Raw genomic sequence first — 114677 nt, forward strand, 5'->3', positions numbered from 1 at the left:
TAGATGTTTAAAAACAACCCACAAAGGGATTGAAAACCTGACAACACAACAAACAACCAACGTTAAAAAACATTGTTGTCCATCGAGCAATCAAAGAAATAAACCCGCCGCCACACTAAAAAGCATGACAACGAGATAAAACTAGGCATCGATAATCATGACACGCTGTTGAGTTCTCAAAATTCGCACGTTACCTCGCGCTTGGCCTATCCGGGCCTCGTTTGGGGCAACTTCTCTAACTTACCACGCTCGCTTGGCCGGTTCAAACCGTCCTCATCGCGGGCGTGAGGCATCCACATCGTTTCCGTCATGGATGGTGTCTGCTCCGCTAAGGACCGGCCTTCTTGGTGCGACCTGCAAGGCCGCCGCTTGGTGTCCGTTCCTCCCTCACGGGCTGACGTTGCAGAACTATAGACACACCCTGGCCGGGACGACAAATCGGCGCCACCGGCAGGGTCAGCCGGTGGCGCCGATCGCCCGGATTACCGGGGATGTTGGCTCGTTAGGCGCGGGCAGCGGCGAGGTTTTTCCGACCGCGCCGAAGGATCGCGACCCGCCCGTGCAGGTAGTCCCCTTCGGCCATTCGGTAGCCCTCATCGGTGATCTTGGTGGACCCGATGGTGACGGCCCCCTCCCCCACGGCCCGGCGTGCGGCCTTCTTGGAGTCGACGAGTCCGACGGCCACCAGGGCATCGAGGATCGACGTGCCCGCCGGCACCTCGGCACCCGGGAGTTCTCGAGTCGCATCGAGGAGGGTCTGCTCGGTGAGGGCCGCGAGGTCCCCCTTCCCGAAGAGGGCGGCCGATGCCGCCTGAACCTGCTCGGTGGCTTCGGCTCCGTGGACCAAGGTGGTCACGTCGCTCGCCAGCGTGCGCTGGGCCGCGCGCTTGAAGGGTTCCTCGGCGACCTGACGCTCCAGCTCAGCGATCTCTGCGCGCGTGCGGTCGGTGAAGATCTTCAGCAGGGCGACGACGGAGGCGTCTTCGATGTTGAGCCAGTACTGGTAGAAGGCGTACGGGCTCGTCATCGTCGGGTCGAGCCAGACGGCGTTGCCCTCGGATTTGCCGAACTTGCGCCCGTGCGAGTCCGTGATCAGTGGGGTCGTGAGCGCGTGGGCGCTGCCGCCATCCACCCGATGGATCAGATCCGTGCCGGCGGTGATGTTGCCCCATTGATCCTGAGCGCCGGTTTGGAGGGTGCAGCCGTACCCGCGGTAGAGGTGCAGGTAATCCAGCGCCTGCAGGATCTGGTAGCTGAACTCCGTGTAGCTGATCCCCTGCTCGGACTCCAAGCGGGCGGCGACGGATTCCTTCTTGACCATCTGATTGACCCGGAAATGCTTGCCGTAATCGCGCAGGAAGTCCAGGGCGCTGATCGGCGCGGTCCAGTCGAGGTTGTTGACGAAGAGGGGCTCGGCGCCGTCGTCGGCGCTCAGGATCCGCCGCACCTGGACCGCGATCCGCTCGACGTCGGCCGCGGTCTGCTCCTTGGTCTTCAGCACCCGCTCGCTCGACGGGCGCGGGTCACCGATCAGCCCGGTCGATCCACCGACCAGGCCAATCACCTGGTGGCCCGCGCGCTGGAGGTGGCGCAGCACGATCAATTGGACGAGGTTGCCGAAGTGGAGGGACGGCGCGGTCGGGTCGAACCCGCAATACACCGTGATCGGGCCATCGGCGAGAGCCTCTCGCAGGGCGGCCTCATCGGTGGTCTGCGCCACCAGCCCTCGCCACTGCAACTCCTCGAAGATGTCGCTCACGGGTGTCCTCGTCCTTTCGGGTTCGCTCCACTCCCCGCGCTATCGCGGGTGCTGCTAAGCGTGCCACGACAAAGCGGTGGACGCTCCATCGCCCACCCGCAACGATGGCGCGGGTGACCCTCCACGCCCACGATGCCTCGATCGATGAGCACCTCATCCGAGCGCTGCTAACCGAGCAGTGGCCCGGCGGCGCCGATGCTTCCGTCCGCCTGTTGAGCACCTCGGGCACCGAGCACGTCGTCGCTCGGCTCGGCTCGGACCTCACCCTTCGGCTGCCCCGCAATGCCGACGCCGAGACCTCCCTTCGCAAGGAACTCCTCGGAGACGATCGGCTGCTGACCGGCCGATTGGTGCACGAGGCGGAGACGTCGGCGCGCGGGCCGAGGGGATCGAGGAGGTCTTGGACACCCTCGGCGATCGTCATGACGTGGCCGCGCTGCGAGCGGCGGTGGATCGAGGACGCGCCGCCCGCCCGTATCGCGGAGCTCCGGTGTTGCTCCATGCCGACCTCATCCCCGGCAACGTGCTCCATCGTCGTGGCGAGGTGGTGGGTCTGATCGACTTCGGCGCCTTGACGACGGGAGATCCCGCGTACGACCTCACCTGTGCCTGGTGAATCCTTGACCCTTCCGGACGCGCTGAGCTGCGCGAACGGCTGCAGTGCAGCGACGACGAATGGGCTCGCGGGCGGGCGCTGGCCGTCGTTCAAGGAGCCCTCGCCAGTTGGTACTACACGCCGAAAGCTCATCCGCTGGCGGCCCTCGGTGATCGGGCCTTGCGGGAGGCAGCGCGGTAGGGGCTCACCGTCGGGTCTGCCTCAATCCAAAAGCGCCACGGGTAGGACGCCTCGTCGCCGCCCGGACCGCTCACTCCCACGCGGGGCCCGGTGCGCACCCGCGAAGGGGGTCTCGGCGGTGGGGTGAGCTCCAGATCAGCGCCCTCCGCGAGGAGGTCCAGGCCATCGTGCGCGAGGCCGAGGCCAAGTGCTTGCCCGAGCCGTCCGGGACCGCGAGCCAGATCGCGCTCGGCCGGTGTGCTTCGCCGGCCACGCTCGCGTCGCTCGCGTGCGAGGCCAGCGCCCGCGATCACCTCGCCGGCCCGCAGGAGCACCGCGCCGGACGTTCCCCCTTCGTGCGCCACGATGTTCGCGCAGTGATGGATGCCATGCGAGAGGTAGACGTAGAGGCGCGCGGGCTCACCAAACATCGTGCCGTTGCGAGGGGTCGGACCGCGGTGAGCGTGCGACCCGGGATCCTCCCCTTCTCCTCGGTAGGCCTCAACTTCGGTGAGGCGTACCGCGACCTCGCCGGACCGGATCACCCAGCCGAGGAGTTCGGGGGCGACCACGACCGGGTCGCGCCCGAAGAAGGCTCGGTCCGCGGCGGTCACCGACACTGCGCCAGCATCACCGCGCGACGATCCGAGTCGCCGCCCACTCGCGCAGTTGTTCAGAGGACGCATGGGCGCTCGCGAGTTGCTCACGAACCCGCGCCGGCGCGGTCCCGCCCTTGGCATCACGGGAGGCCAACGAGCCGGGGACGGTAAGGACCGAGCGAACGCCCGGGTTCAGGTGCTCGCTGATGTCGGTGAGGTCGGTGTCGCTTAGATCCCACAACTCGATCCCGCGCCGTTCGCATTCGCGCACGCATGCTCCGGCGACCTCGTGGGCGATCCGGAAAGGCACGCCCTCACGCACCAGCCACTCGGCGATATCGGTCGCTAACGAGAAGCCCTGCGGGGCGAGCTGCTCCATCCGCTCGGTGTTAAAGACGAGCGTCCCGACCATCCCAGCGAAGGCGGGCAGCAGCAGTTCGAGCGAATCGATCGCGTCGAAGACCGGTTCCTTGTCTTCTTGGAGGTCGCGGTTGTAGGCGAGGGGCAGCGCCTTCAAGGTGGTGAGCAGCCCGGCGAGGTCGCCCACGACGCGGCCGGCCTTGCCCCGCGCCAACTCGGCGATATCCGGATTCTTCTTCTGCGGCATGATGCTCGACCCGGTCGAGTACGAGTCATCGAGGGTGACGAAGGAGAACTCCTTGGTCGCCCAGAGGATGACCTCTTCGGCGAGCCGGGAGATATCGACCGCGGTCATCGCTGTGACGAAGGCGAGTTCGGCGACGAAGTCGCGCGAGGCCGTCCCGTCGATGGAGTTCTCGACTGCACCGTCGAAGCCCAGGTCAGCGGCGACGGCCTCTGGGTCGAGCCCGAGCGAGGACCCAGCGAGGGCGCCCGACCCATAGGGCGAGTAGGCGGTGCGCTCGTCCCAGTCGACGAGGCGCTCGACATCGCGCAACAGCGGCCACACGTGCGCGAGCAGGTGGTGGCTGAGCAGCACCGGCTGGGCGTGCTGCAAGTGGGTCCGCCCGGGCATCGCCACCTCGACATGGCGTTCTGCCTGATCCAACAGGGCATCGACGACCCCGAGGATCTCCTCGGCGACGATCCGCGCATGATCGCGCAGATACATCCGAAAGAGCGTCGCGACCTGGTCATTGCGAGAGCGACCCGCTCGGATCCGCCCCCCGACCTCGGTCCCGGCTCGCTCGATCAGGCCACGCTCGAGCGCGGTGTGGACATCCTCATCGTCCTCCGCGGGGACAAATGCACCGGACTCGACGTCGGCGCGCAGCTGCTCAAGAGCGTCCAACATCGCGTCGCGGGTGACGTCGTCAAGGATGCCCGCCGCGTGGAGGACTCGCGTGTGCGCGCGCGATCCCGCGAGGTCGTAGGGCGCGAGGCGCCAGTCGAAGTGCGTGCTCTTCGACAGGGCCGCGAGGGCGTCGCTCGGACCTCCGGCGAAGCGGCCTCCCCAGAGGGCCACCCGCTCGGTGCGGCCGGTCGTGGGTGTGGGGTCGTTGACGGTCACGGGGAGATCTCCTGCTGCGTTGGTGGTCACGTGGTCGGGTCGGCTTGGTCGAGAAGCCAGGAGGCAAGGGCAGTGCCCGCGGACGCGCTCGCCGTCACGATCATGATCGTGTCGTCACCGGCGATGGTGCCGAGCACATCGGGTAGGCGCGCGTGGTCGAGCGCGGACGCGAGATAACCGGCGGCGCCGGGCGGGGTGCGCACGACGACGAGTTGCTCGCTCGCCTGGGCGGTGACGAGCAATTCCTCGCAGAGTCGGCGGAGGCGAGAAGACACTTCGGCTGGGTCGATCGGAGCGCGGGGGGTGCGGTCTCCCCCTTCGCCCGGGACGGCGTAGACCAGGGCCCGCCCGACCCTGACCTTCTCGGCGCCAAGGTCGAGCAGGTCCCGCGACAGGGTCGCCTGGGTGACCTCGATGCCGTCGCGCGCGAGCAACTCGAGCAACTCGGTCTGCGAGCGCACCGCGTGCTCGGCGAGGACCTCGACGATGCGGCTCTGCCGGCCCTGGCGCGAACTCGAAATCACCGGTCGTCCGCGTGCTCGAGCAGGAAGGCCATCAGCGCCTTCTGGGCATGGAGCCGGTTCTCCGCCTCATCCCAGACGACCGATTGAGGGCCATCGATGACATCGGCCGCGATCTCGTAACCACGATAGGCGGGCAGGCAGTGCAGCACGATCGCGTCGGCGGCGGCGTGGCGCAGGAGGTCACCGGTGACCGAGAAGGGGGCGAAGGGAGATCCCTCACCATGGCGGCCGTCCGCCTCGGCTTCCATCCCCATCGAGACCCAGGTATCGGTGGCAACAACATCGGCGCCGCTGACGGCGGCGATGGGGTCGTCGGTCACCTGGACCGAACCGCCGTGCTCGGCGGCTAGAGCCTCGGCCCGCGCAACCACAGCGGCACGGGGCCAGTGGTCTGCGGGGGTCCCGATCCGCACGTGCATCCCCGCGATCGCGCAGGCGAGCAGGTAGGAGTGGGCCATATTGTTCGCGCCGTCGCCGAGGTAGGTGAGGGTGAGGCCCGCGGTCTTGCCCTTGTGCTCGCGGACGGTGAGGAGGTCAGCGAGCAACTGGCAGGGGTGGTAGTCATCGGTGAGCGCATTGATCACCGGGACCCCGGCGTGCTCGGCCATCTGCTCCAGGCGCTCCTGCGCGAAGGTTCGCCAGACGATCATGCTCGCCTGGCGCCCGACGACGCGGGCGACATCGGCGACCGACTCGCGGGTGCCGATCTGGGCCAAGGTGCCATCGACGATCATCGGGTAGCCCCCGAGTTCGGCGATGCCGGTGGCGAAGGAGAGTTGGGTCCGCAGGGTCGGCTTGTCGAAGATGACCGCGACCGTCTGCGGTCCGGCAAGCGGCTGCTCGGCGGTGCGCGCCGCCTTCATCGCCGCGGCCCGCTCCAGGATCGCGGTCTGCTCGGCGGCGGTCAGGTCGTCGTCAGCGAGGAGGTGTCGCAGCGTCATGAGGCTTCCTTGGTGGTAGCGGCGTCGAGGATCGCGGGCAGGGCCGCGGTGAAGGTGCTGAGTTCTTCGGCGGTGACGACGAGCGGTGGCGCGAGCCGCAGGGCATCGGGCGCGGGCGCGTTGATGATGAACCCGGCGTCGCGAGCCGCGGCCACTACGGCGGGCGCGATGGGCTCGGCGAGGGTAATCGCGCGAAGCAGGCCAAGCCCCCGCACGCCGGTGATGAGGGGATGACCCAACGCCAGGACCTCTTCCGCGAGGTGGTCCCCGAGCTCGACGGCGCGACCCATCAGGTCGTCGCGCTCGATGGTGTCTAAGACGGTGAGGGCCGCGCGGCAGGCGAGCGGGTTACCGCCGAAGGTGGAGCCGTGCTGTCCGGGCCCGAGCAGTCCTGCGATCTCCGGGCCAAAAGCGACGAGTGCGCCGATCGGCACGCCGCCGCCCAGACCCTTCGCGAGGGTCATCAGGTCCGGGCGGACCCCCTTGGGCAGCAACTGCTGCCACGCGAACCAGGTGCCGGTGCGGCCCACCCCGGTCTGGATCTCGTCAAGGATCATCAGGGCGCCGCTGTCGTCGGCGATTTCGCGCACCCCGGCCAGGTACCCATCGGGAGCGGGGATGACCCCCGCCTCGCCGAGGATCGGCTCCACCAAGATGGCCCCGGTGTCGTCGGTGACCGCGGCCCGCAAGGCATCGAGATCGCCGAAGGGGACGTGCGACACCCCACCGAGGAGCGGCTCGAAGGGGGTGCGGTACGCCTCCTTCCAGGTGACGGCAAGCGCGCCGGTCGTGCGGCCATGGAAGGCGCCCTCGACCGCGACGATGCCCGGGCGCCCCGTCCGACGCGCGACCTTCAAGGCCGCTTCGATCGCCTCGGACCCGCTATTGCCGAAGAAGACGCCGGAGCCGGGTGGGGCATCGGCGCGCGCGAGGATCGCCTCGGCGGCGCCAATCTGCGCGGTGGTGGTGAAGAAATTGGAGATGTGCAGCAGGCGACCGGCCTGGTTGCGAATCGCCTCGACCAACGCGGGGTGCGCGTGCCCGAGGGCGTTGACCGCGATCCCACCGAGCAGGTCGAGATAGCGGGTGCCTTCGACGTCCCAGACATACGCGCCGTCACCGTGGTCGAGCACCAGGCTCGGGTCTCCGAAGACGGTGATGTAACTGGCGCGGTAACGCTCGATCAGGGCCTGCGCCTCGGTCAGCTCACTCATGGCCCGCTCCGGGGTCGGCGATGGTGTCGGGCACGATCATGGTCCCGATCCCTTCGCTCGTGAAGACTTCGAGCAGCATCGAGTGAGGTTGGCGTCCGTCGACGACGTGGGCCTGGGGCACCCCTTCGTCGACCGCGCGAATGCAGGCCTGGAGCTTCGGGATCATCCCCGAATCCACTCGCGTGAGCAGTTCACGAGCGCCCGAGACGCTGAGTTGAGAGAGCAGCGAGTCGCGATCCGGCCAGTTCGCGTAGACCCCTTCGACATCGGTCAGCACGACGAGTTTGTGCGCACCCAGGGCGGCAGCCAGGGCGGCGGCGGCGGTGTCGGCGTTGACGTTGAGGACCTGGCCCTCTTCGTCGAGGTCTGGCGCGATCGTCGAGACCACCGGGATGCGGCCCGCATCGAGGATGTCGAGCACGGCGGACGGGTTGACGGTCACGACGTCCCCGACGAGGCCGATGTCGTGGTGAACGCCGTCGATGTCCACGCCGTGGCGGCGAGCGCCGAAGAGGCCAGCGTCTTCACCGGAAAGACCAACGGCGATCGGCCCGTGCTGGTTGAGCAGCCCGACGAGTTCGCGGCCGACCTGACCGGTCAGGACCATCCGCACGACCTCCATGACCTCGGGAGTCGTCACCCGAAGCCCGGCCTTGAACTCGCTCACCAGCCCCAGCCGCGAGAGCATCGCCTTGATTTGAGGACCGCCGCCGTGGACGACGACCGGCCGCAGCCCCGCGAACCGGAGGAAGGCGATGTCCTGCGCGAAGGCGGCCTTCAAGGAATCGTCGGTCATCGCATTGCCGCCGTACTTCACGACGACGAGGGCGCCGCGGAAACGCTCCAGCCAGGGCAGCGCCTCGACGAGCGTGGTCGCCTTCTGGTGCGCGACGCGCAGCGCGGCCGCATCGATCGCGCCGCGAAGGGAGGGTGCAGGGGTGGGCTGAGTGCTCATGGCTTAGCGAATGGTCCTCACGCGTCAGGTGGAGTAGGCGGAGTTCTCATGGACATAGTCGTGGGTGAGGTCATTCGTCCAGACCGTGACCTCGCTTGAGCCGGCGTGCAGGTCGATCTCGACCGTGACCTCGCGCCCGGCGAGGCTGACGAGCGATCGGTCCTCTCCGACTCCTCCGGCGCGGCACACCTGGACCCCGTTCATCGTCACGTCGAGTTGATGCGGGTCGAACACGGCGCGGGTGGTCCCGACGGCCGCGAGCACGCGGCCCCAGTTCGGATCCTCGCCGAAGATCGCGCACTTGAAGAGGTTGTTGCGGGCGACCGCGCGAGCCACCTCCAGCCCATCGTCTTCGTTGGCGGCACCCGTCACGGTGATCGCGACGTCGTGCTTGGCACCCTCGGCATCGCCGATTAGCTGGCGCGCGAGATCGGCGCACACCTCGGTCACTGCGGTGGTGAGTTCGGCGCGGTCGACCTCGACGCCGCTCGCGCCACTGGCGAGCAGCACGACGGTGTCGTTCGTGGATTGGCAGCCGTCGGAGTCGACCCGATCGAAGGTCACCCGGCAGGCCGAACGCAGCGCCTCGTCGAGCTCCTCTGAGCTCGTGACGACGGCATCGGTGGTGACCACCACGAGCATGGTGGCCAAGGCCGGAGCGAGCATGCCCGCCCCCTTCGCCATGCCGCCGACCGACCATCCCTCCCCGGCAGACTCGGCGGTCTTGGCGACGGTGTCGGTGGTCATGATCGCCGTGGCAGCATCGACACCCCCTTCGGCGGTCAGCTCGGCGGCGGCCCGGTCGACGCCCGGGAGCAGCTTGTCCATCGGCAGCAATTCACCGATCAGCCCGGTGCTGCAGACGACGACATCGCCGGCCGAGATCCCGAGGACGTCCGCGGCGTGCTCGGCAGTGCGATGCGTGTCGAGGAAGCCCTGCGCCCCCGTGCACGCATTCGCACCACCGGAGTTGAGCACGACCGCGTCGGCCCGGCCGTCGGCGACGACCTGCCGCGACCACGTCACGGGGGCGGCCTCGACCCGGTTGGAGGTAAAGACCGCAGCGGCGTGCCGAGTGGGTCCGTCGTTGACGACGACGGCGAGGTCCGGGCGGCCACTGGCCTTCAGGCCAGCGGTCACGCCAGCGGCGCGAAAGCCGGCAGGGGTCGTAACGCTCATGGTGTCCGTTCCTGTCGGTTACGGGGCGGTGCCGACGAGCGGCAGGCCGGTGGTTTCGGGCAACCCCATCGCGAGGTTAAGGCACTGGAGTGCGGCCCCGGCCGTGCCCTTGGTCAGATTGTCGATCGCGGCGATGGCGATCACCCGGCCGACGCGCTCGTCGAGGGTGACTTGCACCTGCACGAGGTTCGAGCCAAGGACATCGCTCGTACGGGGCCACTGGCCCTCGGGGAGCAGGTGCACGCACGCCTCTTCGGCATAGGCCTGCTCCCACGCGGCCCGAACCGACTGCGCGTCAGCGTCATTCGCTACCCGCGCCGAGCACGTGGCGAGGATGCCCCGCGGCATCGGCGCCAAGGTTGGGGTGAAGGAGACGCGCACCGTCGATCCGCTGGCCGCGGAGAGGTTCTGCTCGATCTCGGGGGTGTGCCGGTGCACCCCGCCCACACCGTAGGGAGACATCGCCCCCATCACCTCCGAGCCGAGGAGGTGGGGCTTGAGCGATTTACCGGCACCAGAGGTCCCGCTTGCGGCGACGACGGTGATGTCGCCGCCCTCAATCACCCCGCTCGCCAGGCCGGGCGCGAGCGCCAGACTGACCGCCGTCGGATAACAGCCCGGCACCGCGATCCGGCGGGCCCCGCGAAGAGCCTCACGGGCCTTCACTCCCCCGGCGCCGACGAGTTCGGGCATCCCGTAGGGCCAACTTCCGGCGAAGGGAGTGTCGTAGAAGGTGGTCCAGTCACCCTCGTCACGAAGGCGGAAATCGGCGCCGCAGTCGATCACTGCGACGTCATCGCCGAGCTGTTCGGCGATCGCTGCCGAGTGTCCGTGCGGCAGCGCGAGGATGACCGCATCGTGGTCGGCCAGCACCTGCGCCTCGGTCGCGTCCAAAACCCGCTCGGCCACGGGGGCGAGGTGGGGCATCAGATCCCCATATCGCGCCCCGGCGTTGCCCGCCGCCGTCAGCGCACCGATCTCGACCTCGGGGTGGCCAAGGAGGAGACGAACGGCTTCGGCACCGGCATACCCGCTGGCTCCCGCCACAGCGACTCGCATCATGCGCATGATCATACATGGGGACGTACACCCATACAGAAGGTGGCTGAGCGGTCGTCTACAGTGACGTTCGTGAGCGTCGTCGTGCCGTCCCCTCGTGTGGACGGCTTCGACGCCGCTCGCGCCGTCGCGATTCTCGCCATGATCGAGGCGCACACCAACCCAGGTCTTGGGCCCCTCGATCTGATGGTCGAATACACCGCCGCGCCACTCTTCGCGGTCCTCATGGGCGTCGGGCTCGCGTGGTCGCGGCAGCGCGGCTCTCGGCGGGACCTGCTCATTGGGGCGATGGTACGCGGCCTCGTCCTGATCGCGTTGGGGGTGGCCCTGGAGCAACTCGGTGCGCCGGTGGTCGTGGTTCTCGTCCCCCTCGGCCTCGCTACCATCATCACGGGGGCGGTGCTCGCCGCGAGCCGCGACCTGAGCGAGGGGGTCGCCCTCACGCTGTGGGCAACCACTCCAGGATTAGCACAGTCGGCGATGGCCCGCGCGTCCAATTCGAACCCGGTCGGCAGCTGGCTTCTGGAGACCACCTTTTATGGCACCGCCTACCGCGTTACGACCTTCGTAGCGCTAGCGGCGCTCGGTGCCTCGTTGGCGTGGCTCGCCACGGCATCGGTTCGCCGGATATCCCTCGTGACGGCGGTCGCGGTAAGCGTGCTCGCGGTCATCGCCTTCGGTCAATGGGCCGACCTCTGGGACGCGACGGCCTATGGCTGGGATCGAGCCAGCGTGGCGTCGACCGCCGCCATCGCCACGATCATCATCACCGTCTGCCTGCTTGCTGGGCGCGCTTCGCCGCAGCTGATTCGCGGCCTAGCGGTGCCCGGCGCGATGGCCTTGACCATCTACGTGCTGCACGTCGCGACGATGGCCTGGTATCTCCGGATCAACCCCGGGTGGCCGGTGAACGCGCCGCTGATGTGGTTGATCTCGACCCTCGCAGCGATCGCCCTGCCCTGGGGATGGTGGGCCATCGTCGGGCCCGGCAGGTGGCGGCGGGGGCCGATCGAAGGCGCGGTCGACGGCGTCGTTGCCGCCGCCCGTCGCTAGCGCTGGGTCGCTCCGACCGCCTTCTTCGCCGACTCGACCGCAGCGTCCCGCAGGGCGCTGACCTCGGAGGTCTTCAGGGTGCGCTCCGCGGAGCGGAACGCGAGCCGGTAGGCCACCGACACCTGGTCGGAGCCGATCTGCTCCCCGTCGTAGATGTCGAAGAGAGCGACCGACTCGAGGTCGTCACCGGCGCCGGCGCGAAGAGCCGCCTCCACCTCTGCCGCCGAGACCGATCGGTCGACCACGAGCGCGACATCGGTGAGCGCGACCGGGTAGTTCGACAATGGTTTGGCCGGGACCGGCTCACCACTGACCTCGATCAGCAGGTCGAGGTCGAGTTCACCGGCAACCGTGCGGGCCGGCAACGACGCCGCGGCCACCACCTTCGGGTGGAGTTCACCGACGTGGCCTACCACCCGGCCATCGGCCAACGTCAGCGCGGCGCACCGACCCGGGTGATAGGGCATGACCTCGGCCTGGCGCGGGGTGAGGGTGACGGCCAGCGCTTCGCCGATCCCGGTCGCGAGTTCGATGACATCGGAGAGGTCGGCCGCGCGTCCCGGACCCCACCACCCGGCGCGGTCGCGGTCGCCGGTGAGGGCGAAGGCGACATGGCGCGGCTGAGGGGGCACGGCGGCATGGATGGCGTGGAGCGTCTGGTCGTCCGGGTGCACCCCGACCTCGACGGTCGGAGCGGACGTCTGCTCACCATCGCGTTCGATCACCAGACCGATCTCGAAGAGGCCGACATCCTTCGCTCCGCGCGAGACATTGCGACGGAGGTCATCGACCAGGGTCGTGAGCAGTCGGGTGCGTAGCAATGGCTGCTCGTCGGAGAGCGGGTTGGCGATCCGGACGGTGCGCGCCGCTTCACCGGGGACATCGAGACCTAAAGAGGCGTGCTGGTCGTCCCCGACGAAGGGGGCGCTCCACACCTCGAAGAGGCCACGCGCGGCGAGGACCTCGGCGACCAGTCGACGGACCCGCTGACCATGGGTGAGGCCGGCGCCGCCGGGTGGGGTCGGGAGCACCGACGGAATCCGGTCGTAACCATCGATCCGGGCGACCTCTTCGACGAGGTCCTCACCCGTGCGCAGGTCGGGACGCCACGTGGGCGGGGTGACGGTGAGGTTGTCGCCGGAGCGCTCGAGCGTGCATCCGATCTCGCGCAGGATCCGCTCGACCGTCGCGTCGTCGTAGTTCACTCCGATGATCCGCGACGGCAGGCCGATCGGCATCGTGACCTGAGCGGGCGGCGTCGGCTCGCCCGCATCGGTGACGCCATCGTCGGGCGTGCCACCGCCGTACTCGACGAGCAGCTCGACCGCCAGCTGGGCCGCCGCCGCGGCGAGGTCGGTGTCGACGCCGCGCTCGAAGCGGCGGGAGGCCTCAGACGGCAACTTGTGACGACGCGCCGAGCGGGCGATGGTCACCGGGTCGAAGTGAGCGGCTTCGATGAGCACATCGGTCGTCGCTTCGCTCACTTCGGAGTCCTCGCCGCCCATGACTCCGGCGATCGCGAGCAGCCGCTCCCCACCGTCGGTGATCATCAGGTCCTCGGGAGAGAGCGCTCGATCGACATCGTCCAAGGTGGTGAGGCGCTCGCCGGAGCGGGCGCGGCGCACCACGATCGGGCCGTCGAGGGTCGCGAGGTCGAAGGCGTGGAGCGGTTGACCCAGCCCGAGCATCACGTAGTTGGTGACGTCGACCGGGAGGGAGATCGGGCGCATCCCGGCCTCGCCGAGACGCATGGCCATCCAGTCGGGAGTGGGGGCGCTTACATCGATCCCCCGCACGATCCGAGCGACGTACCGGTCGCAGCCGACCCTGCCGCGGATCGGAGCGTCGTCGGTCAAGACCACCTCATACCCGGCGTCGTTGGCCGCCGGAGCGCGCTCGCGCAGGGCGAGGACGGGATCGGAGAGGGTCGCACCCGTCGAGTGCGAATACTCCCGGGCAATGCCCCGCACCGAGAAGCAGTAGCCACGGTCAGGGGTGACATTGACCTCGACCGTCTCACGGTCCAGGCCGAGCAGCGGGATCGCGTCCTGGCCGGGGGTCAACTCGTCCGCGTCGGGCCGGTCGCTCAAGACGAGGATGCCGTCGTGGTCCTCGCCGATCCCCAGCTCGAGGGTGGAGCAGATCATGCCGGCCGAGATGTGGCCGTAGGTCTTGCGGGCCGAGATCTCGAAGCCGCCGGGCAGCACGCCCCCGGGGAGGATCACCACGACGAGGTCGCCAGGCGCGAAGTTGTGTGCGCCGCAAACGATCCCCTGCGGCTCCCCGGTGCCATTGGCGTCACCGACATCGACGGTGCACCAATTGATCACCTTGCCGTTCTTTTGCGGCTCCGGCTCCATCGTGAGGACCCGCCCGATCACGAGCGGCCCGGTCACATCACCGGAATACAGCCCCTCTTCCTCCAGGCCGACCCGCACGAGCGCGGCGGCGATCTCCTCGCCGCGGGCCGCCGGCGGGACCGCCACGTACTCGCGCAGCCAGTCAACCGGTACCCGCATTTAAATCTCCATCCCGAACTGTGCGTCGAAGCGCACGTCGCCTTCGATCATTTCGCGCATGTCGGACACCCCGGTCCGGAACATCAGCGCCCGGTCAATCCCCATTCCGAACGCGAATCCGGTGTACCGGTCGGGGTCGACGCCGACCGCGGTCAGCACATTGCGGTTGACCATGCCGCAGCCACCCCACTCGATCCAGCCGGTCCCCTTGCAGGTGCGGCAGTTGGGGTCCTTGCCCAGACAGACGAAGCAGCGCAGGTCCATCTCCGCGCTCGGCTCGGTGAAGGGGAAGAAGGATGGGCGAAGGCGGGTCGTCACCCCTTCGCCGAACAACTCGGTAGCGAGCCGATCGAGGGTGCCCTTGAGGTGCGCCATCGTGATGCCTTCATCGACCGCGAGACCTTCGACTTGGTGGAAGGCGGGCATGTGGGTCGCGTCGAGTTCGTCGGTGCGAAAGACCCGCCCGATCGCGGCGATGTAAAGAGGGACGCCACGCTCGAGCATTGCGCGGGCCTGCACCGGTGAGGTGTGCGTGCGCATCACGAGCCCGGTGTCCGCGGGCTCGACATAGAAGGTGTCTTGCATCTGGCGGGCCGGGTGATCGGCGTCGAAGTTCAGCGCGTCGAAGTTGAACCACTCGGCCTCGACCTCGGGTCCCTCGGCGACCTCCCAACCCATCCCGACGAAGAGGTCGGCGATGCGCTGCGACATCAACTCGATCGGGTGGCGCCGGCCGAGCGGGCGGCGGGCGACCGGTGCCGTGACGTCGACGGCTTCCTCGATCAGGATGCGCGCATCGCGTTCGGCCTCGAGCTCGCTCTGGCGCGCCGAGAAGGCTTGGCTCACGCGCCCTCGGGCCTGACCTACGCGCTTGCCGGCTTCGGCCTTGGCGCTCGGCGGCAGCGCACCGATCTCGCGGTTGGCGAGGGCCAGCGGCGACTTATCGCCCTGGTGAGCGGGACGCAGGGCCTTCAACTGCTCGAGGCTGTTCGCCTCGGCCACGGCGGCGAGAGCAGCCTCCAGCGCGGCGTCGACGGTCGCCGGATCCAGCGCGGCGACCTCGACCGGGTCGTAGTTTGTGTTCGGTCCAGACATCGGGCCCAAGTGTAGGGGCTCCGCTTGGCGGACCGGCGGGGCCATCCGAGCTGCGCGCTAAGGGTGCGGTCGTGATCGAGACGTGAGTCTGCACGATCGGGTCGCTGCGCCCGCCGTTGCCACCTCAACCAGGCGTAACCGATCAGCCCCAGGCCACTGATAAAGAGGACCGGCGAGCCGAGCAACACCAAGAACTCAAACGTGGTGCTCGTGCTGGCCCCGCCCGCCTCCAGACGGTTGATCTCATCCCCACCAAGGACCGCAGTGTTGTACCAAAGGAACGCGCCGACGCCAGCGACGGCGAGCACGACACCCACAAGCGCGAGATAGCGCGTCGACGCTCTGGTTGACATGCCAGTCACCCTAGCCCCTACGCGCGGACCGGGCCCCCCTTCACAGTGCGTGAGGCTACAGCGAGGCACAAAACCCCGACTGCCAGTGCGGCAAGCGGCCAGAGCGCGCCCGAGGGGCTGAGGAGCCGCGGAAGGGAGATCACCTGGAGGTCCCATGGGGCTACGCCTCGCCACGAGGACGCGAGTGTGGGGGATGCTGTCAGCGCGATGAGGGCGCAGCCAAGGCAGGCGAGGACCAGGCCGAACGGATGGTGCGACAGGATCCCAGCCACGGCTGGCTGACGACGAGGCCTTGCGGCCCCCCAAGCCACAAGGCCAGCGGGAACCGCAGCAATCAGTGCCACTCCTGCCCGAGTCGCTCCGTCTCCGCTTCCTCCGTACAGCGCGCCTGCAGCGAAGGTCAGGCCACCTAACGCCGCACCCGCCCACGGATGCCATGAACTGGGCGCCAACCCCACCCACAGTCCGAGCGGAACGACCACTGCTCCCAGTCCCGTCACGATGGGTGAGTAGGACGCAAATGCCGACTCGACGTCGCCAAACTGGGCGGCGGTGGAGGCGAGGCCGAGCAGGGTCATCCCCGCCAGCGCTGCCGCGCCGAGGGCTAAGGGCGATCGTCGCGTGGATTCGATATGACTCATGGGCTCGACCTCATCGGGGTAGGAGGATCACCATGGTCCCACTCGATCCCATCGCTTCCTTGACTGATTCCAGATTACTTGCGACGATGAAACCGTTATGAGCACTGCCCTAACCGACCACGATGCCCGCGCCCTCTTGCGCGAGCACGCGCTGCGCGTGACCGCCCCGCGGGTCGCGGTGTTGCTCGAGTTGCACGACCATCCGCACGCGGACGTCGAGACCATCACCCGCGCCGCGCGCTCGCGCCTTGGCACGGTCTCGACGCAGGCGATCTATGACGTCCTTGCGGTTCTGAGCAAAGCGGCGCTCGTGCGCCGCGTGGAACCGGCTGGCTCACCGGCCCGTTTCGAGTTGTATGCGGGCGATAACCATCACCACATCGTCTGCCGCGTCTGCGGCACAATTGCCGATGTTCCATGTGCCGTTGGCGCCCGCCCATGTTTGGACCCCGCTCAAAACCACGGCTTCGACGTTGACGAGGCCGAGGTGACCTACTGGGGCATCTGCCCTGACTGCAGGTAACAACCAACCGAAGGAGCACCACGTCAATGTCGACCAACCCCACCCCCTTCGAAATCGACCGAGACGGCCAGACCGAGGCCACCGGTCAGTCGACCGCCGTCAACGGCGCTCCCACCGAAAGTGACCGCAATAGCCTCTCGGTCGGCAGCAACGGTCCGCTGCTGCTCCACGACCACCACCTGGTCGACACCCTCGCTCACTTCAACCGCGAGAACGTCCCCGAGCGCCGTCCGCACGCCAAGGGTGCCGGTGCCTTCGGTGAGTTCGAGGTGACCGGGGATGTCAGCAAGTACACCAAGGCCGCCGTTTTCCAGCCGGGCACCAAGACCCGGATGCTGGCCCGTTTCTCCACCGTCGCCGGTGAGCTCGGCTCCCCCGACACCTGGCGGGACGTGCGCGGGTTCGCCCTGCGCTGGTACACGACCGAGGGCAACCTCGACCTCGTCGGCAACAACACCCCCGTCTTCTTCGTGCGCGACCCCATGAAGTTCCCCCACTTCATCCGCAGCCAGAAGCGCCTTCCGGACTCGGGCCTGCGCGACGCGACGATGCAGTGGGACTTCTGGTCGCTGAACCCGGAGTCGGCCCACCAGGTCACCTACCTTATGGGCGACCGCGGACTGCCCTTCACCTGGCGCAACATGAACGGCTACGGCTCGCACACCTACATGTGGGTCAACGCCGAGGGTGAACGGTTCTGGGTCAAGTACCACTTCCACACCGACCAGGGCGTGCAGCACCTGACGGGTGAGGCCGCCGAGCAGCTCGCCGGCAAGGACGCCGAATTCCACCGCCGCGACCTCTTCGACGCCATCGCCCGGGAGGACTACCCGAGCTGGACGATGTCGGTGCAGGTCATGCCCTACGAGGACGCGAAGACGTACCGCTACAACCCCTTCGACCTCACCAAGGTGTGGCCGCACAGCGACTACCCGCTGATCCCGGTCGGCACGATGACTCTGAACGAGAACCCGGCCAACTTCTTCGCCCAGATCGAACAGGCCGCCTTCGCACCGAGCAATGTGGTGCCGGGTGTCGGCTTCTCCCCCGACAAGATGCTGCTCGGCCGCGTCTTTGCCTACGCCGACGCTCACCGCGCTCGGATCGGCACCAACTTCCACCAGTTGCCGGTCAACCAGCCGGTCGTTCCGGGTGTCAACCACTACGCCTTCGACGGCAACATGGCCTACACCCACACCGGCAACGCTCCGGTCTACGCCCGCAACAGCTTCGATCGCCAGTGGGCCGACGAAGAGGGCGCGGTCGACGCCGGGTGGGAGTCCGACGGCGAGATGGTGCGCTCGGCGTACACCCTCCACGCCGAGGACGATGACTTCGGCCAGGCCGGTGCTCTCGTGCGCGAGGTCTGGGATGACGCGGCTCGTGATCGCTTCGTCGAGACCGTCGTCGGGGCTCTCGGTGGGGTGACCGATGACGGCGTGCTGGAGCGTTCGCTGCAGTACTGGAAGAACGTCGACGCCGACACCGGTAAGCGCATCGAAGAGGGTGTGCGAGCCAACGCCGAAGGGGGCCCGGTGCCTGGCTCGGAGCCGGAGCGGGCCGAGGAGAGCGCCGAGCACTTCGCCGAGACGGGTCACAGCGCGCACCCGAAGGGCTAAGGCTCCCGCCACATCCCGTGGCCATCAGCCCAATGGGCCCTGTCTGCAGCGGTCAGCTCGCTGCGGACGGGGCCCATTGCGGTTACCCGCTTTGGACCGGCAACGAGACCGTAAGGAGCGCCCCGCCGCCCGCGGAAGACCCAATCTCGACGGTGCCGTTGTGCGCTTCGGCGAGCCCCTTGACGACATAGAGGCCAAGGCCCGTGCCCCCTCGGCCACCACGCCAGAAACGGGCGAAGGCCATGTGCCACATCGCTTCTGGGATGCCTGGGCCATGATCGGCGACCCGGATCACGTGATGACTCTCATCGCGGGTCACGCTGATCTCGATCGGCGGGTCTCCATGCCGGACGGCATTGTCGAGCAGGTTGGTGAGGATGCGGTCGAGGCCATCGGGGTCGGCGTGCAGGACCTCGGCATCGGGGGCGATCGACACCGTGATCGCCGACAAATCAAAGCCCGTCGCCTCAATACGCCGGATCGTCCCCTCGATCGCCTCCGAGGCAGGGATGGGAAGGGGGTGAGCTTGCTGGCGGCCCGAATCGATCCGGGCCACCTCGAGCAGTTCGGTGATGAGTCGGGTGACCCGCCCGGCATCGGTCTCGATCGTGCGCACCATGAGTTGCTTTTGACTGTCGGTGAGCTCGTCCCAGTGCCGCAGCATCGCTGAGGAGAAGCCGTGCACCCCTGACAGCGGCGCGCGCAGTTCGTGGGCGACCGTCGAGATCAGCGCGGCCTGGTCGGCCTCGGCTCGGAGGCGCTGCTCCGCACCGCGCAGCCCAAGCAGGACCCCCTGCACCGAGCGCTTCGGCCCGGCGCGCAGGTAGCGGGCGGTCACGAGGATCTGGCGGCCGTTCGGAGCAAGGAGCAGCAGCTCGCGGTGACCGCTCACGATCGTGAGGGCTCGCCAGGGATCGAGTTCTTTCCAGTACTCCCGCCCGGCGCTATCGCGCAGATCGAACACCTCAGAGGTGGGGTGCCCCACGAGATCCTCGGCCTTCATCCCAAGGATCTGTTCGGCCCGCAGGTTCACCATCTCGACCGCGAGGTTGGGGCCTACCGCGACCAATCCGTCGGGCAACATCGTGGTCGCCTGCTGGATCATGTCCTGCGGCAGCTGAGCCGCCTCCAGCGGATGGAGCCGCTCGGACCCGTCGGGCGACACCGTCCTACCCCTTCGCCGTCGCCGACGACCGCTGGACTCGCGCGGACGTATAGAGGCACACCGTGCTGGCCATCGCGAGATTTAACGACTCGGCCAGCCCGTAGATGGGTACCCGGATCGCACCATCGCAGGCGTGGAGTGTTTCCGGGGTCAGCCCCCACGCCTCGTTACCCATCACCCAGGCATGCGCGCCGTCAAGATCGGCATCGTCGACAAGCACCGAGCCGCTCCCATCCGCGGCCCAGGTGCGGATCCCTTCATCGCGGAGCCGACCGATGGTCTCGAGCACCGGCAGCCCGGTCGCGATCGGGAGGTGGTGGATCGACCCTGCTGTCGAACGAACGACCTTGGGCGAGGTGACATCGACCGATTCGTCGCTGATCAAGACGGCATCGGCTCCGGCGGCATCGGCGGCGCGGATCACGGTCCCGAGATTGCCGGGATCGCGCACATGGGTCAAGAAGACGAGGAGCCGTGGACGATCGGTAATGATCTCCTCGAACGTGGCGGGCGCCCAGGTACTGACCGCAACAAGGCCTTGCGGTGTGGTCGCATCACACATCGCCGCGAGCACCTCGTCGCTCGCCTCGTGCACGTACACCCCCTTCTCGCGCGCCGCGGTGATGATCGATTCGTACCGATCGGCTGCTGCGGGGGTGGTGTAGAGATCGACGACGTCATCGGGGGCGAGCCGCACCGCTTCGCGCACTCCTTGCGGACCTTCGATCAGGATGCGTCCGGTCCGGGTACGCGTCGAGCGCCGGGCGAGCGACGCCACCGACTTGACCCGATCACTTCTCGGGTTGGTCAGCACATCGCTCTCCCGGCGCTCGAAGGTGCCTCACGCAAGGTCGTGAGGCGAGGTGTCCCTAGGCCGTCTGGGCCGGGACGTTCGCCTTGGCGATCTCGACGAGCGCGGCGAACGCGGCCTCGTCGTTCACCGCGAGCTCGGCGAGCATCCGACGGTCGACCTCGACCTCGGCGGCGCGCAGACCCTGGATGAAGCGGTTGTAGGTCATGCCGTTGGCGCGGGCGCCGGCGTTGATCCGCTGGATCCAAAGGCGGCGGAAGTCGCCCTTGCGAGCGCGGCGGTCCCGGTAGCTGTAGCCGAGGCTGTGGGTGACCTGCTCCTTGGCCTTGCGGTACAGGCGCGAGCGCTGCCCCCGGTAACCGCTGGCGCGCTCGAGAACAACCCGGCGCTTCTTGTGGGCGTTAACCGCCCGCTTCACGCGTGCCACGTGAGTACTCCTTTAAATCGAAATTCGTGCTGTCAGTGGGCGAAGAGGGCTCAGCGGCCGAGGAGGCGCTTGACCTTCTTGGTGTCGGCCGCGGACAGCTCGACGTCACTGGCGAGACGACGCGCGTGCTGCGGGGTCTTCTCGTGGAACTTGTGGACGTGGTTGGCGCGCTGGCGCATGATCTTGCCCGAGCCGGTGACCCGGAAGCGCTTCTTGGCACCGCTGTGCGTCTTGTTCTTCGGCATGACGCCGATCTCCTTACGTTTTGCGTAACTGGTTCGTGGGGGGCGAGAGCGTTGATCTCGCCCTGAGGAGGCTCAAGCCTCCTGCTCGACCTGCTCGGTCTCCTCGACACGCTCGACCTGCTCGGCGTCGCGCTGTTCCTTCTTGCGACGCTGCTGGGCGCGGGCTTCGGACTTCTTCTTCGTCGGACCGAGGACCATGATCATGTTTCGGCCGTCCTGCTTCGGCGCCGACTCGACGAAGCCGAGTTCGGCGACATCCTCAGCGAGGCGCTGGAGAAGCCGGAAGCCGAGTTCGGGTCGAGACTGCTCGCGACCGCGGAACATGATCGTCACCTTGACCTTGTCCCCCGCCGAGAGGAAGCGCTCGACGTGGCCCTTCTTGGTGCCGTAGTCGTGCGCGTCGATCTTCGGCCGGAGCTTGATCTCCTTGATGACCGTGTTGACCTGGTTCTTACGGGCCTCGCGGGCCTTCATGGCGGCTTCGTACTTGTACTTGCCGAAGTCCATGAGTTTGGCGACGGGAGGCTTGGCCATCGGGGCGACCTCGACCAGGTCGAGATCTGCCTCTGCGGCGAGCCGGAGGGCGTCCTCCACACGGACGATGCCGACCTGCTCCCCGTTGGGCCCAACCAGCCGCACCTCGGGGACACGGATGCGGTCGTTAATGCGGGGATCGCTGATGTGGTGCTCCTTAGCTCAAGTGGTCATTCGCTTCTGGGGCCGGTCTCCGACGAGAAAAGGCCCCTCGCCATCAACGCGAGGAGCCTTCACACCTGTTCCCATGGGTTCACGGCAGGCGAAGGGGGAATCGCGTGACACCAGCGAACTGGTCCCACGGCGTCCTTCGGCCGCGACCCGTTGGACCCGGCGATCTGTGGTGGCGATCGACGCGGGTGGGAGATCAGGCTCCTCTTGCACTGCGCGCATTCGTCATGCGGATGAGCGCAGTCGGTCAAGCGATCACGATACCAGCCGCCCTGGAAGGGGGCGAAATCGGCCGCGGCCGGATCAGGCCGCGAGGACCTCGGTGCGCGCCGAGGTTGCCGCCCCACGCCGGCGCCGCCGGGCGTTCACCACAATCGCCGCGATCGCGATCACGAGCGCGACGACGGACACCGCGATGAACCCGGCACCGGAACCGTAGTGGTCGATCGCGACCCCGGCGACCGGCGCCCCGAGCGCGGATCCACCGGTGATCGCCGATCCGTGCCATCCCATCGCCTCGCCGCGGGCGCGCGCTGGGACGAGGTGGCTCAGCTGCTCGGTCGTCGACGTCAGCGTGGGCGCGCAGAAGAAGCCACAGATGAAGAGCAGGACCGCCGCGACCGGAACATTGGTGGCGAGGGCGACCGGGATCGTCGTGGCTGCGAGCGCGAAGAGCAGGTAATGCGACGGGATGGACCGCGAGAGCATCCCATAGAGCAGACCACCGACGAGGGAGCCCGCCGCCCAGATCGCCATCGCGATCGCGACAGCCGAGGCGGCACCGATCTCGCGCATATGGGCAACGATCCCGACGTCGGTTCCGGCGAGCACAATCGCGCTCGCTGCCACCACGGCAAAGACGGCGACGACGGCCGGGGACAGCCACGCGGAGGTACGAATCGGCGTGGTCTCCAGGCGGTCCTCGCGCGCCATCAACGGTGGGTTCAGCAGCCACAGTGCGCTGGCTCCGGCGATCGCTCCCCACATGACCGCGACAAGCACGTAGCGGGTGTCAAAGCTGGCTGCCGCGATCACGCCAACGGCCGGGCCGATCATGAAGGCAATTTCGGTCGCGACCGAGTCCAGCGACAGGGCGCTGCGGCGACGCTCGATCGGCGTCGCGTGAAGGATCATCTGGCGGATGATGCCCCAGATCGGGACCTGGAAGAGCCCCCCGATCAGGGCCGCGCCAACCAGGAACCAGTACGAGAGGAAGGGCGCGATGCTCCAGAGCACCGCGAGGATCACCAAGGACGGGGCGACCGTGCGGCGCAGCCCCTTGCGGTCCAAGAGCCGGCCACGCCACGGACCACTGATCGCAAGGCCCAACGTGCTCGCCATCGCGACGAGTCCTGCGGCGCCGTAACTGTGCCCGAGATGGGTCACCACATGCATCGTGAGGACCATGAAGGTCGCCGACAGCGGCAGGCGAAGGGCGATGCTGAGGATCAAGGCGTGGCGCACCTGCGGAATGCGCAACACGTCGCGGTAAGGCTCGAAGGTCACCAGGCCAATAGTGACCCTAAGGTTGAGATTTCACCAAACCGGTGGTGGTGCCCCTAGTTCACCCGGAAGGTGAGGGCATCAACGCGCGCGCGAAACTCCCCATCGGTCGCGAGCCGCTCCCCCACTCGGGTGACCAGCGCTTGCACCTCGGTCGCGCTGAGCCCCGGTGCGAGAGTGAGCTCGATGACGAGGACATCCGGAGCGTCAGCCCCCCCTGCGGCGAGCCGGTGTTCGCGAATCGCCGACTCCTCGCGGCACGCCGCGGCGACCGAGACCGCGACGAATCCGTCCGTGTGGGCGGGTAGCCAGTCGCGGTCCATGGCCAAGGCCCAGAGCATGGAGCTGCGGACCTCGAAGGCGTGCTCGCTCGCGCAGTCCAGGATCAGCACGTCGGCCGACTCCCCGATCGCGGCCTGAGCGGCCCGGCTCGCTTCGACCGGGATCGGGCGAAGTTGCGGATCCCACTCCGCAAGGGAGTCCAGACCGGAGAAGACCGGCAGACCGGTGCGCCCGTCGGGGTTATCGAGGAGCACGACGGCCATGTCCGTCTCCTTGTCCCCGACGATGGCACCGTGACGCCCTTCGTACTCCTGCGTCTCCCCCGCGACCGCGGTCACCGGCACGAGGAGACGCGCCGAGGCGAGGGCCCGCATGATCTCGCGCTCATCACCGGAGGCGAGCGCGGTGAGCAGGGCGGGGTCGGCGGCGCCGGTGTCGCCCTCGAAGCCGGTCGACGGCAGGCTCCGCCCACCCCAGGGGATGCCAGCTGAGTCGGTCGGGCCGCCCGGCGTGCTCACGGACGGCCCGCCGCATCCAGCGCTTCGGTGAGGGTGAGCGTCTCGCGGTAGAGCGCGGATCCGATGATCGCGCCCTCGACACCCTCGGGGACGAGGCCACGAAGGGCGACCACGTCGGCGACCGTCGTCACCCCGCCGGAGGCGACCACCGCAGCATCCGTGCGGGCGCAGACCGCCCGGAGCAGCTCGAGATTGGGGCCAGCGAGCATCCCGTCCTTGGCGACATCGGTCACTACGTACCGCGAACAGCCCTCGGAATCCAAGCGCGCCAGGGTCTCCCAGAGGTCGCCCCCTTCGCTCGTCCAACCCCGGGCAGCAAGGGTCGTCCCTCGAACGTCAAGGCCGATCGCGACCCGATCGCCATGCTCGGCGATGGCCCGGGCCGTCCATTGCGGATCTTCCAGGGCAGCGGTCCCGATGTTGACGCGCTCGCACCCGGTCGCAAGGGCCCGCTCCAGGCTCTCTTGATCCCGGATCCCGCCGCTCATCTCGACCTTCATCTCGACCCCGCGCACGATCGTCGCCAGCAACTCGGCGTTCGATCCGCGCCCGAAGGCGGCATCGAGGTCGACGAGGTGAAGCCACTCGGCGCCGCCACGCTGCCAGGTGAGGGCCGCTTCGAGCGGGTCACCGAACTCGCCGCCGCTCCCCGCGACGCCCTGGACGAGTTGCACCGCCCGACCTTGCGTCACATCGACGGCGGGCAGGAGTTCCAAGCGGGGGGTTGCGTCGGACGTGCTCATAGGGAGGTCACCCAATTCTGTAGAAGGTGCAGTCCAGCATCCCCCGACTTCTCGGGGTGGAACTGCGTGGCGGTCAGCGGGCCGTTTTCGACGGCAGCGATGAAGTCCTCACCGTGGCGCGCCCAGGTGACGAGCGGGGCGACCCGCGCCATCGCCCCATCGGCGAGCGGCATGTCCCAACGACGCACGGCATACGAATGGACGAAGTAGAAGCGCTCCTCGGCGAGACCGTCAAAGAGCACGCTCCCCTCGGGGGGACGAACGGTGGACCACCCCATATGGGGGACCACGGGCGCGTCCAGACGCTCCACCCGGCCCGGCCACTGCGCGAGCCCGTCGTGGGTCGCGGCGCTCGGTTCGTCCGAGCCGTCGAAGAGGACCTGCATGCCGACGCAGATCCCAAGGACCGGGCGCCCGCCAGCGAGGCGGGTGTCGATGATCGCGGCGGCGTCGACGGACTCCATCGCGGCGATGCAGGCATGGAAGTTGCCGACACCGGGGACGAGGAGTCCATCTGCCGCGAGGACTCGTGAGCGGTCCGCGGTGAGTTCGACCCGGGCGCCGACATGCTCCAAGGCCCGCACAGCGGAGCGGACATTACCGCTGCCATGGTCAAGGACGACGACATCAGGAGTGGACATGGGCGGTGGTCAGGACCTCTCGTCGGCGACGGTGGTGGCAAAGGCGCGCACGGCTCGCCCGGTGGGTTGGACGAGCGAACCGCCCTGCGGTGGGTTCGGCCCGAAGGCGCCCGCTCCCGGGATTCGCAGGTGGTCGAGCAGCGCGGTCAGCCAGGCGCGCGAGGTGAGGTCCTCGCGGTAAAAGTGCTCGGTGAGAGCGGCGGTCATCCGTCCAGCAGGTCCGACGCTCGCGAGCGGGGTGAGATCGCTCGGGCGAAGGGGGGCGAGGTTCTTGTCCCCCTTCACCGTGCCGTCGGCGCGCCGAAGCAGCCAACGGGTGACGGGTCGCCACCCCGGCCCGTGCGAGGTCACCACCGCGGTCTCGTCGAAGAGGAAGAAGCCGGCAGCCGGTCGCATCCGTTGCCCGACCGGTCGGGCCGCGAGCAGACGCATCTCGTCCCGGTAGGGCTCGGGTGCCTCGGCGCGCCCCGCCGGGGTGATGACGCTCCACCCCTGGTCCTCGCGCAGGCGGCAGGGCACGACGCCGCGGCGAGCCCAACTGGCCGCGACCGCGAGCGGCGCGCGGGTCACCAGGATCCCGCGCTCACCCCGCATGGCTGTGGTCACTGTCGCAGCCTGGTCCTAGAGAGCGCCCTTGGCGCTCGGGATGCCCTCGACCCGCGCATCGCGCTCCACCGCCGCGCGCAGAGCCCGAGCGACGGCCTTGAACTGGGCCTCGACGATGTGGTGCGGATCGCGACCGGCGAGGACCCGCACGTGCAGCGCGATCCCGGCGTGGTGGGCGAAGGACTCAAAGACGTGCCGGGTGAGCGAGCCGACGTAGGAGCCGCCGATGATCACGTACTCCTGCCCGGCGGGCTCACCGGTGTGGACGACGTAGGGCCGCCCGGCGACATCGACGACGGCCTGGACGAGCGCCTCGTCGAGGGGCACGGTCGCGTCCCCGAAACGAGAGATCCCGCGCTTGTCACCGAGGGCCTCGCGCACCGCGTCACCGAGGACGATCGCGACATCTTCGACGGTGTGGTGGGCATCGACGTCGATATCGCCGGTGGCCTCGACGGTCAGATCGATCAGCGAGTGCTTCGCCAGCGACAAGAGCATGTGGTCGTAGAAGCGCACCCCGGTGCTCACCTGCCCGCGGCCAGAGCCGTCAAGGTCGATGCTGACCCGGACGCTGGACTCGGAGGTCGACCGCTCGATGCTGGCGGTGCGGTGGGAGGTCACTTAGGACTCCTTGTCGTCGGGGGCGAGGGCGTGCTCGGGCAGCAGCTCGGCGAGCGCCTCGAGGAAGGCGGACGTCTCGGCCGGGGTCCCGGCGGTGACCCGAAGGTGGTGCGAGATCCCGACATCGCGGACCAGGACCCCCTTCTCCAGCAGAGCGGCGAAGGTCCGCGCGCTGTCGGCGAGGCCTCCGAAGAGGACGAAATTGGCATCGCTTGGGACCGGGGTGAGGCCGAGCGCCGCCACCTCGGTCACGATGCGGTCGCGTTGGGTCTTGATCGCTTCGACCGACGCGAGGAGATCGGCGTCATGGTCGAGCGCGATCCGCGCGATCGTCTGGGTCGGCGTCGAAAGGTGGTACGGCAGGCGCACCAGGCGGAGCGCATCGATGATCTCCGGGGTCGCCGCGAGGTAACCGAGCCGGCCACCGGCGAACGCGAAGGCCTTGCTCATCGTGCGGGTCACGACGAGCCGGGGGTGGTGGTCCAAAAGCTCCAGCGCCGATCGGGTCCCCGGTCGAGCGAACTCGGCGTAGGCCTCGTCGACGACGACGATCGCTCGTGGTGCCGCATCCAGCACCGCCTCGATGACCTCGAAGTCCAGCGCCGTGCCCGTCGGGTTGTTGGGCGAGCACAAGAAGACGATGTGCGGGTCCGCGGCGGCAGCCTGGGCTGCGGCCGATGCCGCGCTGACCTGGAAGGTCCCGGTGTCGCGCTGACCGTCCATCCAGGTGGTGCCGAGGGTTTCGGTGATGATCGGGTGCATCGAGTACGCGGGGGTGAACCCGAGCGCGGTGCGGCCAGGGCCGCCGAAGGTTTGGACGATGTGCTGGAGCACCTCGTTGCTCCCGTTACCGGCCCAGAGCTGCTCGGGAGCAAGACGCACCCCCGACTGGCGCTCCAGGTAGGCCCCGAGCGCAGCGCGCAGGGCGCGGAACTCCCGGTCGGGGTAGCGATTCAGGCCAGCAAGTTCGCTCCCGAGGGCCGCGACGATGGCCTCGACGACCGGGGTCGGCACCTCGTAGGAGGACTCGTTGGTGTTGAGCGCGACCGGCACATCGAGTTGCGGCGCGCCATAGGGCGTGCGACCGCGCAGGTCCTCGCGGAGCAGGTCAGCGATGGCGAAGGGGGCGAGATCGGCACTCATCTACGCCGCTCCCCCGCGCTCGAGCCGAGCGGTGATCGCCTCGCCGTGCCCGGGCAGATCCTCGGCCTCGGCGAGCACCACGACGTGGCGGCCGACGTCGGCGAGGGCCGCCTCGTCGTACTCGATGACGTGGATCCCGCGGAGGAAGGACTGGACCGAAAGCCCACTGGAATGGCACGCACACCCGCCGGTCGGCAGGACGTGGTTCGATCCGGCCGCGTAGTCGCCGAGGCTCACCGGGCTGCTCGGGCCGACGAAGATCGCCCCGGCATTGCGCACCCGAGCGGCGACTGCTGGCGCGTCCGCGGTGATCACCTCAAGGTGCTCGGCGGCATAAGCGTTGACGACGGCGAGCCCGGCGTCGAGGTCGTCGACCAGGACGATGCCGGACTGTGGTCCGGTAAGCGCGGTCGTAACCCGCTCGCTGTGCTTGGTCGCGGCTGCGCGGCGGGCGACAGCCTCGTCAGCGGCCGCAGCGAGCGCCGTGGAGTCGGTCACGAGGACCGAGGCGGCGAGCGGATCGTGCTCGGCCTGGCTGATCAGGTCGGCGGCGACGAAGTCGGGGTCGGCGCTCTCGTCGGCGAGGATTGCGATCTCGGTGGGGCCAGCCTCGGCATCGATGCCGATGATCCCCTTCAGGTACCGCTTGGCCGCGGCGACGTAGACGTTGCCGGGGCCGGTCACGAGGCTCACCGGGTCGCAGACCGCGCCATCGGTGTCGCTGAAGCCGTGGGCGAAGGCGGCGATCGCCTGGGCGCCGCCCATCGCGTAGACCTCGTCGACGCCGAGGAGGGCGCAGGCGGCGAGGATTGTCGGGTGCGGGTACCCGGCGAAGGGGGCCGGGTTGTCGCGCTGCGGCGGGCTGGCGACGGCGATGGAGCCGACCTCCGCCAGTTGCGCGGGGACGACGTTCATCACCACGGACGAGGGGTAGACCGCGAGTCCGCCGGGGACGTAGAGACCGACCCGGTCGACGGGGACCCACCGCTCGGTGACCCGCCCGCCCGGCACCACGTCCGTCGTCGTGTCGGTGCGGCGCTGGTCGGAGTGGACGGTGCGGGCACGCTCGATGGAGATCTCCAGGGCGGTGCGCACATCGGGGTCGAGCCGGGTCAGGGCCGCCTCGATGATCTCGGCGGGGACGCGCAGCCGCTCCGGACGCACGCCATCGAAGCGCTCGGCGTAGTCCTGGAGGGCGTCGGCACCCCGCTGCGCGACGTCATCGCAGATCGGCGCCACCGCATGCAGGGCCGCCTCGACGTCGTACTCGGCGCGTGGCAGGGCCTCGCGCAGATCGCGAACGGTCAAGGGTCGGCCGCGCAGGTCGGTCGTGCTCAGCATGGGCGCCAGTCTAAAGAGCGAATTGGTCGAGCCCGCACCGCGTCTCACCCCCACTGCCTTGGTTGGGGGTTCGGGTTACTCCTCGCCGTAGAAGAGGCGGTCGGTGACGGCCCGGGCTCGGCGGGCCGTGCGGCGGTAGGACTCCGACAGGGCCGCTCCAGAGAAGGGGGGCATGCCGACGATCCGCCCGACGCCATCGGCCTCGCGCAGGTTCGAGGGGACCGAGTCGACCGCGCGGGCCCGAAAGAGCATCCCGGCGTTCCGTAGGCGCGAGGCCAGGGACCAGGCTTCGCGCATGATCTGGGCGTCCTCTTCGGCGAGGTAACCCAGATCCACGGCCGCGCTGATCGCCGGGAGCGTGGCGGTCGTGCGCAACTCCGGGTGTTCTGCCGCGTGCTGGAGCTGGATCAGTTGGATCGTCCACTCGACATCGGATAGGCCCCCCATCCCCAACTTGAAGTGGGTGCGCCGATCGGCTCCGCGCGGCAGGCGCTCGCCCTCCATCCGGGCCTTCAGCCGGCGGATGTCGCGGACCTGCTCGAGGGTGAGTCCCCCTTCGGGCCAGCGAATCGGGGCGATGAGGTCCTCGAACTTCTCGGCGAGGTCGACATGCCCGGCGACCGGAGTTGCTCGAAGGAGCGCCTGGGCTTCCCAGGTCTGCGACCAGCGCTCGTAATAGGCGCGATAGGACGCCAGGGAGCGGACCATCGGGCCGGCCTTGCCCTCGGGGCGCAGGTCGGCGTCGAGCCCAAGGGGCGGGTCGGAGCCCGGAGCGCCGAGGAGATTGCGCAACTCGGTGATGACGGCGAGCGCCGTCTCCTGGGCGACCTGGTCACTCACCCCTTCGTGCGGTTCGTGGACGTAGAGCACATCGGCATCGGAGGTGTAGCCCACTTCACCGCCGCCCAGGCGCCCCATCCCGACCACGAGCAGGTCGGTACCGAGCGGCTCCCCGCGACTGGTCTCGACCGAGCGGATCGCGATTTCCAGGCCCACCTGGATCGTCGCGGAGCTGAGGTCGGTAAGCGCCTCCCCCACGGTCACGAGGTCGATGCGTTCGTGCAGATCGGCAACCGCGACCCGGAAGATCTCGGCCCGGCGGATGGCCCGGATCGCCTCGACGGCGTCCTTGGGCGCCTCGCGGCGGCTCGCGGCAGCACGCATGCGTCGCACGAGATCGTCCCGGGAGCGCGGGACGAGGCCGTCGGACTCACCGAGCATCTGCACGGCCTCGGGGCTGTTGATCAGCAACTCACCGGCAAATCGGCTGGCCCCAAGGGTGGTCGCGAGGACCTGGGCGGCGCCGCTCTCATCGCGCAACAGCCGCAGATACCACGGCGTGCGCCCGAGGGTTTCGCTTACCCGCCGGAAGGCGAGCAGGCCTTGGTCCGGATCGGCCTCGTCGGCGAACCACTGCAGCATGACCGGGAGGAGCTGACGCTGGATCGCGGCCGTGCGCGACATCCCAGAGGTGAGGGCCTCCAGGTGACGCAGGGCGCCGGCGGGGTCGCGGAAACCCAGCGCCGCCATCCGATCGCGGGCCGCCTCGGGCGAGAGCCGCACCTCGGCGCTCGAGAGGCGAGCCACCGCACCGAGAAGGGGGCGGTAGAAGAGCCGTTCGTGGAGGCGTCGAACCTCGCGGGAGCACTCGCTGCGGGCCTTGACCACCTCGGCGGCGGGTTGACTCCAGTAGTGCAGGGCCCGCCCGAGCCGACGCAGATCGGCCTCCGAGGTCGGCATGAGGTGGGTGCGGCGCAGCTTGTAGGCCTGAATCCGGTGCTCCAGCGTGCGCAGGAATCGATAGGACTCATCGAGCACGGTGGCGTCCTCGCGGCCGACATATCCCCCCTTCGCGAGCGCATGGAGGGCCTCCAGGGTCGTGCCGGAGCGCAGCGTCTCATCGGTGCGGCCGTGGACGAGTTGGAGGAGCTGGACGGAGAACTCGACATCGCGCAGACCACCGGGGCCAAGCTTCAACTGGCGCGCGGCCTCGTTACTCGGGATGTGGTCCTCGACGCGGCGGCGCATCGTCTGCACCTCGTCGACGAAGTCGTCTCGAGAAGCGGCCTGCCAGACCATGGGCTGGACCGCGTCGATGTAGGCCTGCCCGACCTCGGGGTCGCCCGCCATGGGACGCGCCTTCAGGAGGGCCTGGAACTCCCAGGTCTTGGCCCAACGCTCGTAGTACGCCTTGTGGCTCGCCACGGTGCGGACCAACTGGCCCTGTTTGCCCTCCGGGCGAAGGGCGGCATCGACCGGCCAGAGCGTGCCGTGCCCGGTGGAGCGGCCACAGGCCTGCATCAGCCGACTTGCGATGTGGGTGGCTGCGTCGATCGCCTCGTTTTCGCTCGCCCCCTCGGCGGGCTCGGCGACGAAGATGACATCGACATCGGAGACGTAGTTGAGTTCCCGGCCGCCCGCCTTACCCATGCCGATCACGGCGAGGCGGCAGGTGGACGCGCTCTCGCCGAGTTCGGCGGCGGCGATCTCCATCGCGGCTTCGAGCGCCGCGCCCGCGAGATCGGCGAGGGCTGCGGCGACAAGCGGCAAATCCTCGGTCGGGTGCTCGGCGGTCACGTCCAGCGCGGTGATCCCGAGCAGTTGACGCCGATAGCCGACGCGCAGCGCATCATCCGGTGTGAGGTCGCCGGGTTCGCGGACGGCGGCGACGAGTTCGGTGGTGCGCTCCTGCGGGGACATCGGTGCCGCGTCGACCACATCGCGCCAGTGGCTGGGGTGGCTCACCAAGTGATCGGCGAGGGCCGCGGAGACCCCCATCACCCCCACCAACCGGTCGAGCTGGGTCCGGTCCGCGCTCACTTGCGCCGCCATAGCGGAGGCCTCAGACCCTAGGGCTTCGCTCAGCCGGACGAGCCCGAGCAGGGCCTCATCCGGGTCGGCGACCGTCGCCAGAGCCTCCACGAGCACCGAGGTGTGGTCGCGCCACGGCTCGAGAGCGGCATCGGCGAGGAGGCTCTGCGCGCGGGCGGCATCGCTAAAGCCACTGCGGGCGAGCTCGGCCGTCGTCGGGGCGCCGGGCACGGATTCTCCCTTCGCCGTCACAGGCGCGGAAGGAGGCGCTCGAGCTCGAAGGGGGTCACCTGATTGCGGTAGTCCGCCCACTCCTGCTGCTTGTTGCGCAAGAAGAAGTCGAAGACGCTCTCCCCCAGCGTCTCGGCGACGAGCTCGCTGGCCTCCATCGCCTCGATCGCCTCGGTCAAGGACGCGGGCAGGGGTTTGATCCCCATCGCGCGCCGCTCTCTCGGGGTGAGGCTCCAGACATCGTCTTCGGTCTCGGCGGGCAGGTCATAGCCCTCTTCGATCCCCTTCAGCCCGGCCGAGAGGAGCACGGCGAAGGCGAGATAGGGATTGCACGACGGGTCGATCGTGCGGACCTCGACGCGGCTGGAGTTGGGCTTGTTGGGCTTGTACATCGGGACCCGCACCATCGCGGAGCGGTTGTTGTGACCCCAGGTGAGGTGCGCGGGGGCCTCGCCGCCGCCCCAGAGCCGCTTGTAGCTGTTGACCCATTGGTTGGTGACGGCGGTGAACTCGCGGCCGTGACGCAGGAGCCCGGCGATGAACTGCCGACCGGTCTTGCTCAGTTGGTAGGGCGCTCCCGGCTCGTAGAAGGCATTGGCGTCGCCCTCGAAGAGCGACATGTGGGTGTGCATGCCCGAGCCGGGATGCTCGGCGAAGACCTTCGGCATGAAGGTCGCGTAGATGCCCTGCTCGAGCGCGACCTCCTTGATGACGGTGCGGAAGGTCATGATGTTGTCGGCCATCGAGAGGGCATCGGCGTAGCGCAGGTCGATCTCGTTTTGGCCCGGGGCGCCTTCGTGGTGGCTGAACTCCACCGAGATCCCGACCTGCTCGAGCATCGTGATCGCCGCGCGCCGGAAGTCGTGCGCAGTCCCCTTCGGCACGTGGTCGAAGTAGCCACCGTGGTCGACCGGCTCCGGTCGCTCCCCCTTCGTCGTCCCCTGCTTCAGCAAGAAGAACTCGATCTCGGGGTGGGTGTAGAACGAAAAGCCCATGTCGGCGGCCTTGTCGAGGGCCCGCCGCAGCACGTAACGGGGGTCGGACAGGGCCGGGGAGCCGTCGGGCAGGGAGATATCGCAGAACATCCGCGCGGTACCGGGATGCTCGCCGCGCCACGGCAGGACCTGGAAGGTCGACGGGTCGGGCTTGGCGATCATGTCGGCCTCGTAGACGCGGGTGAAGCCCTCGATAGCCGAGCCGTCGAACCCGATGCCCTCGGCGAAGGCCCCCTCCAGCTCGGCCGGGGCGATCGCGACCGACTTCAAGGTCCCGAGCACGTCGGTGAACCACAACCGGACGAAGCGGACATCCCGCTCCTCGATGGTGCGAAGCACGAACTCCTGCTGACGATCCATGACCTCATCCTGCCGCAGGCCATCGCCGGTCGCGAACGCCGCCCACCCGCATAGGCTTAGCGTCATGAGCAGCGAGCCCACCAGCCCCGCGCCCGAAACCACCGCCCCCTACGGGACGGGAACCACCTCCGGGAGCGATGCCCCGGCGCCGGTCCGGCGCGTGCGGATCCCCCACCTGCGGGCGATGAAGGAGCGAGGCGAGCGCTGGAGCATGCTCACCTCCTACGACATGTACACGGCGCAGGTCTTCGACGAGGCGGGCATCGAGGTCCTGCTGATCGGCGACTCGGCCGGGAACAACGTCTATGGCTACGAGACGACCCTGCCCGTCACCGTCGACGAGATGATCCCGCTCACCCGGGCCGTCGCGCGTGCCGCCAAGCGCTCCCTTGTCCTCGCCGATCTCCCCTTCGGCAGCTACCAGGCCTCTCCGGAGCAGGCGCTGCAGACGGCGGTGCGCTTCATGAAGGAGGGGCTCGCCCATGCGGTGAAGCTCGAAGGGGGCGCCGACATGGCCCCCCACGTCGAGCTCCTCGTCCGCAGCGGCATCCCGGTGTGCGGGCACATCGGCTTCACACCGCAGAGCGAGCACACGCTCGGTGGGTACCGCGTCCAGGGCCGCGGTGACGGCGCGGAGCGGATGATCGCCGATGCCAAGGCCCTGCAGGACGCCGGGGCCTTCGCGATCGTGCTGGAGATGGTCCCTGCTCCGGTCGCCGCCCGGATCACCGCTGAGCTCGACATCATGACCGTCGGCATCGGGGCCGGCGTCGACTGCGACGCCCAGGTCCTCGTCTGGCAGGACATGGCGGGGTTGCGCGGCGGCAAGGCCCCCCGCTTCGTTAAGAAGTACCTCGATCTGCGGGCCGATCTCACCCGGGCCGCCTCCGCGTACGCCCAGGATGTCCGCGACGGGACCTTCCCGGCGGCCGAGCACTCCTTCGAGTCCTAAGGGGGACCGCTGATGCCACCACTTGATGACGCCGAGGAGATCCGAACCCGCTGGTCAGAGGTGTCCGGCGGGATCGACGCGGCCAATGCCTACCAGCGCCGCTTCGATGAACTCGTCGAGCAGGGTTTCGATATCCATGGCGAGGCCCGCTTCGTCTCGACCCTGCGCCCGCCGCCTGCGCGCGTCCTCGACGCTGGCTGCGGCACCGGACGGATCGCGACCGAACTCACCCGGCTCGGCTATGACGTCGTCGGTGTCGACGCCGACCCCGCGATGATCGAGGTGGCCCGCGAGCGCGACGCCTATACCCGGTTCGTCTGGGCCGACCTCGCGACGCTCGAACTCGTCAGTCAGTCCTTCGACGTCGTGCTGCTCGCCGGCAATGTCGTCCCTTACCTCGCCGACGGCACGCTCGTGCAGGTGCTGCGGCGCTGCCGCGCGCACCTGCAATCAGATGGGCTGCTCGTCGCCGGGTTCTCCCTCGCTGGGCATCAACCGGACAACGCCGCGGCGATCACCGCCGAGGAGTACGAGCGGGCCGCCTTCGCTGCTGGGCTATCGCTCGTGCGGCGCTACGGCACCTGGGAGCGCGCCCCCTTCGACCCACGCGGCGAGTACCTGCTGGCACTTCACCGCTTGACGTGACGGGTTACTCGTCGTCGTAGCCGTCCCAGGCGCGGTCCTCTTCGTCCCACTTCTCGGTCTTCTCGGCCGCGGTCTGCAGGGCTCGCGACGCCTCATCTCGGCTCGCATAGGGACCCATGAGGTCCGCGCCCGGCGACTTCTCCTCGTCGCTTTCGACCTGCCCAGTCGTGATGTTGTACCAGAAGACCACGCCGACTCCTTCGTCCATCTGCTTGTTTGCCTAGACTTCACCCTATGCCCGCGACCCACACTTCGATCCGTCCCGGAGTCATTAGCCCGAGGCGGTCCGTGCCGGCCGCGATCACGCGACCAGAGTATGTCGACCGGCCCGCACCTGCCCCCTTCTCCGGCTCGGAAATCAAGGACGCCGACACCATCGAGCGGATGCGCGCCGCCGGGAAGCTCGCGGCGCAGGCGCTCGCCGAGGCCGCCTCGGTCATCGCGCCCGGCGTGCGCACGGACGAGATCGACCGGGTCGCCCACGAGTTCCTCCTCGACCACGGCGCGTACCCGTCGACCCTCGGCTATCGCGGCTTCCCAAAGTCGCTGTGTACCTCGGTCAACGAGGTCATCTGCCACGGCATCCCCGACGACCGCCCGCTCGAGGAGGGCGACATCGTCAATATCGACATCACCGCCTATCTCGATGGGGTGCACGGCGACACCGACGCCACCTACCCCGTCGGAGAGATCGACGAGCAATCGTCGTTGCTCCTTGAGCGCACCCATGAGGCGATGATGCGCGGCATCAAGGCGGCGGTCCCGGGGCGCCAGATCAACATCATCGGCCGGGTCATCGAAAAGTACGCGGCCCGCTTCGGGTACGGGGTGGTCCGCGACTTCACCGGCCACGGGATCGGCACGTCCTTCCACTCCGGCCTCGTGATCCCCCACTACGACGCGGCGCCCCTCTACGACACCGTCATCGAGCCGGGCATGACCTTCACCGTGGAGCCGATGCTGAACCTCGGCACCCACGAGTGGACGATGTGGGACGACGAGTGGACGGTCGTCACCAAGGACCTCAAGCGCTCGGCCCAGTTCGAGCACACGGTCCTCATCACCGAGGACGGACCCGAGATCCTCACCCTCCCTTAGAGTCACCCTGAAGGAGAGCACCCCGTGACCGACGGCACCGAAAGCAGGATGTGATGGGCAAGACCGACCTCCCTATCGGAATCGACATCGGAGGGACCGGGATCAAGGGCGCACCCGTCGACCTGCAGAAGGGGGCCTTCGCCGACGATCGCCTCCGGATCCCGACACCCGATGTGTCAACGCCGAAGGCGGTCTTGGAGGTCGTCGACCAGATCGTGCAGCACTTCGACAACATCAAGTCGAGCTCGCCGATCGGCATCACCGTCCCCGGTGTCGTCAAGCACGGGGCCGTGCAGACGGCGGCCAATATCGACCCGTCGTGGATCGGCTTCGACGCGGCGGCCATGTTTTCCAAGAAGCTCGGTCGCGCGGTCCATCTGGTGAACGACGCCGACGCGGCGGGGGTCGCCGAGCAGCATTACGGTGCCGCGCGCAAGACCAAGGGACTCGTCATCGTCACCACCCTCGGTACGGGGATCGGGACGGCCCTGATCTACAACGGAGCGCTGATCCCGAACTCCGAGTTCGGGCACCTCGAAATCGACGGGCGCGGCGCCGAGACCGTGGCTGCGGCCTCCGCGCATGAGCGAGAGGAACTCTCCTGGCAGGAGTGGGCCGAGCGCCTCCAGCGCTACTACTCCGAGATGGAAAAGCTCTTCTGGCCCGACCTCTTCGTGGTCGGCGGCGGCGTCAGCAAGCAGGCCGACAAGTTCTTGCACCTGCTCGATCTGCGCACCGACATCGTGGCGGCGAAGCTAAAGAACAAGGCCGGCATCATCGGCGCCGCCCACCTCGCCGCGCGCGAGCACTGACCCGACCCCCACCCCATTTCCGACTTCCTCCCCCCTTCTTCCGCAAATGCCCGGGCATTTGCGAAAAGGCAGGGTGCGAAGGGGGTTAGGCGGTGAAGGAGGTCGCGCCGGCGCCCGCGAGATCGCGGATCTCGGTGTCCGGGGACCCCAGGTCGCCGGCCTGCTTCAGATAGAGACCGCGGCCCGTCGCGCTCAGCAGCGCGTCGTGGATCGGGATCGCGACCGGCGCGGCGAGGCGACGGAGGAAGGCGGTCATCTCACGGCTGCGCTGCCAGGGCGCATTCAGCGGCACCGCGAGGATGTCGATCTCGCCCGGCTCGCCGTCGAGGGCGTCTCCCGGGTGGAAGAGGACCGGCTCACCGTCGGCGGCAAGGCGCACCCCCCGGTTGCCGATCCGCGGAATGTCCTCGTGGATCAGCGCGTGCTGCTCACCGATCGCGGTCACGGTGACCTCGCCGATCCGCACCTCGCCGTCGAGTTCCCCGACCTCGGCGCCAAGATCACGAACGAGCCCAGCGGCTCCCCCTTCGGCCCAGACCTCCGCGCGGGGGTTGGCGCGGGCGAGATCGACGATGCGATCGGGATCCACGTGGTCAGGGTGCTGGTGCGTGATGAGGATCGCGTCGAGATCGCGCTCGTCATGCCACTGAGTGCTGAACGCGCCTGGGTCGATCAGGATCCGGCGCTCGGCGATCTCGATGAGGAGGCAAGAGTGTCCAAGGTGAGTGACGTGCATGCGTCACCGTAGCGCGACCTTTCGGTCACGTGGGTGGTGCATGGTGGACCTATGAGCACCCCAGCGACTTCGGCTCTCGCGCGCCGGCTCGGTCTCACCGATGCCGTCGTGATCGGGCTGGCGGCGATGATCGGTGCGGGCGTCTTCACCGCCCTGGCGCCGGCCGCGCGGGCGGCCGGGACCTGGCTGCTCGCGGCGCTCGGGATCGCGGCGGTGGTCGCGGGCGCGAACGCGCTGTCCTCGGCGCGCTTGGCGGCGCGGTACCCCGAGTCGGGCGGGACCTATGTCTACGGGCGTGAGCGGCTCTCCCCCTTCTGGGGCTATCTCGCGGGGTGGGTCTTCGTCGCGGGGAAGACCTCGTCCTGCGCGGCGATGGCGCTGACGATCGGGGTCTATCTCTGGCCGGCCGCGGCGAGCGAGGTCGCCGTCGGTGTGGTGCTCCTCGTCCTCGCCTTGAACCTCCTCGGGATCCACCGCAGCGCTGGGGCGGCCCGGGTCATCATCGCGATCGTGCTGATCGCCCTCGCTGCGTTCTTGCTGATGATGGTGGTGTCGCCGCCGCCGCACGTCCCGGCCGACCCGATGCCCGGCGGGCTCACCGGCGCGATTCAAGGCGCGGGCTTCCTCTTCTTCGCCTTCGCGGGTTATGCCCGGATCGCCACCCTCGGCGAAGAGGTGCGTGACCCGGAGCGCACGATCCCTCGTGCCATCGGAATCACCGTCGCGATCGTCCTCGCGCTCTACCTCGCCATCGCCGTCACCTTCCTGACCACGATGGGGGTCACCTGGCTGGCGGGACGAGACGCGCCGATCGCCGATGCGGCGGATCTCTCCGGGTGGCCCTGGCTCGGGCCACCGCTCCGCGCGGCCGCGGCGCTCGCCGCGGGCGGGGCGCTGCTCGCGCTCGTGCTGGGCGTCTCTCGGACCACCCTCGCGATGGCCCGCGATGGGCACCTCCCCCACGGGTTAGCGCGCGTCGACGGCACGCGTCAGGTCCCCATTCGCGCGGAGATCGCGGTCGCCGGTGCGGTCATCGCGGCATTGCTCTTCGTCGACCTCCAGGCCGCGATCGGCTTCTCGTCCTTCTGCGTCCTGGTCTACTACGCCGTCGCCAACGCCAGCGCGTGGACGCTCGACTCGTCCCTACGCCACCGCCTCGTCCCGGCGATCGGCTTCTTCGGATGTCTGGTCGTGGCACTGCTGCTGCCCTGGCGCTCGGTCGTGACCGGCCTGATCGTCCTCGGGCTCGGCGCCCTCGCGTGGGTGATCCGCAAGGTCTTGGCGCACGACGATGAACCACCGCTCATCGGCCCGAGCCCCGATGGGTAAGCGCCGGTTGGACGGGGGATGAGTCGGCCTGTAAGCCGGGTCCTGTCCCGACGCCGCGTTGCCGTGGCGCCGGTGACGGCCATCCATCTAGGACCGACGTTGCCGTCGGCCTCGAGCGCTCTACCCGCGTGCATCAGGCGGGCCGCCTTCAATCGCACGCATATCTGAGCTTGCTCCCGGTGGGGTTTACCGAGCCAGGCCGGTCACCCGGCCTGCTGGTGGTCTCTTACACCACCGTTTCACCCTTACCCGCTCGCCGAGGCGAACGGGCGGTCTGTTTTCTGTGGCACTGTCCCGCGGGTCACCCCGGGTGGCCGTTAGCCACCACCGCGCCCTTCGGAGCCCGGACTTTCCTCGACGGCGCCGAAGCGCCCCCGCGGCCGTCCGGCCGACTCATCCGCACCCGATGGTACCTGCAGGTCAAAGCATCGGGAGGCGCCACATGACCTCGGTGAGCACCAGGTCGATCGGGAGATAGGTCACCGCAGCGACGATCGCCGCGACCAGCGCCCACCGGAACCGGCCGACCAATCCCACAATCGCCAGCGCCATCACCGTCGTGAGGAGCGCGTCGAGGCGATGGTCTGCGCCGATGTCCTCCATGCCTCCCACGATCTCCTGCCATCCGATGGCGAAATAGCCAACACTCATGACACCGGCCGCAGCGAGCCCATGGACCACGGCCGCGATGCCGGGACGCTGCCGGGCCCACGCCACGATCGCTGCCAGAAGGGGGCAGGCGAGCAGCGCGAGCACCAACCACCCGGCCACGGTCGGGCGATCGACCGGATACCCGAGGATGACAACCGTGTAGGCGTAATAGCCGATGAGCATCGCGGCGAAGAAGCCCACGGCCGCCACCGCAGCGCTGCGCCAGCCCCTGGCCACGCGACCGATCAGGACGGTGGCGACGATCCAAACGCCCAGTCCGGTGCCGAGGTCACCGAGCCAGTCAATCCCGGACTCGTCGGCCCACTTCGTGACGAGACCGACCACCAGACCGCCGACAGCCCACGCCATCGGGGTCAGGACGATCGGCCAGGGCACAGAGCGTTGATCGGGCACGGCCAGATCCTAGGTATGCCGAGGCACGCCCGGGCCGGTGGGTCAGGTGACGGCGAGTGAGACGGTGCCCTTGGCGAGGTCGACGGCATCGAGGCGCACGGTGACCTCGCGGCCGAGTTCGGGGCTACCGGTCGCTCGGGCGATGACGGGCGGGTCGAGGAGCTGGACGGTGACCGAGCCATTGCCCTCGGGCGCGTCGACGACGAAGGCGTCGAAGGTCTCGCCGACCCGGTCCGCGAGCGTCGCGGCTTCGACGGCGTCGGTTGAGGCTCGCGCGACCGCACCGGAGACGCGGTCGGAGGCCGCCATGATCTCGGGCAACTGAGGAAGGGCCTCGCGCACCCAGGTCGGTACCGGTTCGTCCGCGCAGATGGCTGCGCACAGGGCCAGTCCGAAGCGGTCGACCAGGCGCCGCAGCGGCGCCGTGACGTGGGCATAGGCGGCCGCCAGGCCGGAGTGCTCCACCAACTCGGGGAGCTCCCCATCGAAGGCGGTGTAGCCCGCCCCGCGGAAGAGGGCCGTCGCCTCGTGAATGAGCGCAAGGTGCGTCGGGTTCGCCCGATCCAGGGACCGGAGGAACTCACCGTGGGTCTGCTCGGCGGCCCAGTCCACCCCGAGCGCGTGGGCGATGCGTCGCAGTTGAGCGAGCGTCTTCGCACTCGCCTCGGGAAGGGTGCGCAGCAGCCCGACCCGCGCGTGCAGCATCAACTGTGCCGCGGCCATCCCCGTCATCAGCGAGATCTGGGCGTTCCACTCTTCGACCGGGAGCATCGGACGCAGGTGGAGTCGGTACCGGCCGTCCCCGAGATCATCGACCTCCTGCTCGGGCATCGGGAGGGTCGCGCCACCGCGCTCCTGCTCGAGCCGGACCCGCAGCTCCCCCACTTCCTTCAGCAGCATCAGCACCTCGTCGGCGCTGCCATCGTCGATCGCGTCCTGCACCTGCTGGTAGTCCAACCGGGCGACGGACTTCACCATCGCCGGATAGAGGTCAATGTCGTAGCAGTCGCCGTCGTCGGCCAGGTGGAGATCCCAGACATATGCCGGGGTGAGCTGATCGGGCAGGAGGCTCGCCCGCCCTTCGCTGAGGACCGGCGGGTGAAGGGGGATTCGCCGGTCGGGCGCGTAGATCGTCTGCCCGCGCTTGCGCGCCTCGGTATCGATCGCGCCTCCGGGCTCGACGAAGGAGACGAGGTGCGCGATGGCGTACCGGACGCGGTACCCCTTCTCGGCGCGTTCGATATGCAGCGCCTGGTCGAGGTCCATCGAACCGGGCGGGTCGATGGTGACGAAGGGGACGCCGATCTCGTCGCGTTCGGGCAGGACGAGCGGCTCGGCGGCGACGCGTTCGGCCTCGGCGATCACCTCGGCGGGGAACTCGCGTGGGACCTCTTGCTCCGCGCGGATCGCCTCGAAGCGTTCGGCGAGGCCGGCGGCTTCCACGACATCCCGGGCGCCCGGGTCGGTGGCACGAAGGGTGACGGTGCGCTGCGTCATGGCGCCCACCCTAGATGAGCGGGCTCGAGTAGGTCCCTCGCCGACGAAGCGGGTATACACCTGATCGTGCTGATCCTCTTGCCCCCGTCGGAATCCAAGGCCGCCCGTACCCGCGGCAAACCGGTCGACCCGAGCGCGCTCTCCTTCCCAGGTCTCGCGGAGCGTCGGGCGGAGGTCGCCGACGCGCTCGCCGAGGTCAGCGCACGGCCCGACGCGCCCGAGGTCCTCGGGGTCTCCCCTAACCTCACCGACGAGATCGCGCGGAACACCGTCCTCGCCACCGCCCCCTCCCTGCCTGCGGGTGAGTGCTACACCGGCGTCCTCTATGACGCGCTCGATCTGGCGGGCCTGGACGCGGCCTACCGCCGCCGGGCGAACCGGCGGATCCTCGTCATCTCGGCCCTCTACGGCGCCGTGCGCCTCACCGACCGGATCGCTCCCTACCGCCTCGCGATGGACGTCAAGCTTCCCGGTATCGGCCCGCTGGCGAAGGCGTGGCGCCCCGACCTGGACCGTGCGCTCACCCCGCACGTCGGGAAGGGGGTCATCGTGGACTGCCGCTCCGCGACCTACGCCGCCGCCTGGTCCCCCACCGGAGACCTCGCGAAGCGCTGGGTCCAGATCACCGTCCCCGGCGCGAGCCATATGGCCAAGCACACCCGCGGTCTGGTCGCCCGGGCGCTCGCCGAGTCCGCCGCGGACCCGAAGACACCGCGGGCCCTCGCCGCCCAACTCGGCGAGCACTTCGACGTCGACCTCACCGAGCCCACGAGCCCACGCCGTCCCTACACGCTCGCCACCACCGCCCGGTAGATACCCGCGGCGGGGCCGTCATCGAGAGATCTGACGCAGCGCCCGGTCCAGATCATCGATGAGATCCTGCGGCGACTCGAGCCCGACCGAGATCCGCACGGTCGCATCCGTGATCCCGACCGCCGCTCGCGCTTGCTCGCCGAGGCGCCGGTGGGTCGTGGTCGCCGGGTGCGTGATGAGCGACTTGGAGTCGCCGAGATTGTTCGAGATGTCCACGAGGCGTAGGGCGTTCATCACCGCGAAGGCCTCGTCCTTGCCCCCGTCGACCGCAAAGGTCACGACCGTCCCTCCGCCGCTCATCTGCGCCGTAGCGAGTTCATGCTGCGGATGTGAAGGGAGCCAGGGGTAGATCACCTGGGTCACCGCGGGGTGCCGCTCCAGGTGCTCGGCGATGGCCAAAGCGCCCGCCGCCTGGGCATCGACGCGCAGTTTCATCGTCTCGAGCCCCTTCAGCAGAACCCAGGCGTTGAAGGGCGAAAGGCTCGGCCCGGTGTGCCGCATGAGGTTGCGCACCGGCCCGTCGATGTACTCCTGCGGGCCGAGGATCGCGCCGCCGAGGACGCGGCCTTGACCGTCGATGTGCTTGGTCGCCGAGTACACGATGATGTCCGCGCCGTGATCGAGCGGCCGCGAGAAGACCGGCGTCCCAAAGACGTTGTCCACCACCACCTTCGCCCCAGCGGCATGCGCGAGTTCGCTGACCGCAGCGATGTCGACGAGCTCTTGCATCGGATTGCTCGGCGTCTCGAAGAACACCGCAGTGGTCGGCGTCGCTAGCGCCTCGCGCCATTGGTCCAGGTCGGGGCCGTCGACGAAGACGGTCTCGACGCCCCACCGCGGAAGGATCTCGTCGAGGATGACGAAGCAACTGCCGAAGAGGCCGCGAGCGGCGACCACCCGCTCCCCCGCGCCAAGCAGGGCCGCGAGGGCCGTGAAGACCGCGCCCATCCCCGATCCGGTGGCGTAACAGGCCTGCGCACCTTCGAGCAGGCGCAGACGCTCTTCAAACATCGCCACGGTCGGGTTGCCGTACCGCGAATAGACGAACTTCGAGATCTCCTCGGTGAAGGCCGCCTCGGCCTCCTGAGCGCTGCCGTAGACGAAGCCCGAGGTGAGGTACATCGCCTCTGAGGTCTCGTCGAAGGTGCTGCGCGCCTGCCCGCCGCGAATCGCCAGGGTCGCCGGATCGAGTCCGGACGGGTCGAGATAGGGGCGCGGGTTACCGGGCCCGAAGGGGGTCGTGCTCATCGCTTAGCCCTGCCGCCAGGGCAGCCCGGCCGCCTTCCAGCCGCCGACGCCACGGTGTCCGTCGGCGTCAAGGTCACCCTCGAAGCCCCCGAGCACGTTGTACGCCGCGGAGAACCCCTCGGCGCTCGCGATCGCCGCGGCAGCGGTGGAGCGGGCACCGGAGCGGCAGATGAAGTAGACCGGCGCGTCCGGGTCGATCCCCTGCCCACGGACCTGGTCGATGAAGGAGGTGTTGAGGGCCCCATCGGGATAACGCTGCCACTGCACCAGGGCGACCTGCTTGTCGATCGGCCCCAGGTCGGGGACCCCGACATAGGCCCACTCGGCGTCGGTACGCACGTCGATGAGTACCGACCGCGGGTCATCGGTCAGGGCCTGCCAGGCCTCCTGCGGGGTGACATCTGCGGCGTAACTCATGGGGCGCAGCGTAATCTCCGCGCGCCCCAACCGGTTTCGCGGTCCCTCAGAGCGAGATGCCGAGGGAGACGAGCCAGGCCGTGACGACGAAGCGCAGCCAGCACCCGATGCCGGTGATGAGCGTGAAGGAAAGGAGCGGCACCTGCCGGGCTCCGGCGACGACAGTCACGACCGCGAGCGGCGGGAAGCCGACGCCGCCGCTTAAGGCCATCACGGCTCCCCCCTTCAGCGGATCGTCGATGACGCCGAGCATGCGCCGCGAGGCGCGCGCCATCTTCGCGCGCCAGTTGGACCTGACCGGTGGCGGCTTCTTCGGCTGCCGTTTGCGCCGCTCGGACCAGACGTCCATCCCCTTGCGGGCGGCGATGAAGTGGGTGATCTTCCCGACCATCAACCCGCCGGTCATCGCGGTGATGTACCACATCCACTCGCCGGGATAAATGACGGCGGCGGCCACGGCGTAGATCTCGGCATTGAGCGGCGGGAAGTACGCCGAGATCAGCCCGAAGGTGATCGCGCCGAGCAGCCCACCGGCGGTGAGCCAGGCAGGCAACTGATCGGCAACCTCGGCGAGGAGCGGCATCACGAAGGGGGGCTACGTCCGGTTAGTAAAGGCCACGACCGCGTGCCCGTCCGGCCACGCTTCCACGGCGTTGAGCGAGCCCGGGGCCCCGGCGAGGCGCCAGAGGCGCTCGGTCGGCATCCCGAGGACGTGCCCGAGCACGACCATGATGGGTTTGCGATGGCAGGCGACGATCACCGTGCCCCCGCGCGCGACGGCGCGCTCCCACGCGGCCAGGACTCGTTCCTGCAGGTCCTCGTGGCTCTCCCCGCCCGGGCGGGCGTACGTCGGATCGTCCCGAAGGGCGAGGAAGTCGTCCGGGTGATCTCGGATCAGATCCGGGGCGGCGAGCCCATCCCAGTCGCCGAAGGATTGCTCGTCCCAGTCGGCATCCACGACCGGCTCGACCCCGAGCGCCTCGGCGATCGCGGCTCCGGTTTCCTTGGCGCGAGCAAGGCCCGAGGTGATGACCTGGACCTCGTCGTCGCCGACGAGGAGCGCAGCGCTGCGGGCCGCTGCCGCGGCTTGCGCCCGACCCGCGTCGGAGAGCGAGGGGTCGGGACCACCGCGTCCATCCAGGCGGGCTTGCTCGGTGAAGGGGGTGACGCCATGGCGGACGAGCAGGACCCGCGTCGGTCGGCCGCGGCCCGGGCGCGCCTGGGCGGGGATCTGGTCGGTGTCGCGGGTGGGTTCGACGTCCTCGCGCGAGAGCCCCACTCCGGCGTCGGGAGCGTGCCCGGTGCCGCTGCGGGGTTCTTCCCCCGCGGCAGGGGCGGCGCCCCCTTCGCCTGGAGCACCGTCCGTCCAGTCCTCGATCGTGCGGCCGTCCATCGCGTCATTGGAGAGGGCATCGGCATCGGTGTTCTCGGCCCGCGGGATCCAGGTGTAGGTCACGGACCCGCCCGCTGCTTCGATCTCGCGCACGATCTCGCGGGCCTGCAGCGCGAGGGCCCGCATATCGGCGTGCTTGATCTTCCAGCGGCCCGCCATCTGTTCGACGACGAGCTTGGAGTCCAGGGCCGCCTCGATCCGCGCCCCCGCGTCGATCCGTGCGGCGGCGCTCAGGCCGGCGATCAGGCCCCGGTACTCGGCGACATTGTTCGACACCTTGCCGAGCGGCTCGGCGAGGCGCACGAGGACCCGTCCGCTCTCGTCTCGCACGAGCGCGCCATACCCAGCGACACCGGGGTTACCTCGAGACCCTCCGTCGGCCTCGACGCGCAGGGAGCGCCCCATCAGGCGGGGGTCCGCACGAGGATGCGATTGCACTCCTCGCAGCGCAGGACCTCATCGGCTGCGGCCGCGGCAATCCGGCTGAGGTCGACCGGGTTCAGTTGCAGTTGGCATCCGCTGCAGCGGCCCTGGACGAGCGCCGCCGCACCGATCCCCGAATTCGCCCGGATGCGTTCGTAAAGCGCGATGAGCGCGTCGTCGATCTCGGCCACGATGCCAGCACGCGGCTGCTCGACCTTCGCCCGCTCGGCGTCGAGGTCGGCAAGCGCGGCGTCGCGGGCCTGCTCCAAGGTGGCCGCCCGGGCGGTCGCCGTGCCCTGCTCGGCGGAGAGGCGAGCCACGGCCGTTTGGGCCTCCTCGGCGCGCTCCATCACTTCCAGTTCGATCTCTTCGAGCTCGTCCTGACGACGAGCGAGGGAGGCGAGCTCGTGCTGGAGGGCGGTCAGGTCCTTCGCGGTGCCCTGACCGGAATCCAGCCGCGCCTGATCGCGCGCTGCCCGATCGCGGACCATCTGGACATCGGCATCGGCCCGGGTCACCTCGCGCTGCACATCGCTGAGGTGCGTCTGGGCGCGCACGAGGTCATCGGAGACGGCCGTGAGCGCGCTCCGGGCCTGCTCGGCCTCGGCGATTTGCGGCAGGGTCTTCTCGGCGTGGGCCAGTTGGGTCAGGCGCGTGTCGAGCGCCTGGAGGTCGAGCAAGCGCAGTTGGACGCTGGGATCGGCCTTCACGAGGTCTCCTTGCTGGGGGTCATGGCGCCGACCGTAAAGGTCCACGGGTCGGTCCTGATGGTGCTGACGCCGGTCTCCAACCTATCGACCTCATGTCCTGCGGCCGACAACGCTGCGACAAGACGCTCGAGCGCGTGGTCGAGCCAGAGGGACTCGGTCGCCCAGTGTCCGGCGTCGATGAGGAAGGGGGTACCGCCGCGAGCCTCCTCGCGGGCCTCGAGAGCAGGGTGATGGCGCAGGTCAGAGGTGACGTAGACGTCCGCGCCACTGGCCCGGACCGCGTCGAAGAGGGAATCGCCCGCCCCACCGAGCAGAGCAACCCGGCGCACCATCGCCCCGGCGGGCCCCGACACCCGGATCCCTCCCGGCGCCGAAGGGAGCGCGCCCGCGAGCCGCTCGGCGAAGTCAGCGAGCGAGACCGGCTCGCCCAGGTCGCCGACGAGACCCATGCCGCGGCCCTCTTCGATCGCGAGCGGTTCGGTCTCGGTGAGCCCGCAGGCCTTCGCCAGGGCCGTGTTGACGCCGGGTTCGGCGATGTCGGCGTTGGTGTGTGCGACATAGAGCGCGACGTCGCCGACGACCAAGGAGGTGACGCTCGCCCCCTTCGCCGTGGTCGTCGCGACCGAGTGGATCCCGCGCATCAGGAGCGGGTGGTGGGTGAAGAGCAGGTCCGCGCCGAGCTCGCGGGCCTCGTCGATCACCGCCAGAGTGGGGTCGACCGCTGCGAGGATCCGCCGGACCGGTTGGTCAAGGTCGCCCGTCACGAGACCGACCTGGTCCCAGGACTGCGCGGTGTCGGGCGGATAGGTCTCGTCGAGGACGGCCACGACATCGCGCACGGTGATCATGTGGGCCCGGCCGGGATCGAACCGACGACATCCACGGTGTAAACGTGGCGCTCTACCAGCTGAGCTACAGGCCCTCGCCACCAGTCACCCGGGGCGGCCTCGATTGTGCCAGGTCAAACCGGGGCGTTCGCCCGCCAGGGTCAGGGCTGGCGCGTCGCGGGCCGGGTCGACCCGACGATCCTCGCGGGCGCACCGGCGACAATCGAATACGGCGGGACATCGTGCTTGACCACGGAATTGGCGGCGACGATGCAGCGCTCGCCGATCGTGACGCCCGAGGTCACGACGGAATTGACGCCCAGCCAGCAGTTGTCCCCGATCGAGGTCGGACCCTTGGAGACGAACCCTTGCCAGGTGATCGGCAGGTCGGGGTCGTCGACCTTGTGGTCAGCATCACTAACGAAACACCCGTTGGCGAGCATGCAGTGCTTGCCGATGCTCACCTGGTCGAGAGAGGCGACCATTGCCGAGACGTTCATGATCGTCCCGTCGCCGATGCTGATCGACCCGGATTCGCCCCCGGTTAGCCAGACCCAGGGCTCGAAGATGACGTGCTCACCGACGCGCAGGCGCCCTTCGCGGAGCATCTGGAGCGGTTCTCCGAGCACCACCCCGCGGGCGAAGGCGCCACGCCGGGCGAGTTCGTACCCGAGGCGCGCGCGATACGGCCACCGGGTCGGGGCCCCCAGCCATCGCCAGCGCTGCCACCAAAGGCGCGCGCGGGCAGGGTCCATCAGGCGAGCGAGGCCAGGGCGGCGTCGTAGCCCGAGAAGTCACGCGCCTCCCCCGGGCCGTTGACCAAGGTCCAGACGATCCGGCCCTCCTTGTCGATGAGGAAGGTGCCACGGATCGCCATCCCGGCGTCGTCGTTGAAGACGCCATAGGCGCTCGCGACCTCGCCATGGGGCCAGAAGTCGCTCAGCAGCGGGAAGAAGTACGCCTCGGCATCGGCCCAGGCACGCAGGCTGAACATCGGGTCGCACGAGATCGCGAGGACCTGAACCGCGTCGGAAGAGAAGCGCTCGAGCTCGTCACGGATCTCTCGCAGTTCTCCGGTGCAGATCCCCGAGAAGGCGAAGGGGTAGAAGACGAGCACGACCGCCTTATCGCCCGCGAAGTCCGCGAGGCTCACATCGCGCCCGTTCTGGTCCTTCAGGGTGAAGCCGGGGGCGATATCGCCCACCTGTGCCGGGCCGGGCGTCTTAGTGCTCATGGCACCTGAGTCTGCCAGCCCGATCACCGATCCAGCGGCGAAGGTCAGCGGCCGCTCTTGCGCGCTACCAGCAAGGTCGCGACCCAGCGCTCTCCGCACATCGCCGTGGTCGAGGTGTGCAGGCCCGCCGTCGTCGCTGCCTCTTCGACATCGGCGGGGTCGACGGCGCCATCGCCGTCGCCTCGGGGGGTGAGCAACACGATCATGCCGCCGTCTTCCAAGGTGCCGAGCGTGTCGACGAGCGCATCGGTGAGATCGCCGTCCTCGTCTCGCCACCAGAGAATCGCGGCGTCGGCGGCGCCGGTGAAGTCCTCGTCTTCCAGTTCGGTGCCAACCGCGTCCTCCACCGCAAAGCGGAAGTCATCGTCGGCATCGTCGTCCCAGCCCCACTCCTGGACGACCTGGTCGTTCTCGAACCCCAGCTTGGCTACGGCCGCAGCCATGGCCTCGGGCCCGGTCTCGCCGGTCACGTCACCTGTTCCCTTCTTGTTGTCCTCGATCGGTGTGCGCGAAGCACGTTGGGCGTTAGTCCAGCGGGTTCGGGCCCGCATCGCAAGCGGTACTAGGCGTGTCGGGTTCTTCCGAGGGCGCTGTGGGCATTGGAAGGGGGACCCGTCGGGCGGCCGCGGTCAGGGTGGATTCGATCTGCGCGAGGGCGGTGGCGTCGGTGACCGTGAGGTGCTCAAGCACCGGGCTCACCGGCCCGACGGTCGAGACGAGGTGGAGGTCGGCGAGGCCGAGGCGCCGGTCGATCGGGCCCTGCCGCAGGGCGATCGACTGGACCCGCCCCTGGGGCACCACCTGCACGCGGCGGCGGAGCCATCCGCCCCGGGTCACCACGGCGTCCGGGCCCACGTGCGCTCCCGTGCGGCGCCACGCGAAGGGCGCGACCCACCTCGCCGAGCGAGGCGCGACAACCCAGTCCCCGCCCAGCTGGTGGGGGGCGCGAAGGGCGTCGGCGACGACCTCGGGGTCGGCCGACGGGAGGAGGACGCCGACGATGCGGCGCAATTCCTCGAGGGTGCCGACCGGTACGAGCACCGACTCGGTCTCGGTCGCATCGCCCCCGAGGGAGGCTCCCGCGACGTTGATCTTGAGGTCCCACCAGTCCTTCTGCCGCCACATCAGGCGCTGGGTGGCCTCGACCGCCTGCACCCGGCGGATCGGCACGGTCGAGGTCCGCACCGAGGTCAGGCCGCGCCGGATCCGTAGGGTGTCGCCGCTCTCGTGGACGGTGAGATTAGCCCAGGTCAGCAGGCCCCGGATCCGCCCGAGGAGGACTAGGACGAGCGGCGGAATCGACCCAAGGAAGAGCCCGATTCCGACGCCGACGCTCGAAGTGAGCACCAGGACGATGATCGCGAGGGCCGCAAAGACGCCGGCCGCGGGCGCCGCGGCGAGCACCATCGACATGATGAGTCGCTCGAACGGCATCTGGAGCAAGAGCACCGTCGGCGTGGGGTTTCGTTGCGATGCGTCGCTCTCTCCCCCTTCGCCTCCGGTCACGCCCGGGGCATCGGCGGCAGCGGCGAGCCCGAGGAGCTGGTCGCGCGTGCGCTCGGCTTCCCGCAGGGGCAAGTAGGTGAGCGCGAGGTGGGAGTCCGAGCCGCCCGCGGACTCGACCCGGACCTGCGCCAGCCCGAAGAGGCGGGCCAGGATCGGTTGCGAGACGTCGACGGCTTGCACCCGGTCGTGGCGGACCTGGCGGTGCTGGCGAAAGAGCAAACCGGTGCGCAGCTCGGTGCTCGTCGGTCCGATGCGATAGCGCGTCGCCCACCAGATCGCGGCGTTGACGCCAATCACGCCGGCGATCACCAGGATGAGCCCGGCCAAGGACAGCAGTGGGTTCGAGAGCACCGCGTCGTAGCCACTTCCCTCCCAGTCATCGGGTTGCTGGGGTCTCCCGAACGCCCCGAAGATCCGCTCGAACTGTTGGCTGATCAGCCAGCCGAGGATCGCGAGCAGCACGACGCCGCCGCTCAGTAACGGCGAGAGCGGATGCACCCGCTGCCACTCGCCGTTCGCTGCGGGTTGGGTCACAGCCCCGCCCGCTGAGCTTCGCCGCGGGCCGCGAGGCGCTCCCGCAGGGCGTGCGCCTCGGCTTCGGGCAGCCCGGGGATGGAGCCATTACTCGACGGCGAGGCGGTGTGGACCTCGATCGAGGCGAGGCCGAAGCCGCGAAGGAGCGGACCGGCCTCGAGGTCGACGTATTGAATCCGCCCGTAGGGGATCGTGACGAGCCGGCGCCAGAGCCGTCCGCGGCGGATCGCCACCTCGTCCTCCAGTTCGGCGTAGGAGATCGCCGGGACCTGCCGGATGATCAGCCACTGCCCCCAGATCCACATGGCCACGACGATCGGCACCGCAATCGTGGCGATCAGCGGGTGGAGGAAGGCGCCGAGAGTGCCAGCGATCGTAAGGAGCACGACGATCGGGATCGCGAGCGCGATCGAACGGACCGTGATGAGCCGCCGCGACACCAGCTGCCAGGGCAACTGGTGATTGTCGTAGAGGTCAATGGCCGGTGCACTCGGCGCAGGGCTTTGGATCGGCTGGCTCACCGACCCAGTCAATCAAAGGCAGCGCCACTTAGGCTGACCGGTCATGGGACGACTTACCCGACGGGCACCGGCCCAGCAGTGGCGCGGCGGAGAGAGCCAGCGCCGCGTCGACACCCTCGCCGTCGAAGAGCCGCTCGAGATCCGGCTCAGCGGCGAGGTCGTCACGGTGACGATGCGCCTGCCCGGGGACGACTTCGACCTCGCGCTCGGTCACCTGTTGACCGAAGGGGTCATCGCCTCCGGCGAGGACATCGCGACGATGATGCATTGCACCGACACCGGCGACGATGGCTTGCCGACCTACAACGTCGTCGAGGTCGCGATGGCTCCCGGCCTGCTCCCCCGGCGTCCGCTCGTCGGCCGAGCAGAAATCGCGACCGGTGGGTGCGGCATCTGCGGCACCGTGCAGGTCGATGAGTTGCTGACCCGGCTCCCCCACGCGATCGATCGGGATCGGACCACCTTCACCCTCTCGGCCATCGAGGCGGGTCTCGCGGCGATGCGTGAACGCCAGCGCGTCTTCGACGCCACCGGTGGGGTCCACGCCGCGGCCCTGATCACCCCCGACGGCGAGGTCCTGGTCGTCCGCGAGGACATCGGCCGGCACAACGCCGTCGACAAGGTGATCGGGTGGGCGGTCCGCGAAGGGCGCAGCGACCTCTCCGGGCTCGGGCTGCTCGTCAGTTCCCGCGCGGGTTTTGAGATCGTGCAGAAGGGAGCGGCCGCCGGAGTCCCCTTGATCGCCTGCGTCTCGGCGGCTTCCACCCTCGCCGTCGAGGCCGCCGACCGGGCCGGACTCACCCTCGCCGCCTTCGTCCGTCCACCCCGCGCGAGCGTGCTGAGCCACCCCGACCGGGTGACCAGCTGACCCCCTTCGCTGCTCATCGACAACGGCCGCGGGAGACCCAACTAGGGTTGTGACGCGCGCCACCATAGGATGGGGCGTACCGAGATGGCAGGCCAGACCCGACGGTCGATGCCGCTGCCGTCCACCGAAGACCGCGAAAGGAGCGCCGACGTGGTCGGACGCGACGAGATGCCGAACGACGGACCCATCCTAAACGGGATCCCGACGTCGCTGCCGGATATCGACCCCGAGGAGACCCAGGAATGGGTGGACTCCCTGGACGGGCTGATCGATGAGGCGGGGCGCGAACGCGCCCGCTATGTGATGCTGCGCCTGCTGGAGCGGGCGCGGATGAAGAATGTCGGCGTCCCCTCCCTCACGACGACCGACTACGTCAATACGATCGACCCGCTCCACGAGCCGTGGTACCCAGGCGACGAGCAAATCGAGCGCCGCTACCGCGCGTGGATCCGCTGGAACGCCGCGGTCCTCGTCCACCGGGCCCAGCGCCCCGATGTCGCCGTCGGCGGGCACATCTCGACCTATGCCTCGGCCGCGACCCTCTATGAAGTCGGCTTCAACCACTTCTGGCGCGGCAAGGACCACCCGGGCGGCGGCGACCACATCTTCTTCCAGGGCCATGCCTCGCCGGGAATGTACGCCCGCGCCTTCCTCGAAGGGCGGCTTACCGAGGACCAGCTCGACGGCTTCCGCCAGGAGAAGAGCCATGTCGTCGACGGCAAGGTCGAGGGCCTGCCGAGTTACCCGCACCCGCGCTTGATGCCGGACTTCTGGGAGTTCCCGACCGTGTCGATGGGCCTCGGCCCGATGAACGCGATCTACCAGGCGCAGTTCGATAAGTACCTGCTGAACCGCGGGATCAAGGACACTTCTCAGCAGCGCGTCTGGGCCTTCCTCGGCGATGGCGAGATGGACGAGGCGGAGAGCCGCGGCCTGCTCCAGGTCGCCGCTAACGAGGAACTCGACAACCTCACCTTCGTCGTCAACGCCAACCTCCAGCGCCTCGACGGCCCGGTCCGTGGCAACGGCAAGATCATCCAAGAGCTCGAGGCCTTCTTCCGCGGCGCCGGCTGGAATGTGATCAAGGTCGTCTGGGGCCGCGGCTGGGACCCGCTGCTCGCTGCCGATCACGATGGCGCCCTCGTCAACTTGATGAACCAGACCCCGGACGGGGACTACCAGACCTTCCGCGCCAACGACGGTGCCTACGTGCGCGAGCACTTCTTCGACCGCGACCCGCGCACCCGCAAGCTCGTCAAGGACTGGTCCGATGACGACATCTGGTGGAAGCTCAAGCGCGGCGGTCACGACTACAACAAGGTCTTCGCCGCCTACCGGGCCGCGGTCGAGCACACTGGGCAGCCGACGGTCATCCTCGTCAAGACGATCAAGGGCTACGGCCTCGGCAAGAGCTTCGCGGGACGTAACGCGACCCACCAGATGAAGAAGCTCACCCTCGATGATTTGAAGGCCCTGCGCGACAACCTGCGCATCCCGATCAGCGACGAGCAGCTCGAAGCCGACCCCTACCTCCCCCCGTACTACAACCCGGGGCCGGAGGATGAGGCGATCCAGTACCTGCGCGAGCGCCGCGACAAGCTCGGCGGTGGCCTCCCGAGCCACCGCGTCGACTACCAGCCGATCTCCCTTCCGGGCCCGGATGCCTACAAGCAGGTGGCGAAGGGGTCTGGCAAGCAGCAGGTCGCGACCACCATGGCCTGGGTGCGTCTCATCAAGGACATGATGCGCGACAAGGAGTTCGGCAAGCGGGTCGTGCCGATCATCCCCGACGAGGCCCGGACCTTCGGGATGGACTCGTTCTTCCCGACGATCAAGATCTACAACCCGCACGGGCAGAACTACACCTCGGTCGACGCCGAGTTAATGCTTGCCTACAAGGAGTCCGAGCAGGGGCAGATCCAGCACACCGGGATCAACGAGGCCGGTTCGGTGGCCGCCTTCGCGGCGGCGGGGACGTCGTACGCCACCCATGGCGAGCCGATGATCCCGCTCTACATCTTCTACTCGATGTTTGGCTTCCAGCGCACCGGTGACGGGATCTGGGCCGCTGCCGATCAGATGGCCCGCGGCTTCCTGCTCGGCGCGACGGCCGGTCGCACGACGCTGACCGGTGAGGGCCTGCAGCATGCCGACGGGCAGTCCCCCCTTCTCGCTGCGACGAACCCCGCGGTCGTGGCGTACGACCCGGCGTTCGGCTTCGAGATCGGCCACATCATGCGGGCCGGACTGGAGCGGATGTACGGCGGGGACGCACCGCAGGATGACCCGAACCGCAACGTCATGTACTACCTGACGCTCTACAACGAGCCGATCGTCCAGCCCGCCGAGCCGGAGAACCTCGACGTCGACGGCCTGCTGAAGGGGATGTACCTCTACCAGCCGGGCAACGCCGAGGGCCTGGGCGACACCCCGCCGCGCACTCAACTGCTCGCGAGCGGAGTCGGGATGCCCTGGGCTCGCGAGGCTCAGGACCTGCTCCGTGAGGACTGGGGCGTCGTCGCCGACGTCTGGTCGGTCACGAGTTGGAGCGAGTTGCGACGCGAGGCGATGGACTGCGATCTCGAGGCCTACCTCCACCCGGAGAAGCCCAAGCGCACGCCGTACATCACCGAGGCGCTCACCGGAGCGGTCGGTCCGGTCGTCGCGGTCTCGGACTACATGCGCGCGGTGCAAGACCAGATCCGCCCGTGGGTGCCCGAGGAGTTCTCGGCGCTCGGCACGGACGGCTTCGGCTTCTCCGACACGCGCGCCGCCGCTCGGCGCTACTTCCACGTCGATGGGCCCTCGATTGCGGTGCGCGCGTTGCAGATGCTCGCCGCGCGGGGCTGGATCGACGCCGACGTGCCGGCAGAGGCGGCCAAGCGCTACCGACTGCACGATGTCTCGGCCGGGACCTCCGGCAATGCCGGAGGCGACGCGTAGGCCGCGGCTCACCCCCTTCCCACCACGACCCCGGACTCTCCCGCCTTTGCTTAAGCAAGAGCGGGAGGGTCCTCTCTTTGCTTAAGCACGTCCTCGTTGCTCACCCTCGGGGGTAAGCAACAAGGACGTGCTTAAGCAAAGTCGGGTCGGGTCGGGTCGGTCGGGTCGGGTGGGGCGGGGTCAGCGAGGAAGGGGGCCGAGGGTCGCCTCAGCGTCGTCGGCCCACTGCGGGAGGTCGGCGCGGTAGCGGGCGATCGACACCCCGAGACCATTGCGCTTCACCTCCATCCCCTCCTCGGCGAAGTGGGCGCAGGCCGCCTCTCGGAGGTGCCGGGGCGGGTCTCCGGAGGCGCTGGTGACCCGCCACCAGGGCAGGTCGGTGGCCCCCTTCGCCATGATCTGTCCGACCTGGCGCGGCCCGATCCCTAGGAGCGCGGCGATATCGCCGTACGAGACGACCCGGCCGGGCGGGATGAGCCGCACCACGGCGTGCACCTGCTCGGCGAGGTCCATCGCGCGACGAGGGTCAGCGGCCGTCGAGGAAGCGGCGCCGCGCCTCGACCCCGACATCGGCCTGGTCGCAAAAGAGGCCGTCGACCCCCTCGCCGAGGAAGGCCAGCTGCTCGTCGAACGCCCGGCCCACCTCGTGCTCGACGCTGCCGACGCGTAGATCGGTGGGGAGGAAGGCGTTTTCGACCCGGAAGGTGTAGGGGTGGACCACGAGCCCAGCGGCGTGCGCCCGGGCGACAAGCCCCGTCGATTCGCCGAGCGCGCCGCTCTCGGTCCGGGCGATCACCTGGTCCTTCGCGGGCCCGATCCCCTGGACGGTTTCGGCGAGCTCCGTCAGACCGGGACCGGTCAGATAGTCCTCATACCGGCGCGGGTCCCCGTGCGGCCCGCCCTGTCCCTCGGTGAGGAAGACCATCGGCACCCGGGCGCCATGGGCCTCGCGCAGCCGCCGGAGGTTGGTGATCTCGAAGGATTGGACGAAGCACCAAGCATCCGCCCGGTCCAGATCGGCCGCCCGCAAGGCCGTGAGGAGCGGCTCGTCGAAGGAGAGCCCGAGGCTCTCGAAATAGCTCGGTGACTTGGTCTCGGGGTAGACCCCGATCGGGCGGCCGAGTTCCCCTTCCATCCGCTGACGCAGATCGAGGATCTCCGTAAAGGTCGGGACCTCGTAGGCCCCGTCGTAGAGCGTGTTCTGTTGGCGCAGTTGGGGAATCCGTTCGATCGCGCGCAGGGTCTTGATCTCGGCGAGCGTGAAGTCCTCGCTAAACCACCCACTCACCTCGCGCCCGTCGATCACCTTGGTGGTGCGCCTCGTCGCGAACTCGGGCCGACTCGCCACATCCGTCGTGTGGCCGATCTCGCTCTCGTGCCGGGCGACGAGATGCCCGTCAGAGGTCATCACGAGATCGGGTTCGAGGAAGTCCGCCCCCAGCCGAGCGGCGAGCTCGTAGGAGGCGAGGGTGTGCTCCGGGCGGTAGCCGCAGGCACCGCGATGGCCGATGACGAAGGGGGGAGGCGTCACCTGCTCATTGAACCGCACGGCGCGGGCACCCCCCTTCGATGCATAGACTCTGCCGAGTGTCCAAGGTATTGACGTCTCTTCCTGATGGTGAACGTGTCGGCATCGCCTTTTCTGGCGGTCTCGACACCTCGGTAGCGGTTGCGTGGATGCGCGAGAAGGGGGCGATCCCGTGCACCTATACCGCCGATATCGGCCAGTATGACGAGGACGACATCGCCTCGATCCCGGGCCGCGCCGGGCAGTACGGCGCCGAACTCTCTCGCCTGGTCGATTGCACCGTCCCTCTCGTCGAAGAGGGATTCTCGGCGATCGCGTGCGGCGCCTTCCACATCCGCTCGGGCGGGCGGACGTACTTCAACACCACCCCCCTCGGGCGGGCGGTCACCGGCACCCTCCTCGTGCGGGCTATGGCCGAGGACGAGGTCTCGATCTGGGGCGACGGCTCCACCTTCAAGGGCAATGACATCGAGCGCTTCTACCGCTATGGCTTGATGGCGAACCCGGCGCTGCGGATCTACAAGCCGTGGCTCGACGCCGACTTCGTCCGCGAACTCGGCGGGCGTCAGGAGATGTCGCAGTGGCTCACCGAGCGTGAGCTGCCGTACCGCGATAGCGCGGAGAAGGCCTACTCGACCGACGCGAACATCTGGGGCGCGACCCACGAGGCCAAGACCCTCGAGCATCTCGATGAGTCCATCGAGATCGTCGACCCGATCATGGGCGTGCGCTTCTGGGACCCGGCGGTCGCGATCGAGACCGAGGACGTCACGATCCGCTACGACCAGGGCCGCCCGGTCGCGATCAACGGTGTCGACTACGACGACCCGGTCGCCCTCGTCCACGAGGCCAATGCGATCGGCGGTCGTCACGGCCTCGGCATGTCGGACCTCATCGAAAACCGGATCATCGAGGCCAAGTCGCGCGGGATCTACGAGGCCCCGGCGATGGCCCTGCTCCACATCGCCTACGAGCGGCTGCTCGCGGCGATCCACAACGAGGACACCCTCGCGAACTACTACACCGAAGGGCGCCGTCTCGGCCGGCTGCTCTACGAAGGCCGCTGGTTTGACCCGCAGTCGCTGATGCTGCGCGAGTCCCTCCAGCGCTGGGTGGCCTCGGCCGTCACCGGTGAGGTCCGGCTCCGCCTGCGCCGCGGGGACGACTACTCGATCCTCGACACTCGCGGAGAGAACTTCAGCTACCACCCCGACAAGCTGTCGATGGAGCGCACCGAGAACGCCGCCTTCGGGCCGACCGACCGGATCGGCCAACTGACGATGCGCAACCTCGACATCGCCGACAGCCGCAGCAAGCTCGAGGTCTACGCCCAGCAGGGCCAGCTCGCGGGCGGGCACCTGGAGATCATGGGCGAGCTCACTCCCGGCGGCGCCGAGCAGATCGCCGCGAACCCGGCAGCGGGCCGTGATGAGGAAGAAGAGATGCTGGACCGCGCCGCGATGGAATTCGGCACCGACTAGCCCCCTTCCCTCGGAAGCGACGATGACGATCCCGTCCGTTCGCCGGATTGGACCGGCACCCGCGGCGACGCCAGCGATGCTCGGCGTCGCCGCGGCCACGCTGCTCTTCCTCGACGGTCTGCGAGTCTTCCTCCCGTCGCTCATCACCCTCGTCGGCCAACCCGGCGAGTCCTCCGCCGCCGGGATCGGCGCGTACGCGCTGATCTGGTTCATCCTCCCCGCCTTCGTGGCCTTCGCGCGACCGGGCCTCAACCGGCTCGCTACTGCGGTCGTCTGCGCCTGGCTGCTTCTCCCCCTTCGGTTCCTGCTCCAGATGACGAATGGGGGGATGCCGCAACTCGCCGTGTCCTCGCTGATGGTGGGGCTCGGCGCCTGTGCCTTCGTCGGCCTGGTGATGTCGGTCCTCACCCCGAAGGGGGTCCGCCCCCGCGAGATCACCGTCGGCCTCGTCGCGGGGATCGCGGCGAGCACCATCGCGCACATCGCCTTCGGGACCGTTGAACTGGTCTGGCGCGATGGGTGGCTCTCCTGGGTGCTGCTGATCACTGAGGTCGCGGTGGCGGCATTCCTGATGCGACGGGCCCGGCGCGCCCCGGCGCAGCCGCCCGTGGACGCACCGCCGGACCGCTCCTGGCTCGCGATCGGACCGGCCCTCTTCCTCGTCGGGACCTGGACGGCCAACCCGGCCGTCGCGCAGACCGCGATCGGGCGCCCCCTCGGGCCCATGGTCATCGGCGCCGCGGCCGTCGTGGGCGTATGGTGCGCGGCCCGACCGCGCCTGTTCACCGCGCACCCGCTGCTGCCCGCTTTCGTCCTCGCCGCGGCCGCCACGATCGCGGTCATCTCCCCCGAACCCCTCGGCGGGATCCATGACGTCCTTCCGCCGTGGTTTGTCGCGACCCAGGCCATCGGGCACCTGGCCATCTGTGCGCTCATCGGGTGGGCGGCGGCACCGGGGCGCACCGCCCGAGCGGCGTCGCGCCCGGGGACGACTCCGCTGCGCGGCTCGGGGGCCTTCGCCACCGGCGGGCTCGTCCTCTTCGTCGTCCTCGTCTTCGCCTTCTATGCCGCGTACGACGTCGGCTACCCCAACCTCTACCTGCCCGTCGTCGCCGCGCTCGTCGTCGCGGTCTGCGTCGTCGGGGCCGGACCTCCGACGCCCCCGGCCCGACCGCCGCTCATCCTTGCGATGGCGCGCACCGGCATCGCGTTGTGCATCGTGGCGACCCTCGCCGCCTTCCACACGGGCGCTTCGCCCGTGGAGCGCACCGACGACGACGCTGCCGAGCCACACCTGCGGCTCGTCACCTACAACATCCGGATGGGTTACGGCCTCGACGGGCGACTACGGCTGAGCGAGCAAGCCAATGCCCTGCGGCAACTCAACCCGGACGTGGTCGTGCTCGGTGAGGTCGACCGCGGCTGGCTTCTCAACGGCGGCCACGACTCGGTCAGCCGGCTCGCCGATCAGCTCGGCATGCGGGTCATCTGGGCGCCCGCGGCGGATCCGCTCTGGGGAGATGCCATCCTTACCGCCCTGCCGGTGAGCGATGTGCGCAGCGTGCCGCTGCCACCGAGCGGCCCGACCGGTGCGCAGGCGCTCTCGGCGACGGTCACCAGAGGGGGTCAGGAGTACCGCATCATCGCGACTCACCTCCAGCCCGATGACTACGAGCAGATGAGCCCCACCTTCCGCGCCCAGGTGCTGGCGCTGCGCTCCCTCGTCGACGAGGCGGCCGCCGGGGGCCACCCGGCCGTCCTCGCCGGGGACCTCAACATCGACCCCGAGGTGATGCCCGACGCCTGGGCGATCGTGAGCGAGGGCCTGCGCGACGCCCTGGGTGAGGCCGCTCCCTTCAGCACGATCCCGACCGGCGCCGGCGAACCCATGCGGATCGACCACATCATCACCTCTCGCTCACTCGAGGCGAGCGACCCTGCGCACCCGGACCTACCGTGGTCGGATCACCTCCCGGTGGCGATCACGCTGCGCCCGAAGGAGTAAGGGGCGCTCAGCGCCTAGGGTGAGCGCTCTTTGTGTGGAGCCGACAGTGACCCTCACCACACCCACCGTATGATCGGGCCATGAGTCGGCGCGGACGGGTCTCCCTGACCGCGCGCAGGGAGGTCTCCCGGCGCGCCGGGGAGATGGCGACCGCGGCCACCCAGCGGATCGACGAGCAGCACGACTGGTATCGGGAGCTGAGCGCCCAGGAGCGGGCGTGGGTCGCCCAGGTCGCGCAGGCGGGGATCGCGAACTTCATCACCTGGCTCGATGGGACCACCTCCCCCGCCACCGACGACGCCTTTGCCGCGGCCCCCCGGGCCCTCACCAAGGCCATCTCGCTCGCCCAGACCCTGGACCTCATCCGCTCGGTCGTCGCCGTCGTCGAGGAACACGTCGAAGCGATGGCTCGGCCACAGGACGTCACCGCCATGCGCGAGTCGGTCCTGCGCTATAGCCGTGAGGTTGCCTTCAGCGCAGCGCAGGTCTACGCCGAAGCTGCGGAGGAGCGCGGCGCCTGGGACGCGCGCCTGGAATCGCTCGTCATCGACTCGGTCCTGCGCGGCGAAGTGGATGAGTCGATGCACTCGCGCGCCGCCGCCCTGGGCTGGGGGCGGGTGAGCGACATCGTCGTCCTGGTCTGCGATGCGCCCACTCCGGCGCGCCACTCGGCCAATGGCGCGTCCTCGCAGGTCAGCGCGCCGACCAGGGGCAGCGATCGAGTCAGCGACCCGGCCGAGCTGATCGATCAACTCCAGCGCCGGGCCGCGCCGATGGGGCTCAGCGTCCTCGCCGGAGTCCATGGCGCCCGCCTCATCGTGGTCCTCGGTGGAGTCCTCGACGTCCTCGCGCAAATCGGCGCCCTCGCCGAGCATCTCGGCCCCGGCCCGGTCGTCTACGGCCCTCGAGTCGATGACCTCGACGGCGCGGTCGTCTCCGCCGCGGCAGCGCTTGCCGGGCACAGTGCCGCCGCGGCCTGGCCGGCCCGCCCCCGGCCGTGCGCGGCCGACGACCTGCTCGCCGAGCGCACCCTCGTGGGTGACGACTGGGCCCGCGTCGCCCTCGTCGACCGGGTCTGCTCCCCCCTCGCCGAGCACCCGGCGCTGAAGGAGACCGCGGCCGCCTACTTAGACTCTCGCGGAGGTCTTGAGGGCACCGCGAGAGCGCTCTACGTCCACGTCAACACCGTGCGCTATCGGCTCGGTCGGATCGCCGACGTGACCGGCTTCGATCTCACCGAGCCACACGACGCGTTCACCGTGCGGGTGGCGCTGGCTCTCGGCGAACTTTTAGAGGATTCCTCCATAATCGGGACGTGAGCTTCGTCGGGTGCGGTGTCGCCGCGACGGGCCGTCGCAGGCGACCGTAGAAGACGTGCTTGCGATCACCTGCCCCGGACAGGGCTCCCAGACCCCCGGCTTCTTGAGCGCCTGGCTCGAGGTTCCCGGCGTCTCCGACCGGCTCCACTGGCTCTCTACCGTGGCGGGGATTGATCTCGAACGCCACGGCACCGTCTCGGACGAAGAGACCATCAAGGACACCGCCGTCGCGCAGCCCCTGATCGTCGCCTCCGGACTGCTCTCCCTTCTCGCGCTCTTCGAGCACCCCGCCGACGGTTTCCGCGTCGTCGGCGCCGGCGTCGGCCACTCGGTCGGTGAGATCACGGCTGCGAGCGCCGCCGGGGTCATCAGCGCCGAGCAGGCCATGGTCCTGGTCCGCGAGCGGGGGAAGGCCATGGCCCACGCCGCGACCGCGACCCCGACCGGGATGAGCGCGGTGATCGGTGGGGACGAAGAGGAGGTCGTCGCCACCATCGAGCGGCACGGACTCACCCCCGCCAACCGCAACGGTGCGGGCCAGATCGTCGCCGCCGGCACCCTCGAGCAGCTGGCCGCCCTCGCTGACGACAAGCCGGCGCGTTCTCGCGTCCTGCCGCTGAAGGTCGCCGGGGCCTTCCATACCGAACACATGGCCCCCGCGGTCGACACCTTGGTCCGGCTCTCGCGCGCCATCTCGACCCATGACGCCCGTGTCCCGCTCGTCTCCAACGCCGACGGTCAGGTCGTCGTCTCTGGCCCAGAGGTCCTGCGCCGCATCGTCACTCAGGTGAGCAACCCGGTCCGCTTCGACCTCTGCCTTCAGACCCTGCGCGATCTCGGGGTGACCGGCATCATCGAGATCCCCCCGGCCGGGGCCCTCACCGGCCTCGCCAAGCGGGAGCTGAAGGGGGTCGAAACCCTCGCCCTTCGGACCCCCGATGACATCGAGGCCGCTCAGCGCATGGTGCGCGAACACGGATCCCCCCGTGAGGCCAGCGAGCCCGCGTGGCGCGTGGTCGTCTCTCCGGCGAAGGGGCGCGTCACCCTTGACGGCGGCCTCGCGGCGGGCTCCGGAGTGACAGCCGGTGCGACGATCGCCAGCATTTCCTCCCTTCGCGAGAGCATCGAGGTGCGCTCCGAGCACCCGGGCCAGGTTATCGAATGGCTCGTCGAGGACGGCGATCCCGTCGCCCCCGGGCAACCGCTCCTTCGCCTCCACCCGATCGGCGCGGAGGCCTCGGCATGACCGTGTCGAGCGCGACCGGGCCCCGGTTCAGCCAGATCCTCGGGGTGGGCGGCTACCGCCCAGAACGTGTCGTCCCCAACAGCGAGTTGGTCGAGGCGATGGACTCCTCGGACCAGTGGATCCAGGAACGCTCGGGCATCAAGACCCGCCACCGCGCCGCCGACGATGAGTCGGTGATCGACATGGCGGTGGCCGCGTCGCGCGAGGCGCTCGCGTACGCCGGGCTTGAGGCTTCGGTGATCGACACGATCATCCTCGCGACCGTCAGCCACCCCTTCCAAACGCCCGCGGCCGCTCCCGAAGTCGCCGCGCGCCTTGGCCTCACCTGCGCGGCTTTCGACATCTCCGCGGCCTGCGCCGGGTACTGCTATGGCGTGGCTCTCGCCTCCGATCTTGTCCGTGGCGGCACCGCCAAACACGTCCTAGTGATCGGAGTCGAAAAGCTCTCCGACTTCACCGATCCGGCCGACCGCAGCACGGGATTCCTCTTCGGCGATGGCGCCGGGGCGGCCGTGATCGGCCCGAGCGAGACCCAGGGCATCTACCCCACCGTCTGGGGCAGCGACGGCACCCACCGCGATGCGATCACCCAGCGGGAGTCGTGGATCGAGGTCCGCGATCGCGATCTCGCCTGGCCGACGATCACCATGCAGGGTCAGACGGTCTTCCGGTGGGCCGTGTGGTCGATGGCCAAAAAGGCGCAGGAAGCCCTGGACGCAGCGGGCGTGCGAGCCGACGAGCTCGCGGCCTTCATCCCGCACCAGGCCAACATGCGGATCATCGACGCGATGATCAAGACGCTGCACCTGCCCCCGGAGATCCCCGTGGCCCGCGATATCGAGACCACCGCCAACACGTCGGCCGCCTCCGTCCCCCTCGCCATGGAGCGGATGCTCCGCGAGGGCACGATCGAACGTGGCGGCCTGGCCCTGCAGATCGGTTTCGGGGCGGGCCTGGTCTATGCGGCCCAGGTCGTCCGGATCCCCTAACCCCCAAGTTCCCGCCGGTCCGACGGGTCGAACAATTCGGACGCCAACCGTTTTCGAGTTCAAGGAGCACACACCATGGCACACACCGAGTCCGACATCCTCGCGGGCCTCGCCGAGATCGTCTCCGAGGAGACCGGCGTCGACGCCAGCGAAGTGACCGCCGACAAGTCCTTCACCGACGACCTCGACGTCGACTCCCTGTCGATGATGACGATCGCCGTCACCGCGCAGGAGCAGTTCGGCGTGGAAATCCCCGACGAAGAGGTCAAGAACCTCAAGACCGTCGGCGACGCCGTCAACTTCATCAACAGCAACCAGGCCGCCTGAGTCCTGGTCCGCCTCCGCGCCCGGGCCTGGCACCGCCACGGCCTGGGTGCGGGCCACCTGCGGGCGACGCACGCCTGCCGATCTCTTCCCCATCGTCTTCGAGGAGCCCTTCACCATGTCCGTCCCCACCGTCGTCGTCACGGGTCTGGGCGCCACGTCCCCCCTTGGCGGCACCGTCACTGAGACCTGGGAAAATCTCCTCGCGGGCCGCTCCGGCGCCCGACCGATCGACGAGCCCTGGGTGAGCGAATTCGAGCTCCCCGTGACCTTCGCTGCCTCGCTCACCACGCCGCCGGCCGAGGTCCTCTCCCGCCAGGAGACCAAGCGTCTTGACCCCTTCTCTCAGTACGCCCTGATCGCCTCGCGTGAGGCCTGGGCGGATGCCGGTGAGCCCGAGGTGGAGCCCGAGCGGCTCGCCGTCTCGATCGGGAGCGGCATCGGTGGGATCCAGACGCTGCTGACGGCTTGGGAGAGCCTGCGGACGAAGGGGCCGCGCCGCATCTACCCCTTGTCGATCCCGATGCTCATGCCGAATGCGGCCTCCGGCACCGTGTCGCTGCACCTCGGCGCCCGCGCCGGTGCGCACACCCTCGTCTCGGCCTGCTCGTCCGGGGCAGAGTCGATCGGCTACGGGCTGCACTTGATCCGCGAGGGCCTCGCCGACGTCGTCGTGGCCGGTGGGTCCGAGGCCGCGATTCACCCCCTTCCGATCGGCGGGTTCGCGGCGATGCAGGCCCTGTCCAAGCGCAACGACGAGCCGGAGACCGCATCGCGCCCGTACGACGTCACCCGCGACGGTTTCGTCCTCGGCGAGGGCGCCGGGATCATGGTCCTGGAATCGGAGGAGCACGCGAAGGCGCGGGGCGCTCGGATCTACGCCACCCTCGCGGGCGCAGGGACCAGCTCGGACGCGCACCACATGGCCGCCCCCGAGCCCGAAGGGGCGGGCGCGTCGGTCGCGATGAAACTCGCCGTCGAAGACGCCGGCGCGAGCCCGAGCGACATCGTGCACATCAACGCCCACGCCACCTCCACCCCTGCTGGCGACGTCGCGGAGATCGCCGCGATCCGTCGCGCCTTTGGCGCGGACGCCGAGGGCGCGGCAATCAGCGGCACGAAGTCGATGACGGGCCACCTTCTCGGCGCGGCCGGGGCGCTTGAGGCGATCTTCACCACGCTGGCGGTGCACCACCGCAGCGCTCCCCCGACGATCAACATCACCGAGCTCGACCCGGAGGTCGACCTCGACATCGTGCGGGACGAGCCACGCCCCCTGCCCGAGGGCCCGATCCTCGCGCTCAACAACTCGTTCGGCTTCGGCGGCCACAACGTCGCCCTGACCTTTGGGAGCCATTGATGGCCCGTCAACCCTCGGCTGCCTCGGCCGCCGTCGCCACCCGCACCAAACCGGACCGGGCGAGCGACCCGCGCAATCCGGTGCTGCGGCTCACCTCCTTCCTCGACGACGGCTCGGTCGAACTCATCACGGCCGATGACGATTCGGGGATGCTCGCGGCCACCGGCACCCTCGGCGGGGTTCCGGTCGTCACCTTCGCCTCGGACGCCACCATCATGGGCGGCGCGATGGGTGTCGCCGGATGCCGCGTCGTCGTCGAGGCTTACGAGCGCGCCCTTGCCGACGGCGTCCCCGTCATCGGGCTGTGGCACAGCGGCGGCGCCCGCCTCCCCGAGGGCGTCGTCTCGCTCCACGCGGTCGGTGAGATCTTCGCGATCATGACCCACGCGTCCGGCAAGATCCCGCAGATTTCGGTCGTGATCGGGGCCGCAGCAGGCGGCGCAGCCTATGGCCCGGCGCTGACCGACATCGTGATCCTCGCGCCCGAAGGGCGGATCTTCGTGACCGGCCCGGACGTCGTCCGGTCGGTGACCGGGGAGGATGTCGACGCCCTGCGCTTGGGCGGTCCGGAGCCGCACGGCCGGCGCTCCGGCGTCGTCCACGTCCTCGCCGAGTCGATCCAGGATGCCTTCGACCGGGCGACGGTGCTGGCCGGGCTGCTTGCCGACCAGGGCACCCTCGATCTCGAGTCCGTCGCCGACCGGGACCTCGCGCGCTCCCTTCCGGCGTCGGCCAAGCGGGCCTACGACGTCCACCCGCTCGTTGAGGATCTCCTCGACGAGGGCCCCTTCCAGGAGCTGCACGCGCGGTGGGCGCCCAATATCGTGACCGCCCTTGGCCGTCTTGGAGGCCGCACCGTCGGCGTCATCGCCAACAACCCCATGCGCCTCGGGGGCTGCCTCGACTCCGCATCGGCGGAGAAGGCGTCGCGCTTCGTGCGGATGTGTGACGCCTTCGGGGTGCCGCTCGTCGTCCTCGTCGATGTGCCGGGCTACCTGCCGGGCGTCGGTCAGGAGTGGGACGGGGTCGTGCGCCGCGGGGCGAAATTGCTCCACGCCTTCTCCGAGGCGGTGGTCCCCCGCGTCACCGTGGTGACCCGCAAGACCTACGGCGGTGCCTATATCGCGATGAACTCCCGGGCTCTCGGCGCGACCCGAGTCTTTGCCTGGCCGGACGCGCACGTCGCGGTCATGGGCTCGGTCGCCGCGATCCGGATCCTGCACCGCCGCCGTCTCGCCGAAGTCGCCGACGACGAGCGAGCCGAGGTCGAGCAGCAGCTCGCCGACGAGCACGATCGGCTCTCCGGCGGCCTCCCCCGAGCGGTCGAGATCGGCGTCGTCGACGAGATCGTCGAACCGGCCCGGACCCGCTCGGCGATCGCCGCAGCCATCGCCTCGGCTCCCGCTCGTCGCGGCCAGCACGGCAATATCCCGCTCTAAAGAAAAAGCCCCCTTCGTTCCGCGTCGAAGGGAGTCCGCCTTGAGCGGACATGCCAAGCCGTCGGTTCCGTTTGCACTCAAAAACGGAACCGACGGCTGTGGTCGAGCGAAAGGGGTCTAGCCCACCTTGTGCAGCCAGCGCACGGGAGCACCCTCGCCGGCGTGACGGAAGGGTTCGAGTTCGGCGTCCCATTCGCTGCCGAGGAGCTCGCTCAGCATGTCCTCGACGGCTTCACCGGCGCCCTGGGCCAGGGTGAGGACCTCGCGCAGCCGGTTTTCGTGGATCACCACATCGCCCGCGGCGCTGATCAGCGCGTGATGAATGCCGAGGCTCGGGGTGTGCGACCAGCGCGAGCCGTCCAGGCCCGGGCTCGGCTCCTCGGTGACCTCGTAGCGCACGCCTTCCCAGCCGCGCAGGGCGCTCGCGAGGCTCGCCCCGGTGCCCGGTGCGCCGGTCCACGAGAACTCGGCACGGCGAAGAGACCGGCCAAGCGGCTGCTCGGTCCAGTCGAGTTTTACGTCCTGCCCGAGGGCAGACTCCAGCGCCCACGTGATGTGGGGGCAGAGCGCCGTCGGGGTGCTGTGGATGTACACCACCCCGCGGGTCACGGTGCGCGTCAACGCAGACATCCCAAACCTCCTTGAGTGCGATGGACGTCTTCCCCTACGCCATGCACTGCCGAATCGGATCGCTCGGTCTGTCGCTTACGGTTACGCGCTGTTATGTGCGCCGGAGCGCTTGTGCGCCTCATTCTGCCCCATGGTTCACAGGAGCACCACCCCTCATCTCACGCCTCTTCGGCCTCCCCCTTCTCCCTGTGCCCCACACACCCCTCCCATCACGGTCGCCACAGGGATCGGCTTCACCCCGCGCCGGCGTCACGTCGCGGGAAACTCCCGAACTCCCCTGGAGTTCCACGAGATTCTCGGAACTTCCGGGGACGCCCGGGTCGAGCGCCGACGTACGGCCCCGACAGGCGCCGGGGCCGTACGTCACCAGACCCGTTACGAGGCCTGGGTCGACGCGCTCGGCGAGCTCGAGCTGCCTGACTTCGGCGCCCGTTCCTTGGACCCGCCCTCGCCTGCTGCCCCCTTCGAGTCTCGGTCGCCTCCGGGACCGCGCTCACCCGGGCCGCCCGGGCCACCTGGGCCGCGGCCGGTGTGCTCGGAAACCGATTCGACGGTGAAGGTGTCGCTGACCTTGGCCTCGACGCGCGTCCCGTCGGAGCGAACCAGCATGACCTCGTATCCGTCGCCATCGCGGTCCAGGTGCACGCCCTTGACGCTCGCGCCGCTCTCCTTGGCCTGCGCCGCAGCGATGGCCTTGCTCGCGGCATCGGCGCTCAGGCTGCGCCCGTCTTCCTGGGGCTGCTCCGCGCTCGGGGCGCTGTGGCTGGAGTTCCCCGCCGCCGAACCCTCCGCGCTCGCGAGACTCGCTCCGCCGATCGCCATCCCCGCGGCCGCGACTCCCGCCGCGCCAAAGGTGAGGATCTTTTTGGTGTCCATGGTGCTCCTTCGTGATCGATGTCGGATGGACATCAACCACTGTCGGCAGACCAGTTAGGCGCGCCCTTCGCCTGCCCTGTGCAGGCCCTGTCGGTCCCATGCCAGCTGTGGGCCCTTCCCACCAGATCACCGAAGGAGAGATACAGTCGCCTCGCTGCCCGCTGCGGCAGCGCTTGGGGCGGTAGCTCAGTCGGTCAGAGCAGCGGACTCATAATCCGTCGGTCCTGGGTTCAAGCCCCAGCCGCCCCACCGTCGCCCGTTAGGAGTCGAACCCGACACCGAAGCGGTCCATCACGGCCAGAAGGGGGCTGCGCTTGCCCGTGCGGTCCTCGCGTGCCAGCTCAGAGCGGGTGACCTGGACGGCCGCGTACCGCAGGGGTTCTGGCGGAAGGGGGAAGGGCTTACGGCGCACCATCGTGAGGCGAGTCGCGTCTGTGTCGCGACCGTCGAGCAGGTCCAAGGCCACCCGGGCCCCGAATCGCGTCGATGCCACCCCGAGGCCGGTATACCCCGCCACGTAGCTGACCCGACCGCCGTAGGCCTTGCCGAAGAAGGGGGTAAAGCGCGACGTCGTGTCGATCACCCCGGCCCACCGGTGGGTGAAACGCAATCCCTCGAGCTGCGGGAAGATCGCAAAAAAGTGCTCGGCGAGCAGGTCGTGTGAGGGGCCCTGATCGAGCGCCGGGTCGATCCGGCCGCCGAAGTGGTAGTTCGCGTCGTACCCGCCGAAGAGGATCCGGTCGTCGAAGGTGCGCCGGTAGTAGTGGAACTGGTTCCCGGCGTCGGTGAGCCCTTCGCGCCCTTCCCACCCGATCGCGGCGAGCTGCGCAGTGGTGAGCGGTTCGCTCATCAAGACGTGGTCGTACACCGGCATGAGCCACGTCCGGAGGCGTTTCAGCGGACCCGGGTAGGCCCCAGTCCCGACGATGGCGCCAGACGCCCGGACAAACCCGGCATCGGTGACGACCCGCACCCCGTCGCCGTCCCGCTCGATGCGCCGCACCGACGAGTGCTCATGGACGCGCACGCCGAGAGACTCGACGGCGTCCGCGAGCCCCCAGACGAGTCGACCGGGATCGACCAACCCGACCTCCCGGTCGACGAAACCGGCGAGATAGCGCGGCGAGTCGACCCGCTCACGACACTGCTCGGCGTCGAGCAAGGTGACGTCCAAGCCGTGATCGCGATGGAGCTGATAGCCCTCGCGCACCGCGTCGATCTGGTGCTCGGTGAGCGCAAAGGTGATCTCGCCCGGCACGTGGAGGTCGCAGTCGATGCCATACCGCTTGACCGACGCCTCGATCCCAGCGAAGTTCTCTCGTCCGAGGCGTTCGAGCGTGTCGATCTCCTCGGGCCAGAGCGCAACCCCCTGGGCCAGCCCGTGAGTGAGCGATGGAGCGACGAAACCGCCATTGCGGCCGGACGCACCCGAGCCGAGCTCTCCCCCTTCGAGCACGACCACCGAGCGCCCGGGGTCGTCCTCGACCGCCTGCAGCGCGGCCCACAACCCGGTGAAGCCGCCGCCGATGATGACCAAGTCAGCCCGAACCTCCCCCTCGAGCCGCGGGCGCGGCGCCGGGGCGGGGCGGATCTCACGGTCCGTCCAATAGACCCGAGGCACCGCATCGGCGAGCGCGTGATGGACGAAGGGGGGCACGACCGCCCGAGCGCGACTCATCGGCCCGGCGCGACGGGTCCGAGCGCGGCGCGGGCCACATCGTCGCTGACCTCTTCGCCGCCAGTTCGCTCGAAATATCCGCCCCCTCCGGACGCCCGCCAGGAGATGAACATCAGGACCAGGCCGACGACGAAGATGATGATGGCCATCGCGAGCGGGGCTCCCATTCCGAGGATCGAGGTTTGGGTGTACGAGTTTTCCGGGTCGGCGTAGTCGATGACGGCGGCGACCAGCAGGACGAGCAGGACGATCGCCCCGATGACCGGGGCGAGCCCGATCATGATGAAGGCGCGCACCGATCGGCGGAGCTCTCGCCGCCAGTAGATCGCGCACGCGATCCCGGTGAGCGCGTAGTAGAAGGCGACGACGATCGACAGCGCCGACAGCGAGTCGAAGAGGAAGTTCTCCGAGATCGCGCTGCCGAGGACGTACCAGACGATCGCGACGATCCCGATCACCCACGTCCCAAACCCGGGGGTGCCGTGCTCGGGATCGACCGTGGCGAATCGCTTCGGGAAGGCGCCTGCAACCGCCATCGACAGCGAGGTCCGCGACGCGGGCAGGATCGTCGTCTGGGTCGCCGCCACCGTCGAGGTGATGATCGCGAGGACGAGCAGCCAGGACCATCCACCGAGCACCTGGTCGCCGACGACGAGGAAGAGCCCCTCGTCGTCATCGAATTCCTCGAGGACACCCAGGCCCAGCACGCCGATGATCGCGATCGCCGACCCGATGTAGATCACGAGGAGCAGGATCGTGCTCACGACGGCGGCCTTGCCCGGCGCGGTCTCGGAGTCGCGGGTCTCCTCGGTGAGGTTCACCGCCGATTCCCAGCCCCAGTAGCAAAAGACGCCGAGCAGCATCCCCGCGATCAGTGCAGAGCCAGAGAGGCCAATCGGATTCAGCCAGTCCAGGCCGAAGGAGGGGGCGTCGGCCGCGACATCGCCGCGGACCATCTGCCAGCCGGCCACGAGGACGAAGACGAGCAGGATGCCGCATTGTGCGAGGACCAGGGCGCGTTGCACGCTCGCCGATAACTCCGTGCCGATGACACAGATCCAGGTGAGCACGAGGATCATCACGACCGCGAGGGCGACGACGGCCCACTTGTTGGCCGCGAGGTCATCGAGCCCGAGGAGCAGGTAGGTGTAGCGCGCCCCGACGTCGGCCTGGGCCCCGATCACGAGGACTCCGGTGGTGAAGACCGCCCAGCCGCCCATCCACCCCATCCAGGGGCCCATCGCGCGCGTGACCCAGGAGAAGGTGGTGCCGGCATCCTGGTCGGCGCGGTTCATGTAATAGAAGGCCCCGGCGATGAAGAACATGGGGATGAACGAGACCAAGAGGACGGCCGGGGCCTTGACCCCCGCGACGATGACGATCGACCCGAGGACGGCGGCGATCGAGTAGGCGGGAGCCGTGGAGTCCAGTCCGATCGAGACGCCATCCCAGAAGCCCACCGCGTCGGCCTTCAGCCCTTTACCGCTGTACCGCTGCTCGCCCCGCGGCAGGTTCTTCGGCTCGACCCTGTCCGACATGCCGACCTCCGTCCTTGGATGGTGGGCCGATCGTAGCGTCGAGATGGTCACGCTTGACGCACGATTGGGCTCACTCGCCGAGCCACCTCACGGCGTGGACCAGCGCTAATGCGATGATGAGGCGATGGAAGGGGGATCCATGCGGCGGGTGATCGCGACGAGTGCCGCGGCACTTCTGCTGCTCGCGGGCTGCACCAAGCCGGTCGAAGTGGATGACCCGCCAACGACCACACCGGCCAGCACGGGGACCAGCACACCGGCGCCGGCTCCCCCTTCGGGTCCCGCGACCTTACGGATCGGGATCTCCTTCGACCAGCCGGGCATCGGACAGCGCGACGGGGACACTTACTCGGGCCTCGACGTCGACATCGCACGCTATGTCGCCAGTCAATTGGGCGCGGCGCAGGTCGTCTTCGTCGAGGCCGCGCCGGACCAGCGCGACACGATCCTCACGACCGGACAGGCCGATCTCGTGCTCGGGAGTTACTCGATCTCTCGCGACCGCGAGCACAAGGTCACCTTCGCCGGGCCGTACCTCACGACCGGGCAGGACCTCCTCGTGCGCCGCGGCAGCTCGATCCGTGGCCTGGCGGACCTTCGCGGACACAGCCTCTGCAGCGCGACGGGCTCGGCCTCGACCGATGAACTGGTGGCGGACCATCCCGGGATGCGGATCGTCGAGCGGCGCAGCGTCGCCGAGTGTGTGGCCGCGCTGCGCGACGGCGATGTCAATGCCGTGACCTCTGACACGGCGATCCTCGCCGGTTTTGCCGATACCTCCGACTCGACGCAGCCCCGCTCCCGTCAGGTCGTCCTGCTGCGCCGGCCCTTCACCACCGAGCACTACGGGATTGCTGTGAGCCATGGCGACCTCACCCGCTGCGAAGAGGTCACCGATGCCTTGAAGGAGATGGAGCGCAGCGGCGCCTGGGAGAAGGCGGTCAAGGACAACCTCCCCGGCGCCAAGAACTGGCATCGACCGACGACCACGGCGCCCACGCTGCGCCCGTGTCGAGTCATCAACTCCACGACCTCTTCGTCGGCGACGGGGGACGAGAGCACCACACCGCCGTGGAGCACGACCGCTCCCCCGGCGCCGAGTTCGTCCTCGAGATAGCCCGCGCCAACCAAAAGAGGCCACCGCCCGAGGTTTCCCTCGGACCGTGGCCTCTGGCGCTCCCCCGGTTGGACTCGAACCAACAACCTGCCGGTTAACAGCCGGCTGCTCTGCCAATTGAGCTACAGGGGATCGCGCGAACGCTGCGCCACCATAGCAAGAAGTGCGCCCTAGTCCGAAACCGGTGACCGGCCCGCCGAGTTGGACCCGCCTCCATCGCCGAGTCCGGCCTGCTCGCCGAGGCGATCTGCCGCCTCCTGCACCGCCGTCGCGAGCTCCTGATCGCTCGGGTCGCTCCCGCGCGCGTAGACCGCCTGGACCGTCAGGTCACCCGTCGCGAGGTCCTTACGGACGGCTACGCGCGCCCGGCGATGACGGCCCAAGCTCACCTGCTCGACGAGGACGACACTCGCTTGGACGCGTTCGCGAAAGGCGACCGGAAGGGCGCCAGCGACGGCCAACTCCCAGGCACTCGGGGGCTCGTGGTCCACCCACGAGACGCTCAGCACCTGCGTCTCGGGACGCCATGCTCCGGTGTCGACGAGGTGCCACGGGCGCGCCAGGGTCGGCGTCGTCGCATCGGCGGGGACAGCAACCAGGCGATAGGTCGTCGCGATCACGGTGCCATCGGCGTTGTCACGAGCTACCGCGACGGGTCGCTCCCCCGCTGCCAACTCCAGCCCATCGGGGACCGCGATCCGATCGGCTCGGTTCCCGAAGATCGATCGCCACCAACTCATCCACGTACTCCCTCACGCAGGGCCGCGCGTTCGCGCTCGAGCTCCTGCAATCGCGCGGAGAGGCTCCGCATATGGTCTCGGTCCGCCAAGGGGTCGGTCGCGAGGCGTCGCAGCGTCGCCATCGAGTCGGCGATCTGACGCCCGATGGCCACCTCACGCACCCGCATCACGAGCGAATCGACATAGGAGCGCGGAGGCAGCCCGTTTGCCGGATCGGGCACCACGGGAAGGGGGGCCACGGCGAGTTCGGCGAGCAACCCGTGCACGCTCTGCGGGGCGGCGTCGCTCACGGCGCGGACCCACCCGGCATGAGTGTGATCGGCGCGGGGCATCCCCACCGCGCGCACCGCGTCGAAGGCGACTCGATGGGCGGGCGCCCCGAAGGCCGTCGGGTCGATCTGGTCCAGGGCCACCGCGCCGACCATCCCGGGGTACTGGAAGAGCACCTGGAGGAGTTGCCGCTCGGCCATCACGACCGGATCGCGCAGATCGGGCGCCGGATACGCGGGGACCGATGGGAGCTGCTCGGCGCCCTCCGGCCCCGGACGGGCACCACGGGCCTCCTCGGGGGCCATCCGCCCGGCTCGCTGCACGGCCGAACGCATCTGGTCCACGTCCACCCCAACCCACCCGGCGACCGTGCGGACATACTCCGGGCGAAGGGCGGTATCGCGGATGTCGTTGATGATCGGTGCCGCGGCCGCCATCGCCCGGACTCGCCCTTCGGCAGTGGTGAGGTCGAAGCGGGCCAGCGTGGTGCGGACCGCGAACTCAAACATCGGGACGGCATCGGCGATGAGATCCCGCACGGCCTGATCGCCTTCGCGAAGGCGCAGATCGCACGGGTCCATCCCCTCGCGGGCGACCGCGACGAAGGATTGGCTCGCCCAGCGCTGATCCTCGGCATAGGCCTTCATCGCCGCCTTCTGGCCGGCGGCGTCACCGTCGAAGGTGAAGATGACCTTGGCGGGCGCGAGATCGGGCTCGTCGCGCATGATGCGGCGCAGCACCTTGATGTGGTCGACGCCGAAGGCGGTGCCGCAGGTCGCCACCGCCTGTTCGACACCGGCCATATGGGCCGCCATGACATCGGTGTACCCCTCGACCACCACGGCGGTGCGGGTCGTCGAGATCGGCTTCTTGGCGAGGTCGAGCCCGTAGAGCACGTGCGACTTCTTGTAGATCGGCGTCTCGGTGGTGTTGAGGTACTTGGCGGCGATCCGGTCGTCGTCGAAGAGGCGACGGGCCCCGAAACCAACGGTGTCGCCCGTGGTGTCCCTAATCGGCCAGACCAACCGACCCCGGAAGCGGTCGTAAAGACCCCGCGAGCCCCTGCCACACAGGCCCCCGATCGTCAGCTCTTCCTCTGTAAATCCCTTACTGCGCAGGTGGTTTGCCAACTCTTCACCCCCTCGGGGGGCGAAGCCCACGCCGAAGAGCTCGGCCTCCGGACGGTGGAAACCGCGCTCGCGCAGGAAGTCGCGCCCGGCGCGCCCTTCCGGCCCGTCGATCAGCCGGTGGTGGTAGAACTCGGCCGCCGCGCGGTGGGCCTCAATCAAGCGGGTCCGGCGCCCGAGGCTCTCCCCGCTGCGCGGCGCGCCCCCTTCCTCGTAGCGCAACTCCATCCCGAGCTTGGCGGCGAGGTGCTCGACGGCCTCGGCGAAGGGGAGGTGATCCACCTTCTGGACGAAGGAGATCACGTCACCGCCTTCACCACAACCGAAGCAGTGGAAGGCGCCCACGGCCTCGCGCACGGTAAAGGACGGGGTTTTTTCGTCGTGGAAGGGGCAGAGGCCCTTCATCGCGCCGACGCCGGCCGGGCGCAAGGTGACGTGCTCGCGCACGACATCGGTGATCGACGTGCGTTCCTTGAGGGCCTCGATGTCCTCGGCCCGGATCCTGCCCGCCACGTCTCACCTCACCTCGTTACGCGCTCGTCGCGATGAGTCTAAGTGGCGCGTCCACTGGCGGTCCGTGGCGTCCTCCCCTACCGGATCGCGGCGTGCAGGGTCAGGGCTCGGGCGTCGGTCAGCGAGGCGGCCTGGTCGATCACGACGCGCAGGCGCCCGGCGTCGTCGCCAGCGTCGGCGAGGTCCGGCAACAGGTCACGGTCGAGGCGCTCTTCCGGTGCCTCGGCGAACCACTCCACCAGGTCACGGACCACCTGGCGCTGCTCGAGATAGATGTCCGAACGCTCCGCGGCAAACATGACGAAGTGCGCGGCGACTCCCTTCAGCACCGCGACCTCGGCCCGGCTCTCCTCCGGGACGACCAGCGAGGCCTCATAGCGCGTGAGCACGGCCGGTCCGTAGCGCTCGCGCGTCGCCTCCTCGGCCGCCGAGACGAAGCGCCCGATGAGTCGGCTCGTCATGTCTTTTAACCGCGCGAGCCCGGCGCGGGTGCCATCGAAAGAGTCCGGCACGGTCCCGCTCCGGCGCAGGCGCTCGAGTCCGGCGCCGAGCGCATCCCGATCGAGATCGCTGGCGTAGGTGATCTGGGCCAGGTCGAGCAACGCGTCGACCTCACTCGCATCGGTGAGGCGGCGCAGATCGAGCAGCCCAGAGGCGATCGCGTCCTCGACGTCATGGACCGAGTACGCGACGTCGTCGGACCAGTCCATGACATCGGCTTCGAGACAACGCACTCGGGCGAGCTGCTCTCCCCCTTCGGGCGTCTGACGCATCCAGGTGAAGACCGGGAGATCGTCGTCGTAGACCCCGAATTTGTGGGTCTCGCCCGGCCCCTCCCCGCGCCGCCATGGATATTTGGTCGCCGCGTCGAGGCTCGCGCGGGTGAGGTTGAGCCCGGCCGACCGTCCGTCGGCGTGGGTCCGCTTGGCATCGAGGCGGGTGAGAATCCGTAGCGTCTGCGCGTTGCCCTCGTAACCGCCGATCTGCGCGGCGATCTCAGCGAGCTCACTCTCCCCGTTGTGCCCGAAGGGAGGATGGCCGAGGTCGTGCGCGAGGCACGCGACCTCGACGACATCGGCATTGCACCCGAGCGCCCCGCCGAACTCTCGGCCGATCTGGGCGACCTCCAGGGAGTGCGTCAGTCGGTTTCGGATGAAGTCATCGGTGCCTGGCGCGAGGACCTGGGTCTTGGCCGACAACCGCCGCAACGACGCCGAGTGGATCATCCGCCCGCGATCGCGCGCGAAATCATCGCGGTCGGCCCGCTTGACGGCGGGATCCTCCGCGACCCACCGCTGCCGATCGTGCTCGGTGTACCTCACGACGTCGACTCTATGGGCCAGCACCGACGACCGGGCTGGCTGGGCTGGGTGAACCCTCGGTTCTCTCGATGGCTGATCCTCTGACCAGCCCATTCACCCCCTTCGCGAGGCGACAAGGCCGGGTCAACCTCGCTACCCTCGCGTCACCCGATGAGGAGAGGGCATCGAGATGGGCGATCGCACGGACCGCACGACTGACGACCAGGACACCGCCGAAGGGGGCCGCCAGGGACCGCCCCGTGAGGGCGTCGTGATGAAGGCCCTGGGCTGGATCGAACGAGTCGGCAACAAACTCCCCAATCCCTTCTGGCTCTTCCTCCTCCTCGCCGCCATCACCCTCGTCGTATCCTGGCTGCTCGCCCGCGCCGACGTCTCAGTGATCAACCCCGGCGACGGCGAAGAAGTCGCCGTGCGCAATCTGCTGAGCGGTGACGGGCTGCTCGAGATGATCACCGAAGCGATCCCGAACTTCATGGGCTTCCCCCCGCTCGGCCTCGTCATCACCGTGCTGCTCGGCGTGGCCGTCGCCGAGCACTCCGGGCTGCTGTCGGCAGCCCTTCGCGGCGCGGTGACCAAGGTCCGACCGAGCCTGCTGACCTTCGTCATCGCTCTCGGCGGCATCGTCGGATCGGTCGCCGCCGACGCGATGTACGTGATCCTTCCGCCGCTCGCCGCGCTCGCCTTCAAGGCCGTCGGGCGCAACCCGATCGTCGGGGTGATCGTCGCCTTCGCCGGCGTCGCGGGTGGCTTCAACGCGAGCCTGCTCGTGACCCCGACCGACGCCCTGCTCGCGGGACTCTCGACCTCCGCCGCCGGGCTGATCGAAGAGGGATACACCGTCAGCCCGATCGCGAACTACTTCTTCTCGATCGCCTCAGCAATCCTGCTCGCCCTCGTCATCACCATCACCGCCGAGACCCTCCTGAAGAAGAGGATGACGGTCCTGGAGGCCACGCCGGTCGATGAAGCCCAGGCCGAGAAGAACGCCTCCGCGGATGCCGCGGCCCAGGCCAAGGCCAACGCGGCGAGCGACGACGCCGAGGATGACTTCGAGGACCTCGAGTCGATGCAACTCAAGCCCGAGGAACGGCGCGGGGTGTGGTGGTCGCTCATCGCGAGCCTCGCCTTCTTCGCCCTCTTCATGGCGGTCCTGGTGTGGCCCGGTTCCCCCCTTCGCGGCGAAGACGGCGGCATCGTGAGCTCACCGGTCCTGCTCAACATCGGGATCATCATCATGCTGGCCTTCGTGATCGCCGGTGTCACCTACGGCCTCATCGCCGGGACGATCACGTCGGTCAACGACATCCCCACCTTCATGACGAAGGGGATGCTCGATATGGCGCCGGTGCTCGTCCTCTTCTTCGCGGCCAGCCAGTTCATCGCCTATTTCGACTGGTCGAATATCGGCACGGTCCTCGCGGTCAACGGCGCCGATCTGCTTGACCGGTCCGGGCTCCACCCGCTCGCCATGCTGGCGCTCGTGGTCGTGATGACCTTCCTGCTGAACCTGCTGATCACGAGCGGTTCGGCGCAATGGGCCCTGATGGCGCCGGTCATCATCCCCGCGCTGATGCTCGTCGGGATTGCGCCGGAGACCACGCAGATGGTCTTTAGGATCGGCGACTCGGCGTCCAACATCATCTCGCCGGTCAGCCCCTACTTCGCGCTCATCCTCGGGTATCTCCAGCGCTACCGGCGCGACGCCGGGGTGGGGACGCTGATCTCGCTCACGCTGCCGCTCTCGCTCGTGATGGTCGTGGCGTGGTTCGCGTTCTTCATGCTCTGGTACGCCCTCGGGATCCCGCTCGGCCCGGGGAACCCGGTCCGATAGTCGTCGGGGCACTCCATCGCGGGGTTCGAGGTATTCCGTGGGTCTATAGGTCGCCGGAATACCTCGAACCGGGCGGCCGATCAGCCGCCGGAGACGGAGAGTTCGGCCTGGGCGACCTGGGCCCGCTGGGCATCGTCGAGGTCTTGGCTGCGGAGCCAGTTTTCCGGCAGGGCGACAACGCGGGGGCTGCCCGCCCGTCCGCGCGGACCCTCGGCGGCCTCGCTCGGCCACGGGATGCTGGGGTCCAGGGTGTCGATCAGCTCGTCGAGCGCGGCGAGGGAGTCAACGAGCGCCAGGCGGTTGCGCACGCTCGATCCGGCCGGGAAACCCTTTAAGTACCAGGCGATGTGCTTACGGATATCCCGGCACGCCCGGAACTCATCACCGTAGAAGTCTGCCAAGTACTCGGTGTGGCGGCGGAGCGTCGCCGCGACCTCACCGAGGTCGGGGCGCACCCGCGCATCGGAGCCCGCGAAGGCGGCCGCGAGGTCGGTGAAGAGCCACGGCCGACCGAGGCATCCGCGTCCGACGACGACACCATCGCAGCCGGTCTGGGCGACCATCTCCAGCGCGTCTTCGGCCGACCAGATATCGCCATTGCCGAGCACCGGGACGCTCGTGATCTCGCGCTTCAGGGTGCGGATCGCCGACCAGTCCGCCTGCCCCGAGTAGGCCTGGGCGGCGGTGCGGCCATGAAGGGCGAGCGCGGCCACCCCTTCGTCGACTGCGGCGTGCGCGGCCTCGAGGTAGGTGAGGTGCGTGTCATCGATGCCCTTGCGCATCTTCACCGTGACGGGCACGTCGGCGCGCGCGGCCTCGCGGACCGCGGATCCAACGATGGAGCGGAAGAGGTCGCGCTTCCACGGTAGGGCGGCGCCACCTCCCTTCCGCGTCACCTTCGGGACGGGACAGCCGAAGTTGAGGTCGATGTGATCGGCGCGGTCTTCGCTGACGAGCATCCGCACCGCCGCGGCCGTCGTGACCGGATCGACGCTGTAGAGCTGCACGCTGCGCGGGTTCTCGTCCTCGTCGTGCTCGAGCAGTCGCATCGTCTCGGGACTGCGTTCAACGACGGCCCGGGAGGTCACCATCTCGTTGACATAGAGCGAGGTGGCCCCGCTCGCTCCCCCGGCGGCAAGCCCCTCCTGGCCGTACTGGCGGCAGAGGCGCCGGAAGGCCTGATTGGTGATCCCCGCCATCGGCGCGAGCACGACCGGAGAGTCGATGACATGGCGCCCGATCCGAAGGGGGGCGAGCACGGGCCCCCCGGACGGGCGCTTCGTGGTGGTGCCGGTTGCGCTGGTCATCGCCGACCAGTGTCGCACCGCGAGCGGCCAGAGCCCTAGTCGCGCGCACTCACCACCCCGGCAGCGGCAGGGCGTTGGCGTTCGCAGAGCCCCCGACACCCTGACCAAGACGAGCGGAGAGGTCCGGTGGGAAGGCCGGCACGGGTACCCGCAGCAGATCGGGCACGATCACCCGCACGCAGTGCCACCCGCCAGCGCGGACGTCTGGCGTCGTCAGGTCGACCACCCAGAGCGCATGACCGGCGGCCCGCGCCTGCTCCTCCATCGTCGCCGTCGGCGCGGTGATCTGCTCGATCTCGGGCAGGGCGTCGGCCGCCTCGATCAGCCGCACCAGTCGGTCCTGGACGCGAGGATCGAGTCCGAGCTGGAGCGCGGCTAAGGGGTCGAGCGCGCGGCGCAGGTTCGGTCCCGCCGCCTCCAGGTAGTGGCGGTCGCAGCGGTGGTCCAGGGTGCCTGGCGGTCGCCCGGCGGCGAAGGCGACGCCGCCAGCGTCCAGGGCGCGCGAGAGGACCAGTTGCCAACTCGCCCGGGCCACCGCCGCTCGGATCGCGGGCTCGCCCTCGGTTGGACCGCGCTGGTCGACGGCCGCGACGGCAATGGTGGTGATCCCCTCCACCTCATCGGTGACGGCGGCGAGCACGACCGGCACCTTCGTCGGTGACGACAACAGGAGACAGCGGACGGCGAGCCCGGGCGTGCCGCCCAGATCCGCTGGGCAGCGCAGTCGCCCCACTGCCGCCCTGCCATGCCACCAGAGCACGAGGGCGTCCTGACCGATCGCGTCCGCGAGACCCGCGTTCACGGCATCGCTTCGCCCACGCGCGGCCACGAGGCCAGCGAAGTTCACCGGGTGCGTGAGCGGTTCGTCGGGGTGAATCTCCAGCCCGCGCGTCACGGCCTGGAGATAGGGCACCCAGCCGTGCTGGTCCTGGAGGACGGCGCGGACCCACCGCACGGGTTCGTCTCGTCCGACCGTGCGCAGCGGACACCCCTTCGCAGCGAGGACTGCGGGAGCGACGCCATTGATTGCGTCGGGCGCGAGCACGAGCTCACCATCACGCTCCAGCTCCGCGACACTGGCGCGCCGCATCACCAGTTGTCCCCGGTCCTCCCCGCACCACACGCGCGCCGCGGCCGCCAGTGTGACGTCGGGATCCGGTGCCGCGGGTGGCACGGGGAGCTGCACCGCGGTCGCCACCGAGTCGACGCCTGCGACGGGCGGGAGTTCGATCTGCTCGTAACTCAACCCGGTCGGCAGGCCGCGGTGCTGCTGCCGAGTGACCCGCAGCGGGTGGTCGAAAAGCCCCGGCGCTCCCCCTTCGTCCGTAGCCCTCACGCGTGAGGAAGGGGGAAGAGGTTGATGTCGGCTTCGGCCAGCGGTGCATCCCGCCATCCGAGGCGCAGCGCGAGATCGCTGACGGCATCCCGACCGAGGAAGGGGAAGGCCGCGGGGGCGTTCCCGATGGTCCCCGGGACGATCGCGCGGACCACGGACAGTCCGGTGCTCGCCACGTCTGGCGTCGTGATGTCGACGACGATCACCTCATACCCGGCGGCCTCAATGGCCTGCTGATACGCCGCGCGTGAGCGCTCCGGCAACCGGGGCAGCGAGTCCATCGTGCGCGTGGTCGGAGGCTGAAGCAGATGGCGCATCCGCTCCCCTGCGCGCGGGTCGAGATAGACCTGCTGTTGGACCATGAGGTCGTCGCAGTCGTGCATATCCGGCCGGAAATCATCGAGATAGGCCCGGTCGGCCCGCCACGGCTTGAAGGCCCGGCCATTCAGTTCACCGCGCGCCATCACGCCCCAGTGGTGGCCATCCATCCGCAGCAAATCCCGCGATCCCTCCTGCAGGGTCAAGGCCTCGGTCCAGGCCTTGGCCGCGGCGACCTGCGGATCGTGGCGCGCCGAGAAGCCGATGTTGACCAGGCGGTCGGTGTCGTCGTGGACGACGCCCGCCATGACGGGGATGCCCATCTCGTTGTCGAGGTGGATCAGCGAGGCGCGTTGATGGGCTGGATCGGTCCCGGCCCAGAGGCGATTGAGCGCGTCGCTCGCCTGGACGCCGGGCATCGGGTGCCCGGCCAGCCACCAGAGCATCGTCGCGTGCCGCTCGACCACCTCCTCGAGCGCGCTCATCACCGCGAAGTCGCGGTCTGGTCCCGCGGCGATCCCCGCGAAGGCGCAGAAGTTCGTGATCGGCACACCCGAGTACCCAGCGGCATACCAGTTGACGTAGACCAACGACGCCGGGACGAGAAGGTCCTCGCCGGTGGTGAGGCTGGTGCCCGGGACCCAGTCCACCACCGTGTCGCGACGAAGCGGCGAGAAGGGGAAACCCTTGGCTGCGTACTGATCGGATGAGTACAAGACGAGGCGATCCGGGTCGAGCGCCCGTGTCCCGGCTCGATTGAACTCATGCCACGACCCTCGACGCACCGGGAGCGTGTCCAAGATGTTCCCGCAATAGCGCTCGACCGACTCCCCGAGCGCCCCGAGAGCGGCGCCCTCCGGGTCGTCGAAGGCCGACCCCTGGCAGAGGATGTTGTTTGCCCAGCGGCTGACGGCGCGGATGTCGGCCACATCGCACTGCCGGGTGTGCAGGCTGGCAGGGACGCTGGCGTCGTGGGCGATCGTGCGCGTTCGCAGGACCAGGCCGGTTGCGGGATCGACGAGGTCGTCGGGTTGGTGGGGACGATGTGTGGTCGGCGACCCCGGCATCGGAAGCACCGGGTGCGCAACGATCTCGCCCGTCGCGCCGCTCACTTCGACGACCCGATCGTGTCCGTCGCGCAGGGCTCGCTGAAGGGCGAGGGCGGTGGCCGGGGAAAGGGAGTCCAGTGGGGGCCCGGCGTCTCCCGTCAACGACGGGCGTCGCAGGGCGCGGTGAATCCGGCGATCTGGGGCGGCCGCGGCGCGCCGCGCGACGAGCTCCTCATAGGACGCTCCGGTCCCGGGAGTCACCAGCGGGCCGGCCCAGACATCGCCCGTGCCGAGCTCGATCGGCAACCAGCGCACGCGCATGTCGTGTGCGGTCCGGTCGAGATCGACGAGGTCATCGTCGCGAGGTCCGTGGACGGCGACAACCAGGAGATCACCGCGGGCGTAGGCATCGTTGACGACCGCGCGCTGGTCGAAGGCCAGAGTGCGCACGCGCGCCCCACCCGCCGCCAACACCTCGGCGACGATGGCGGCTGTGTCTTCGTCGCCGGTCACCACGGCACTGACCCCCTCGAAGGTGGCTACCCCGAGCGCCTCGGTCATCTCCTCGCGTGGAGCTGGCGCCCACACCTCTTCCTCGATGAGCCTGTGCCGCACCCCTTCGGCTGCTCGGTGCAGGTCCGGACGCGCACTGTGCTCGGCCGTGACCTCGCGGGACCATTCATCAAGGAGCAGGATCAGCTCGCGCGCCGGGACCGGCACCCGGAAGGTCTTGCGTCGCGGGGTGGTCACCACGCTCGTGAGGGCATCAACGGCTCGCACCTCCACCCGCGCTGCGCGACCGGGGAGGAGGCCGGTGAGGTGATCGGGGGCCAGGGCAGTCATGGAGTCCTCTCGGGAAGGGGGCGGTCATCGCTCGTGAGTGGGACAATCAAGGGGTGGGCCCTCGGCTGCTTCGATCAGCCGAGGGCCCACCGTTGCGTCGCGTGATCAGCTCCAGGAGAAGCTGGTGGCGACGTGACCGTGATGGTTGGAGTTCGGGGCCAGGACGGCCTCGTCGGCGCGCTCGGCGTCGATCTCAACCATGTCGATGGTGATCTCGTTCATCGGACTTCACCTCCTTTCGGGTTGGATGATTCCTGCGGTGTGGCAGGCGGTTCGGTGAGCACCTCGCGGTAGGCGCGCTGCTCGCGAAGGAGGTGCTCGTGGCTTCCATCGGCGACGACCCGTCCCCGATCGAGCAGGATGGAGCGGCCGCACCAGGAGATGGTGCTCGGCCGGTGGCTGATCACCAGGGTGGTGAGGCCCGCTCGGTTTTCTCGCAAGGCGGCGAGGACGAGTTGCTCGCTGACCGCATCGAGGTGGGCCGTGGGCTCATCGAGGATCAGGATGTCCGGTCGGCGGATCAGGGCGCGGGCTAGGGCTAGGCGCTGACGCTGCCCGCCCGATAGCGACGCTCCGCGTTCGCTCACGTCGGCGTCGAGACCACCGAGGGTTGCGACGTGATCGGCGAGACCCACCTGTTCGAGGGCGGCCCAGAGCGTGTCGTCGGGCCGGTCGAGGCCGAGCAGGAGATTTTCGCGCACCGACGAGGTGAAGAGGTGAGCGTGCTGCTCGACGAGAAGGACCTCGGTCCGGCTCTGCTGCGGTGGCACGTGGAGCGTCGCTTGCCCGTTCAGACGCAGGCTCCCTGATGTCGGCTCGAGCAGCCGGGCGAGGACCTGGGCCAAGGTGGTCTTCCCGGCACCACTCGCCCCCACGATCGCGACGTGCTCACCGCGATCAACCCTCAGGTTGAGCGCCGTGAGGACCGGGAGGTCGCGCCCGATGTATCGCGCGGCCACATCGGTGGCCTCGATCACGCCGGGACGGTCGGGGCAGGTCGGCGAGAGGGTGTGCGGAGGCACCCAGGTCGAGGACGCGGGTGCCTCGATCACCTCGACGACCCGCCCCGCGGCGGCGGACATCTCCCCCAGCCGACCGGCGCCGCCGGCCAGGGTGCCCGCGGGGATGACTGCGGCCGCGACGGCCGACACCACGACCGGGAGGTCGCTTGGTGCGAGCGCTCCACGCGCCACCTCCGCAGCGACGAGCGCCAGGATCGTCAGGCTCGTCATCGCGAAGACGATCTCCGTCGCCGCTTGCTCACAGCCGACCCGGATCGCGATTGCTCGCCGAGCTCTCTGCACCCCCTTCGTCCCTGCGCTCACCCGGGCTCGCGCCTGATCGAGCAGACCCAGCAGGATCACGTCGCGGGCGGAATCACGGATCTCGACCGTCGTCGTCGACAGCGACCCGATCGCGGCGCGCAGTTGACGCCCGTCGCGCCGAGCGCGCTGCAAGGTCAGGCGCGGGATCGCCATGACAGCGATCTGCGCGAGCGGCACCACGAGACCGACCGGTCCGAGCCAGACCAGTGCGGCGACGCTCGTGCCGACGACGAGCGCGGCGGCCGAGATCCATTGGGTGATGGTGTGGGCATAGAACCACTCCAGGGCCTCCGCGTCGGCCATGGTCGCGGCCGCGGTGTCGCCCGCTCGCCGGCGGCGCAGTCCGAAGGGGGCCAGACGCGCGATCGCCTCGTGGGCGTGGCACCGGATCCCGTCGATCACCCGGTAGGCGAGGACATGCGCGAGCCAGGAGTCGGTCCACCCGAGGATGCCGACGGCAAGGACCACCACGCCGAGAACGACAATCCACGCCGTCGTGCCGGTGGCGTCCGAGGCCACCCCGGCTGCCGCGTACACGCTCAGTGGGGCCACGGCCAGCGAGGCGACTCCGAGGAGGAGTTGAACCACCACGACACGGACGAAGAGGCGGCGGTGTGTGCGCACGTGCTCTCCGAGGTCGCGAAGGGGGCGCAGGAGGGACACGAACCCTGCCGAGGGGGCGCTCATCGCGTCACCACCGGCCGGGCGATCTGCCCCGCGTCGAGCACCGTCGTCGAGACGGCGTCGCCCGTAGGACGGGGTCGATGGGTCACCATCAGCACGATGCGATCGGACTGGTCGGTCGCGAGGCGGGCGAGGATGGCCTCTTCGCTGCGCCGATCGAGCGCCGAGTCGGCCTCGTCGAGGATCAGGACGCGACGGTCGAGGCGCAAGGCCCGCGCGAGCGCGACCCGCTGACGTTGGCCGCCCGAGAGCAGACCCCCGCGCTCGCCGACGACCGTGTCCAGGGTGAGTTCTGGGTCATCGCTACCGATCCCTACCACCGCCGCAACCTCGTCGATCGGGCGCGGTTGCCCCGTCGCGGGGCGAGCCAGGGCGATGTTGTCGCCGACGGTGCCAGCGAAGAGGACCGGATCTTGCGCAACGAGAGCGACCTCACCCCTGCGCGCCTCGCGCCCGAGCGCTCGCCCGTCGAGGCGCACCACGCCCTGCTCCGGCTCGGCCAGCCCCGCGAGGATCGCGGCCATGCTCGACTTGCCCGAACCCGAGGCGCCGGAGATGACGTGCAATCCGCGACCCCACGTCGCGGTGACGGAGTGCAGCACCGGACGATCCGCGCCGGGATAGGTGAAGGTGGCCCCTGACAGGCTGAGCCCATCTTGGTCTTGGTCGAGACCGTCCACCTCGCGGTCGTGCTCGTGCGGCTGAAGCACGGCGAGGATCTCGCGGCCCGCGTAGGTGCCCGCGTACCCGGCATGCCAATGCGTCGCGAGGTCACGCAGGGGCCGCACAAGTTCGACCGACAGCAGGATGAGGGCGAAGACCGCTGTCGCGCTCAGGTGCTCTCGGCGTCCCCACGCAGCGGCGAGGACGAGCGCGGGAACTGCGACCAGGGCGAAGGCTGACAGGCCCGACTCGATCAGAGAGACCTTGAGTTGGCCCATCGTGGCGCTCAGCAACGAGGCCGAGCGCTCCTGGAGCTCCCGCTGGCGACGGGCTTCGGCGCCGTGCAGCACGAGGGTCGTCATCCCGGTCATCGAGTCGAGGAACTCGGCATGCAAGCCCTCGTATGCCTCCCAGTGATCTGCTCCCTTCCGAGCCAGGATCCGATCCCAGGCGCGCGGGGCAAGAGGCAGTACAAGCACCGCCGCGAGCGCGATCGCGCCGACGACCGGATCGATCACCACCATGGCGATCCCGATCCCCGTACAGGCGATCACCACCATCGCGACCTGGGGCAGGTACTTCCCGAGATAAGGGTCGAGGTTTTCCACGCCGTCGACGACGAGCGCGTGATCGCGGCCGAGCCGCCCGCGGACATCGGCGGCGCGCTCTTCCACGACGTCCCCGATGAGCCGGGATCGTAGATCGGTCTTCACCGCGGTCATCAAGGCGGTGCTCGCCAGCTCTCGGGCCAACACGAGTGCGGGGCGAATCAGCAGCGCGGCGGCAAGTCCCGCCATCGCCGGACCCACGATCGACCACCGCACCGCCCCATCGCTGACCACCGATCCAAAGATCCGGGAGAGCAGCAGGGCCTGAGCCACATAGGTCGACGTCACGGTCAGCCCGAGCGTGACGAGCGCGGGCAAGACGAAGCGATGCGAGCCCAGGAGGCCGATCATTCGGAAGGGGGTCATCTCACCTACTTGGGAATGGTTATCATTACGACCGTGAACCTAAGTGCCACCGCCGAGCGCGTCAAGCCCACGCTCCGACATCGCCGCCGCGGGCGACACCTGATCCCGATCGCGCTGCTCGCGAGCGCGGTCGCGGTCAGCGGCCTCGTCGCCGTCGGGCTCGGCGCGAGCTCCCTACCCGCCAGCACGGTGGTCCGGATCGTCGCCGCTCACCTCGGATTGGCACCCATAGACCCCGAGATCAGTGCGCGCCAGGACGCGATCGTGTGGGAGTTGCGTGCTCCTCGAGCCATCGGGGCGATGCTCGTCGGCGCCACTCTCGCCGCGGCCGGCGCGGCCCTCCAGGCGATCGTGCGCAACACCTTGGCCGACCCCTTCCTCCTCGGCGTCTCCTCGGGCGCCTCGCTCGGGGCCGCGAGCGTCATCACCCTCGGAGTGGGGTCCGCGATCGGTGGCCTCACCCTGATGGGCGGCGCCTTTGTCGGGGCCCTCGCAGCGATCGCGCTAGTCCTCGCGCTGGTGCGCACCGGCGGTCCCGCCGCGAGCAACCGACTCGTCCTCGCCGGCATCACCGTGTCCTTCTTCCTCGCCGCCTTGACCAATCTCGTCGTCGTGGCGTCCGGGGACCGCGATGCCATCCGCGCGGTCATGTTTTGGATGCTCGGCTCGCTCGGAGCGACGCGGTGGGAGATCCTCCCCTGGCTGGCGATCCTCGCCGCGCTCATGGTGGCGATGCTGACCCTGCGCGCCCGGCGGCTCGACGCGATCGCGCTCGGCGATGACGTCGCCCGCAGCCTCGGGACCGACCCCGACCGCCTCCGTGCGCAGATCACGGCGCTCACCGCGCTCGGTGTGGCCGCCGCGGTCGCCGTCTCCGGATCGATCGGTTTTGTCGGTTTGGTGGTCCCGCACCTCGCGCGCCGTCTGGTCGGCGCTTCGCACCGTGTCCTGATTCCCGTCAGTGCCCTGCTGGGCGCGCTCGTCCTGGTCTGGGCGGACACGTTGGCCCGCACCGTGTTTAGCCCCCGAGAGCTGCCGCTCGGCATCTTGACCGCGCTGCTCGGCACCCCCCTTCTCATGCTGCTGATCCGCCATGACGGCTCGCAGCGCTAAGAACCTCGCACCCCACTTCGACAAGGAGACCTCTCTCGTGCGATCCTCCCGAACCGCCCTCGCCCTGCCGCTGGCGCTGATGCTGACCGCTTGCGGCACGACCAGCGCGACCGCCCCAGAGACGAAGGGAGCAGATGCCGCCTTCCCCATGTCCGTCACCGACTGCGGGGAGCAGCTCAGGATCGAGCAGCAGCCGCGCAAGATCTTCACCGTCGGGACGGCCGCCGTCGCCACCCTCGACGCGGCGGGTGCCTCCGACCGAATCGCCTACCGGTCGGGCGAATTCGGCGCCGAGCTCCCGACGGGGCTCGCGCACTCCCCGACCGACGCCACGATCGTTGACCCCAGCGACCCGGGCACCGAGGCCATCCTCGACACCGACGCGGACGCCGTCTACGGGTACGGGCTCTTCAACGCCAAGGCCGACCAACTGAGCGACCAAGAGATCGCGCTGCTCACCGTCCAGGGCGAGTGCGGCCATGACGCCGGTGACACCGGGTCCGGGGTCACCTTCTCGACCGTGACCGACGACATCACTCGTCTCGGCCGGATCTTCGGGACCTCCCCGACCGCCGAGGAGTCTGCCCGCACGATCACCGAAACCGTTGCCGAACAACACAAGCGGGCCCCAGAAGGGAGCGGCAGCGTGGCCTGGCTGTACTACTTCGGCTCCAGTGAACCGCTCTCGGCCTATGGGCGCGGCGGGATGCCGAACGAGGTGATGGAGCAGGCCAAACTGAAGAATGTGTACGCCAGCGAGTCCAAGACGTACCTCAAGGTGACCCCTGAATCCCTCCTGGAGCACAATCCGCGCTCGATCATCTTGACCTACGGCCTCTACGGCGAAGATGCCGCCACCTTGAAGAAGAAGTTCCTCAACGAGCCGGGCGCCGACCGACTCGACGCGGTCAAGGAAGGGCGGATCATCATGCTCCCGGCCGGTTCGGCCGAGCCCTCCCCCACTGCCGTCGGCGGTCTGACCGCCCTCGTCGACCACCTGTCCAAGGGCTGATGAGCATCTCCACGGCGCCCAGCCCCGGGACCGCGGTCCTCCCGCGGCTGGGCGCCGAGGGGGTGTCGCTGCGCTATCGGCAGCACACCGCCCTCGACATCACCGATCTCGCGCTGCTAGCGGGCAGCGTCACCGCGATCGTCGGCCCCAACGGCAGCGGGAAGACGACCCTGCTGCGGCTCATCGCCGGGATCGCCCGGCCGAGCACGGGTCTGATCCGCCTCGACGGCGTGGACTTAACGACCCTCCCCGGCCGCGAACGCGCCCGCCGGATCGCCTACGTCGGGCAAGCCGAGGCGAGCGACGCCCCCTTCACGGCGCGGGAAGTCCTGGGCCTTGGACGCAGCGCCCATCGCGCGGACTGGCAACCCACCGACCGCTCCGATGCCGAGGTGGTCGAGTCGATCCTCACGCTCATGGACCTCACCCACCTCGGCGATCGTCGCCTGGGCTCGATGTCCGGCGGTGAACGCCAGCGCGTCCTCCTCGCGCGGGCCCTCGCGCAGGGCGCCGAGACCATCCTCCTCGATGAGCCGACCAATCACCTGGACGTCCACCATCAGCAGCACGTCCTCGATGTCCTCACCGACCTCGGCGCCACGGTCGTCCTGGTCTTGCATGACCTCAATCTCGCGGCCGCCTTCTGCGATCGCGTCGTGATGATGGGCGCGGGACGAATCCTCGCCGAGGGAGCGCCGACGGACGTGCTGCGCCCCGAGCGGGTCGAGGAGGTCTACCGAGTTCGCACCCGCGAGGTTGACCTCGGCGAGCGCCGGCACCTGATTCTTGGACGGTGAGGGTCCGCTGACCTGATTTCGCCTCGTGAAGGGGTGACAATGCCCCTCGTGAGTGCCTCCGAAAAGTACGCGGCCCGCCGCAACCTGCAGAAGTACGCGTGGCTCGCCATTGCCGCTGCGCTGATGACGATCGGGCTCAAGACCGGCGCGTGGTTGGTCACCGGATCGGTCGGTCTCCTCTCGGACGCCGCCGAGTCGGTGGTGAACCTCGTCGCGGCGATCGCCGCCCTCATTGCGCTGCGGGTCGCCGCCACCCCGGCGGATGACGGCCACCAGTTCGGGCATACCAAGGCGGAGTACTTCTCGGCCGCGATCGAGGGCACGATGATCTTCGTCGCCGCCCTCGTCATCTTGTGGCAGTCCGTCCTCCGGTTGATCAACCCCCAGCCCCTGGAAAACGTCGGCATCGGCCTCGGGATCTCGGTTCTTGCGTCGGTCATCAATGGCGCGGTCGCGATCCTGCTGCTCCGTGCGGGCAAGCGCTATCGCTCGATCACCCTGACCGCCGACGGCAAGCACCTCATGACCGACGTGTGGACCTCGATCGGCGTGGTCGTCGGCGTGCTCCTCGTCGCCGTCACCGGCATCGATCGGCTCGACCCGATCGTCGCGATCGCGGTGGCGATCAACATCCTCTTCGCCGGCTATCAACTGCTCAACGCCTCGAGCCGCGGCCTGATGGACGGGACGATGTCCGACGACGACAACGCCAAGATCGCCGGGATCGTCCGGGGCTTTCGCACCGAGGTGGTCGACTTCCACGCGCTTCGCACGCGGATGGCTGGCCACCGAGGGTTCGCCGAGATGCACGTGCTCGTTCCCGGAGAATGGTCGGTCCAACGCGGGCACGATCTGGTGGAGGACGTCGAGGAGGCCCTCTTGCAGGAGTTCCCCGACCTGCACATCATGGCCCACCTCGAACCGCGGGAGGACCCGCGCGCCTACGGCGATTACGAGAGCGAGATCCCGATCGATACCGAACTCGTCGGCGAACCACGCTCGACGGACGTGCTCGGCTCCGAGTAGGAAGGGGGGATGAGCGCTCTCATCTCCCCCGACAATCTCGCCGCACACCCCGACGTGGTGCTGCTCGATGTGCAGTACGAGTTGATGGGGACGCCGTCGCGGGACTTGTACGAGCGCGCGCATCTTCCGGGCGCGCAGCCCCTCGACCTCGACTCCGCCCTCGCCGGTCCCCCGGGCGAAGGGGGACGCCACCCCCTTCCCGACCCAGCGATCCTCGAGGCCGCCTTGCGGGTGGCGGGCGTCGATGATGATTCGACGGTCGTCGTCTATGACCAGGCCTCCTCACTCGCTGCTGCCCGCGCCTGGTGGGTGCTGCGCTGGGCGGGCCTGACGGACGTGCGAGTCCTCGACGGAGGCTTGGCCGCCTGGCGGGCCTCGGGGCGGCCGGTCGAGAGCGGAGCGGCTCCCCCTTCGCCCGAAGGTGGCGTCTCCGTGCGAGCAGGGTCGATGCCGGTCATCGAGGCCGACGAGGTCACTGACGTCGCCCGGCGCGGAGTTTTGCTCGATGCCCGCGCACCCGAGCGCTACCGCGGCGATGTCGAGCCGATTGATCCGGTCGCTGGGCACATCCCCGGAGCCGTCAACGCCCCGATGGCCGATCTGCTCGACGACCAGCAGCGGCTCCGGCCACCAGCCGAACTGCGCGCGTATTTTGCCGATCGGGGCGTCACCGACGACACGCTCGTCGGGGCCTACTGCGGGTCCGGCGTGACCGCGGCCCACACCGTCCTCGCCCTGCACGAAGCCGGGATCAAGGCGCGCCCGTACATCGGCTCATGGAGCCACTGGGTCACGGACCCGACCCGCCCTACCGCCCCCTAACCGTCCTCACTTTGCTTAAGCACGTCCTCGTTGCTCACCCTGGAGGGTCGGCAACAAGGACGTGCTTAAGCAAAGTCGGTGAGGAAGGGGGTGCGGGGCGGGGGCCTGTCAGGTCAGGACCCGATGAGCTTCGGCGCGAGGTAGGACTCGACCTGGTCGATTGAGATCCGCTCCTGCGCCATCGTGTCCCGCTCGCGGATCGTGACCGCGTTGTCCTCGAGGGTGTCGAAGTCCACGGTGATGCAGAAGGGGGTCCCGATCTCGTCCTGGCGGCGGTAGCGCTTCCCGATCGCCTGGGCGTCGTCGAAGTCGACATTCCAGTGCTGGCGCAACTGCGCGGCGAGGTCGCGAGCCTTCGGCGACAGGTCAGCGTTGCGCGACAGGGGCAGCACCGCGGCCTTGACCGGCGCGAGGCGGTGGTCCAGACGCAGCACGGTCCGCTTGTCGACCCCACCCTTGGCATTCGGGGCCTCATCCTCGGCGTAGGCATCGACGAGGAAGGTCATCAGCGAACGCGACAGCCCCGCCGCGGGCTCGATGACATAGGGGGTGTACTTCGTGCCCGTCGTCTGGTCGAAGAAGACGAGGTCGGTGCCGGAGTGCTTCGAGTGCTGGCTGAGGTCGTAGTCGGTGCGGTTCGCGATGCCCTCGAGCTCGCCCCATTCGCTGCCGGTGAAGCGGAAGCGGTACTCAATGTCCGTCGTGCCCTTGGAGTAGTGCGAGAGCTTTTCCGTGGGGTGTTCGTAAAGGCGCAGGTTCTCGGGATTGATGCCGAGGCCCACATACCAGCGCATCCGCTCTTCGATCCAGTACTGGAACCACTTCTCGTCCTCGCCCGGCGGCACGAAGAACTCCATCTCCATCTGCTCGAACTCGCGGGTTCGGAAGATGAAGTTGCCCGGGGTGATCTCGTTGCGGAAGGACTTGCCGACCTGGGCGATGCCGAAGGGGGGCTTGCGCCGCGAGGTCCCAAGGACATTGAGGAAGTTGATGAAGATGCCCTGCGCGGTTTCCGGGCGCAGGTAGTGCAGGCCGGTCTCGTCCTCGACAACGCCGAGGTAGGTCTTCAGCATCATGTTGAACTCGCGCGGCGGCGTCCACCGGCCCTTGGTGCCGCAGTCCGGGCAGACGAGGTCTTCGGCCGGGATGTCGTCGGGGTTGACCTCCGTGCCCTTCTTGGCGAGCTTCTCGGCGGCCGCCTCCTGAAGGTGGTCCAGCCGGCGCCGCTTGTGGCACTGCAGACACTCAACGAGCGGGTCGGTGAAGGTTCCGACGTGGCCGGAGGCCACCCAGGTTTCGCGCGGGAGGATGATCGAGGAGTCAAGGCCGACGACGTCCTCGCGGGCGGTCACCATCGCCTTCCACCACTGGCGCTTGATGTTCTCCTTCAGCTCGACGCCGAGGGGGCCGTAGTCCCACGCAGAGCGGGTCCCACCGTAAATCTCACCCGAGGGGTAGACGAAGCCTCGGCGCTTACAGAGGCTGACGACGGTATCCACGAGAGAGGTTTGCTTGGCCATGCGGCCCAGGCTATCCGGCGAAGGGAGTCGCCCTTAAATTCGCGGGGCGGGGCGGACCGAGGGCGGGACGAAGGGGGCCGTCGCATAGGCTCTGGCGCGTGGCACCAACGAACCCTCAGCATGATTCCGCGCGCGATCCCGATGGCCTTAATGCGCTTCAGCGCGCGAGTGTGCCGCTGATCCGGGCGATCAACTCGGTCCCCTCCTTCGTCCCGATCCTGGTGATCTTCGCCCTGATCGTCGGCGGTGGCCTCATCCCTGGTTGGGGCTGGATCCTGATGACCGTCGCGGTCCTCTTCCTGACCTGGATGCTCGCCGTCAGCTGGCCGCGCCTGACGACCGCTGAGCGGCTCATGCGGATCGCCGTGCTCGTCTTCGTCGCTGCCATCACGGTCACCCGCGCCATCGGCCGTTAGTCAGCAGGCGGCCCGCTCGCGACCGTTTTGACAATCATTCTCACTCCATCCGAGAATGATTGTCATGAGCCGTCGTTCCGTCGCCTTCGCGACCACCCTCACCTTGCCCCTGCTCGCGCTCGCCGCCTGTGGCGATACCTCCTCAGACAGCGCGTCCGGTGGTGACACCGGAGGCGACAAGCTCAGCGTGGTGACCTCCTTCTACCCCCTCCAGTACGCGGTTCAGCAGGTTGGCGGCGACCACGTCGACGCCACCAACCTCACCAAGCCCGGTACCGAGCCGCACGATCTCGAGCTCAGCCCGCAGGACACCCTTTCGGTCTCGAAGGCCGACGCGGTGATCTACCTCTCCGGCTTCCAGCCCGCCGTCGACGATGCCGTCAAGGAGGCCGGGGACAAGGCCCACGACGTCCACGACGCCGCCCGACTGGACCTCAAGGCGACCGACGACGGGCACGACCACGGCGGAGACCACGCGGACCACGACCACGCCGACGAAGGGGACCACGCGGACGAGGAGCACGCCGAGGGCAACGACCCTCACTTCTGGCTCGACCCCAACCGCTATGCCGATGTCGCCGACGCCATTGCCGCGGACCTCTCCGCCGCCGACCCCGACAACGCCGCCGACTACAAGGCCAACGCTAAGGACCTCCGCGAGCGCCTGGGCACGCTCAACACCGAATTCAAGACGGGCCTGGCCTCCTGCGAGCACAAGGACCTCGTGACGAGCCACGCCGCCTTCGGCTACCTCGCCAAGGCCTACGGCTTCGACCAGGAGGGCATCACCGGCATCACTCCGGAGAGCGAGCCGAGCGCCAAGCAGATGGCCGACATCGTCGCGCACATCAAGGAGCACAAGGTCCCGACGATCTACGCCGAGACGCTGGTCCCCCGCGATGTGGCCGACACGATCGCCAAGGAGGCGAATGCGACGGTGATGGTGCTCGACCCGATCGAGGGAATCACCGATGAATCGGCTGCGCAGGACTACTTTGGTGTGATGCGCGCGAACCTTGAGACCTTGAAGAAGGGGCAGGTCTGCTCTTGAGCGAACCGGTAGTGATAATGCGCTCGGCGGCCTTCGGGTACGGCGAGCGCATCGTCGTGAGCGGGGTCGACCTCACCATCGCACCCGGTGAGGTCGTCGCCGTCCTCGGCCCCAACGGGTCGGGGAAGTCCACGCTGGTCAAGGGGTTACTGGGACTCTCGGACCAACTCGGCGGGGAGGTCGCCCTCTTCGGCACTCCCCTGCGCCGCTTCCACGAGCGCACCCGAATCGGCTACGTGCCGCAGCGGCAGAGCCTGGGCTCGGCGGTCCGAGCTACGGCCAGCGAGATCGTCGCGAGCGGCCTCGTCGCCTCGACCCCGTGGTGGGCTCCGTGGCGGGCCTTCAGCGCGGACCATCGCGAGCGGGTCCGCGATGCCCTCGCCGTCGTCGGCCTCGCCGATCACGCCACGCAGGACGTCACCACGCTCTCCGGCGGGCAGCAGCGCCGCGTGCTGATCGCGCGGGCGCTCGCCGCCGGCCCCGAGGCCTTCATCCTCGACGAGCCCACTGCCGGAGTCGATATCGGCAACCAGCAGGTGCTGGCCGAGGTGTTAAAGCGCCTTGCCGAAGGGGGAGCCACGATGCTCATCGTGACCCACGAACTCGCGGCCCTCTCCGGCCTGATCTCGCGCGCCGTCGTCGTTCGCGGCGGTCGCGTGATCTACGACGGTGACCCGGCGGGCGCTCTGGAAGCCCAGGCGAGCGAAGGGGTGAGCTAATGGAGATCTTCACCGACCTCTTCGCGCTGGAGTTCATGCGCAACGCGCTCATCGCCGCGCTCCTTGTCGGGGCCGCCGCACCGCTCGTCGGCGTCTTCTTGGTCCAGCGACAAATGTCGCTCATCGGCGACGGCATGGGGCACGTCGCCCTCGCCGGCGTCGGGGTCGGCATCTTCACCGGCCAGTCCCCCGTGTTGACCGCGCTCATCGCGGCGGTCCTCGCGGCCATCGCCGTCGAGGTGATCCGCACCCTTGGCCGCACCGGCGGGGACCTGGCGCTTGCGGTGATGTTCTACGGCGGGATCGCGGCTGGTGTCGTGATCATCGCGAAGTCCCCAAGCGGCACCCCCGCGAACCTCACCGCCTACCTCTTCGGCGCGATTAACACGGTGAGCCGGACCGACCTGATTGTCTTCGCGGTGCTCGCTGGGGTCGTCATCGTCGTCACCACGCTCATGCGGGGGCGCTTCTTCACGGTCGCGCAGGACGAGGAGTATGCGCGGGCGGCCGGTTTGCCGGTGCTCGCCACCAACATCCTGCTCGCGGTCCTCACCTCGGTCACCGTGGTCGTCTCGATGCGCGTCGTCGGCCTCCTACTGATCGCGGCGCTGATGATCCTGCCCAACGCGACCGGGCAGGTCCTCGGGCGCTCGTTCCGGGGGGCGCTCTCTTGGGCGGCCCTCGTCGGCCTGATCTCCAGCGTCGGTGGCGTCGTCGTGAGCTTCTACGCCGACACCCCCTCCGGCGGGACGATCGTGCTTCTGGCGATCGGGATTTTCTTGATCGCTGCCCTCGTCGGCGCGATCGTGACAAGCCTGCGGCGGGCGCGTCACCGGCGCGCCGAGCACCACGAACACGTCCACTGGGAACAATGCGAGCACCCGCAGGTGCTCCACGAGGACCATGTCGACTATCTCCACGACGGCCACCGGCATGCGCCGCACGGTGACCACTACGACGAGCACCACCCCGACCACGAGCACGGCCCTCACGAGGACGACCCGTCCGAATCCCGCGAGGTGCGCGACAATCGCACCATTCCCGCCGGCCCCCGCCGGTAAGCCCAGCCAGGAGTTTCGCCCGCAATGACTGAGACCACGACCCGTCGGCCCACCCGCCAGCGTGCCGCGATCGCGGCGGAACTGGATCAGGCGAGCGAGTTCCGCTCCGCCCAGGAGATCCACGCGGACCTGCGCGAGGCCGGAGAGAAGATCGGGCTCGCGACGGTATACCGGACCCTGCAGACCATGTCGCTGGACGGGGAGATCGACACGCTACGGACCGACGATGGCGAGTCGGTCTACCGGCGCTGCTCCACCGGTCACCATCACCATCTCGTCTGCCGCTCCTGCGGCACCGCCGTCGAGGTCGAGGGGCCAGCGGTCGAGCGCTGGGCGGATCAGGTGAGCCGCGAGCACGGCTTCGTCGACGTCGAACACACGGTCGAGATCTTCGGGACCTGCGCGAACTGCGCCGCGTCCGCCTAGGCGCGCGCTCTCACGCCCCACCCGGAGCGTCGACCGCTCCGCCGTAGCGGCGCTCGCGCTGAGCGTAGGTTTCGATGGCCTCCCACAGGTGACGGCGGTCGTAGTCCGGCCAGAGGGTGTCCTGGAAGACCATCTCGGCGTACGCGCTCTGCCAGAGGAGGAAGTTGCTGGTGCGCTGCTCGCCACTGGAGCGCAGGAAGAGGTCGACGTCCGGCATCGTCGGTTCGCTGAGGTAGCGCTCGATCGTCCGCTCGTCGATCCCCGAGCCCTTCAACCGACCGGCCCGCACGTCCTCGGCGACCTTGCGCACGGCATCGGCGATCTCCGCCCTTCCGCCGTAGTTGACGCAGAAGTACAAGGTCATCGCGTCGTTGTGCTTGGTCATCTCCTGGGCGATCTCGAGTTCCTTGATGACCGAACTCCAAAGGCGCGGCCGCCGCCCGACCCAGCGCATCTTTACACCCCACGCGTGGAGCTGGTCGCGGCGCCGCCGGATCACGTCGCGGTTAAAGCCCATGAGGAAGCGGACCTCTTCGGGTGAGCGGCGCCAGTTTTCCGTGGAGAAGGCATAGGTCGAGAGGTGCCCGACCCCGATCTGCAGCGCCCCGGCGACCACATCGAGCAACGCGGCCTCGCCCGCCTCATGCCCCTTCGTGCGCGGCAGTCCGCGCTGATTGGCCCATCGGCCGTTGCCGTCCATGACGATCGCGATGTGTTGGGGGACGAGGTCGGCCGGGACGGCCGGCGGCTGAGCACCGCTCGGATGGTCGAAGGGGGGCGCGTAGCGAGACATCACAGGGGTCAGTGTCCTCCGGCGAGCGTGCGGGTGGCGATCCGGGTGGGCTCCCGATCGACCAGGCGAAGGGAGCGGACGCCCCGCTCGAGATGCCACTGGAGGAAGGCCGCGGTCAGGCCGCTTCCTTCGCGCCGGTGACGCTCCTCGCTGGCATCGGCGACCGGCCAGTCGCCAGCGAGCAGGGCGGCGAGCAGGGTCATGGTCTGAGGCGCCGGGGCGGACGAGCCGGGCGGACGACAACTTGGGCAGACCGCGCCGCCACTCGCGACGTGGAAGGCGCGATGAGGGCCCTCGGCGCCGCAGCGGGCGCAGTCGTGGAAGCTCGGCGCCCAGCCGGCCACCGCGAGCGCCCGCAGGAGGTAGGCGTCGAGCACGAGGGGGGCGTCGTGAACTCCGTCCGCGAGAGAGCGCAGAGCCCCGGCGAGCAGCCGGTAGTGCTGCACCGCAAGTTGGTGCTCCTCGGTGAGGCGATCGGCCGTCTCGAGGATGGCGGCGGCGGCCGTCCAGCGCTGATAGTCGCGGGAGATCACCTCACCCCAGCGGTCGAGGCACTCGGCCTGCGTCACCGTGTCGAGCGAACGCCCTTCGTAGCACTGCACATCGACGTGCATCCCGGGCTCGAGACGGGCGCCAAAACGAGACTTGGTGCGGCGCACTCCCTTCGCCACGGTGCGGATCTTCCCGCGGCCCCGCGTCAGGATCGTGATGATCCGATCTGCCTCCCCCAACTGGTGGGTGCGCAGGACGATCCCTGCGTCGCGATAAAGAGGCATGGGCCCATTGTCCCCTCATCGGCGCGGATCGCGCGCGCGCCTCGCCCACTGACATCCAACCGGACGTCCCGCAGTTAGGACAGGTGTTCGATTACGATAGGGCCATGTTGCAAGGTTCGCTCTTCGATACCGGCGAAGAAGTGGGGCTCGGCCCCCTTCGTCCGCGGCGGGTCACGCTCGGTCTTGGCGCCTGGCTCGACCTCGCGCCTGGGTGGTTGAGCGGCGCCGATGAGCTCTATGACGCGCTGCGCGCCGACGTCCCCTGGCGGGCGGAGCGACGCCAGATGTACGAGCGGGTCGTCGACGTGCCCCGGCTCACGTGCTTCTACGACGGGCATGAGCCGCTTCCTCACCCGGTCCTCGCCGAGGCCCGCGGCGCCCTCTCCGCGCACTACCGCGCCGAACTGGGCGAGCCCTTCGTCACCCTCGGTATGTGCCTGTACCGCGATGGCGCCGATTCGGTGGCCTGGCATGGAGATCGGATCGGTCGCAGCAGAGACCAGGACACGATGATCGCGATCATCTCGGTGGGCTCGGCCCGCGACCTGGCTTTACGCCCGCGCGACGGCGGTCCAAGCCGCCGGTTCTCGGTCGGACATGGCGACCTCGCGGTGATGGGCGGCTCCTGCCAGCGCACCTGGGATCACGCCATCCCGAAGGCCACCGGAGCGACCGGCCCGCGCATCTCGATCCAGTATCGAGTGGACGGGGTTCGTTAGCCCTCGTAGGGGTTCTCCGGCTGTGGGATCTGCTCGATCGAGGAGACCTTGATCCGGGGCAGTTGGAAGTCGGCGGCGTTCGGGTCGCCTGGAGTCTTCTCCCAGACCCCGGTGATCGCGACCCAGGTGTTGTTCGGGACGGGCTTGGTGCCGACCGGGTTGATCTTAATCGAGTAGGCATCGGCTGCGCAGCAGGAGAGCTTCATCCGGGTAAGCGCCCATCCCCCTTCGGCCTGGCTGTCCGGGCTCGCGAACCCGATGAGGCGGATGCTGCGGTCCTTTAACGACTCGCTCTCGTCATAGAGCGCGCGCATCGAATACTCATCGAGGGCCATCTCGGTGACCTTGCCTTCGGGCAGATCCGAAGGGGTCTCGACAAACGACTTGTCGGCGCCGCGCACCTGACCCGAATCCCGCTGCGCGGCAAACGAACCCAGCGGCGGCGGGACGACGAAACCGAGCAGAAGGAAGGGGATCAAGAGGAACCAGCCGACGAGCGGGCCGCGCGAGTGATCGTGCCCATGCCCCGAGGCGTCCCCATGATCGTGCTCGGCCTGGGCCTCCTCCTCATCCGCATGGGCGCGCGCGGTGAGCACCCCGTAGGCCCCCATCGCAAGGAGCACCACGGCAGCGGCGACGAGGTACCACCGCAGGCTGGGCTTGACGAAGTTGGTGAAGACCCCGGTGAAACAGGCCGTCAGGGTGACGGCTCCGATCACCGACAAGATGGCGCTTTGGATGGTGCGGCTCACAGGACCAGACTCCCGACGGCGAGGGCAGCGGTGATCGCGACGACGAAGGTCACCGGGCCGAAGATCAGCGCGAAGCGCCGCCCGAAGGTCCCGGCTTGCATCGAAAAGAGTTTGATGTCGATCGCGGGGCCGACCACCATGAACGCCAGTTGAGCGGTCGGGCCGAAGATCGCAAGGCTCGCCGCGATGAAGGCGTCCGCCTCAGAGCAGACGGCGACGACGAAGGCGAAGATCGCCAAGGTGATGACCGAGACCAACACATTGCCAGCGAGCGTTTCCAACCAGGAGACCGGCACGAGGACATTGACCGTCGCGGCGACGGCGCTTCCGAGGACCAGGAAGCCACCGGCGTGGAGGAAGTCATGGCGGGCGGCCGCGACGAATTCGGCCAGCCTCCCACCAACGACCGGCGCCCGGCGCGGGAGTTTGATGAGCTCATCGCGGCCGAGTTTGAGCCAGATCCACCCCATGATCACCGCGGTGGCGAAGGAGGCGAGGAAGCGGGCGAGGACCATCTCGGTGTTGCCGACGAAGGCGACCGCCGTCGAGACCAGCACGATCGGGTTGATGGCCGGGGCCGCGAGCAGGAAGGTGAGCGCGATCGCCGGTCGCATGCCTCGGGACATGAGGGATCCGGCGATCGGGACCGAGGCACACTCGCACCCCGGCAGCACCATCCCCGTCATCCCGGCGACCGGGACGGCGGCCACGGGCCTCTTCGGTAGGAAGCGGGTGATCGCATCCGCGGGGACCAGCACGGCGATCACCGCGGAGAGCACGACACCGAGCACCAAGAAGGGCAGGGCCTGAAGCCCGATGGAGACAAAGACCGTGAACCAGGCGGCGACCGCCTCGTGACCAGCGAAGATCGAGGTGATCGAGGGCCGTAGGAGCGCGAGGGCCCCGATGCCAGCGGCGAGCAAGAAGATCGGGGTGGTCGATTCTCCGCCGCGACGCGGACCCTTCCGGTGCGCCGGGTCGGCGGCCGCACGCCGAGAAGCACGGGTCTGCTCGGCGTCCACTTCGGTTGGCATGGGTCGTACGTTACCTATTCGTAATCGCTGATCGAAGCTTCGGTGTGGATAAGGTGCGGCGGCGAAGGGAGACCCCCTTCGCCGCCGCCCTCACGAGGTGGATCAGGCCGCGTCGCGCTCGGCCCGGTTGACCGCCGACATGATCGCGCGCAGCGAGGCCTTCACGATCGATTCGTGCAGGCCCACGCCCCAGAGCACCCGGTCACCGACCGCGCACTCGACGTACGCCGCGGCGCGCGCGTCCCCGCCGGCCGAGAGGGCGTGCTCGTGATAATCGAGCACCCGCACGTCGACACCGATGGTCGCGAGGGCCTGGGTAAAGGCGTCGATCGGACCGTTGCCGCGCCCGTGGATCGTGATCTCCTGTCCACCGTCGGTGATCACCGATTCGATGTGGTCCAGGCCGTCCTCGTCACCGGAGAGGGTGGAGCGGACCGGACCGAGACGGCCCCACCGCTCGGCAGGCTCGACGTTGTGCAGGTACTCGTCTTCGAAGACGTGCCACAGCGCGTCGCCGCTCACCTCGCCCCCTTCGGCGTCGGTCTTGCGCTGCACGACCTGGCTGAACTCCACCTGCAGGCGCCGCGGCAGGTCCAAGCCCTGCTCGGTCTTCAGCAGGTAGGCCACGCCGCCCTTGCCGGACTGGCTGTTGACGCGGACCACGGCCTCGTAGGTGCGGCCGATGTCGTGCGGGTCGATCGGCAGGTACGGCACGCCCCAGTCGATGCCGTTGATATCGGTCCCCGCCGCCGCGGCGCGCCGGTCCATGTCCTCAAAGCCCTTCTTGATGGCGTCCTGGTGGGAGCCGGAGAAGGCGGTGTAGACGAGGTCGCCGCCCCACGGGTGACGTGGGTGGACGGGCAACTGGTTGCAGTACTCGACGGTGCGGCGGATGTCATCCATCGCGGAGAAGTCGATCTCGGGGTCGATGCCCTGGGAGAAGAGGTTCATCCCCAAGGTGACGAGGTCGACGTTGCCGGTGCGTTCGCCGTTACCGAAGAGGCAGCCCTCGATGCGGTCGGCTCCGGCCAGGTAGCCGAGTTCGGCGGCGGCGATGCCCTCGCCGCGGTCATTGTGGGGATGCAGGGAAATCAGCACGCTGTCGCGGCGCTCGATATGGCGGCTCATCCACTCGATCGAGTCCGCGTAGACATTCGGGGTCGCCATCTCGACGGTCGCGGGCAAGTTGATGATCATCTTGCGGTCGGGCGTCGGGTCGATGACGTCGATGACCTCGTTGCAGATCCGAGCGGCGAACTCGAGCTCGGTGCCCGTGTAGGACTCCGGCGAGTACTCGTAGTAGATCTGCGTGTCGGGGATCGTCTCCTCGAGCTTCTTGCACAGGCGCGCTGCCTGTAGCGCGATGTCGACGATGCCGTCTTGGTCCAGGCCGAAGACGACGCGGCGCTGCAGCACCGAGGTCGAGTTGTAGAAGTGGACGATCGCCTGCTTGGACCCGGCGATCGCATCGAAGGTGCGCTCGATCAGGTGGTCGCGGGACTGGGTGAGGACCTGGATGGTGACGTCATCGGGGATGTGCCCGCCGTCGATGAGCTCCCGGCAGAAGTCATAGTCGGTCTGGCTGGCGCTCGGGAAGCCGACCTCGATCTCCTTGTAGCCCATGGAGACGAGCAACTGGAACATCTTCAGCTTGCGCTCGGCGTCCATCGGGTCGATCAGGGCCTGGTTGCCGTCCCGCAGGTCGACGGCGCACCAGCGCGGGGCCTTGGTGATCACCTTGTCCGGCCAGGTGCGGTCCGGCAGTTCGACGCGGATCTGATCCTGGAAGGGGACGTACTTGGTGATCGGCATCCCGGAAGGGGCCTGGGGGTGGATCATGGTGCGGTTCTCTCTTCGGTCTCGTCTGCTCCGGTCAAAGAAGTGGAGCGAAGGGGGTCAGCCGGCAAGGCGAACTCCGCGACGAGGGGCGGCCGTTGTCAGGCCTCGCCGCGGCACCGAAGGAGGAGCGAGTAACGCACGATCGCGAGAGTAGCACCGCGAACCTCGCCGGTCCGGGCCGGTATCGCCATGCGGGCAGCCACCTCCTCGGCAGCCCTCACCGTTACTGGCGGGCCGCGAGTTCCTCGGCGATCTGGACCGCGTTCAGAGCAGCACCCTTGCGCAGGTTGTCGCCGACGACGAAGAGGACGAGCCCCTTGCCTTCGGGGGCCGCCTGATCGCGGCGCACGCGACCGACGAAGACCTCGTCGCGGCCGGTCGCCTCGAGCGGGGTCGGCAGGTGCTGGACGACCACGCCCGGCGCGTCCACCAACAGTTCGAGCGCCTGCTCGGGCGTGATGTCCCGCTCGAACTCGGCGTGGATCGCGAGCGAGTGACCAGAGAAGACGGGGACGCGCACGCAGGTCCCGGAGACGCGCAGGTCGGGCGCGTGCAGGATCTTGCGGGACTCGTTGCGCAGCTTCTGCTCTTCGTCGGTTTCCCCGGAGCCGTCGTCGACGAGCGCGCCGGCGAGCGCGACCACGTTGAAGCCGATCGGCGCCTGGTAGACCTGCGGGGCGGGCAGGGTCAGGGCGTGGCCATCTCGGGCGAGGTCCTTGGGATCGCCGCTCGCATACCCACCGCGCAGCTGCGAGTCGAGTTCGGTGAGGCCAACGCCGCCCGACCCGGACACCGCCTGGTAGCTCGCGACGTGGAGGCGCACGAGACCCGCCGCTTCGTGGAGGGGCTTGAGGACCGGCATCGCGGCCATCGTCGTGCAGTTCGGGTTGGCGACGATCCCCTTCGGGATGGTGTCGAGGTCGTCCGCGTTGACCTCGCTCACGACGAGAGGCACCTCGGGGTCCTTGCGCCACGCCGAGGAGTTGTCGATCACGGTCGCGCCAGCGGCGGCGACCTTCGGGGCCCACTCCTTCGAGGTCGAGCCGCCATTGGAAAACAGCGCGATGTCGAGGCCGGAGAAGTCAGCGGACGCGGTGTCCTCGACGGTGATCTCGTCCTCGCCCCACGGCAGGGTCGTCCCCGCGGAACGCTCCGAGGCGAAGAATCGGATCTCGGTCACGGGGAAGTTGCGCTCCTCCAGCAGGGCACGCATGACCTGCCCGACCTGGCCGGTGGCACCAAAAACTCCAATACGCATGGGCCCAAGGATAGGTCGTGGCAGGGCCGCTCCCCGACCGGCGCTCACCTGACGGGCATTCCAGAGACGCGGAAAGGGACATGGGACGCGGATCCATCCGCGTCCCATGTCCCTAAAGCCCGTCCGAAGTCTGAGTGCCGCGCCCTAGGTCGAGACGCGTTCACTCACTTCATCGGTCACGTGATCGACGAGCTCGTCGCGGGCCTTGGCCCGTCGGCGGTGGACCACATCGCCGTGTTCGCGCAGCAGCGCCTTGGCGGTCGCAATCATCATGATGAGCATCACGACGCTAAAGGGCACGGCGACGAGGATCGCCATCGTCTGCAGTGCTTGGAGCCCACCACCTCCGGCGACGAGCAGCACCGCGGCGATCGAACCCTCGAGGACACCGAAGAGGACGCGGCTCCAGCGCGGCGGGTTCGGGTTACCCCCGGAGGCGAGCATGTCGACGACAAACGATCCCGAGTCCGAGCTCGTGATGAAGAACACCACGATCAGGATGATCGCGATGACGCTGAGGAGCGTCGACATCGGCAGCCCGTCGAGGAGCTGGAAGAGGGCGATGTCGGTGCTGACCTCACCGTCGGCGTTGATCAGGCCACCAGCGCCGTAGATCTCGCGGTAGATGGCCGAGCCACCCATGATCGAGAACCACAAGAAGGTGAGCAGGGTCGGGACGAGGAGCACACCGGCGACGAACTCGCGGACGGTGCGGCCGCGGGAGATGCGCGCGATGAAGACACCGACGAAGGGCGCCCAGCTAATCCACCAGCCCCAGTAGTAGGTGGTCCACCCGGAGAGCCAGGTCGCACCCGCTTCGCCCTCGAAGGCGAAGGTCCTAAAGCTCAGGGACAGGAAGTTCTGCAGGTAGGAGCCGAGCTGCTGGACGAACTCGCCGAGGATGAAGACGGTGGGCCCAAGGACGAGCACGGTCACCATCAGGAGCCCGGCGAAGCCCATGTTGATATTCGACAGCCACTTGATGCCCTTTTCGACCCCGGTCACGACCGAGACCACCGCCAGGGCGGTGATGCCAGCGATCAGCAGGACCAAGACCGTGGTCGTCGCTTCGTCGACGACGCCGAGGTGGGCAAGGCCCCCGCCGATCTGGGAGACACCAAGCCCAAGCGAGGTCGCCACCCCGAAGAGGGTCCCGATGATCGCGATGATGTCGATGACGTGACCGACCCAACCCTTGACCCGGTCGCCGAGGATCGGCTCGAGGGCCCAGCGGATCGAGACCGGACGCCCCTTGCGGTGCACCGCGTAGGCCACGGCGAGGCCCACGACGACGTAGATCGCCCAGGCATGCAGACCCCAGTGGAGGAAGGTCGTATCGAAGGCGGCGCGAGCGCGCTCGGCCTCCCCTTCACCGGTGCCCGGCGGCGGGGACGCGAAGTGGTTGAGCGGCTCGGCAACACCCCAAAAGACGAGGCCGATCCCCATGCCGGCGGCGAAGAGCATCGCGAACCAGGAGAGCAATCCGAACTCGGGCTCGTCCTCTTGGTGGCGGCCAAGGACGATGGACCCGGCCGGCGACAGGGCGATCCAGATCGAGAAGACGACGAAGGTGGCGACGGCGATCACATAGAACCAGCCGAGGTCGGCGACGACGGTGCTATTGAGCGTCGAGAGGACCTCGCCGAGCCAGGTCGGGGCCACGGCGGCCAAGGTGACGAAGCTGGCGACGAGGACCAGGGCGGGGATGAAGACGGCGGGCTGCTCGATATAGCGCAGAAGGCCGTTCTTGGAGTTCTGAGTCGGCGGCGACGTGCTCGCGTGCTCTGTCGAGTTGCTCACAGTGATTCCCGCGCTCCGACGGCGGGCTCCTCCCAGTTTATTCGGACGAAAGGCTCCACGATAACGAGGTCCGTCACGGGCGCCGATGTGACTAACTTACTGAGCGCGCTCATAATTACAGAATGGACCTCTTTGACCCTGATGACCGGAGCCGCGCGCGGCGCCACCGTGGTGGCCTGCCGGTGCGGGTAAGCGGCCTCACGATCGATGGGCCACAAGACCCCCTGGTCCGCGATCTGAGCTTCGAAGCCCCCGCGGGCGAAGTGACGATCGTCCCATGCGACCCGGGACCGCCTCAGGTCGCGATCGCCCTCGCGCTCGCGGGCCGGGTCGAACTCGACAGCGGAGGCGTCACGATCGCCGGCACCCACGACCCCGCCCGGCTCCAAGAACTCGTGCGCGTGGTCGATGTCGATCAGGTGAGTTCCCCCGAGGAATCGCTCCCCCTCCCCTTCGTGGTCTCCGAGGAACTCGCCCTCGCCAACCAACACTCCGGTCGATCCAACGTCCGCGAGTTCCTCGATGCCCGCGATCTTCGGGGACACTGGAGAGACCGGTGGGACTCGGTACCCGCCGGTGAACGCATTCGAATGCTGCTTGATCTCGCCGCCCTCGACGCGACCCGCCAGGTCCTCGTCCTCGCCGGACCCGACCGCCACGGGACCCACCATCGAGAGTGGCTCGACCACGCGCGCAAAGTCGCCGCGGACGGGCGCACGGTCATCGTGCTCGTCAACCTCACCACCGCCGAAGCCCTTGATGCGGCGCCCTCAGCGTCCCGAGAGGACCTCCCGTGAACCCCATTCGCCTCGCGATGAGCGAGCTGCTGCGCCTCACCTCGTCCCGGCTGGCGCGCCTCGCTCTGCTCGCCGTCATGCTGATCCCGACCCTCTACGGCGGGCTCTACCTCTACGCGAACCACGACCCCTACGCGGCCCTGCCCGACCTGCCGACGGCCATCGTCGACGAGGACGCGGGGACGACTCTCGCGACCGGTGAGGAGTTGCAGGTCGGCGACGATGTCGCGAAGAACCTCATCGAGTCCAAGACCTTTGACTGGCACCAGGTCAACCGCTCCGAGGCCCTCGCGGGGGTCGAGGATGGGACCTACGCCTTCGCCGTGATCGTCCCGGCCCACTTTTCCGAGGACATCGCCTCCAGCGCCGAGTACAAGCCGCGCCAGGCAACGATCGAGCTGGAGACCAACGACACCAACGGCTATCTCACCTCCACGATCGCGAACCAGGTGATCAAGGAGGTCACGACCTCGGTCGCGAGCAAGATCAGCGAGACCGCGGCGAGCCAGCTCCTCCTCGGCTTCACCCGGGTCCACGACGAGATGGATACCGCGATCGATGGGGCGAAGCAGTTGCACGACGCCACGGTCAAGGCCCATGACGGCGCGGGCAAGCTCAAAGATGGCGCACAGGAGCTCAACACCGGGCTCGGGACCTTGCGCAACGGCGCCCGAGACCTTCACGCCGGGACGACCGAGGCGGCGAAGGGGGGTCGCCAACTCGACAGCGGCGCCCGTCAGCTGGCGAATGGCCTCACTACCTTGGACCAAAAGACGGCCTCGCTGCCGAGCCAGACCCGTCAGTTGGCCGATGGCTCCCGCAAGGTCGCCGACGCGAACGGCAAGATCTCGCAGAAGGCCGACGCCATCGCCGACGTGGCGCAAGACCTCGATAACAAGATCACCGATGAGCGCAAGAAGCTGATCAAGACGCTGCGCGATCAGGGGCTCGACGACGACCAGATCAAGGCCGTCGAGGCCCGCCTGGACCGGATCGACGGCCACGTCCAGGACGCCAACACCACGATCCAAAGCACCGCCAAGGATCTCGACACGTTGGCGGCGGGTGCCGACCAGGTCGCCGATGGCAACAAGAAGCTCGCCGACTCCGTGCCCGCCCTGCGCGACGGGATCGTCTCGGCCCGTAAGGGAGCCGGGACCTTAAGTAGCGGGGCCCACACGCTGAGCACCGGCCTGAACCAACTCGACGCCGGCGCCGGACGGCTCGCCACGGGGGCGAACGACGCCTACAACGGATCGACCGAACTCGCCAAGGGCACCCGCAGCCTCTACTCGGGCCTTGGCGAACTCTCCGACGGTGCGAAGGACCTGCACGACGGTCTGGTGAAGGGGCAAGACGAGATCCCAAACCCGACCGATGAGCAGCGCAAGGCGGTTGCCCAGACGATCGGCAATCCGCTGAAGACCGAAAGCGATGCGATCGCCACCGCCGGGAGTTACGGCGCGGGTCTCGCCCCCTTCTTCATGTCGCTTGCTCTCTGGATCGGCGGCTACGTCCTCTTCCTCATCGTCCGGCCGCTATCGACCCGGGCCCTCGCCACGAGCCAGTGGTCGCTACGAACCGCGCTCGGCGGCTACCTGCCGCCGGTGGCTGTCGGCATCGGTCAATCGCTGCTGCTCCTCGGGATCGTCGCGTGGGGCGTGGGCATCGACGTCGCGCACCCGCTCTGGGCGCTGCTCTTTATGTTCTTCGTCTCGATGACCTTCATCGCGATCCTGCACGCGCTTGTGTCGAGCTTTGGCGCCGTCGGGAAGTTCTTGGGGCTGGTCTTCATGGTGATCCAGCTCGTGAGCGGTGGCGGGACGTTCCCCTGGCAGACGCTGCCCGAGCCGCTCCAGTTCGTCCATCACATCGTCCCGATGAGTTACGCGATCGATGGGCTGCGCCGGTTGATGTATGGCGGTGACATGCTGCACCTCACGACCGATATCGCGGTGCTCCTCGCCTACCTGATCGGGGCGCTCGCGCTGTCGACGATCGCGGCGCGCAAGGCGCGGATCTGGACGCCAGCGCGGATCAAGCCGGAGTTCACCCTCTAACGCGAAGGGGGCCGAGCGGCCCCCTTCGCGCGCGGCTTCTTCACTCGCTAGAAGCCGAGGCGCTGGAGTTGCTTGGGGTCGCGCTGCCAGTCCTTGGCGACCTTCACATGCAGGTCGAGGTGAACGCGCTGGCCGAGCAAACGCTCGATCTCGGCGCGGGCCTTGGTGCCGACCTCGCGCAGGCGTGATCCGCCCTTGCCGATGATGATCGCCTTCTGGCTCGGACGCTCGACGTAGACGTGGACGCGCACGTCCATCAGCGGTTTATCGGCCGGCCGATCCTCGCGCGGGAGCATCTCCTCGACCACGACGGCGAGTGAGTGGGGCAGCTCATCGCGCACGCCTTCGAGCGCCGCCTCCCGGACGAACTCGGCGATCATCGTCTCGGTCGGCTCATCGGTGAGCGTCTCTTCGGGGTAGAGCGGGCCGGGCGACGGGGGCAGATGATCGGCGAGGACCTGGCGGACCTCGGCGACCTGCTCCCCCTTCGTCGCCGAGACGGGGATGATCGCGGTCCAATCCCCCAACTGGTCGATCGCGATGAGGTGCTCGGCGAGTCGCTCGCGGTCAACCAGGTCGATCTTGGTCGCGATCGCGACGATCGGGACGCGGCGGGCCTTTTGGAGGTCGGCGAGATCGCTCGCGACGAAACGGTCGCCCGGACCGATCTTCTGGTCGGCCGGGAGACAAAAACCAATGACGTCGACATCGAGCAGGGTCTCGCGGACGAGATCGTTGAGCCGCTGCCCGAGGAGGGTGCGGGGTTTGTGCAGGCCCGGGGTGTCGACGAGGATCAACTGCTCGCCGGGGACCGTAACGATCCCTCGGATCGTGTGCCGCGTCGTCTGCGGCTTGCTCGATGTGATCGCGACCTTGTCGCCGACGAGCGCGTTGGTGAGCGTGGACTTGCCGGCATTGGGCCGACCGACGAGGCAGGCAAAACCCGCCTTCCAGGCGTCGTGTTCGCTCATCCCCGCTCCTCGCGTTCGGTTGAGACCGCTTCGTCGTCATCGTCGTCGGGTTCGACCCGCTCGATGATGACGCTCGCGATCCGGTGGCGTCGTCCGGACATCTTCTCAGCCGTGAACCGCAGGCCCGCGAACTCGCAGGTCGAACCCACGATCGGGATCCGCCCGATGAGTTTGCCGATGAGCCCGGAGACGGTGTCGACCTCGTCCTCTTCGATATCGACGTCGAACTCCTCGGCCAGGTCGTCAAGGTCCATCGAGGCCGGGACGCGCCAGCGCCCATCGCCGAGATCCTCGACCCCCGGGGTCTCCTTGTCGTACTCGTCGTCGATTTCGCCAACGATCTCTTCGAGGATGTCCTCGATCGTCACCAGGCCCGCCGTGCCGCCGTACTCGTCGATCACGACCGCGGCGTGGGTCTGGTCACGCTGCATCTCGCGCAGCAGGTCGTCGACCGGTTTGCTCTCCGGAACGAAGGGGGCGGGCCGCATCAGGCGGGTGACCGGCAGGTCGCGAGCGCTCTCATCGGCGTTGACCCGGCGCACGACGTCTTTGAAGTAGAGCATTCCGACCACGTCGTCGCTGTTGTCCCCGACGACCGGCACCCGCGAAAAACCGGACCGGATGAAGAGGCTGAGCGCCTTGCGCGCGACCTTGTCCGACTCGATCGTGATCATGTCGGTCCGCGGCACCATGACCTCACGGGTCAGGGTGTCGCCGAGCTCGAAAACCGAGTGCAGCATGTCGCGCTCGTCGGCCTCGATGAGCGCCGACTCCCCCGCCAGGTCGAGCAGGTCCCGCAGTTCGGCCTCGGTCTGGAAGGGACCATCGCGATAGCCCCGACCGGGCGTTACCGCATTGCCGATCGAGATCAATAGCCGCGCCATCGGGCCGAGGACGCGGCGGAAAAGCACGACGATCGGGGCGGTCGCGAGGGAGATCGCGAGGGCGTGCTGGCGTCCGAGGGTGCGCGGCGAAACCCCCACGATGACGAAGGAGACCACCACCATGATCGCGATCGCGATCGCGAGGGTCCGGACGGTCGAGTCGACGAAGCTCGCGACCGCCAGCGTGACGAGCACCGCGGCGCTCGCCTCGGCCATCGCCCGCAGGAACGCGAGGACCGCGACGAACCCCGCACCATCGGCGATGATCCGGGAGAGGGCTTCGGCCCCTCGGCGCCCTTCGTCCTTCGCCTCGTCCACCGCGACCCGAGAGATCGAACCGATCGCCGCGTCCACCAGGGTGAGGGTGAAGGCGATCCCGACCGCGATGAGGGCCGTGACGATGAACTGGGTGACCACGTCAGCGGTGGCGGCCGCGTTCGGCGAGGAAGGTGAGGAGGAGTTGCCGCTGCAACTCAAACATCTCCTTCTCCTCCTCCGGGGTCGCGTGGTCGTAGCCGAGTAGGTGGAGCAGACCATGGGTCGTGAGCAGCAGGATCTCCTCGATCGGAGCGTGCCCGGCCTCGGCGGCCTGGCGCTCGGCGACGCTCGGGCAGAGCACGATGTCGCCGAGGATCCCCTCCTCGGGCGGCTCCCCTTCGCGCCCCGGACGCAGCTCATCCATCGGGAAGCTCATCACATCGGTCGGACCCGGCAGTTCCATCCACTGCACGTGGAGGACCTCCATCGTGGGCTCGTCGACGAGACGAAGGGAGAGATCCGCGCCCGGGTGGACGCGCATCTCTCGCATCACGTACTTCGCGCAGCCGACGAGTTCCATCTCGTCGATGTCGTAGCCGACCTCATTGAGGACGTCGATGCTCACGACCGATCCCCCTTCTCCGGGCCGCGCGGATGGCGCGCCCCGCCGCGCGGACCGCGTGGGCGCGAGGCGTCCCAGCGGCCGTAGGCGTCGACGATTTCGCCGACGAGGCGGTGGCGCACGACGTCGGCCGAGGTGAGCTCGGCGAAGTGGATGTCTTCGATATCGGTCAGGATGTCGCGTACGACGCGCAGGCCGGACTCCGTGCCGCCCGGGAGGTCGACCTGGGTGACGTCACCCGTTACGACCATCTTCGAGCCGAAGCCGAGTCGGGTGAGGAACATCTTCATCTGCTCGGGCGAGGTGTTTTGGGCCTCGTCGAGGATCACGAAGGCATCGTTGAGGCTCCGCCCGCGCATATAGGCGAGCGGGGCGACCTCGATCGTCCCGGCGGCCATCAGGCGAGGGATCGATTCCGGGTCGATCATGTCGTGGAGCGCGTCGTAGAGGGGGCGCAGGTAGGGGTCGATCTTGTCGTTGAGGCTGCCGGGGAGGAAGCCGAGGCGCTCGCCGGCTTCGACGGCCGGGCGGGTCAAGATGATCCGATTGACCTGCTTGGCCTGGAGGGCGGCGACCGCCTTGGCCATCGCGAGATAGGTCTTGCCGGTCCCCGCCGGGCCGATCCCGAAGACGACCGTGTGTTCGTCGATCGCGTCGACATAGCGCTTTTGGTTCAAGGTCTTGGGGCGGATCGTGCGGCCGCGGCTAGAGACGATATTCATCGTCAGCACATCGGCGGGGCGCTCGGTGGTCGCGCCGCGCAGCATCGCGATCGAGCGTTCGACCGCGTCGCGGTTGAGCGGCTGGCCGCCACCGACGATCTCGATGAGTTCGCCGAGGAGGCGGTCGATGATGTCGAGGTCGCCCGCCGGTCCGGTCATCCGGAACTCGTTGCCCCGCACCAGGATCTCGGTGCGGGGGAACTGCCGCTCCATCGTGCGCAGGAGTTCGTCGCGCGGGCCGAGGAGGCTCACCATCGACACGCTCGGCGGGAGGGTGATCGTCTGCGAGGCGAGCCCGACCGTCGGGGTGCCGTCCTCGCCGCGAAGGGGGCTTGCTGGGGGCTGTTCGGGGTGGTCGCTCATGTTGCCTGCCAGTCTACGGCTCGCGTGCTCTCTCCCGCCCCTCGCGCAGCCTGCTGTTTCCTGCTCGCCGCCGCGACCGACGGGATCAGCGCCAGCGCGCCTGCGCCGAGAGGACCGCGAGGGCAGCGGGTCCCGCCGAGGAGGAGCGCAGGACGGTCGATCCGAGCCGGACCAGGTGGGCGCCCGCTTCAGCAAACGCCGCGAGTTCCTCGTCGGCGATCCCCCCTTCCGGCCCAACCACGAGGAGGACCTCGCCATCGTCGGGTAGATCAAGCGCCGCGAGCGGTTCGGACGCGGATTCGTGCAGGACCACGGCGAGGCGGGCCCCCTTCACCCGCTCGATCAGAGCTACGGATGAGACAAGGGGGGTGAGCTCGGGTGTGCGGGCACGCCGGGACTGTTTGGTCGCTCGTGTGATGACGTGACGCCATTTGGTGAGGGCCCGCTCGGCCTTCGCGCCCTTCCACTGCACGATCGAGCGCTGGGCCTGCCAGGGGATCACCCCATCGACGCCAATCTCGGTGGCGGCCTCGATCGCGTCCTCGTCGCGGCCGTCCTTGGCGAGGGCCTGGACCAAGACGAAGCGGGGGGACGGTTCGGGCTCGATGCTCGCGTCCTCGACGCGCAGGGTGAGCTCGCCGGGGCCGGCCGCGATCACCGCAGCGGTGATGCGGCGGCCGGCGCCGTCGCCAACCATGACCCGCTCCCCCACGCTCGTGCGCCGCACGGTCGCGGCGTGATGGCCCTCGGGGCCACCGAGCAGGTAATCGTCGCCCGGGGCCAGCTCGTCGAGCTCTCCCGCGTCGACCTGGTAGAGCGCCAGCGTCATGGCAGCGGTCAGCGACCCTTGAGGGACTTAAACAGTCGTCCCACCAGACCCTCTTCGGGGTCGGTCAGGTGTCCATCGGGCTGTTCCTCACCGCGCCGCTCGGCCAGGTCGCGAAGGAGCGCTTCCTGCTCCGCGTCCAGACGGGTCGGCGTGCGGACATCGACGTGGATCACGAGATCCCCGCGACCACCTCCGCGCAGGTGCGTCACGCCGAGGTCCGGCTTGACGATGGTGTCGCCGGGCTGCGTGCCCCGCTCGATATCGATCTGCTGCTCACCATCGAGGGTCGCGAAGCTGAGGTTCGTGCCGAGCGCGGCGGCGGTCATCGGGATCGAGACCGACGCGTGGAGGTCATCGCCGCGGCGGGTGAAGGTGGGGTGGGGACTCACCCGCAGTTCGACGAAGAGGTCTCCGGCGGGTCCCCCTCCGGGACCCACTTCTCCCTCACCGGCGAGGTGGATTCGGGTACCGGTGTCGACCCCAGCGGGGATCTTGATCTTCTTCGTCAGGCGCGCCCGGACCCGGCCCTGGCCGGAGCACTCGTGGCAGGGGTGGACGATGATTTCGCCGTAGCCCTGGCAGGTCGGGCAGGGACGGCTCGTCATCACCTGACCGAGGAAGGAGCGCTGCACCTGCTGGATCTCGCCGCGGCCACCGCAGTGGTCGCAGGTGCGTCGGCCGGTCCCCGGCTGGGCGCCGTCGCCATGACAGGTCCCGCAGCGTTCGGCCGTCTCGATCGTGAGGTCCTGGGCTCCCCCGAAGACCGCGTGCTCGAGGTCGATCTCGAGCGCCACCAGTCCGTCCTGGCCGCGCTGCTGACGCTGGCGCGGCCCCCTTCCGCCACCAGCGGCGGTCCCGAAGAACTGCTCCATGATGTCGCTGAAGGAGAAACCGGCGCCGAAGCCGTCGTGAGCACCGCCGTACGGGTCGGCTCCCATGTCGTACTGGCGGCGCTTGCCCTCATCGGAGAGGACGTCATAGGCCTGGCTGACCCGCTTGAACTTCTCCTCGGCTTCCGGTCCGGGGTTGACGTCCGGGTGGAGGGTGCGAGCCAGCTTGCGGTACGCCTTCTTGATCTCATCCGACGTGGCCTCGCGGCTCACGCCGAGATCGGCGTAATAGTCGTTCACGCGTGCATTCCTCTTGGCAGGTGGGTTGGGGGTCCTGGAGTGCTAACGCTCGCGTCGTCGCGAGTGTTTCTTCGTTATTGGTCCATGATTCGCGAGAGATAGGTGGCGACCGCTCGGACCTGCGCGATCGTCCCGGGGTAGTCCATCCGGGTCGGGCCGAGCACGCCGACGTGGCCGACGAGTTCGTCTCCGGCGGCGTATCCCGTGCTGACCAGGGACGTTGTCTGCAGACCCGTCACCGGATTTTCGGCACCGATCC

106 protein-coding genes, 3 tRNA genes and 1 other RNA gene (1 of these 110 running past the window's edge) are annotated in these 114677 nt (G+C 68.9%); 36 read left to right on the forward strand and 74 right to left on the reverse strand.

The window, feature by feature from the left end:
* Nucleotides 1-502: 502 nt before the first annotated feature.
* Nucleotides 503-1759 carry a tyrosine--tRNA ligase gene (gene tyrS / locus AB8K43_RS12780; RefSeq protein WP_370894597.1) on the reverse strand — a complete coding sequence of 419 codons (1257 nt, stop codon included), beginning with the start codon at nt 1757-1759 and terminating at the stop codon, nt 503-505.
* 167 nt (nt 1760-1926) lie between these two features.
* Nucleotides 1927-2115, reverse strand: coding sequence for a hypothetical protein (locus tag AB8K43_RS12785; RefSeq protein ID WP_370894598.1), 189 nt, complete (start codon nt 2113-2115; stop codon nt 1927-1929).
* Between the two features lie 92 nt (nt 2116-2207).
* Between AB8K43_RS12785 and AB8K43_RS12790 the strand changes: the two genes are divergently transcribed.
* Nucleotides 2208-2375, forward strand: coding sequence for a phosphotransferase (locus AB8K43_RS12790; RefSeq protein ID WP_370894712.1), 168 nt, complete (start codon nt 2208-2210; stop codon nt 2373-2375).
* A gap of 128 nt (nt 2376-2503) precedes the next feature.
* Here AB8K43_RS12790 and AB8K43_RS12795 read toward each other — a convergent pair whose 3' ends face one another.
* From AB8K43_RS12795 to argC, 8 genes are read right to left on the reverse strand one after another with little or no spacing between them, the layout of a single operon-like run.
* Nucleotides 2504-3154: a DNA-3-methyladenine glycosylase gene (locus tag AB8K43_RS12795; protein ID WP_370894599.1), complete on the reverse strand. Its 651-nt coding sequence runs from the start codon at nt 3152-3154 to the stop codon at nt 2504-2506.
* A gap of 10 nt (nt 3155-3164) precedes the next feature.
* Complete coding sequence (argH, locus tag AB8K43_RS12800; protein WP_370894600.1) at nt 3165-4622, reverse strand: argininosuccinate lyase; 1458 nt, start codon at nt 4620-4622, stop codon at nt 3165-3167.
* A gap of 26 nt (nt 4623-4648) precedes the next feature.
* The gene (locus tag AB8K43_RS12805; protein WP_370894601.1) at nt 4649-5146 is read right to left on the reverse strand and encodes an arginine repressor; all 498 of its coding nucleotides are present in this window, start codon (nt 5144-5146) and stop codon (nt 4649-4651) included.
* The gene (gene argF, locus AB8K43_RS12810; protein ID WP_370894602.1) at nt 5143-6087 is read right to left on the reverse strand and encodes an ornithine carbamoyltransferase; all 945 of its coding nucleotides are present in this window, start codon (nt 6085-6087) and stop codon (nt 5143-5145) included. Before argF ends, AB8K43_RS12805 begins: the two co-directional genes overlap by 4 nt.
* Nucleotides 6084-7301, reverse strand: coding sequence for an acetylornithine transaminase (locus AB8K43_RS12815; protein WP_370894603.1), 1218 nt, complete (start codon nt 7299-7301; stop codon nt 6084-6086). Before AB8K43_RS12815 ends, argF begins: the two co-directional genes overlap by 4 nt.
* Nucleotides 7294-8256 (reverse strand): acetylglutamate kinase, encoded by a 963-nt coding sequence (gene argB, locus AB8K43_RS12820; RefSeq protein ID WP_370894604.1) that lies wholly within the window; start codon nt 8254-8256, stop codon nt 7294-7296. Before argB ends, AB8K43_RS12815 begins: the two co-directional genes overlap by 8 nt.
* 24 nt (nt 8257-8280) lie before the next feature.
* Nucleotides 8281-9435: a bifunctional glutamate N-acetyltransferase/amino-acid acetyltransferase ArgJ gene (gene argJ / locus AB8K43_RS12825; RefSeq protein WP_370894605.1), complete on the reverse strand. Its 1155-nt coding sequence runs from the start codon at nt 9433-9435 to the stop codon at nt 8281-8283.
* 18 nt (nt 9436-9453) lie between these two features.
* On the reverse strand, nt 9454-10497 hold the full coding sequence (gene argC, locus AB8K43_RS12830) for an N-acetyl-gamma-glutamyl-phosphate reductase (RefSeq protein ID WP_370894606.1): 1044 nt from the start codon (nt 10495-10497) through the stop codon (nt 9454-9456).
* 69 nt (nt 10498-10566) lie between these two features.
* Between argC and AB8K43_RS12835 the strand changes: the two genes are divergently transcribed.
* Nucleotides 10567-11547, forward strand: coding sequence for a hypothetical protein (locus AB8K43_RS12835; RefSeq protein ID WP_370894607.1), 981 nt, complete (start codon nt 10567-10569; stop codon nt 11545-11547).
* Here AB8K43_RS12835 and pheT read toward each other — a convergent pair.
* Entirely contained in the window at nt 11544-14066 is a 2523-nt protein-coding gene (gene pheT / locus AB8K43_RS12840; protein WP_370894608.1) for a phenylalanine--tRNA ligase subunit beta, read from the reverse strand. The two genes, AB8K43_RS12835 and pheT, sit on opposite strands and share 4 nt — an antisense overlap.
* On the reverse strand, nt 14067-15161 hold the full coding sequence (pheS, locus tag AB8K43_RS12845) for a phenylalanine--tRNA ligase subunit alpha (RefSeq protein ID WP_370894609.1): 1095 nt from the start codon (nt 15159-15161) through the stop codon (nt 14067-14069).
* Between the two features lie 1091 nt (nt 15162-16252).
* Between pheS and AB8K43_RS12850 the strand changes: the two genes are divergently transcribed.
* Nucleotides 16253-16678: a Fur family transcriptional regulator gene (locus tag AB8K43_RS12850; protein WP_370894610.1), complete on the forward strand. Its 426-nt coding sequence runs from the start codon at nt 16253-16255 to the stop codon at nt 16676-16678.
* A gap of 26 nt (nt 16679-16704) precedes the next feature.
* A complete protein-coding gene (locus tag AB8K43_RS12855) occupies nt 16705-18297 on the forward strand; it encodes a catalase (RefSeq protein ID WP_370894611.1) in 1593 nt (530 codons plus the stop codon).
* Between the two features lie 82 nt (nt 18298-18379).
* Here AB8K43_RS12855 and AB8K43_RS12860 read toward each other — a convergent pair whose 3' ends face one another.
* The 15 genes from AB8K43_RS12860 to glnA all read right to left on the reverse strand — a co-directional run bounded on the left by AB8K43_RS12860 (nt 18380) and on the right by glnA (nt 33445).
* Nucleotides 18380-19462 (reverse strand): ATP-binding protein, encoded by a 1083-nt coding sequence (locus tag AB8K43_RS12860; RefSeq protein WP_370894612.1) that lies wholly within the window; start codon nt 19460-19462, stop codon nt 18380-18382.
* A gap of 4 nt (nt 19463-19466) precedes the next feature.
* A complete protein-coding gene (locus tag AB8K43_RS12865) occupies nt 19467-20276 on the reverse strand; it encodes a TrmH family RNA methyltransferase (protein WP_370894613.1) in 810 nt (269 codons plus the stop codon).
* Between the two features lie 55 nt (nt 20277-20331).
* On the reverse strand, nt 20332-20700 hold the full coding sequence (gene rplT, locus AB8K43_RS12870) for a 50S ribosomal protein L20 (RefSeq protein WP_370894614.1): 369 nt from the start codon (nt 20698-20700) through the stop codon (nt 20332-20334).
* Nucleotides 20701-20750: 50 nt separating this feature from the next.
* Nucleotides 20751-20945: a 50S ribosomal protein L35 gene (gene rpmI / locus AB8K43_RS12875; RefSeq protein WP_370894615.1), complete on the reverse strand. Its 195-nt coding sequence runs from the start codon at nt 20943-20945 to the stop codon at nt 20751-20753.
* Between the two features lie 72 nt (nt 20946-21017).
* A complete protein-coding gene (gene infC / locus AB8K43_RS12880) occupies nt 21018-21626 on the reverse strand; it encodes a translation initiation factor IF-3 (protein ID WP_370894713.1) in 609 nt (202 codons plus the stop codon).
* A gap of 327 nt (nt 21627-21953) precedes the next feature.
* On the reverse strand, nt 21954-23156 hold the full coding sequence (locus tag AB8K43_RS12885; protein WP_370894616.1) for an MFS transporter: 1203 nt from the start codon (nt 23154-23156) through the stop codon (nt 21954-21956).
* A gap of 53 nt (nt 23157-23209) precedes the next feature.
* Nucleotides 23210-23953 (reverse strand): SseB family protein, encoded by a 744-nt coding sequence (locus AB8K43_RS12890; RefSeq protein WP_370894617.1) that lies wholly within the window; start codon nt 23951-23953, stop codon nt 23210-23212.
* Nucleotides 23950-24696, reverse strand: a complete 747-nt coding sequence (gene priA, locus AB8K43_RS12895) for a bifunctional 1-(5-phosphoribosyl)-5-((5-phosphoribosylamino)methylideneamino)imidazole-4-carboxamide isomerase/phosphoribosylanthranilate isomerase PriA (RefSeq protein WP_370894618.1) — start codon at nt 24694-24696, stop codon at nt 23950-23952. The genes AB8K43_RS12890 and priA overlap by 4 nt, the downstream gene beginning before the upstream one ends.
* Nucleotides 24693-25337, reverse strand: coding sequence for an imidazole glycerol phosphate synthase subunit HisH (hisH, locus tag AB8K43_RS12900; RefSeq protein WP_370894619.1), 645 nt, complete (start codon nt 25335-25337; stop codon nt 24693-24695). The genes priA and hisH overlap by 4 nt, the downstream gene beginning before the upstream one ends.
* A 9-nt stretch (nt 25338-25346) precedes the next feature.
* On the reverse strand, nt 25347-25943 hold the full coding sequence (locus AB8K43_RS12905; RefSeq protein ID WP_370894620.1) for a hypothetical protein: 597 nt from the start codon (nt 25941-25943) through the stop codon (nt 25347-25349).
* 15 nt (nt 25944-25958) lie between these two features.
* On the reverse strand, nt 25959-26564 hold the full coding sequence (hisB, locus tag AB8K43_RS12910; protein ID WP_370894621.1) for an imidazoleglycerol-phosphate dehydratase HisB: 606 nt from the start codon (nt 26562-26564) through the stop codon (nt 25959-25961).
* Nucleotides 26565-27707: a histidinol-phosphate transaminase gene (locus tag AB8K43_RS12915; protein WP_370894622.1), complete on the reverse strand. Its 1143-nt coding sequence runs from the start codon at nt 27705-27707 to the stop codon at nt 26565-26567.
* A complete protein-coding gene (hisD, locus tag AB8K43_RS12920) occupies nt 27708-29048 on the reverse strand; it encodes a histidinol dehydrogenase (RefSeq protein ID WP_370894623.1) in 1341 nt (446 codons plus the stop codon).
* A 75-nt stretch (nt 29049-29123) separates the two neighbouring features.
* Nucleotides 29124-32090, reverse strand: coding sequence for a bifunctional [glutamine synthetase] adenylyltransferase/[glutamine synthetase]-adenylyl-L-tyrosine phosphorylase (locus AB8K43_RS12925; RefSeq protein WP_370894624.1), 2967 nt, complete (start codon nt 32088-32090; stop codon nt 29124-29126).
* A gap of 17 nt (nt 32091-32107) precedes the next feature.
* Nucleotides 32108-33445 (reverse strand): type I glutamate--ammonia ligase, encoded by a 1338-nt coding sequence (gene glnA / locus AB8K43_RS12930; RefSeq protein WP_370894714.1) that lies wholly within the window; start codon nt 33443-33445, stop codon nt 32108-32110.
* Between the two features lie 64 nt (nt 33446-33509).
* Between glnA and panB the strand changes: the two genes are divergently transcribed.
* Together panB and AB8K43_RS12940 are read left to right on the forward strand one after the other, a co-directional pair.
* Nucleotides 33510-34397, forward strand: a complete 888-nt coding sequence (gene panB, locus AB8K43_RS12935) for a 3-methyl-2-oxobutanoate hydroxymethyltransferase (protein WP_370894625.1) — start codon at nt 33510-33512, stop codon at nt 34395-34397.
* Nucleotides 34398-34409: 12 nt separating this feature from the next.
* Nucleotides 34410-35042 carry a class I SAM-dependent methyltransferase gene (locus AB8K43_RS12940; protein ID WP_370894626.1) on the forward strand — a complete coding sequence of 211 codons (633 nt, stop codon included), beginning with the start codon at nt 34410-34412 and terminating at the stop codon, nt 35040-35042.
* A 4-nt stretch (nt 35043-35046) separates the two neighbouring features.
* On the opposite strand, the gene AB8K43_RS12945 is transcribed toward AB8K43_RS12940, so the two are convergent.
* On the reverse strand, nt 35047-35250 hold the full coding sequence (locus tag AB8K43_RS12945) for a methionine aminopeptidase (RefSeq protein ID WP_370894627.1): 204 nt from the start codon (nt 35248-35250) through the stop codon (nt 35047-35049).
* 26 nt (nt 35251-35276) lie between these two features.
* Between AB8K43_RS12945 and map the strand changes: the two genes are divergently transcribed.
* Both map and ppgK read left to right on the forward strand, forming a co-directional pair.
* A complete protein-coding gene (gene map / locus AB8K43_RS12950) occupies nt 35277-36140 on the forward strand; it encodes a type I methionyl aminopeptidase (protein ID WP_370894628.1) in 864 nt (287 codons plus the stop codon).
* 53 nt (nt 36141-36193) lie between these two features.
* Complete coding sequence (gene ppgK, locus AB8K43_RS12955; protein WP_370894629.1) at nt 36194-36952, forward strand: polyphosphate--glucose phosphotransferase; 759 nt, start codon at nt 36194-36196, stop codon at nt 36950-36952.
* A gap of 85 nt (nt 36953-37037) precedes the next feature.
* Here ppgK and AB8K43_RS12960 read toward each other — a convergent pair whose 3' ends face one another.
* Nucleotides 37038-37688 carry an MBL fold metallo-hydrolase gene (locus AB8K43_RS12960; protein ID WP_370894630.1) on the reverse strand — a complete coding sequence of 217 codons (651 nt, stop codon included), beginning with the start codon at nt 37686-37688 and terminating at the stop codon, nt 37038-37040.
* A 51-nt stretch (nt 37689-37739) separates the two neighbouring features.
* On the opposite strand from AB8K43_RS12960, the gene AB8K43_RS12965 reads away from it, so the two are divergent.
* The gene (locus AB8K43_RS12965; protein WP_370894631.1) at nt 37740-39017 is read left to right on the forward strand and encodes an APC family permease; all 1278 of its coding nucleotides are present in this window, start codon (nt 37740-37742) and stop codon (nt 39015-39017) included.
* 15 nt (nt 39018-39032) lie between these two features.
* Here the strand turns inward: AB8K43_RS12965 and rnpB are convergent.
* From rnpB to AB8K43_RS12980, 3 genes are all read right to left on the reverse strand, one after another.
* An RNA gene (rnpB, locus tag AB8K43_RS12970) (RNase P RNA component class A) lies at nt 39033-39413 on the reverse strand.
* Between the two features lie 24 nt (nt 39414-39437).
* Nucleotides 39438-40082, reverse strand: a complete 645-nt coding sequence (locus AB8K43_RS12975) for a DUF6518 family protein (protein WP_370894632.1) — start codon at nt 40080-40082, stop codon at nt 39438-39440.
* A 42-nt stretch (nt 40083-40124) separates the two neighbouring features.
* Nucleotides 40125-41579, reverse strand: coding sequence for an RNB domain-containing ribonuclease (locus AB8K43_RS12980; RefSeq protein ID WP_370894633.1), 1455 nt, complete (start codon nt 41577-41579; stop codon nt 40125-40127).
* 66 nt (nt 41580-41645) lie between these two features.
* Here AB8K43_RS12980 and AB8K43_RS12985 point away from each other — a divergent pair, with 66 nt between their 5' ends.
* Nucleotides 41646-42392 (forward strand): YaaA family protein, encoded by a 747-nt coding sequence (locus AB8K43_RS12985; protein ID WP_370894634.1) that lies wholly within the window; start codon nt 41646-41648, stop codon nt 42390-42392.
* A gap of 18 nt (nt 42393-42410) precedes the next feature.
* Here the strand turns inward: AB8K43_RS12985 and AB8K43_RS12990 are convergent, their stop codons facing one another.
* The 12 genes from AB8K43_RS12990 to AB8K43_RS13045 all read right to left on the reverse strand — a co-directional run bounded on the left by AB8K43_RS12990 (nt 42411) and on the right by AB8K43_RS13045 (nt 51205).
* Nucleotides 42411-43640 carry an O-succinylhomoserine sulfhydrylase gene (locus tag AB8K43_RS12990; RefSeq protein ID WP_370894635.1) on the reverse strand — a complete coding sequence of 410 codons (1230 nt, stop codon included), beginning with the start codon at nt 43638-43640 and terminating at the stop codon, nt 42411-42413.
* 3 nt (nt 43641-43643) lie between these two features.
* Entirely contained in the window at nt 43644-44057 is a 414-nt protein-coding gene (locus AB8K43_RS12995; protein WP_370894636.1) for a rhodanese-like domain-containing protein, read from the reverse strand.
* A 46-nt stretch (nt 44058-44103) separates the two neighbouring features.
* On the reverse strand, nt 44104-44643 hold the full coding sequence (locus tag AB8K43_RS13000) for a hypothetical protein (RefSeq protein WP_370894637.1): 540 nt from the start codon (nt 44641-44643) through the stop codon (nt 44104-44106).
* Nucleotides 44644-44652: 9 nt separating this feature from the next.
* A complete protein-coding gene (locus AB8K43_RS13005) occupies nt 44653-45855 on the reverse strand; it encodes a bifunctional RNase H/acid phosphatase (protein WP_370894638.1) in 1203 nt (400 codons plus the stop codon).
* A complete protein-coding gene (locus AB8K43_RS13010; RefSeq protein WP_370894639.1) occupies nt 45855-46583 on the reverse strand; it encodes a zinc ribbon domain-containing protein in 729 nt (242 codons plus the stop codon). Before AB8K43_RS13010 ends, AB8K43_RS13005 begins: the two co-directional genes overlap by 1 nt.
* The gene (locus tag AB8K43_RS13015; RefSeq protein ID WP_370894640.1) at nt 46580-47431 is read right to left on the reverse strand and encodes a Nif3-like dinuclear metal center hexameric protein; all 852 of its coding nucleotides are present in this window, start codon (nt 47429-47431) and stop codon (nt 46580-46582) included. Before AB8K43_RS13015 ends, AB8K43_RS13010 begins: the two co-directional genes overlap by 4 nt.
* A gap of 1 nt (nt 47432) precedes the next feature.
* Nucleotides 47433-47505 (reverse strand) — tRNA-Val (locus AB8K43_RS13020).
* A gap of 66 nt (nt 47506-47571) precedes the next feature.
* Nucleotides 47572-48165, reverse strand: a complete 594-nt coding sequence (locus AB8K43_RS13025) for a DapH/DapD/GlmU-related protein (protein ID WP_370894641.1) — start codon at nt 48163-48165, stop codon at nt 47572-47574.
* Entirely contained in the window at nt 48165-48644 is a 480-nt protein-coding gene (locus AB8K43_RS13030; protein WP_370894642.1) for a peroxiredoxin, read from the reverse strand. The genes AB8K43_RS13025 and AB8K43_RS13030 overlap by 1 nt, the downstream gene beginning before the upstream one ends.
* Before the next feature lie 44 nt (nt 48645-48688).
* Entirely contained in the window at nt 48689-49114 is a 426-nt protein-coding gene (locus tag AB8K43_RS13035; protein WP_370894643.1) for a DUF3052 domain-containing protein, read from the reverse strand.
* A 55-nt stretch (nt 49115-49169) separates the two neighbouring features.
* Nucleotides 49170-50684, reverse strand: coding sequence for a PH domain-containing protein (locus AB8K43_RS13040; protein WP_370894644.1), 1515 nt, complete (start codon nt 50682-50684; stop codon nt 49170-49172).
* Entirely contained in the window at nt 50681-51205 is a 525-nt protein-coding gene (locus tag AB8K43_RS13045; protein ID WP_370894645.1) for a PH domain-containing protein, read from the reverse strand. Before AB8K43_RS13045 ends, AB8K43_RS13040 begins: the two co-directional genes overlap by 4 nt.
* A 43-nt stretch (nt 51206-51248) precedes the next feature.
* Between AB8K43_RS13045 and fdhD the strand changes: the two genes are divergently transcribed.
* Both fdhD and aceE read left to right on the forward strand, forming a co-directional pair.
* Entirely contained in the window at nt 51249-52073 is an 825-nt protein-coding gene (gene fdhD / locus AB8K43_RS13050) for a formate dehydrogenase accessory sulfurtransferase FdhD (RefSeq protein WP_370894646.1), read from the forward strand.
* Nucleotides 52074-52241: 168 nt separating this feature from the next.
* Complete coding sequence (aceE, locus tag AB8K43_RS13055; protein WP_370894715.1) at nt 52242-55016, forward strand: pyruvate dehydrogenase (acetyl-transferring), homodimeric type; 2775 nt, start codon at nt 52242-52244, stop codon at nt 55014-55016.
* A gap of 180 nt (nt 55017-55196) precedes the next feature.
* Here aceE and AB8K43_RS13060 read toward each other — a convergent pair whose 3' ends face one another.
* The gene (locus AB8K43_RS13060; RefSeq protein ID WP_370894647.1) at nt 55197-55529 is read right to left on the reverse strand and encodes an MGMT family protein; all 333 of its coding nucleotides are present in this window, start codon (nt 55527-55529) and stop codon (nt 55197-55199) included.
* A gap of 13 nt (nt 55530-55542) precedes the next feature.
* The gene (locus AB8K43_RS13065) at nt 55543-56547 is read right to left on the reverse strand and encodes a glycerophosphodiester phosphodiesterase family protein (protein ID WP_370894648.1); all 1005 of its coding nucleotides are present in this window, start codon (nt 56545-56547) and stop codon (nt 55543-55545) included.
* Between the two features lie 56 nt (nt 56548-56603).
* Here AB8K43_RS13065 and argG point away from each other — a divergent pair, with 56 nt between their 5' ends.
* The 8 genes from argG to AB8K43_RS13105 all read left to right on the forward strand — a co-directional run bounded on the left by argG (nt 56604) and on the right by AB8K43_RS13105 (nt 66707).
* Nucleotides 56604-58025: an argininosuccinate synthase gene (argG, locus tag AB8K43_RS13070; RefSeq protein WP_370894649.1), complete on the forward strand. Its 1422-nt coding sequence runs from the start codon at nt 56604-56606 to the stop codon at nt 58023-58025.
* Between the two features lie 22 nt (nt 58026-58047).
* The gene (locus AB8K43_RS13075) at nt 58048-60030 is read left to right on the forward strand and encodes an endonuclease/exonuclease/phosphatase family protein (RefSeq protein ID WP_370894650.1); all 1983 of its coding nucleotides are present in this window, start codon (nt 58048-58050) and stop codon (nt 60028-60030) included.
* An 80-nt stretch (nt 60031-60110) separates the two neighbouring features.
* The gene (locus tag AB8K43_RS13080) at nt 60111-61349 is read left to right on the forward strand and encodes a PucR family transcriptional regulator (protein ID WP_370894651.1); all 1239 of its coding nucleotides are present in this window, start codon (nt 60111-60113) and stop codon (nt 61347-61349) included.
* A gap of 55 nt (nt 61350-61404) precedes the next feature.
* Nucleotides 61405-62595, forward strand: a complete 1191-nt coding sequence (locus tag AB8K43_RS13085; protein WP_370894652.1) for an acyltransferase domain-containing protein — start codon at nt 61405-61407, stop codon at nt 62593-62595.
* Nucleotides 62592-63584: a beta-ketoacyl-ACP synthase III gene (locus tag AB8K43_RS13090; protein ID WP_370894653.1), complete on the forward strand. Its 993-nt coding sequence runs from the start codon at nt 62592-62594 to the stop codon at nt 63582-63584. The genes AB8K43_RS13085 and AB8K43_RS13090 overlap by 4 nt, the downstream gene beginning before the upstream one ends.
* A gap of 75 nt (nt 63585-63659) precedes the next feature.
* The gene (locus AB8K43_RS13095) at nt 63660-63911 is read left to right on the forward strand and encodes an acyl carrier protein (protein WP_370894654.1); all 252 of its coding nucleotides are present in this window, start codon (nt 63660-63662) and stop codon (nt 63909-63911) included.
* 115 nt (nt 63912-64026) lie between these two features.
* Complete coding sequence (fabF, locus tag AB8K43_RS13100; RefSeq protein ID WP_370894655.1) at nt 64027-65268, forward strand: beta-ketoacyl-ACP synthase II; 1242 nt, start codon at nt 64027-64029, stop codon at nt 65266-65268.
* Entirely contained in the window at nt 65268-66707 is a 1440-nt protein-coding gene (locus tag AB8K43_RS13105; protein ID WP_370894656.1) for a carboxyl transferase domain-containing protein, read from the forward strand. Before fabF ends, AB8K43_RS13105 begins: the two co-directional genes overlap by 1 nt.
* Before the next feature lie 117 nt (nt 66708-66824).
* On the opposite strand, the gene AB8K43_RS13110 is transcribed toward AB8K43_RS13105, so the two are convergent.
* On the reverse strand, nt 66825-67337 hold the full coding sequence (locus AB8K43_RS13110) for a DUF3145 domain-containing protein (protein ID WP_370894657.1): 513 nt from the start codon (nt 67335-67337) through the stop codon (nt 66825-66827).
* 375 nt (nt 67338-67712) lie between these two features.
* A complete protein-coding gene (locus AB8K43_RS13115) occupies nt 67713-68213 on the reverse strand; it encodes a hypothetical protein (RefSeq protein ID WP_370894658.1) in 501 nt (166 codons plus the stop codon).
* A gap of 175 nt (nt 68214-68388) precedes the next feature.
* On the opposite strand from AB8K43_RS13115, the gene AB8K43_RS13120 reads away from it, so the two are divergent.
* Nucleotides 68389-68462: transfer RNA gene (locus tag AB8K43_RS13120), tRNA-Ile, on the forward strand.
* Nucleotides 68463-68472: 10 nt separating this feature from the next.
* Here AB8K43_RS13120 and AB8K43_RS13125 read toward each other — a convergent pair.
* Entirely contained in the window at nt 68473-69891 is a 1419-nt protein-coding gene (locus tag AB8K43_RS13125) for an NAD(P)/FAD-dependent oxidoreductase (protein WP_370894659.1), read from the reverse strand.
* A complete protein-coding gene (locus tag AB8K43_RS13130) occupies nt 69888-71429 on the reverse strand; it encodes an APC family permease (RefSeq protein ID WP_370894660.1) in 1542 nt (513 codons plus the stop codon). Before AB8K43_RS13130 ends, AB8K43_RS13125 begins: the two co-directional genes overlap by 4 nt.
* A 139-nt stretch (nt 71430-71568) precedes the next feature.
* Here AB8K43_RS13130 and AB8K43_RS13135 point away from each other — a divergent pair, with 139 nt between their 5' ends.
* Complete coding sequence (locus tag AB8K43_RS13135) at nt 71569-72546, forward strand: transporter substrate-binding domain-containing protein (protein WP_370894661.1); 978 nt, start codon at nt 71569-71571, stop codon at nt 72544-72546.
* 59 nt (nt 72547-72605) lie between these two features.
* Here the strand turns inward: AB8K43_RS13135 and AB8K43_RS13140 are convergent.
* From AB8K43_RS13140 to AB8K43_RS13155, 4 genes are all read right to left on the reverse strand, one after another.
* Nucleotides 72606-72678, reverse strand: a tRNA-Asn gene (locus AB8K43_RS13140).
* A 38-nt stretch (nt 72679-72716) separates the two neighbouring features.
* The gene (locus AB8K43_RS13145) at nt 72717-73286 is read right to left on the reverse strand and encodes a hypothetical protein (RefSeq protein ID WP_370894662.1); all 570 of its coding nucleotides are present in this window, start codon (nt 73284-73286) and stop codon (nt 72717-72719) included.
* Nucleotides 73283-75196 carry a DNA primase gene (dnaG, locus tag AB8K43_RS13150; RefSeq protein ID WP_370894663.1) on the reverse strand — a complete coding sequence of 638 codons (1914 nt, stop codon included), beginning with the start codon at nt 75194-75196 and terminating at the stop codon, nt 73283-73285. The genes AB8K43_RS13145 and dnaG overlap by 4 nt, the downstream gene beginning before the upstream one ends.
* A 77-nt stretch (nt 75197-75273) precedes the next feature.
* On the reverse strand, nt 75274-76518 hold the full coding sequence (locus AB8K43_RS13155) for a deoxyguanosinetriphosphate triphosphohydrolase (protein WP_370894664.1): 1245 nt from the start codon (nt 76516-76518) through the stop codon (nt 75274-75276).
* 169 nt (nt 76519-76687) lie between these two features.
* On the opposite strand from AB8K43_RS13155, the gene AB8K43_RS13160 reads away from it, so the two are divergent.
* Nucleotides 76688-78349, forward strand: a complete 1662-nt coding sequence (locus AB8K43_RS13160) for an AbgT family transporter (RefSeq protein ID WP_370894665.1) — start codon at nt 76688-76690, stop codon at nt 78347-78349.
* 80 nt (nt 78350-78429) lie between these two features.
* Here AB8K43_RS13160 and dusB read toward each other — a convergent pair whose 3' ends face one another.
* The 5 genes from dusB to AB8K43_RS13185 form a co-directional block, all read right to left on the reverse strand.
* Nucleotides 78430-79656, reverse strand: a complete 1227-nt coding sequence (gene dusB / locus AB8K43_RS13165; RefSeq protein ID WP_370894666.1) for a tRNA dihydrouridine synthase DusB — start codon at nt 79654-79656, stop codon at nt 78430-78432.
* 49 nt (nt 79657-79705) lie between these two features.
* Nucleotides 79706-80992 (reverse strand): YcaO-like family protein, encoded by a 1287-nt coding sequence (locus tag AB8K43_RS13170; RefSeq protein ID WP_370894667.1) that lies wholly within the window; start codon nt 80990-80992, stop codon nt 79706-79708.
* Nucleotides 80989-83202, reverse strand: a complete 2214-nt coding sequence (locus AB8K43_RS13175) for a YcaO-like family protein (protein WP_370894668.1) — start codon at nt 83200-83202, stop codon at nt 80989-80991. The genes AB8K43_RS13170 and AB8K43_RS13175 overlap by 4 nt, the downstream gene beginning before the upstream one ends.
* Nucleotides 83203-83420: 218 nt before the next feature.
* Nucleotides 83421-85214 carry an amino acid ABC transporter ATP-binding/permease protein gene (locus AB8K43_RS13180; RefSeq protein ID WP_370894669.1) on the reverse strand — a complete coding sequence of 598 codons (1794 nt, stop codon included), beginning with the start codon at nt 85212-85214 and terminating at the stop codon, nt 83421-83423.
* On the reverse strand, nt 85211-86848 hold the full coding sequence (locus AB8K43_RS13185; protein ID WP_370894670.1) for an ATP-binding cassette domain-containing protein: 1638 nt from the start codon (nt 86846-86848) through the stop codon (nt 85211-85213). The genes AB8K43_RS13180 and AB8K43_RS13185 overlap by 4 nt, the downstream gene beginning before the upstream one ends.
* Nucleotides 86849-86881: 33 nt before the next feature.
* On the opposite strand from AB8K43_RS13185, the gene AB8K43_RS13190 reads away from it, so the two are divergent.
* From AB8K43_RS13190 to AB8K43_RS13210, 5 genes are read left to right on the forward strand one after another with little or no spacing between them, the layout of a single operon-like run.
* Nucleotides 86882-87961, forward strand: a complete 1080-nt coding sequence (locus AB8K43_RS13190) for a FecCD family ABC transporter permease (RefSeq protein ID WP_370894671.1) — start codon at nt 86882-86884, stop codon at nt 87959-87961.
* 37 nt (nt 87962-87998) lie between these two features.
* Nucleotides 87999-88973, forward strand: a complete 975-nt coding sequence (locus tag AB8K43_RS13195) for an ABC transporter substrate-binding protein (RefSeq protein WP_370894672.1) — start codon at nt 87999-88001, stop codon at nt 88971-88973.
* Complete coding sequence (locus AB8K43_RS13200) at nt 88973-89770, forward strand: ABC transporter ATP-binding protein (protein ID WP_370894673.1); 798 nt, start codon at nt 88973-88975, stop codon at nt 89768-89770. Before AB8K43_RS13195 ends, AB8K43_RS13200 begins: the two co-directional genes overlap by 1 nt.
* A gap of 39 nt (nt 89771-89809) precedes the next feature.
* A complete protein-coding gene (locus tag AB8K43_RS13205) occupies nt 89810-90796 on the forward strand; it encodes a cation diffusion facilitator family transporter (protein WP_370894674.1) in 987 nt (328 codons plus the stop codon).
* Nucleotides 90797-90805: 9 nt separating this feature from the next.
* Entirely contained in the window at nt 90806-91618 is an 813-nt protein-coding gene (locus tag AB8K43_RS13210; RefSeq protein WP_370894675.1) for a sulfurtransferase, read from the forward strand.
* 113 nt (nt 91619-91731) lie between these two features.
* On the opposite strand, the gene AB8K43_RS13215 is transcribed toward AB8K43_RS13210, so the two are convergent.
* Nucleotides 91732-93138 carry a glycine--tRNA ligase gene (locus AB8K43_RS13215; protein WP_370894676.1) on the reverse strand — a complete coding sequence of 469 codons (1407 nt, stop codon included), beginning with the start codon at nt 93136-93138 and terminating at the stop codon, nt 91732-91734.
* Between the two features lie 98 nt (nt 93139-93236).
* On the opposite strand from AB8K43_RS13215, the gene AB8K43_RS13220 reads away from it, so the two are divergent.
* The 5 genes from AB8K43_RS13220 to AB8K43_RS13240 all read left to right on the forward strand — a co-directional run bounded on the left by AB8K43_RS13220 (nt 93237) and on the right by AB8K43_RS13240 (nt 96811).
* Entirely contained in the window at nt 93237-93554 is a 318-nt protein-coding gene (locus AB8K43_RS13220; RefSeq protein WP_370894677.1) for a DUF6703 family protein, read from the forward strand.
* Nucleotides 93555-93618: 64 nt separating this feature from the next.
* A complete protein-coding gene (locus AB8K43_RS13225) occupies nt 93619-94605 on the forward strand; it encodes a metal ABC transporter substrate-binding protein (protein ID WP_370894678.1) in 987 nt (328 codons plus the stop codon).
* Nucleotides 94602-95324, forward strand: coding sequence for a metal ABC transporter ATP-binding protein (locus tag AB8K43_RS13230; RefSeq protein WP_370894679.1), 723 nt, complete (start codon nt 94602-94604; stop codon nt 95322-95324). The genes AB8K43_RS13225 and AB8K43_RS13230 overlap by 4 nt, the downstream gene beginning before the upstream one ends.
* Nucleotides 95324-96385, forward strand: coding sequence for a metal ABC transporter permease (locus AB8K43_RS13235; protein WP_370894680.1), 1062 nt, complete (start codon nt 95324-95326; stop codon nt 96383-96385). Before AB8K43_RS13230 ends, AB8K43_RS13235 begins: the two co-directional genes overlap by 1 nt.
* 24 nt (nt 96386-96409) lie before the next feature.
* Complete coding sequence (locus tag AB8K43_RS13240; RefSeq protein ID WP_370894681.1) at nt 96410-96811, forward strand: Fur family transcriptional regulator; 402 nt, start codon at nt 96410-96412, stop codon at nt 96809-96811.
* Nucleotides 96812-96821: 10 nt separating this feature from the next.
* Here AB8K43_RS13240 and AB8K43_RS13245 read toward each other — a convergent pair whose 3' ends face one another.
* A complete protein-coding gene (locus AB8K43_RS13245) occupies nt 96822-97604 on the reverse strand; it encodes an isoprenyl transferase (RefSeq protein ID WP_370894682.1) in 783 nt (260 codons plus the stop codon).
* Nucleotides 97605-97612: 8 nt separating this feature from the next.
* Nucleotides 97613-98380: a DNA repair protein RecO gene (recO, locus tag AB8K43_RS13250; protein WP_370894683.1), complete on the reverse strand. Its 768-nt coding sequence runs from the start codon at nt 98378-98380 to the stop codon at nt 97613-97615.
* A gap of 104 nt (nt 98381-98484) precedes the next feature.
* Here recO and AB8K43_RS13255 point away from each other — a divergent pair, with 104 nt between their 5' ends.
* Nucleotides 98485-99099: an alpha-ketoglutarate-dependent dioxygenase AlkB gene (locus AB8K43_RS13255; protein ID WP_370894684.1), complete on the forward strand. Its 615-nt coding sequence runs from the start codon at nt 98485-98487 to the stop codon at nt 99097-99099.
* Here the strand turns inward: AB8K43_RS13255 and AB8K43_RS13260 are convergent.
* From AB8K43_RS13260 to AB8K43_RS13280, 5 genes are all read right to left on the reverse strand, one after another.
* Entirely contained in the window at nt 99096-99851 is a 756-nt protein-coding gene (locus tag AB8K43_RS13260) for a TIGR03943 family protein (RefSeq protein WP_370894685.1), read from the reverse strand. The genes AB8K43_RS13255 and AB8K43_RS13260 overlap by 4 nt on opposite strands.
* Nucleotides 99848-100885 (reverse strand): permease, encoded by a 1038-nt coding sequence (locus AB8K43_RS13265; RefSeq protein ID WP_370894686.1) that lies wholly within the window; start codon nt 100883-100885, stop codon nt 99848-99850. The genes AB8K43_RS13260 and AB8K43_RS13265 overlap by 4 nt, the downstream gene beginning before the upstream one ends.
* Before the next feature lie 102 nt (nt 100886-100987).
* Nucleotides 100988-102724 (reverse strand): 2-isopropylmalate synthase, encoded by a 1737-nt coding sequence (gene leuA, locus AB8K43_RS13270; RefSeq protein ID WP_370894687.1) that lies wholly within the window; start codon nt 102722-102724, stop codon nt 100988-100990.
* 223 nt (nt 102725-102947) lie between these two features.
* A complete protein-coding gene (locus AB8K43_RS13275; RefSeq protein WP_370894688.1) occupies nt 102948-103982 on the reverse strand; it encodes an aspartate-semialdehyde dehydrogenase in 1035 nt (344 codons plus the stop codon).
* Between the two features lie 144 nt (nt 103983-104126).
* On the reverse strand, nt 104127-105782 hold the full coding sequence (locus AB8K43_RS13280; protein WP_370894689.1) for a BCCT family transporter: 1656 nt from the start codon (nt 105780-105782) through the stop codon (nt 104127-104129).
* A gap of 122 nt (nt 105783-105904) precedes the next feature.
* On the opposite strand from AB8K43_RS13280, the gene AB8K43_RS13285 reads away from it, so the two are divergent.
* Together AB8K43_RS13285 and AB8K43_RS13290 are read left to right on the forward strand one after the other, a co-directional pair.
* Nucleotides 105905-106579: a hypothetical protein gene (locus AB8K43_RS13285; protein WP_370894690.1), complete on the forward strand. Its 675-nt coding sequence runs from the start codon at nt 105905-105907 to the stop codon at nt 106577-106579.
* Nucleotides 106576-108639 (forward strand): YhgE/Pip family protein, encoded by a 2064-nt coding sequence (locus tag AB8K43_RS13290; RefSeq protein WP_370894691.1) that lies wholly within the window; start codon nt 106576-106578, stop codon nt 108637-108639. The genes AB8K43_RS13285 and AB8K43_RS13290 overlap by 4 nt, the downstream gene beginning before the upstream one ends.
* Before the next feature lie 47 nt (nt 108640-108686).
* Here AB8K43_RS13290 and era read toward each other — a convergent pair whose 3' ends face one another.
* The 7 genes from era to hrcA form a co-directional block, all read right to left on the reverse strand.
* Nucleotides 108687-109610, reverse strand: a complete 924-nt coding sequence (gene era / locus AB8K43_RS13295) for a GTPase Era (RefSeq protein ID WP_370894692.1) — start codon at nt 109608-109610, stop codon at nt 108687-108689.
* Nucleotides 109607-110911 (reverse strand): hemolysin family protein, encoded by a 1305-nt coding sequence (locus tag AB8K43_RS13300; RefSeq protein WP_370894716.1) that lies wholly within the window; start codon nt 110909-110911, stop codon nt 109607-109609. The genes era and AB8K43_RS13300 overlap by 4 nt, the downstream gene beginning before the upstream one ends.
* Nucleotide 110912: 1 nt before the next feature.
* Nucleotides 110913-111377: an rRNA maturation RNase YbeY gene (gene ybeY / locus AB8K43_RS13305; protein WP_370894693.1), complete on the reverse strand. Its 465-nt coding sequence runs from the start codon at nt 111375-111377 to the stop codon at nt 110913-110915.
* On the reverse strand, nt 111374-112459 hold the full coding sequence (locus AB8K43_RS13310; protein WP_370894694.1) for a PhoH family protein: 1086 nt from the start codon (nt 112457-112459) through the stop codon (nt 111374-111376). The genes ybeY and AB8K43_RS13310 overlap by 4 nt, the downstream gene beginning before the upstream one ends.
* Before the next feature lie 85 nt (nt 112460-112544).
* On the reverse strand, nt 112545-113288 hold the full coding sequence (locus AB8K43_RS13315; RefSeq protein ID WP_370894695.1) for a 16S rRNA (uracil(1498)-N(3))-methyltransferase: 744 nt from the start codon (nt 113286-113288) through the stop codon (nt 112545-112547).
* A gap of 8 nt (nt 113289-113296) precedes the next feature.
* Entirely contained in the window at nt 113297-114418 is a 1122-nt protein-coding gene (gene dnaJ, locus AB8K43_RS13320; RefSeq protein ID WP_370894696.1) for a molecular chaperone DnaJ, read from the reverse strand.
* 74 nt (nt 114419-114492) lie between these two features.
* Nucleotides 114493-114677, reverse strand: partial view of a heat-inducible transcriptional repressor HrcA gene (gene hrcA / locus AB8K43_RS13325; RefSeq protein ID WP_370894697.1) — the 3' end only. It continues 847 nt past the right edge of the window; 185 of the gene's 1032 nt are visible here — the last part of the coding sequence; its start codon lies beyond the right edge, outside the window; the stop codon is at nt 114493-114495.

The sequence above is a fragment of the Janibacter sp. GXQ6167 genome (genome assembly GCF_041365945.1).
In the GTDB taxonomy this organism is placed as follows: domain Bacteria; phylum Actinomycetota; class Actinomycetes; order Actinomycetales; family Dermatophilaceae; genus JBGFSK01.

What these genes read in the sequence shown, in the direction of transcription:
- argF (WP_370894602.1), bottom strand. Translation starts at nt 6,087, where the DNA reads ATGACGCTGCGACACCTCCTCGCTGACGACGACCTGACCGCCGCCGAG.
- AB8K43_RS12815 (WP_370894603.1), bottom strand. Translation starts at nt 7,301, where the DNA reads ATGAGTGAGCTGACCGAGGCGCAGGCCCTGATCGAGCGTTACCGCGCC.
- argB (WP_370894604.1), bottom strand. Translation starts at nt 8,256, where the DNA reads ATGAGCACTCAGCCCACCCCTGCACCCTCCCTTCGCGGCGCGATCGAT.
- argJ (WP_370894605.1), bottom strand. Translation starts at nt 9,435, where the DNA reads ATGAGCGTTACGACCCCTGCCGGCTTTCGCGCCGCTGGCGTGACCGCT.
- argC (WP_370894606.1), bottom strand. Translation starts at nt 10,497, where the DNA reads ATGATGCGAGTCGCTGTGGCGGGAGCCAGCGGGTATGCCGGTGCCGAA.
- pheT (WP_370894608.1), bottom strand. Translation starts at nt 14,066, where the DNA reads ATGCGGGTACCGGTTGACTGGCTGCGCGAGTACGTGGCGGTCCCGCCG.
- pheS (WP_370894609.1), bottom strand. Translation starts at nt 15,161, where the DNA reads ATGTCTGGACCGAACACAAACTACGACCCGGTCGAGGTCGCCGCGCTG.
- AB8K43_RS12850 (WP_370894610.1), top strand. Translation starts at nt 16,253, where the DNA reads ATGAGCACTGCCCTAACCGACCACGATGCCCGCGCCCTCTTGCGCGAG.
- AB8K43_RS12855 (WP_370894611.1), top strand. Translation starts at nt 16,705, where the DNA reads ATGTCGACCAACCCCACCCCCTTCGAAATCGACCGAGACGGCCAGACC.
- rpmI (WP_370894615.1), bottom strand. Translation starts at nt 20,945, where the DNA reads ATGCCGAAGAACAAGACGCACAGCGGTGCCAAGAAGCGCTTCCGGGTC.
- priA (WP_370894618.1), bottom strand. Translation starts at nt 24,696, where the DNA reads ATGAGCACGTCCGACGCAACCCCCCGCTTGGAACTCCTGCCCGCCGTC.
- hisH (WP_370894619.1), bottom strand. Translation starts at nt 25,337, where the DNA reads ATGTCCACTCCTGATGTCGTCGTCCTTGACCATGGCAGCGGTAATGTC.
- AB8K43_RS12915 (WP_370894622.1), bottom strand. Translation starts at nt 27,707, where the DNA reads ATGAGTGCCGATCTCGCCCCCTTCGCCATCGCTGACCTGCTCCGCGAG.
- hisD (WP_370894623.1), bottom strand. Translation starts at nt 29,048, where the DNA reads ATGCTGAGCACGACCGACCTGCGCGGCCGACCCTTGACCGTTCGCGAT.
- glnA (WP_370894714.1), bottom strand. Translation starts at nt 33,445, where the DNA reads ATGGATCGTCAGCAGGAGTTCGTGCTTCGCACCATCGAGGAGCGGGAT.
- panB (WP_370894625.1), top strand. Translation starts at nt 33,510, where the DNA reads ATGAGCAGCGAGCCCACCAGCCCCGCGCCCGAAACCACCGCCCCCTAC.
- AB8K43_RS12940 (WP_370894626.1), top strand. Translation starts at nt 34,410, where the DNA reads ATGCCACCACTTGATGACGCCGAGGAGATCCGAACCCGCTGGTCAGAG.
- AB8K43_RS12945 (WP_370894627.1), bottom strand. Translation starts at nt 35,250, where the DNA reads ATGGACGAAGGAGTCGGCGTGGTCTTCTGGTACAACATCACGACTGGG.
- map (WP_370894628.1), top strand. Translation starts at nt 35,277, where the DNA reads ATGCCCGCGACCCACACTTCGATCCGTCCCGGAGTCATTAGCCCGAGG.
- ppgK (WP_370894629.1), top strand. Translation starts at nt 36,194, where the DNA reads ATGGGCAAGACCGACCTCCCTATCGGAATCGACATCGGAGGGACCGGG.
- AB8K43_RS12960 (WP_370894630.1), bottom strand. Translation starts at nt 37,688, where the DNA reads ATGCACGTCACTCACCTTGGACACTCTTGCCTCCTCATCGAGATCGCC.
- AB8K43_RS12965 (WP_370894631.1), top strand. Translation starts at nt 37,740, where the DNA reads ATGAGCACCCCAGCGACTTCGGCTCTCGCGCGCCGGCTCGGTCTCACC.
- AB8K43_RS12980 (WP_370894633.1), bottom strand. Translation starts at nt 41,579, where the DNA reads ATGACGCAGCGCACCGTCACCCTTCGTGCCACCGACCCGGGCGCCCGG.
- AB8K43_RS12990 (WP_370894635.1), bottom strand. Translation starts at nt 43,640, where the DNA reads ATGAGCACGACCCCCTTCGGGCCCGGTAACCCGCGCCCCTATCTCGAC.
- AB8K43_RS12995 (WP_370894636.1), bottom strand. Translation starts at nt 44,057, where the DNA reads ATGAGTTACGCCGCAGATGTCACCCCGCAGGAGGCCTGGCAGGCCCTG.
- AB8K43_RS13005 (WP_370894638.1), bottom strand. Translation starts at nt 45,855, where the DNA reads ATGGGGCGCTCCCTGCGCGTCGAGGCCGACGGAGGGTCTCGAGGTAAC.
- AB8K43_RS13015 (WP_370894640.1), bottom strand. Translation starts at nt 47,431, where the DNA reads ATGATCACCGTGCGCGATGTCGTGGCCGTCCTCGACGAGACCTATCCG.
- AB8K43_RS13025 (WP_370894641.1), bottom strand. Translation starts at nt 48,165, where the DNA reads ATGGACCCTGCCCGCGCGCGCCTTTGGTGGCAGCGCTGGCGATGGCTG.
- AB8K43_RS13030 (WP_370894642.1), bottom strand. Translation starts at nt 48,644, where the DNA reads ATGAGCACTAAGACGCCCGGCCCGGCACAGGTGGGCGATATCGCCCCC.
- fdhD (WP_370894646.1), top strand. Translation starts at nt 51,249, where the DNA reads ATGGGACGACTTACCCGACGGGCACCGGCCCAGCAGTGGCGCGGCGGA.
- aceE (WP_370894715.1), top strand. Translation starts at nt 52,242, where the DNA reads ATGCCGAACGACGGACCCATCCTAAACGGGATCCCGACGTCGCTGCCG.
- AB8K43_RS13060 (WP_370894647.1), bottom strand. Translation starts at nt 55,529, where the DNA reads ATGGACCTCGCCGAGCAGGTGCACGCCGTGGTGCGGCTCATCCCGCCC.
- AB8K43_RS13075 (WP_370894650.1), top strand. Translation starts at nt 58,048, where the DNA reads ATGACGATCCCGTCCGTTCGCCGGATTGGACCGGCACCCGCGGCGACG.
- AB8K43_RS13080 (WP_370894651.1), top strand. Translation starts at nt 60,111, where the DNA reads ATGAGTCGGCGCGGACGGGTCTCCCTGACCGCGCGCAGGGAGGTCTCC.
- AB8K43_RS13090 (WP_370894653.1), top strand. Translation starts at nt 62,592, where the DNA reads ATGACCGTGTCGAGCGCGACCGGGCCCCGGTTCAGCCAGATCCTCGGG.
- AB8K43_RS13095 (WP_370894654.1), top strand. Translation starts at nt 63,660, where the DNA reads ATGGCACACACCGAGTCCGACATCCTCGCGGGCCTCGCCGAGATCGTC.
- fabF (WP_370894655.1), top strand. Translation starts at nt 64,027, where the DNA reads ATGTCCGTCCCCACCGTCGTCGTCACGGGTCTGGGCGCCACGTCCCCC.
- AB8K43_RS13105 (WP_370894656.1), top strand. Translation starts at nt 65,268, where the DNA reads ATGGCCCGTCAACCCTCGGCTGCCTCGGCCGCCGTCGCCACCCGCACC.
- AB8K43_RS13110 (WP_370894657.1), bottom strand. Translation starts at nt 67,337, where the DNA reads ATGTCTGCGTTGACGCGCACCGTGACCCGCGGGGTGGTGTACATCCAC.
- AB8K43_RS13115 (WP_370894658.1), bottom strand. Translation starts at nt 68,213, where the DNA reads ATGGACACCAAAAAGATCCTCACCTTTGGCGCGGCGGGAGTCGCGGCC.
- AB8K43_RS13125 (WP_370894659.1), bottom strand. Translation starts at nt 69,891, where the DNA reads ATGAGTCGCGCTCGGGCGGTCGTGCCCCCCTTCGTCCATCACGCGCTC.
- AB8K43_RS13130 (WP_370894660.1), bottom strand. Translation starts at nt 71,429, where the DNA reads ATGTCGGACAGGGTCGAGCCGAAGAACCTGCCGCGGGGCGAGCAGCGG.
- AB8K43_RS13135 (WP_370894661.1), top strand. Translation starts at nt 71,569, where the DNA reads ATGCGGCGGGTGATCGCGACGAGTGCCGCGGCACTTCTGCTGCTCGCG.
- AB8K43_RS13145 (WP_370894662.1), bottom strand. Translation starts at nt 73,286, where the DNA reads ATGAGTTGGTGGCGATCGATCTTCGGGAACCGAGCCGATCGGATCGCG.
- AB8K43_RS13160 (WP_370894665.1), top strand. Translation starts at nt 76,688, where the DNA reads ATGGGCGATCGCACGGACCGCACGACTGACGACCAGGACACCGCCGAA.
- dusB (WP_370894666.1), bottom strand. Translation starts at nt 79,656, where the DNA reads ATGACCAGCGCAACCGGCACCACCACGAAGCGCCCGTCCGGGGGGCCC.
- AB8K43_RS13175 (WP_370894668.1), bottom strand. Translation starts at nt 83,202, where the DNA reads ATGACTGCCCTGGCCCCCGATCACCTCACCGGCCTCCTCCCCGGTCGC.
- AB8K43_RS13180 (WP_370894669.1), bottom strand. Translation starts at nt 85,214, where the DNA reads ATGAGCGCCCCCTCGGCAGGGTTCGTGTCCCTCCTGCGCCCCCTTCGC.
- AB8K43_RS13185 (WP_370894670.1), bottom strand. Translation starts at nt 86,848, where the DNA reads ATGACCCCCTTCCGAATGATCGGCCTCCTGGGCTCGCATCGCTTCGTC.
- AB8K43_RS13200 (WP_370894673.1), top strand. Translation starts at nt 88,973, where the DNA reads ATGAGCATCTCCACGGCGCCCAGCCCCGGGACCGCGGTCCTCCCGCGG.
- AB8K43_RS13205 (WP_370894674.1), top strand. Translation starts at nt 89,810, where the DNA reads ATGCCCCTCGTGAGTGCCTCCGAAAAGTACGCGGCCCGCCGCAACCTG.
- AB8K43_RS13210 (WP_370894675.1), top strand. Translation starts at nt 90,806, where the DNA reads ATGAGCGCTCTCATCTCCCCCGACAATCTCGCCGCACACCCCGACGTG.
- AB8K43_RS13215 (WP_370894676.1), bottom strand. Translation starts at nt 93,138, where the DNA reads ATGGCCAAGCAAACCTCTCTCGTGGATACCGTCGTCAGCCTCTGTAAG.
- AB8K43_RS13225 (WP_370894678.1), top strand. Translation starts at nt 93,619, where the DNA reads ATGAGCCGTCGTTCCGTCGCCTTCGCGACCACCCTCACCTTGCCCCTG.
- AB8K43_RS13235 (WP_370894680.1), top strand. Translation starts at nt 95,324, where the DNA reads ATGGAGATCTTCACCGACCTCTTCGCGCTGGAGTTCATGCGCAACGCG.
- AB8K43_RS13240 (WP_370894681.1), top strand. Translation starts at nt 96,410, where the DNA reads ATGACTGAGACCACGACCCGTCGGCCCACCCGCCAGCGTGCCGCGATC.
- AB8K43_RS13245 (WP_370894682.1), bottom strand. Translation starts at nt 97,604, where the DNA reads ATGTCTCGCTACGCGCCCCCCTTCGACCATCCGAGCGGTGCTCAGCCG.
- recO (WP_370894683.1), bottom strand. Translation starts at nt 98,380, where the DNA reads ATGCCTCTTTATCGCGACGCAGGGATCGTCCTGCGCACCCACCAGTTG.
- AB8K43_RS13255 (WP_370894684.1), top strand. Translation starts at nt 98,485, where the DNA reads ATGTTGCAAGGTTCGCTCTTCGATACCGGCGAAGAAGTGGGGCTCGGC.
- AB8K43_RS13265 (WP_370894686.1), bottom strand. Translation starts at nt 100,885, where the DNA reads ATGCCAACCGAAGTGGACGCCGAGCAGACCCGTGCTTCTCGGCGTGCG.
- leuA (WP_370894687.1), bottom strand. Translation starts at nt 102,724, where the DNA reads ATGATCCACCCCCAGGCCCCTTCCGGGATGCCGATCACCAAGTACGTC.
- AB8K43_RS13275 (WP_370894688.1), bottom strand. Translation starts at nt 103,982, where the DNA reads ATGCGTATTGGAGTTTTTGGTGCCACCGGCCAGGTCGGGCAGGTCATG.
- AB8K43_RS13285 (WP_370894690.1), top strand. Translation starts at nt 105,905, where the DNA reads ATGGACCTCTTTGACCCTGATGACCGGAGCCGCGCGCGGCGCCACCGT.
- era (WP_370894692.1), bottom strand. Translation starts at nt 109,610, where the DNA reads ATGAGCGAACACGACGCCTGGAAGGCGGGTTTTGCCTGCCTCGTCGGT.
- AB8K43_RS13310 (WP_370894694.1), bottom strand. Translation starts at nt 112,459, where the DNA reads ATGAGCGACCACCCCGAACAGCCCCCAGCAAGCCCCCTTCGCGGCGAG.
- AB8K43_RS13315 (WP_370894695.1), bottom strand. Translation starts at nt 113,288, where the DNA reads ATGACGCTGGCGCTCTACCAGGTCGACGCGGGAGAGCTCGACGAGCTG.